At 45.4% G+C, this 115,343-nt stretch carries 91 protein-coding genes and 6 tRNA genes (2 of these 97 only partly in view); 49 read left to right on the top strand and 48 right to left on the bottom strand.

Annotated features, from left to right (window positions below):
- The 6 genes from G3570_RS05360 to G3570_RS05335 form a co-directional block, all read left to right on the top strand.
- Positions 1 to 685, top strand: partial view of a TonB-dependent receptor gene (locus tag G3570_RS05360; RefSeq protein WP_165140061.1) — the final stretch only. 1,493 nt of this gene lie to the left of the window's left edge; only the last 685 of its 2,178 coding nucleotides appear in the window; its start codon lies off the left edge, out of view; the stop codon is at positions 683 to 685.
- A 35-nt stretch (positions 686 to 720) separates the two neighbouring features.
- Positions 721 to 1,032, top strand: a complete 312-nt coding sequence (locus tag G3570_RS05355) for a hypothetical protein (protein ID WP_165140059.1) — start codon at positions 721 to 723, stop codon at positions 1,030 to 1,032.
- A gap of 45 nt (positions 1,033 to 1,077) precedes the next feature.
- Positions 1,078 to 3,501: a TonB-dependent receptor gene (locus G3570_RS05350; protein ID WP_165140057.1), complete on the top strand. Its 2,424-nt coding sequence runs from the start codon at positions 1,078 to 1,080 to the stop codon at positions 3,499 to 3,501.
- A 132-nt stretch (positions 3,502 to 3,633) separates the two neighbouring features.
- Positions 3,634 to 4,794 carry an MFS transporter gene (locus tag G3570_RS05345; protein WP_346267244.1) on the top strand — a complete coding sequence of 387 codons (1,161 nt, stop codon included), beginning with the start codon at positions 3,634 to 3,636 and terminating at the stop codon, positions 4,792 to 4,794.
- Between the two features lie 284 nt (positions 4,795 to 5,078).
- Positions 5,079 to 5,960 (top strand): LEA/WHy family protein, encoded by an 882-nt coding sequence (locus G3570_RS05340; RefSeq protein ID WP_165140054.1) that lies wholly within the window; start codon positions 5,079 to 5,081, stop codon positions 5,958 to 5,960.
- A 381-nt stretch (positions 5,961 to 6,341) separates the two neighbouring features.
- A complete protein-coding gene (locus G3570_RS05335; RefSeq protein ID WP_165140052.1) occupies positions 6,342 to 6,809 on the top strand; it encodes a methylated-DNA--[protein]-cysteine S-methyltransferase in 468 nt (155 codons plus the stop codon).
- 27 nt (positions 6,810 to 6,836) lie between these two features.
- On the opposite strand, the gene G3570_RS05330 is transcribed toward G3570_RS05335, so the two are convergent.
- The gene (locus tag G3570_RS05330) at positions 6,837 to 7,976 is read right to left on the bottom strand and encodes a hypothetical protein (RefSeq protein WP_165140050.1); all 1,140 of its coding nucleotides are present in this window, start codon (positions 7,974 to 7,976) and stop codon (positions 6,837 to 6,839) included.
- Positions 7,977 to 8,158: 182 nt separating this feature from the next.
- On the opposite strand from G3570_RS05330, the gene G3570_RS05325 reads away from it, so the two are divergent.
- From G3570_RS05325 to G3570_RS05310, 4 genes are all read left to right on the top strand, one after another.
- Positions 8,159 to 9,754, top strand: coding sequence for an amidohydrolase family protein (locus G3570_RS05325; RefSeq protein WP_165140048.1), 1,596 nt, complete (start codon positions 8,159 to 8,161; stop codon positions 9,752 to 9,754).
- 88 nt (positions 9,755 to 9,842) lie between these two features.
- The gene (locus G3570_RS05320; protein ID WP_165140046.1) at positions 9,843 to 10,319 is read left to right on the top strand and encodes a hypothetical protein; all 477 of its coding nucleotides are present in this window, start codon (positions 9,843 to 9,845) and stop codon (positions 10,317 to 10,319) included.
- A gap of 10 nt (positions 10,320 to 10,329) precedes the next feature.
- On the top strand, positions 10,330 to 10,920 hold the full coding sequence (locus G3570_RS05315) for a PepSY-associated TM helix domain-containing protein (RefSeq protein WP_165140044.1): 591 nt from the start codon (positions 10,330 to 10,332) through the stop codon (positions 10,918 to 10,920).
- 5 nt (positions 10,921 to 10,925) lie between these two features.
- A complete protein-coding gene (locus tag G3570_RS05310) occupies positions 10,926 to 11,282 on the top strand; it encodes a (2Fe-2S) ferredoxin domain-containing protein (RefSeq protein ID WP_165140042.1) in 357 nt (118 codons plus the stop codon).
- A 195-nt stretch (positions 11,283 to 11,477) separates the two neighbouring features.
- Here the strand turns inward: G3570_RS05310 and G3570_RS05305 are convergent, their stop codons facing one another.
- Positions 11,478 to 14,687: a S41 family peptidase gene (locus tag G3570_RS05305; protein ID WP_165140040.1), complete on the bottom strand. Its 3,210-nt coding sequence runs from the start codon at positions 14,685 to 14,687 to the stop codon at positions 11,478 to 11,480.
- Between the two features lie 106 nt (positions 14,688 to 14,793).
- On the bottom strand, positions 14,794 to 17,430 hold the full coding sequence (locus tag G3570_RS05300) for a M14 family metallopeptidase (RefSeq protein WP_249066723.1): 2,637 nt from the start codon (positions 17,428 to 17,430) through the stop codon (positions 14,794 to 14,796).
- 257 nt (positions 17,431 to 17,687) lie between these two features.
- Here G3570_RS05300 and G3570_RS05295 point away from each other — a divergent pair, with 257 nt between their 5' ends.
- Together G3570_RS05295 and G3570_RS05290 are read left to right on the top strand one after the other, a co-directional pair.
- A complete protein-coding gene (locus G3570_RS05295) occupies positions 17,688 to 18,638 on the top strand; it encodes a threonine ammonia-lyase (protein ID WP_249066721.1) in 951 nt (316 codons plus the stop codon).
- An 86-nt stretch (positions 18,639 to 18,724) separates the two neighbouring features.
- Positions 18,725 to 19,891, top strand: coding sequence for an FAD-dependent oxidoreductase (locus G3570_RS05290; protein WP_165140036.1), 1,167 nt, complete (start codon positions 18,725 to 18,727; stop codon positions 19,889 to 19,891).
- Positions 19,892 to 19,925: 34 nt separating this feature from the next.
- Here the strand turns inward: G3570_RS05290 and G3570_RS05285 are convergent, their stop codons facing one another.
- From G3570_RS05285 to G3570_RS05270, 4 genes are all read right to left on the bottom strand, one after another.
- Positions 19,926 to 20,264 carry a ribbon-helix-helix domain-containing protein gene (locus G3570_RS05285; protein ID WP_165140034.1) on the bottom strand — a complete coding sequence of 113 codons (339 nt, stop codon included), beginning with the start codon at positions 20,262 to 20,264 and terminating at the stop codon, positions 19,926 to 19,928.
- A 6-nt stretch (positions 20,265 to 20,270) separates the two neighbouring features.
- Complete coding sequence (locus tag G3570_RS05280; protein WP_165140032.1) at positions 20,271 to 20,657, bottom strand: MerC domain-containing protein; 387 nt, start codon at positions 20,655 to 20,657, stop codon at positions 20,271 to 20,273.
- A gap of 327 nt (positions 20,658 to 20,984) precedes the next feature.
- Entirely contained in the window at positions 20,985 to 22,946 is a 1,962-nt protein-coding gene (locus G3570_RS05275; protein WP_165140030.1) for an aconitate hydratase, read from the bottom strand.
- 99 nt (positions 22,947 to 23,045) lie between these two features.
- Positions 23,046 to 23,909, bottom strand: coding sequence for a sensor histidine kinase (locus G3570_RS05270; protein WP_165140028.1), 864 nt, complete (start codon positions 23,907 to 23,909; stop codon positions 23,046 to 23,048).
- A 245-nt stretch (positions 23,910 to 24,154) separates the two neighbouring features.
- On the opposite strand from G3570_RS05270, the gene G3570_RS05265 reads away from it, so the two are divergent.
- The 3 genes from G3570_RS05265 to G3570_RS05255 all read left to right on the top strand — a co-directional run bounded on the left by G3570_RS05265 (position 24,155) and on the right by G3570_RS05255 (position 26,331).
- On the top strand, positions 24,155 to 24,451 hold the full coding sequence (locus G3570_RS05265; protein WP_165140026.1) for an HU family DNA-binding protein: 297 nt from the start codon (positions 24,155 to 24,157) through the stop codon (positions 24,449 to 24,451).
- Positions 24,441 to 25,928: an HU family DNA-binding protein gene (locus G3570_RS05260; protein WP_165140024.1), complete on the top strand. Its 1,488-nt coding sequence runs from the start codon at positions 24,441 to 24,443 to the stop codon at positions 25,926 to 25,928. Before G3570_RS05265 ends, G3570_RS05260 begins: the two co-directional genes overlap by 11 nt.
- 82 nt (positions 25,929 to 26,010) lie before the next feature.
- Complete coding sequence (locus tag G3570_RS05255; protein ID WP_165140022.1) at positions 26,011 to 26,331, top strand: Dabb family protein; 321 nt, start codon at positions 26,011 to 26,013, stop codon at positions 26,329 to 26,331.
- A gap of 88 nt (positions 26,332 to 26,419) precedes the next feature.
- Here G3570_RS05255 and G3570_RS05250 read toward each other — a convergent pair whose 3' ends face one another.
- Together G3570_RS05250 and G3570_RS05245 are read right to left on the bottom strand one after the other, a co-directional pair.
- A complete protein-coding gene (locus tag G3570_RS05250) occupies positions 26,420 to 27,220 on the bottom strand; it encodes a gamma-glutamyl-gamma-aminobutyrate hydrolase family protein (RefSeq protein ID WP_165140020.1) in 801 nt (266 codons plus the stop codon).
- A gap of 21 nt (positions 27,221 to 27,241) precedes the next feature.
- Positions 27,242 to 28,246 (bottom strand): amidoligase family protein, encoded by a 1,005-nt coding sequence (locus G3570_RS05245; protein WP_165140018.1) that lies wholly within the window; start codon positions 28,244 to 28,246, stop codon positions 27,242 to 27,244.
- Between the two features lie 298 nt (positions 28,247 to 28,544).
- Here G3570_RS05245 and G3570_RS05240 point away from each other — a divergent pair, with 298 nt between their 5' ends.
- The 7 genes from G3570_RS05240 to G3570_RS05210 all read left to right on the top strand — a co-directional run bounded on the left by G3570_RS05240 (position 28,545) and on the right by G3570_RS05210 (position 35,049).
- A complete protein-coding gene (locus tag G3570_RS05240; protein ID WP_165140016.1) occupies positions 28,545 to 28,745 on the top strand; it encodes a hypothetical protein in 201 nt (66 codons plus the stop codon).
- 11 nt (positions 28,746 to 28,756) lie between these two features.
- Positions 28,757 to 29,038, top strand: a complete 282-nt coding sequence (locus tag G3570_RS05235) for a Smr/MutS family protein (RefSeq protein WP_165140014.1) — start codon at positions 28,757 to 28,759, stop codon at positions 29,036 to 29,038.
- Positions 29,039 to 29,128: 90 nt separating this feature from the next.
- A complete protein-coding gene (locus tag G3570_RS05230) occupies positions 29,129 to 30,973 on the top strand; it encodes a MutS family DNA mismatch repair protein (RefSeq protein ID WP_165140012.1) in 1,845 nt (614 codons plus the stop codon).
- 140 nt (positions 30,974 to 31,113) lie between these two features.
- Complete coding sequence (locus G3570_RS05225) at positions 31,114 to 31,782, top strand: SGNH/GDSL hydrolase family protein (protein WP_165140010.1); 669 nt, start codon at positions 31,114 to 31,116, stop codon at positions 31,780 to 31,782.
- Positions 31,783 to 31,789: 7 nt separating this feature from the next.
- Positions 31,790 to 32,743 carry a threonine/serine dehydratase gene (locus G3570_RS05220; protein WP_165140008.1) on the top strand — a complete coding sequence of 318 codons (954 nt, stop codon included), beginning with the start codon at positions 31,790 to 31,792 and terminating at the stop codon, positions 32,741 to 32,743.
- 101 nt (positions 32,744 to 32,844) lie between these two features.
- The gene (locus G3570_RS05215) at positions 32,845 to 34,305 is read left to right on the top strand and encodes a diadenylate cyclase (protein ID WP_165140006.1); all 1,461 of its coding nucleotides are present in this window, start codon (positions 32,845 to 32,847) and stop codon (positions 34,303 to 34,305) included.
- Between the two features lie 57 nt (positions 34,306 to 34,362).
- On the top strand, positions 34,363 to 35,049 hold the full coding sequence (locus G3570_RS05210; RefSeq protein WP_165140004.1) for an SIMPL domain-containing protein: 687 nt from the start codon (positions 34,363 to 34,365) through the stop codon (positions 35,047 to 35,049).
- Between the two features lie 155 nt (positions 35,050 to 35,204).
- Here the strand turns inward: G3570_RS05210 and G3570_RS05205 are convergent, their stop codons facing one another.
- Both G3570_RS05205 and G3570_RS05200 read right to left on the bottom strand, forming a co-directional pair.
- Positions 35,205 to 36,131 (bottom strand): PIG-L family deacetylase, encoded by a 927-nt coding sequence (locus tag G3570_RS05205; protein ID WP_165140002.1) that lies wholly within the window; start codon positions 36,129 to 36,131, stop codon positions 35,205 to 35,207.
- A gap of 202 nt (positions 36,132 to 36,333) precedes the next feature.
- Positions 36,334 to 36,966, bottom strand: coding sequence for an arylesterase (locus G3570_RS05200; protein WP_165140000.1), 633 nt, complete (start codon positions 36,964 to 36,966; stop codon positions 36,334 to 36,336).
- A 130-nt stretch (positions 36,967 to 37,096) separates the two neighbouring features.
- Here G3570_RS05200 and G3570_RS05195 point away from each other — a divergent pair, with 130 nt between their 5' ends.
- The 8 genes from G3570_RS05195 to G3570_RS05160 all read left to right on the top strand — a co-directional run bounded on the left by G3570_RS05195 (position 37,097) and on the right by G3570_RS05160 (position 45,119).
- Positions 37,097 to 37,828 (top strand): ABC transporter ATP-binding protein, encoded by a 732-nt coding sequence (locus G3570_RS05195; protein ID WP_165139998.1) that lies wholly within the window; start codon positions 37,097 to 37,099, stop codon positions 37,826 to 37,828.
- Between the two features lie 85 nt (positions 37,829 to 37,913).
- Positions 37,914 to 40,466, top strand: a complete 2,553-nt coding sequence (locus tag G3570_RS05190) for an ABC transporter permease (RefSeq protein WP_165139996.1) — start codon at positions 37,914 to 37,916, stop codon at positions 40,464 to 40,466.
- An 80-nt stretch (positions 40,467 to 40,546) separates the two neighbouring features.
- The gene (locus tag G3570_RS05185) at positions 40,547 to 41,236 is read left to right on the top strand and encodes a YiaD family glycine zipper/OmpA-like lipoprotein (protein ID WP_165139994.1); all 690 of its coding nucleotides are present in this window, start codon (positions 40,547 to 40,549) and stop codon (positions 41,234 to 41,236) included.
- Between the two features lie 57 nt (positions 41,237 to 41,293).
- Positions 41,294 to 41,575 carry a hypothetical protein gene (locus G3570_RS05180; RefSeq protein ID WP_165139992.1) on the top strand — a complete coding sequence of 94 codons (282 nt, stop codon included), beginning with the start codon at positions 41,294 to 41,296 and terminating at the stop codon, positions 41,573 to 41,575.
- Between the two features lie 69 nt (positions 41,576 to 41,644).
- Positions 41,645 to 42,769 carry a magnesium/cobalt transporter CorA gene (gene corA / locus G3570_RS05175; protein ID WP_165139990.1) on the top strand — a complete coding sequence of 375 codons (1,125 nt, stop codon included), beginning with the start codon at positions 41,645 to 41,647 and terminating at the stop codon, positions 42,767 to 42,769.
- A gap of 58 nt (positions 42,770 to 42,827) precedes the next feature.
- On the top strand, positions 42,828 to 43,727 hold the full coding sequence (locus G3570_RS05170) for a universal stress protein (protein WP_165139988.1): 900 nt from the start codon (positions 42,828 to 42,830) through the stop codon (positions 43,725 to 43,727).
- Entirely contained in the window at positions 43,711 to 44,700 is a 990-nt protein-coding gene (locus tag G3570_RS05165) for an endonuclease/exonuclease/phosphatase family protein (protein ID WP_165139986.1), read from the top strand. The genes G3570_RS05170 and G3570_RS05165 overlap by 17 nt, the downstream gene beginning before the upstream one ends.
- Before the next feature lie 260 nt (positions 44,701 to 44,960).
- Positions 44,961 to 45,119, top strand: a complete 159-nt coding sequence (locus tag G3570_RS05160; RefSeq protein ID WP_165139984.1) for a hypothetical protein — start codon at positions 44,961 to 44,963, stop codon at positions 45,117 to 45,119.
- Positions 45,120 to 45,132: 13 nt separating this feature from the next.
- Here the strand turns inward: G3570_RS05160 and G3570_RS05155 are convergent, their stop codons facing one another.
- The 11 genes from G3570_RS05155 to G3570_RS05105 form a co-directional block, all read right to left on the bottom strand.
- Positions 45,133 to 48,732 carry a VCBS repeat-containing protein gene (locus G3570_RS05155; protein WP_165139982.1) on the bottom strand — a complete coding sequence of 1,200 codons (3,600 nt, stop codon included), beginning with the start codon at positions 48,730 to 48,732 and terminating at the stop codon, positions 45,133 to 45,135.
- Between the two features lie 173 nt (positions 48,733 to 48,905).
- A complete protein-coding gene (locus G3570_RS05150) occupies positions 48,906 to 50,822 on the bottom strand; it encodes a RagB/SusD family nutrient uptake outer membrane protein (protein WP_165139980.1) in 1,917 nt (638 codons plus the stop codon).
- Between the two features lie 31 nt (positions 50,823 to 50,853).
- Entirely contained in the window at positions 50,854 to 54,042 is a 3,189-nt protein-coding gene (locus G3570_RS05145) for a SusC/RagA family TonB-linked outer membrane protein (protein WP_249066720.1), read from the bottom strand.
- Between the two features lie 465 nt (positions 54,043 to 54,507).
- Positions 54,508 to 56,007 (bottom strand): OmpP1/FadL family transporter, encoded by a 1,500-nt coding sequence (locus tag G3570_RS05140; protein ID WP_165139976.1) that lies wholly within the window; start codon positions 56,005 to 56,007, stop codon positions 54,508 to 54,510.
- A 115-nt stretch (positions 56,008 to 56,122) separates the two neighbouring features.
- Positions 56,123 to 57,421, bottom strand: coding sequence for a hypothetical protein (locus tag G3570_RS05135; RefSeq protein ID WP_165139974.1), 1,299 nt, complete (start codon positions 57,419 to 57,421; stop codon positions 56,123 to 56,125).
- Between the two features lie 372 nt (positions 57,422 to 57,793).
- The gene (locus G3570_RS05130; protein ID WP_165139972.1) at positions 57,794 to 58,429 is read right to left on the bottom strand and encodes a response regulator; all 636 of its coding nucleotides are present in this window, start codon (positions 58,427 to 58,429) and stop codon (positions 57,794 to 57,796) included.
- Between the two features lie 42 nt (positions 58,430 to 58,471).
- Entirely contained in the window at positions 58,472 to 61,339 is a 2,868-nt protein-coding gene (locus G3570_RS05125) for a sensor histidine kinase (protein WP_165139970.1), read from the bottom strand.
- Between the two features lie 216 nt (positions 61,340 to 61,555).
- A complete protein-coding gene (locus G3570_RS05120; protein WP_165139968.1) occupies positions 61,556 to 62,410 on the bottom strand; it encodes a sigma-70 family RNA polymerase sigma factor in 855 nt (284 codons plus the stop codon).
- 206 nt (positions 62,411 to 62,616) lie between these two features.
- Entirely contained in the window at positions 62,617 to 63,783 is a 1,167-nt protein-coding gene (locus G3570_RS05115) for a phosphopentomutase (RefSeq protein ID WP_165139966.1), read from the bottom strand.
- A gap of 1 nt (position 63,784) precedes the next feature.
- Entirely contained in the window at positions 63,785 to 65,302 is a 1,518-nt protein-coding gene (locus G3570_RS05110; protein ID WP_165139964.1) for a GAF domain-containing protein, read from the bottom strand.
- Between the two features lie 9 nt (positions 65,303 to 65,311).
- Complete coding sequence (locus G3570_RS05105) at positions 65,312 to 67,108, bottom strand: M3 family oligoendopeptidase (RefSeq protein ID WP_165139962.1); 1,797 nt, start codon at positions 67,106 to 67,108, stop codon at positions 65,312 to 65,314.
- Positions 67,109 to 67,334: 226 nt separating this feature from the next.
- Here G3570_RS05105 and G3570_RS05100 point away from each other — a divergent pair, with 226 nt between their 5' ends.
- Complete coding sequence (locus tag G3570_RS05100) at positions 67,335 to 70,982, top strand: multifunctional oxoglutarate decarboxylase/oxoglutarate dehydrogenase thiamine pyrophosphate-binding subunit/dihydrolipoyllysine-residue succinyltransferase subunit (protein ID WP_165139960.1); 3,648 nt, start codon at positions 67,335 to 67,337, stop codon at positions 70,980 to 70,982.
- Positions 70,983 to 71,142: 160 nt separating this feature from the next.
- Here the strand turns inward: G3570_RS05100 and folE2 are convergent, their stop codons facing one another.
- The 4 genes from folE2 to G3570_RS05080 all read right to left on the bottom strand — a co-directional run bounded on the left by folE2 (position 71,143) and on the right by G3570_RS05080 (position 77,012).
- Positions 71,143 to 72,042 carry a GTP cyclohydrolase FolE2 gene (gene folE2 / locus G3570_RS05095; RefSeq protein WP_165139958.1) on the bottom strand — a complete coding sequence of 300 codons (900 nt, stop codon included), beginning with the start codon at positions 72,040 to 72,042 and terminating at the stop codon, positions 71,143 to 71,145.
- 27 nt (positions 72,043 to 72,069) lie between these two features.
- The gene (locus tag G3570_RS05090; RefSeq protein ID WP_165139956.1) at positions 72,070 to 72,516 is read right to left on the bottom strand and encodes a 6-pyruvoyl trahydropterin synthase family protein; all 447 of its coding nucleotides are present in this window, start codon (positions 72,514 to 72,516) and stop codon (positions 72,070 to 72,072) included.
- 242 nt (positions 72,517 to 72,758) lie between these two features.
- Positions 72,759 to 74,135 (bottom strand): hypothetical protein, encoded by a 1,377-nt coding sequence (locus G3570_RS05085; protein WP_165139954.1) that lies wholly within the window; start codon positions 74,133 to 74,135, stop codon positions 72,759 to 72,761.
- A gap of 120 nt (positions 74,136 to 74,255) precedes the next feature.
- Positions 74,256 to 77,012: a carboxypeptidase-like regulatory domain-containing protein gene (locus tag G3570_RS05080; RefSeq protein ID WP_165139952.1), complete on the bottom strand. Its 2,757-nt coding sequence runs from the start codon at positions 77,010 to 77,012 to the stop codon at positions 74,256 to 74,258.
- 457 nt (positions 77,013 to 77,469) lie between these two features.
- On the opposite strand from G3570_RS05080, the gene G3570_RS05075 reads away from it, so the two are divergent.
- Positions 77,470 to 77,697 (top strand): hypothetical protein, encoded by a 228-nt coding sequence (locus tag G3570_RS05075; protein ID WP_165139950.1) that lies wholly within the window; start codon positions 77,470 to 77,472, stop codon positions 77,695 to 77,697.
- A 230-nt stretch (positions 77,698 to 77,927) separates the two neighbouring features.
- Here G3570_RS05075 and ftsH read toward each other — a convergent pair whose 3' ends face one another.
- From ftsH to nuoL, 14 genes are all read right to left on the bottom strand, one after another.
- On the bottom strand, positions 77,928 to 80,051 hold the full coding sequence (ftsH, locus tag G3570_RS05070; protein WP_165139948.1) for an ATP-dependent zinc metalloprotease FtsH: 2,124 nt from the start codon (positions 80,049 to 80,051) through the stop codon (positions 77,928 to 77,930).
- Positions 80,052 to 80,212: 161 nt separating this feature from the next.
- On the bottom strand, positions 80,213 to 81,244 hold the full coding sequence (thiL, locus tag G3570_RS05065) for a thiamine-phosphate kinase (RefSeq protein WP_165139946.1): 1,032 nt from the start codon (positions 81,242 to 81,244) through the stop codon (positions 80,213 to 80,215).
- Positions 81,245 to 81,325: 81 nt separating this feature from the next.
- Positions 81,326 to 81,784 carry an ExbD/TolR family protein gene (locus tag G3570_RS05060; protein WP_165139944.1) on the bottom strand — a complete coding sequence of 153 codons (459 nt, stop codon included), beginning with the start codon at positions 81,782 to 81,784 and terminating at the stop codon, positions 81,326 to 81,328.
- A 6-nt stretch (positions 81,785 to 81,790) separates the two neighbouring features.
- Complete coding sequence (locus G3570_RS05055; RefSeq protein ID WP_249066718.1) at positions 81,791 to 82,333, bottom strand: biopolymer transporter ExbD; 543 nt, start codon at positions 82,331 to 82,333, stop codon at positions 81,791 to 81,793.
- 10 nt (positions 82,334 to 82,343) lie between these two features.
- Positions 82,344 to 82,613 (bottom strand): hypothetical protein, encoded by a 270-nt coding sequence (locus G3570_RS05050; RefSeq protein WP_165139942.1) that lies wholly within the window; start codon positions 82,611 to 82,613, stop codon positions 82,344 to 82,346.
- Positions 82,614 to 82,646: 33 nt separating this feature from the next.
- Complete coding sequence (locus tag G3570_RS05045; RefSeq protein WP_165139940.1) at positions 82,647 to 83,354, bottom strand: MotA/TolQ/ExbB proton channel family protein; 708 nt, start codon at positions 83,352 to 83,354, stop codon at positions 82,647 to 82,649.
- 168 nt (positions 83,355 to 83,522) lie between these two features.
- On the bottom strand, positions 83,523 to 85,526 hold the full coding sequence (locus G3570_RS05040; protein ID WP_165139938.1) for a protein-disulfide reductase DsbD family protein: 2,004 nt from the start codon (positions 85,524 to 85,526) through the stop codon (positions 83,523 to 83,525).
- A 44-nt stretch (positions 85,527 to 85,570) separates the two neighbouring features.
- On the bottom strand, positions 85,571 to 86,026 hold the full coding sequence (gene rplI / locus G3570_RS05035) for a 50S ribosomal protein L9 (protein WP_249066716.1): 456 nt from the start codon (positions 86,024 to 86,026) through the stop codon (positions 85,571 to 85,573).
- A gap of 14 nt (positions 86,027 to 86,040) precedes the next feature.
- A complete protein-coding gene (rpsR, locus tag G3570_RS05030) occupies positions 86,041 to 86,292 on the bottom strand; it encodes a 30S ribosomal protein S18 (RefSeq protein WP_165139936.1) in 252 nt (83 codons plus the stop codon).
- Positions 86,293 to 86,321: 29 nt separating this feature from the next.
- Entirely contained in the window at positions 86,322 to 86,711 is a 390-nt protein-coding gene (rpsF, locus tag G3570_RS05025; protein ID WP_165139934.1) for a 30S ribosomal protein S6, read from the bottom strand.
- A gap of 194 nt (positions 86,712 to 86,905) precedes the next feature.
- Positions 86,906 to 88,357, bottom strand: a complete 1,452-nt coding sequence (locus tag G3570_RS05020; protein WP_165139932.1) for an NADH-quinone oxidoreductase subunit N — start codon at positions 88,355 to 88,357, stop codon at positions 86,906 to 86,908.
- Between the two features lie 5 nt (positions 88,358 to 88,362).
- Positions 88,363 to 88,653: a 4a-hydroxytetrahydrobiopterin dehydratase gene (locus G3570_RS05015; protein WP_165139930.1), complete on the bottom strand. Its 291-nt coding sequence runs from the start codon at positions 88,651 to 88,653 to the stop codon at positions 88,363 to 88,365.
- 12 nt (positions 88,654 to 88,665) lie between these two features.
- A complete protein-coding gene (locus G3570_RS05010) occupies positions 88,666 to 90,270 on the bottom strand; it encodes a complex I subunit 4 family protein (RefSeq protein ID WP_165139928.1) in 1,605 nt (534 codons plus the stop codon).
- Between the two features lie 13 nt (positions 90,271 to 90,283).
- Positions 90,284 to 92,305: an NADH-quinone oxidoreductase subunit L gene (nuoL, locus tag G3570_RS05005; protein ID WP_165139926.1), complete on the bottom strand. Its 2,022-nt coding sequence runs from the start codon at positions 92,303 to 92,305 to the stop codon at positions 90,284 to 90,286.
- 607 nt (positions 92,306 to 92,912) lie between these two features.
- On the opposite strand from nuoL, the gene G3570_RS05000 reads away from it, so the two are divergent.
- The gene (locus tag G3570_RS05000; protein ID WP_165139924.1) at positions 92,913 to 94,352 is read left to right on the top strand and encodes a sodium:proton antiporter; all 1,440 of its coding nucleotides are present in this window, start codon (positions 92,913 to 92,915) and stop codon (positions 94,350 to 94,352) included.
- 112 nt (positions 94,353 to 94,464) lie between these two features.
- On the opposite strand, the gene nuoK is transcribed toward G3570_RS05000, so the two are convergent.
- The 3 genes from nuoK to G3570_RS04985 all read right to left on the bottom strand — a co-directional run bounded on the left by nuoK (position 94,465) and on the right by G3570_RS04985 (position 96,462).
- Positions 94,465 to 94,767 (bottom strand): NADH-quinone oxidoreductase subunit NuoK, encoded by a 303-nt coding sequence (gene nuoK, locus G3570_RS04995; protein WP_165139922.1) that lies wholly within the window; start codon positions 94,765 to 94,767, stop codon positions 94,465 to 94,467.
- The gene (locus tag G3570_RS04990) at positions 94,760 to 95,281 is read right to left on the bottom strand and encodes an NADH-quinone oxidoreductase subunit J family protein (RefSeq protein ID WP_165139920.1); all 522 of its coding nucleotides are present in this window, start codon (positions 95,279 to 95,281) and stop codon (positions 94,760 to 94,762) included. Before G3570_RS04990 ends, nuoK begins: the two co-directional genes overlap by 8 nt.
- Positions 95,282 to 95,646: 365 nt before the next feature.
- Entirely contained in the window at positions 95,647 to 96,462 is an 816-nt protein-coding gene (locus G3570_RS04985) for an undecaprenyl-diphosphate phosphatase (protein ID WP_165139918.1), read from the bottom strand.
- A gap of 131 nt (positions 96,463 to 96,593) precedes the next feature.
- On the opposite strand from G3570_RS04985, the gene G3570_RS04980 reads away from it, so the two are divergent.
- Both G3570_RS04980 and G3570_RS04975 read left to right on the top strand, forming a co-directional pair.
- A complete protein-coding gene (locus tag G3570_RS04980) occupies positions 96,594 to 97,601 on the top strand; it encodes an AAA family ATPase (protein ID WP_165139916.1) in 1,008 nt (335 codons plus the stop codon).
- Positions 97,602 to 97,740: 139 nt separating this feature from the next.
- A complete protein-coding gene (locus G3570_RS04975; protein ID WP_165139914.1) occupies positions 97,741 to 97,992 on the top strand; it encodes a hypothetical protein in 252 nt (83 codons plus the stop codon).
- A 113-nt stretch (positions 97,993 to 98,105) separates the two neighbouring features.
- Here the strand turns inward: G3570_RS04975 and rpsA are convergent, their stop codons facing one another.
- Positions 98,106 to 100,154: a 30S ribosomal protein S1 gene (rpsA, locus tag G3570_RS04970; protein ID WP_165139912.1), complete on the bottom strand. Its 2,049-nt coding sequence runs from the start codon at positions 100,152 to 100,154 to the stop codon at positions 98,106 to 98,108.
- Positions 100,155 to 100,216: 62 nt separating this feature from the next.
- A complete protein-coding gene (gene cmk, locus G3570_RS04965) occupies positions 100,217 to 100,885 on the bottom strand; it encodes a (d)CMP kinase (RefSeq protein WP_165139910.1) in 669 nt (222 codons plus the stop codon).
- 152 nt (positions 100,886 to 101,037) lie between these two features.
- On the opposite strand from cmk, the gene rpsT reads away from it, so the two are divergent.
- The 3 genes from rpsT (at position 101,038) to G3570_RS04950 (ending at position 105,892) form a co-directional block, all read left to right on the top strand.
- On the top strand, positions 101,038 to 101,289 hold the full coding sequence (gene rpsT / locus G3570_RS04960) for a 30S ribosomal protein S20 (RefSeq protein ID WP_165139908.1): 252 nt from the start codon (positions 101,038 to 101,040) through the stop codon (positions 101,287 to 101,289).
- A gap of 15 nt (positions 101,290 to 101,304) precedes the next feature.
- On the top strand, positions 101,305 to 102,825 hold the full coding sequence (gene gpmI / locus G3570_RS04955; RefSeq protein WP_165139906.1) for a 2,3-bisphosphoglycerate-independent phosphoglycerate mutase: 1,521 nt from the start codon (positions 101,305 to 101,307) through the stop codon (positions 102,823 to 102,825).
- A 451-nt stretch (positions 102,826 to 103,276) separates the two neighbouring features.
- A complete protein-coding gene (locus G3570_RS04950) occupies positions 103,277 to 105,892 on the top strand; it encodes an ATP-dependent Clp protease ATP-binding subunit (protein ID WP_165139904.1) in 2,616 nt (871 codons plus the stop codon).
- Positions 105,893 to 106,097: 205 nt separating this feature from the next.
- On the opposite strand, the gene G3570_RS04945 is transcribed toward G3570_RS04950, so the two are convergent.
- Complete coding sequence (locus G3570_RS04945; RefSeq protein ID WP_165139902.1) at positions 106,098 to 107,222, bottom strand: hypothetical protein; 1,125 nt, start codon at positions 107,220 to 107,222, stop codon at positions 106,098 to 106,100.
- 199 nt (positions 107,223 to 107,421) lie between these two features.
- Here G3570_RS04945 and G3570_RS16530 point away from each other — a divergent pair, with 199 nt between their 5' ends.
- From G3570_RS16530 to G3570_RS04905, 8 genes are all read left to right on the top strand, one after another.
- Positions 107,422 to 108,543 (top strand): glycosyltransferase, encoded by a 1,122-nt coding sequence (locus G3570_RS16530; protein WP_165139900.1) that lies wholly within the window; start codon positions 107,422 to 107,424, stop codon positions 108,541 to 108,543.
- 63 nt (positions 108,544 to 108,606) lie between these two features.
- Positions 108,607 to 108,680: transfer RNA gene (locus G3570_RS04935), tRNA-Pro, on the top strand.
- Positions 108,681 to 108,786: 106 nt separating this feature from the next.
- Positions 108,787 to 108,860: transfer RNA gene (locus G3570_RS04930), tRNA-Arg, on the top strand.
- 95 nt (positions 108,861 to 108,955) lie between these two features.
- Positions 108,956 to 109,026: transfer RNA gene (locus G3570_RS04925), tRNA-Cys, on the top strand.
- A gap of 107 nt (positions 109,027 to 109,133) precedes the next feature.
- Positions 109,134 to 109,206: transfer RNA gene (locus G3570_RS04920), tRNA-Glu, on the top strand.
- Between the two features lie 108 nt (positions 109,207 to 109,314).
- A tRNA-His gene (locus G3570_RS04915) sits at positions 109,315 to 109,388 on the top strand.
- 105 nt (positions 109,389 to 109,493) lie between these two features.
- Positions 109,494 to 109,566: transfer RNA gene (locus tag G3570_RS04910), tRNA-Glu, on the top strand.
- Between the two features lie 280 nt (positions 109,567 to 109,846).
- A complete protein-coding gene (locus G3570_RS04905) occupies positions 109,847 to 110,695 on the top strand; it encodes a universal stress protein (protein WP_165139898.1) in 849 nt (282 codons plus the stop codon).
- A 96-nt stretch (positions 110,696 to 110,791) separates the two neighbouring features.
- Here G3570_RS04905 and G3570_RS04900 read toward each other — a convergent pair whose 3' ends face one another.
- Both G3570_RS04900 and G3570_RS04895 read right to left on the bottom strand, forming a co-directional pair.
- Positions 110,792 to 111,613 (bottom strand): class I SAM-dependent methyltransferase, encoded by an 822-nt coding sequence (locus G3570_RS04900; protein WP_165139896.1) that lies wholly within the window; start codon positions 111,611 to 111,613, stop codon positions 110,792 to 110,794.
- An 8-nt stretch (positions 111,614 to 111,621) separates the two neighbouring features.
- Entirely contained in the window at positions 111,622 to 112,581 is a 960-nt protein-coding gene (locus tag G3570_RS04895; protein WP_249066713.1) for a glycosyltransferase family 2 protein, read from the bottom strand.
- 89 nt (positions 112,582 to 112,670) lie between these two features.
- Between G3570_RS04895 and G3570_RS04890 the strand changes: the two genes are divergently transcribed.
- The 3 genes from G3570_RS04890 to G3570_RS04880 all read left to right on the top strand — a co-directional run.
- On the top strand, positions 112,671 to 112,991 hold the full coding sequence (locus tag G3570_RS04890) for a MerR family transcriptional regulator (RefSeq protein WP_165139894.1): 321 nt from the start codon (positions 112,671 to 112,673) through the stop codon (positions 112,989 to 112,991).
- 223 nt (positions 112,992 to 113,214) lie between these two features.
- Positions 113,215 to 114,090, top strand: a complete 876-nt coding sequence (locus tag G3570_RS04885; protein ID WP_165139892.1) for an MBL fold metallo-hydrolase — start codon at positions 113,215 to 113,217, stop codon at positions 114,088 to 114,090.
- Positions 114,091 to 114,212: 122 nt separating this feature from the next.
- A protein-coding gene (locus tag G3570_RS04880; RefSeq protein WP_165139890.1) for a DUF4175 family protein crosses the window boundary here: on the top strand, positions 114,213 to 115,343 show its start. It continues 2,265 nt past the right edge of the window; only the first 1,131 of its 3,396 coding nucleotides appear in the window; it begins with the start codon at positions 114,213 to 114,215; the stop codon falls past the right edge of the window.

Here is a 115,343-nt window from a genome sequence, read left to right as displayed (position 1 = left end):
AGAAGGACCCCACCTGGCCTCATATAGTTATGAAATAGGCAATCCCGATCTGAAGCCGGAACGTGGATTCGGAAAGGAAATCTTCTTGCGTTACAAAGGTCCACTTTTCCAGGCCGAAGTTACAGGGTATCATAATGACTTCTCGAATTATATTTACCCAAGAAACACCGGCCGGCCCAGCCTCCGCTTCCCCACGCTCAATGAATACCAGTTTTTTGGAGCAGATGCACTCCTTTATGGAATTGAGTTTTCAGCTGAATTAGCCTTAAGTAGTAAACTAGCCCTTTCCGGCAGTTTTAATTATACGCACGGCGAACGCGAAGTGACCCAGCAGGAACAACAAGCAGGCGGCCAGACAGAAGACATTCAACCGCTGCCTATGATACCTCCTTTTAAAGGAATGCTCAACCTGACCTACTCGACCGGAAGCATACAGTTTGGATCTCGTTTGAAAGCTGCTGCCAAACAGACACGGACCGGCGACTTTGAAGAACCGACCGATGGTTATGTGGTATTAGACCTGTTTGGTCAGTACCGGTTGCAGCATGGAAGCCTGCTTCACACCTTTTCTTTGCGAGCCGACAACTTGCTAAATGAAAGCTATTTCAACCATCTTTCAAGAATTAAAGAGTTGATGCCCCAACCGGGTCGAAATGTTTCTCTGCTCTATAGGGTTTATTTCTAACAATTAGGTATTGAAAACAAGCTAAATAATACATTTTGCACTTTAAGACCGGCAAAAAAGACACAATCACAATTTTGCTGGTTGGATTATGCCTGAACCTGTCGGCTTTTCACTTTCATTCCCTTCTTGTTTACCCGGATTCCGATAAGGGAAATATCCCCCATCATATTAAAGAAGAACTACCCGTTTGCTTTGCCTGTCAGCACCTTACCGCTGGGATACAGTCGTATAACAGTACCTCAGTTATAACGACAGAGAGTGTCAGAGCCGATCTATTTAGTTCCGTTGAGGCTGAGACCGACTTTACCCCTGCTTCGATTTCAAATAAGTCACCACCGCTTGAGTAGCAATCTCGCCTCACATTAACTTTTCATTTTATAATGCTACTGAAAATGAATAAATCACTGTCTCTACTAACAATTTTTGTACTGCTTGTTTTTATCTCAATTATCTATAACCCTTTAGAGGCCATTGCTAACGAAGGTATTTATAATTTTCAACAAGGAGCTGTTCAAGGTACGGTAACCAATGAAGCCGGTCAGGAGATGCCCGGCGTAAACATTGCTTTCCCACAGCTGAATCGCGGCACTGTTTCCAAGGCTGATGGATCTTATCGTGTTGGAAATATACGAAAGGGTACCTATGTGCTTACCTTCTCTTTTATCGGTTACCAGAGCGTAAACCGGGAAGTAACGATTAAAGCTGATGAAACCACCACCCTAAATGTCACTCTTGAACCAAGGCTCATACAAAGTGAAACTATAACCGTTACAGGTACCCCCTACGCTTCCGATCCACTTACAACACCTGCTGATGTAGACGTACTGTCAGGGGACGCAAAGTTCTCCAAGCAGCAGACATCACTTGGTTCCTCACTAGATGATCTGGCCGGTGTTTCTTCCATCTCAACCGGATCTCAAATGGGCAAGCCTGTAATTCGCGGACTCAGTGGAAGTCAGGTTCGTGTATTGGATGACGGTGTGGCCATGGACTACCAGCAGTATGGGGTTCGCCACGGTCCAAATGTAGATCCTTTTACATCTGAACGTATTGAAGTGGTGCGTGGCGCCGCAAGTGTTCAGTACGGATCCGATGCTCTAGGTGGTGCGGTTAATGTCATTTCGAACTCCATACCTGATGCATTAGACCGTGAGGCATTTATAACCGGGCAGTTGTTATCCGATTACTCCACTAACAACCGTGAACTGGCAGGAGGCATACATCTGGAAGGTGCAAATGCAGGCTGGGGATATACGGGCACCTTGATTCGGCGCTCTGCCGGTAATATGACCGCACCCGATATACCCACGTTTACAGAAACAAATAATACGGAGGCACCCAAGTTTTCGGGGGAATTAGACCACACCGATTACGATCAGCTAAACGGGTCTATTGGGGTGGGCTATACAGGAAGTTTCGGACAGGTTTCCGCAGAATACTCACGCTGGAGCAATGAACACAATTTCCTATTGCCCGACGGCATGGGTCTCGGACAAAACCTAGAAAATGACGTCATACAGCTAAAAGGTAACATAAATCTGGGCAATAATTTTATTCTTAATCCGAAATTCACGTTTTCAGAGAATTTGAGACAGTCGAATCCGGGTGATGCCAATGCGGGGCCAAGAAGTGAACTACCCGAGGAAGGCTTTGCCCACCTGGACATTCTCTTGCAGAGTTATTCGGCAAAAACTGAACTTGAGCACCCCTCTGTCGGACCTTTTCGCGGAACCCTTGGCATTGAATATACATACCAGGATCAGGAGACTCGGGGAGTAGAACCGTTGGTTCCCTCGGCTACAGTTACAAATTTTGCCACTTTCTTATTTGAAAAAGCCGAGCTGGGAAAACTGACTATCTCAACCGGATTTCGATTCGATGCCAGGACGCATGAAGCCGAGCCGAATGAAGCCTTAAACCTGCCCGACATCAGTTCCGGTGAAACCAGCAATGTGCTCGACCAGGAATATTATGAGTTCAGTGGATCATTGGGTGCCACCTATCAATTCAACGAGCAGATGGCAATAGCGGCCAATATCGGACGTGGATTTCGGGCTCCCAGCCTGTTTAACTTGCATGTTGACGGTATTCACGGTGGTGTAGCGGCCTATCAGGTCGGAAATCCTTTCCTGGATTCAGAGAGATCACTTAATACTGACCTCTCCTTAAGATGGCGATCGGAAACAGTAACGGCCAAGATCACAGCTTACAGAAACGTGATTCGAAACTATATTTTTCTGGTTAACTCGGGAGAGTTTTCCGATGGCGGACAAGGGCCGCCCATTCTGGAATCGGTACAGGGAGATGCCAGGCTGTTTGGAGCTAACGCGAATTTTGAGGCACAGCTTAACAACTGGTTGCAGGTAAATGGTACATTTGAGACCGTGACCGGAGAAAATATTGAAGACGATATTCAAAGAGTTGACAAACTTCCACTTTTACCTCCTACAAAATTTTCTGCAGGCATCAAGCTTGTACAAAACAAGATTGGTTTTTTTGAGAGTCCCTTTTTGAGCATTCAGGTTAACCATACCCTGTCAAAAGACGCTGCCGGTCGCTATGAACCTTTCTGGCAGTTTGGAAATGCTCCGCAGTTTTCCGATTTCGGAGTGGCATCCACAGATTCTTATACCTTGTTAAACGCTACCCTGGGCGTCGAGCTCCCAATCTGGAGCCGTCCGGTTTCGGTGCAAATTTCAGCCAGGAATTTATTTAACGAGGCATACCGCAATTTTCTAGATACCTATAAAGGATATGCTCTAAGCCCGGGAAGAAATATCAGCTTTAGGGTTAAGGTTCCATTTACAATTCTTTGAATTAAATAAGCGAAATGTAAGAAGTGAAAAGGCAATAGATAACCAGAGATCACTTATGCTTACTTTTATAATTCGTAGAACAAAGTTGAGTTCTTTTGTTTGAAGGTTTAAAAACAATGGAGAAAACCAAATATCAATAAGAAACCGCTTCTTAAAGATCTAAATCTATACGTTATATTTGGCATCACCCTGACCGCAGTCATGGGTGTTGCCAGTATCGCACCTGCCCTGCCCAAGATGGCACGCGTGCTGGATGTATCGAATGAGCAGATTGGGTTACTTATTACTGCATTTACCCTCCCCGGAATCTTTCTGACCCCCGTGCTTGGTGTGTTCGCTGACCGAATCGGAAGAAAAGCCATATTGGTACCTTCTCTTTTTATTTTCGGGATTGCCGGAACCGCCTGCGCCTTTGCCACTGATTTTACCTGGCTGCTGATTCTACGATTTTTTCAGGGAGTCGGTGGAGCATCCCTTGGGGCGCTGAACGTTACGCTGATCGGTGACCTCTACGAAGGCAACAAGCGTGCAACCGCAATGGGTTATACAGGCAGTGTACTCAGCGTGGGTACGGCGTCCTATCCTGCCATCGGCGGCGGACTTGCACTTCTGGGATGGTATTTCCCCTTTTATCTGTGCCTTGTTGCTATTCCTATCGGCCTATTTGTGATTAAATCCTTGAAAAATCCCGAGCCTGAAAATGGCAAAGACTTAAAAACCTATTTTGGCAAAGTCTGGAACTCCTTGAAATCCAAGAAAGTCATCGGGCTCTTCGCCGCCAATTTTCTGACCTTTATCATGCTTTACGGGGCCTATTTAACATTTTTTCCAATTTTGCTGGATGAGGATTTTGGACAGACCTCCCTTATCATAGGTATCATGCTTTCGGGCTCTTCGGTAGTTACTGCCTTTACTTCTTCACAGCTTGGCAAACTGGCAGGACGGTTTTCAGAGCAGAATCTCATCTTAACAGCATCCCTGCTCTATCTCGGGGTTTTTCTTTCCATCCCAAATATTGAAAACATCTGGTTGCTGGCTATCCCAATCATGGTATTCGGTTTTGCTCAGGGCATTAACATCCCAAGCATATTGAACTTGCTTACATACCAGGCTCCTACAGAGTACAGGGCGGCTTTTTTATCGGTAAACTGGACGGTATTGCGCAGCGGTCAGGCCTTGGGGCCTTTTCTGTTGGGCGTGATTTACGGTCTGGGTGGCGTTGAAGTGACCTTCTACTTTACAGCAGCAGTAGCAGTTATTTTAACCGCTGTGATTGTCACATTGATTAAATAAAAAAATCCCGGGAGTATCCGTCCCGGGATTCTTAATGCTTTAGGTTTCAGCATTTAGGAGTGACTAGTTGACTAACTAGATTAGGGTCTTTATAAGAGAGTAATTTGTGTTTCTATATACAAGAGTCAGAAAGGTATACATTGTTACAAAATATTTTCAGGAAATATTAAAATGCATTTTTAGGGTCCTAGACGCATTTTTTAATTCTTTTATAAGGCTATTGCTGGCTATATTTTAATCATCATTTTAAATAGCATTCTACTGTTAATATCAATCCTTTTACTATGACATTTAGCAATAATCGTACTTTTGCCGCTTTTGGAATCCTGCTGTTAGTTATGATTACCCTGTTCAGTGGTTGCAGTGCGCTGCAGGACTTGGCTAATAGTGTCCAGAAACCCCGGCTATCAGTGACAGATATGAGGGTAAGCGGTTTCAATTTCAATGAGATCGAGCTGACCTACGACATCACCATTGAGAATCCCAATGCACTATCTCTTCAGCTGGATTCCTACAATTATGACTTCAAACTTAATGATAGAACTTTCATTCAAGGTCAGCAGCAAGAAAACTCGACCATCGAAGCTTCAGGTAAAAGCACTTTGAAAGTTCCAGTCACCCTCAACTTCCAAGAGCTCTATCAGGGAATTCAAACTCTAGCCGGTGCCGACCAGGCAGATTACGAATTCTTAAGTGATCTCACATTTGATCTCCCTGTACTCGGATTGACAAAAATTCCGGTTAGCAGAAAAGGCTCCATACCCATGCTGAATAGTCCCAGCATAAGTGTAAACAGCCTTAAAGTGCAGAATCTGAGTCTAAGCCGGGCGGATCTCCTGCTTAATATGGAATTCAATAATCCGAATGCATTTGGTATCGTAATTAACGGTTTTGACTATGGTTTGGATATCAATGGGGACCGGTGGGCTGAGGGAGAGTCCCTGGCAAATACAAGCATAGGTAGCAAGGAGAGCCGGCAGCTATCCATACCCATTTCGTTGAATATTACAGAAATCGGTATCTCTGCCTATAGATTACTGACCGGTACCGGTGAACTAAACTACAGCCTTGATGGAAATTTCAACCTGGGAACAACCCATCCCCTCCTGGACCAGACCAATCTGAAGGTTGACCGGAGTGGGAGCTTACCACTGACCGGGAATTGAAGGCTGAGTTTTAAGTAATATGTCTTAATTATTCCAATTTCATATAAATTAATTATTTATACCAACCTAAGTTTCAGCCGTCCCTATGGGACTTGGTTACGGATTGCTTTTAAACCCACCGTTAAAACGGTGGGCTAAAATCGAAGTATATCGAAGACTCTTCTCCCTTTGGCATGGTTTAGTGTAGACATACTGATGGTTTTAAAATGTCATATAATCTCTCTGAACTTAGCCCACCAATTCATTGGTGGGCTAAAATAAAAACCCAATCGAGTCCCAGCGGGACGGCTGAAAAGAGTTTCCTTAGTAACGGTAAAATTTGATTCCTGATTACCTATCTTGTAAAAAAATATCCGACATTAATAAGCCAACACTAGATGTATGGATAAATACTTTCTGGACACCCCGATTGGATATCTACACTTAATAGCAACTGAAGATGCTTTGGTTGAACTCTCCTATGTGAAACATAAAACACGTCAGCATCCAGCAAAACCTTCATCAGGCATTATAGATAAGACTGTTCAGCAGCTGAGTGAGTATTTCAACGGTGAGCGAAAAGAGTTTAGCCTGCCTCTGGCTCCTGAAGGTACTGACTTCCAGATGGAGGTTTGGAAACAACTGCAGGAAATCCCGTACGGCTCAACCACCACCTATTCCAAGCTTTCACAAAAGATGGAAAATCCCAAAGCTATTCGCGCCATAGGTAGGGCCAACGGACAAAATCCTATTCCCATAATCATCCCCTGCCACCGGGTTATCGGAGCCAATGATAAGCTTGTGGGTTATGCCGGCGGTATTGAAACCAAACGATGGCTGCTGCAGCATGAAGGCGCCTTGTTGCTTTAATCTTAAATAAAACAATCACGTAAAAAGCTAAAACAACCCCTCTTCATTTAGCTTTAGTACCCACATACTGGTAGGTTCATTGAAACTGGAGTGTGTTCCTCCGGTTATCACATAATTCTTCTCCCCGGTGTACTCCACAGCTCTGCCAAAGTTATAAAATTGGTCACCGTGTTTTACTTCCCAGTTGACATTACCCTCACTATCAAGATGCATTAGCCAAAGATCATCATAACCCCCTCCATCCACATTATTCGAACCGGTTAATACAATTCTTCCCATTTCACTCTCTTCGGCATCAAAGAAGAACCGTTTCCCGGGATCATCCGAGCCATATTTCTTATTCCATTCCAGGCTTCCTGAATCCCTGATTTTAAGTGCCCAGCCTTTTCCCTGAAATGTACCTGCCAGAAGATAACCACCGTCTTCCAATTCAATAATATCCCTAATTTCATTGAACACCGCCCCTCCGTAATCTATACTCCACTCTTGGTTCAAATTTGCATCCAATTTGATCAATTTTCTATTGGTAACTTCATCTCCGTTGGTTTCCTTTAGAAGTAATTCTACCAAATATCCATCCTGGTTTTCAAGTATCAGGGTCAACCCGGAAATGGCATAATCACTAAGGTTGGAAATATAACTTTTTTCGTTTTTGACGGTTCCGTCGACAGCTACTTCAAGTACAACGAGACTGTCGTTGCTATCTCCCTGACCGACGGGAACGGCAAAAGTAAACCCATCGCCTGAAACGCTCATATCCAAACCCCTGTGATTGTCGTTTTGAAATATGTTGGACTGTGATTGAACAACCCCGTTGCCATCCATGATCAAGAGGTACAGTACCGAAGATGCGCCTTCGGATGCAAAGCCGGTAACAGCATAATCACCGTTTTCCAGCTGCGCAATTTCTGAAATGGAGATTCCGCCATAACCGGTGATCTGATCCAGGGGATCTATACTCCAAATCACAGATCCGTTTTTGTCGAGCCTGGCTATTTCATTAAAAGAATGAACAAGAAAGTCTCCTTCCTGGTTCTGAATAATGCCATTTCCGGTGTTAAGATCTAACACTTTCTGCCAGGTATCCGGTACGTTATCCCCGCGATCGCAGGAAAGCAGAATTATAGATAGTAAAATGAGAGCAGGTATGTATCGATAGGTTCCCATAATAAAAAGTTGACCATACGAAGTCTAAACATCATCATTTTGTCTCTTCGTATATAAATATTTGGCAATTTAAATTCCATTGGGATCCTCTCATTGGGCATTGTAAAGCGCTTTAAATCTTTTTACTATAGCTTGGCTGTCAAATCATTACCTTATTTTTCTTTTAAACAAACCGCTCTGTGATGCGAAATACCTATAGATTTCTTTTTTCTTTTCTGTTATGCCTGTTCCTTTCCATGAATGCATTTGCCCAGATACAGGAGGCACCGGATCGTAGCGAAGGTGAAGGACCTTTTGAAAGACTTATCATCCGGGGAGTGATGCTGGTTGATGGAACCGGTTCTCCTCCCATGGGTCCTGTGGACGTCGTGGTTGAGGGTAATAAAATTGCATCCGTTCAAAATGTCGGGTACCCCGGTATTCCTATAAATGAAGAGCGTCGCCCTGAAGCAGGTCCCAATTCAAGGGAAATTCAGGCCGAAGGCATGTACCTGCTGCCGGGATTCTTTGACATGCACGCACATACCGGTGGCACGGCCCAGGGAACTCCTGCCGAATACGTTTATAAATTATGGCTTGCTCATGGAATCACCACTATCCGTGAACCGGGTTCATTTAACGGCATGGACTGGACCCTGCGCCAGAAAGAACGCAGCGAAAAGAATGAAATCACGGCTCCCCGTATGGCAGCTTATATCGGTTTTGGGATGGGGCATGACGGTCCGATAACCACCACGGAGCAGGCCCGCAAATGGGTGCGAATGATTCACAAAGAGGGAGCGGACGGAATTAAATTTTTCGGGGCCAGCAAACCCATCTATGCGGCGGCCATAGATGAAGCCAACAAACTGGGCCTGGGTACAATGACACACCATGCACAGACACGCGTGGTCTACAACAATGCCCTGGAATCTGCACGCCTCGGACTCACGAGCGTTACCCATTGGTACGGAGTGCCCGAATCGATGTTTACCGACCAGATTATCCAGGATTACCCGCTGGATTATAACTACAGTAACGAACAGCATCGCTTTGAAGAAGCCGGGAACCTCTGGAAACAGGCTGCTTCTCCCTATTCCGAAAAATGGAATGATGTGATGAATGAGATGATCTCTCTGGATCTTACCATGAATCCGACCTTTACCATTTACGAAGCAAACCGTGACTTATCTGCACAGCGTCGAGCCGAATGGCATGAGAAGTATACACTGCCCTCACTCTGGGAATTTTACCAGCCCAGCCGCATCTCACACGGTTCGTACTGGCTCAACTGGGGAACGGAACAGGAAGTGGCGTGGAAAGAAAACTTTGATCTCTGGTTTACCTTCATCAACGAATACAAAAATCGTGGCGGACGTGTTACCCTTGGCTCTGATGCGGGATATATATTTAAACTATATGGTTTCGGATATATACAGGAGATGGAGTTATTCCGTGAAGCAGGATTTCACCCTCTAGAGGTCTTCCAATCAGCATCCCTAAAAGGGGCTGAAGTGCTGAATATGGATGACCAGCTTGGAACTATTGAAGTAGGCAAGCTTGCGGATATGGTACTTGTGGATGCCAATCCCCTCAAAAATCTGAAAGTACTCTACGGTACAGGTGCCATTCAGGTAAACGATGAGAATAAACCGGTGCGAGTGGGCGGTGTAAAATATACTATCAAAGATGGAATAGTTTATGATGCTAAACAGCTGCTTGAAGACGTTAATGAGATGGTTGAGGAGTCAAAGCAGGAGAAGAATTACCAAATTACACAACCCGGTCAGGATTATTGATACACTTAAACCGTTGTAATTTACGTTAAACTTCTGTTTCCATTTTCAGTATAAACTGCTGTTAATGCAAACTTTTATACATTCTACCATGAAAAAATATCTTGTTACCGCCCTGTTATGCAGCTTTCTGTTACTTTTTAGCAAAGTTAGCTACAGTCAACAATCAGGCGTTGGGCTGGGTGCTATCTTAAACGGCCCTACTGGCCTGAGCGTGAAAGTTTGGCTTAGTGAAGATTTCGCCGTCGACGGAGCATTGGGACTGCAACTAAGTGAAAACTTTCAGTCGGTCTACGTTCATTCTGATTTTCTTTATCACAACAATTCACTGAATGAGGAACTGAATCTGAACAATGCCTCCCTGCGAACCTATTACGGTGCGGGCATTCGTGCCGTTTTTCAGGACTTCAATGATATTGTAGGGCTGCGTCTGCCGATAGGTCTCACCTACTCTCTGACCAATGCCCCATTAGGCACATTCTTTGAATTAGTGCCGACCTTTGATATTGAACCCTCATTCCAATTCTCTTTTGCCGGCGCCATTGGCCTGCGGTACTATTTAAACTGATTTATCTTATATGAGCTGGCATACCCGAAGAGATTTTCGCAAGATTCACCGATGGGGAGCGCTGTTGATAGCCCTCCCTTTTTTGATAGTCTTGATAACCGGCCTGCTTTTGCAGGTAAAGAAAGAGTTTGACTGGATACAGCCTCCTACACAGAAAGGTAGCCTAAGTTATCAAACACCGGAGATCGGTTTTGAACGCATTTTGGCGATTGCCAAATCCGATGAGGAAGCACTAATCAGATCATGGGAAGATATCGACCGGCTGGATATCAGGCCGGACGATGGAATCGTAAAGGTGAGAAGCACCGAAGGCTGGGAGCTTCAGATTGACCTTGGTACCGGCGCTATCCTCTCGTCGATGGAGCGACGATCAGGTGTCATTGAAGCTATACATGACGGCTCATGGTTCCATGACAAGGCCAAACTCTGGATATTCCTGCCCTCAGCTATTATCGTTACTATTCTTTGGATTACCGGTATTTACCTGTTTTTCCTTCCCTATTTTGCCAAATGGCAGAATCGTAAACGGTTGAAAGACCGGAAACAGAAACGCCGCAAGCGTAAAAAGGTTCATGAAGATCTCCTGGAAGAGGTAGGGTAACTCTTATGAATAAGCGTCTACAAAAGAAAGCAGAAGAGCTACATATTGGCTCTATTAAACGTCACATCTTTATTTGTGCCGATCAGACCAAGCCCAAATGCTGCAAATTGGAGATCGGTCTCAAATCGTGGAAATATCTTAAGAAACGATTGAAAGAGCTCGAACTCGATGGACAGGGCGGCATATATCGTACCAAGGCAAACTGCCTGAGAGTCTGTAAAAAAGGACCGGTCGCCGTCGTTTATCCTGAAGGCATCTGGTATCATTCCTGCAAGCCGAAAGTGCTGGAACGCATTATTCAGGAACACCTGATCGGCGGAAACCCGGTAAAGGAGTACATGTTCGCGGAGCAGCCGTTATAATTTAGTCGCGGATTCTCACAGATTATTGAGAACTAAATCTGTGAAGCTCAGTGGCAAAGAGATTCCTTCCGCAGCAGAGCGTCGGAAGGAGTATCAATAAATAGATTCGTGAAAATTCGCGGCTAAATAATTGACTTGCCTGGTTTAGATACGTGTAGCACACCTTGGAGGTGTGCTACACGTATTGAATAACGCTTACTCGCTGTCGATTTGTTCAAGCAATACCTCTACTGCCCTTCTCAGCTGCGGATCTTCTCCTTTGGCTTTGCTGTCGGGAGCATTATCAACGGTTACATCCGGATAGGCCGGACCGTTTTCCATATTCTTGTCGGTAGCCTTGACGTACCAGGCACGGAACGGCATTCTCACGAAGGACCCGTCCAGCAAGCCCATTCCGCCGGTTGAAATAACCGCGCCGAAGGTAGGCATACCCACAAGCTTGCCCACGCCCAGAGTTTTAAAGGCATGAGAGAATATCTCTGCATTCGAATAGCTGCTCTCATTGGCCATAGCTACCGATGGCTTGGTCCACCAGGAAAGCGGCAAACGCTCACTGAAGGGATAGTACTCCCTGAATTGTTCGTGATTCTCATCCAGGTCTGGCGTGGCTCCCCGCGGAACGGTGTAGGCGTGCTGTTTTACATTAAGCACTGTCATCAGGTAGTCGGTGGTCCACCCGCCGCCATTCCAACGAACGTCGATAACAATACCCTCCTTATCGTGTCCCTGGGCCATCAGTTCACGTTCAAAACGTTCAAAACTGGGCCAGTTCATACCTTCAACGTGAATATATCCAAGGCGTCCGTTAGAATACTCCTCGGTAAGTTTTTCGCGGGAATCGATCCACTCTTCATAGAGTTCGTCGCTCAGACTGTTTGTAGGTCTGATAACCACTTCCCGGGATTCGCCATCGCTATTCTGAACCCGAAGCAGTATTTGCTCGGAGGCATCATTTACAAAATAAGAGTAGAAGTTAGTACCGCTGCTGATTGGCAGTCCCTCTACGTGGGTGATTAGTTCTCCTTCATAGAGTTTGCTCTGCTCCCTATCTGCGGGACTATTTTTTACCACCTTGGTGATTCTCACACCATTGTCAGCGGGTTCTACTCCGATACCCAGTAATCCCGTTCGCTCATTCTGGGTCTCTTCCGGATTTGATCCATATAGACCCATATGGCTGGCATTCAGTTGCCCCAGCATCCAGTTGAACATATAGCGGAAATCCTGACTGGTGGAAGCGGCCAATGCCCATGGCTTGTATTTGTCTCTGAGAGCATCCCAGTTGTCCCCATGAAATTCCGGATCATAGAAGCCCTGGTTTAGCGCACTCCAAGCCTCTTCAAATACCTGTTTGTTCTCTTCTTCATGATTGATCACCATGGAAGCACGGAACGGCAGGGGTGTAAAGTCACCACCGGGATCAACCTCGAAAAAACTGCCGCGTTTCAATGCATAGAGTTTTTTACCATCAGGCCCGAGGGTGAGTCCGTAGGGATTCTGTCCGTCTTGTGTCAGCTGCTTCGATTCTGATCGATCGAACTTGATGCTAAATAAATCGCTGCCGTCAGCTGCGGGATCATTTGCCGTAAAATAGAAGGTCTCCCCGTCTTCCGAAATTACCAGGTTGCTTTCATTACCCGGCATGGAAGTAACCTGCCAGAGACGTTCATGTATATTTTCAAAGTCAATTTGAATAGGTTCAACTTCTTTTTTCTCCTCTTCCTCTTCTGACTCTTCTTCCTTCTCTTCGCTATCAAAGTAATAGCCCTCTTCACGGTCCTCTTCAGTCTTAAGCCAGTCTTCTTCGGTCAACCAGGCGAACCATATGTCATAGTCTCCGTTGTTCCGGCTCGACATAAAACCTAGCTTGGAACCGTCCCTGCTCCATACAGGATTATAATCTCCTTTAGGATGCATGCTAACATTCACCGGATCCATGCTGTTGTCTGCAGCGTGAATATAGATTTCACTGTTGAAATAAAGGTCGTCAAGCGAGTATGCAAGCCATTTGCTGTCGGGACTCCAGGATATACCACCCGGCGTTGACCAACCGTCAAGAAGTGTTTTCCGGTTGGTGAGTTCTCCGTCATTACTGATATCGGCAGTAATCAACGTACCTCGTCCGACCTGGTAGACAATTTTTTTACCGTCCGGAGAGATAATAGGATTCATCTCATCCCCTTCCGTATTCGTTACCCGGATCAGCTCATGTTTCAGGCTTTTAAAAATATCCGGTTTATTCTCATCTGAAGACCGTGCCAGATAAATATCATACTGCCCGTTTCGATCGGAAGTAAAGACTACGGTAGAATCATTGAGCCAGCTAACGGAACGGTCGCGATAAGGATGATCTGAAAGATTGACTGATTTTTGTTTCTCCTTATCGTTTTCCCTCACAAATATCTCACCCCTGATGGTCATCGCTGTATATTTGTCATTTGGTGAAACCTCATATCCTTCTATATCGCCGGTGAAGGTTTCATGCTCGGTAGGATAAAACCGGTAATCGGAAGAGAGTGCAATGTTCAATTTGGAAGGATTACTTGCCCCTTCTGCAAGAGTATAGAGCGCCGTTTTCTGTTCAAAAACCAGATTCCCATTACCGGCTACATCAAAATGCCGGACTCCATCTTCCTCAAAGTTCGTCCTGGCTACAGGTGTACCGCTGGCAGTACCATTGGAACTGATATTCTGTTCGTAAATATTATACCGACCGGAACGGGCACTGATAAAATACAAAGTACCATCATCTTTCCATCGAGGCAGGAAATCATTAACCGAGTTATCGGTCAGCTGCATATAGGTATCTTCACGAGTATCATGAATCCAGATATCCAGGTCGGCAGGACCGTTATACTCTTCTCGTGATATTCTACATGAACCGCGTACAAAAGCGACATACCGCCCGTTCGGCGACATTGATGGCATATCACCTACGGCATTTAAGAAACGAGTAGGTGTGCCGCCATCAGAAGATACGTGCTGTATTTCTGAATCCCACTCTACCTGCTGGAAAGTGCGGTTACTGGTAAAGAGCAACCGATCATCAGAAGTCCAGTCCCAGAGGTCGTCTCCACCTGAATAATAGGTTATTCTTTCGGACTGGCCACCCTTAGCAGGTATTACGAAAATGTCATCGTTGCCGAACCGGCCTGCTGAAAAGGCTATCGACTCACCATCCGGACTCCATCGGGGAGCGGACTCGTAAGCTTCATGTACGGTAAGCCTGCGTGCTTCACCTCCATTGTAGGGTACAGTCCATATATCACCCTGGTAGGAAAATGTCACCATAGTTCCTTCAGGATTTATGGCCGGCTGGCGTGCCAGAATAATTTCATCTTGCGCCTGAAGCGATTGGAGACCCGATAAAAGTAAAAAAGCCACTATCGAAACGAGATACTTCATAATGTAACTGGTTTTAATTGTTAATTAAGTGATACACCACAGATAATGATTGGGAATTTGTGAGCGTATCCGAATAAACTGTTTTCTTGAGTGTAATAGTTATAATCTATAAATCATGTAACAGCATGACCGCATTCTGCATCATGCGCGCAGGCCCGACCCAGAACATCCGGTATTGAGTATTATCAAGGAGGAACACCACTTTACCGGAACCCATTTCCGCCACTCCCGCAAAAGCATTACCTGCCGCTTTTTGCAAGTTTTTCTGTGAAGCATAACCTGATGCAAGCAAACTGCCGGCATCTTTTTGATAATAACCTACTGTTTGCCAATCGGTACTCGGTACCAGTGCTTCATCAGAAAACTTAAGGGAATACAACCGGTTATCCAGGCCAAAAGCAAGTGGGTTGGAGTCATCAATAATACTTTTGAAAGCTGACCCGGGTATGCGCTTCAATCCGGAGCTATCTTCCCGGGCTTCATAACGGGTATAGGCTTCAGGTTCTATGCCCTCTTCCCGGTCCTCTCCCTTGTCATCCATTTCAGCCAGTGATACTCCGGTAAATCCGGATCGATTTTTCGCAAGGAATTCTGCCGAACTCTCTGTTGCCACCAGCGTACCGCCGGCTCTGACCCAGCTTTTCAACTTCTCCTGAGCTGTGGAATCCAGCAATGAAGATAGTCCCCGGGCTCCGGGCATAATGATCACATCATATTCATTGATATCCATATAAAGTAACCGTTCGCTACGTATTCTTGAGATGCCGAATTCGGTCCATCGGTCAAAGAGAAACCAGATCTGTCCTGCTGTGTACGATCGGAACGGGCTATCGACCATCAGTGCAACCTTCGGTTTCTTGACGGGATCGCTGTCCCTTGAGGCAAGGTCAATGCCTTCATCCATTCTTCCTGTATCAAAACCAACGATTTGAACCTTTGCCTCTTCGGCAATACGCTGCATATCGGCTCCCATTTCACCTTTCTTACTGTAGTTACGTCCTACCAGTACAATGAGACTACCCTCTCCATAAGTTCTGCCTTCGTAGGTAAAGGTCTCCGTAGCGCTGCGAACCCTGTATCCGGCCTCCCAGAGTTTTGCAAGTGCATTAGGAGCATAACGCTGATCCCAGTCGATGACGAAAGCATACTCTGCACCGGAATTTTCCAGCCCATAAGGATAAGCCGGTGAATTGGTAATCCGCTCAGTCAAAACATCCAATTCATCTTCCGTCCATGCCGCATCCAGATTATAAGCCAGCGGTGCTGACCAGGTTGACATGTCGTACATCACCGAATCCCTGATCGTCAGCTGTCGCTTCATCAAGGTATTGATAAAGATGTGCCTGGGCTGGTCGGTCTTGATGATAAAATCACCGCTGTTAAAACTCCTCTGTACCGACTCTCCATTCCAATAACCAAAAGCGTCGCGAAGCCTAAAGTTTTCCCGGGCTCTTTCCACTTCAACCCCGTGTTTCAGCATGATGTCAATCAGCTCATAGGTATAGTCGCTGTCGTTATCAGGAATGATGTATGCCTCTGTCTCGCCTTTCCTGCTCTCGGGTGAGAATGCATTTCTGAAATATCGAAGCAAGGCCTCCCGGTTTTCAACCGCGGTCTTTACCGTTGCCATAGAGTTGGTATAATGATCAAATATGCGCTGGCGAAGAGTCAATACATACCCATCTTCCGTTTCTACCGCACGGCCACCGCGACTGTGCCCGCCTTGTTCAGCCAGCATGCCGATACCCCCCATAGTACTGGGATACGATGAGCCGTAACCGGGATAGAAAAAGTCAAAAGCCTCCCGCGTGGCATAATTGATATTATGCTCATCAAACTCTGCTATAGTACCTCGTCCAAAAACATCGGCCCACTTTTCGTAGTCATCGGGCAACTCATAGTTGCGGGGAGTAGTACCCGGCATGGTAAAATAATTGCTATTAAAACCCTGCTCGTGCAAATCAAGATGAACTTGCGGGAGCCATTGCTGGTAGACGGCCACTCTACCCCTTGATTCGGGGTGCACTAGCCAGGTCCAGTCTCGATTGAGATCGAACCAGTAATGGTTGGTGCGTCCGCCCGGCCATATTTCATCATGCTCATAATCTTCAGCATTCGTATTCAGCATGTTGCTTTTGGCGGATTTGTACCAGAATACGTAGCGATCTCTGCCGTCGGGATTGATCATCGGATCAATGATAGTGATAGCGCTTTCTCTCATAGAAGCAGTTTCCGTATCAGAGCCGGCTACCAGACGGTAGGCTGCCTGCATAGCTGCTTCGCTGCTGGAGGGTTCATTTCCGTGAACGTTATAACTCAACCAAACTGTAACCGGCTGGTTGCTGATCACCAGATCTGCAGCGGTGCTGTTCAGAGAGTCGGGATCGGACAGGCGCAGATTGTTATTGCGGAGCTGATCGATCAGTGCTTGATTCTTTTCGGATGTGATGACGGCATAATATAGGCCGCGCCCTTCATAGGTTTCACCGTACTTATGAAAGGTGATGCGATCGGAAAGTTCATCCAGCCGCTGAAAATAGCGCATTACATCGGAGTGCAAAGTAAAAGAGCTTCCCAGCTCGTAACCCAGAAACTCTTCGGGTGAAGGGATCTCCGAATCGTATGTTATATCGGAATCAAATTCGAAGGTCCGCTCCTGGGCGGAAAGGGTTGTGGAATAAGAAAAGAGGATTAAAAAAAGAAGGGTTACTGCTGAAAACCGGAAGCTGCTGTCATGCATCATGATAATCTACGAGTTACATTATGAATCTATCATGCTAAGGGTAATAAATCCTGAGGTAAAATGGAGTAAAAATCTTGGTACCCCATATCTAAAAATTCACTGGTTATTTCACAGAGGTATTCAGAGAAGCTCAGAGTTGCACAGAGTGTTTATGAAACAACAGTTAGCAACTATGCGGGTTAATTATTTTATTGATGCTCATTGATTATCATGCTAAATGTATTTTTAATTTTAAATACCAATCAGGTAATATCACTTTGAACCTTCCTACCCTATCCGATATACAACAAGCAGAGAGTCGCATTAGAGAAGCCGTACACCGCACCCCGGTGTTACGGAGCCGTCAGGTTGATGAGCGAACAGGATGCCGGGTTTACTTCAAGTGTGAAAACTTTCAGCGGGTTGGAGCCTTTAAATTTCGCGGGGCAAGCAATGCTGTATTTTCCCTCTCTGAAGAAGATTCTAAAAACGGTGTGGCTACCCACTCTTCAGGCAATCACGCCCAGGCTATAGCACTGGCGGCAAAAATGAAAAATATTCCCGCCTACATTGTAATGCCTGAAAACAGTCCGGAAGTTAAGAAACGAGCCGTAGCCGGATATGGAGCAGAAATAACCTTCTGCGAACCAACCCAACAGGCACGGGAAGAGACTTTAGAAAAGGTAGTTGAAAATACAGGATCAACGTTCATCCATCCCTACAATGATCCGCGAATTATTGCGGGACAAGGTACTTCGGCACTAGAGTTGCTGCAAGACTACCCGGATACCGAAATTATTCTGGCGCCCGTCGGTGGCGGGGGACTTGCAAGCGGAACCGCTATTGCCGCTTGCGGTATGAAACCTGAGGTCAAGGTCATCGGGTGCGAACCGGAAATAGCAGATGACGCCTATTTATCCTTTAAAACAGGAGAATTGCAGCCCTCAAAAAATACTCAGACCGTTGCCGATGGTCTCAGAACCGGACTCGGTGAACTGACCTTTGCCTGTCTTCAAAAACATCTCCATAGTATTGTTACCGTAAGCGAAGAAGAAATTGTTAGCGCCATGCGCTATATCTGGGAAAGAATGAATATTATTATCGAGGCATCTTGTGCGGTACCGGTTGCAGCCCTGTTTAATGATAAGATCGAAGATGTGAAAGGGAAAAACGTGGCCATTATTATTACCGGCGGAAATGTTGATCTGGATCATTTACCCTGGGAATAATTGAACACTGAAAACGCAGGTTAAACTGATTTAAATATGTTGACTCAGTTAAAAAATCTGTGTTATAAGTACACTAAAACATAACAATGAATAACCGTACCATCATTATTGGCGGGGGTATTAGTGGGATAACCACCGCCCTTTGTTTGCAATTGCTGGGATATGAAACCGTCGTGTATGCTGAACAGCTTGTAACGGAGGAGGCACCGGAAGATCCCAAGTTTGCCAGCCTTTACCCGGCAGCATCCATAATACCACACTCTGTTAGGTCAGAAAAAATGGACCGAATCTTCCCCCTATCGCAACAGATCTTTGAGTTTTTATTTGAAGCCGGTGTACAGGGTATCAAAATGCACCGTCATTTTGAAATCTTTGAAGAGCAAATAGACGAACCCGCATACGCAGGGTTCTTAAAAAACTACGAACGAGTTGACCGAAAAACTTCAGGAGTCCCGATGCGAAAGAACTCGGGTACTGTTGCCGGATGGGCATTCGACAGTCTGTTCACAGAATGGCCCATTTATATTTACCGGCTTTACGAAAAGTATCGTGAGTGGGGCGGTAAGATCATCCGCAAAAAAGTATCCGCTGAAGAGATTTCAGCTCTGGAAGGCGACGTAATATGCAATTGTACCGGAATCTGGAGTTCGGAGTTATTTGAAGAAACCGAACCTTTGCTGGTTTCAAAGGGACATCTGGTCTATCTGAAAGATGCCCCTCTTATTCAAGATTCGAACGGTCTGATCCCTTCCTACAACTATACTGCAGGCAGTAGTGTCTATTCGGATCCCTCAGGTAATGCTCTTGATGTATATTTTTATCCCAGATCGAACGGTTGGATTCTGGGCGGAAGCAGGTTGGAAGGCGAAGTTGACCGGTACGGACGCTGGCAGGGAAAGGAGTATGAAGGAGAAACGGTTTTAATCGACGGAGTCAAAATACCCCAACCTATCTATGAGCTGAACCGTGAAATCATACAGGAAACCTACGATTTGAATCTGGATGATTTTTCGGAGGTCAAAACCAAAATCGGTTACCGATATGTGCGTACCAGGAACAAGCCGGGTATACGACTGGAGTCTTCCCAAGAGCACGGTAAAAAAATCATCCACAATTACGGACATGGCGGAGCAGGAGTAACCCTATCATGGGGATGTGCCCTATACATTGCTGGAATGCTAAAAGACGATATCAATAATCTGGAAGAACTTGCCCGGGAACTGAAAAATAATCTTCAAAAACGGCTCATTTAGTTTTAATACACAAACGTAAAGATGTAAGACCAGATTAGACAGTAAACTGTTTCTCGGCACAGTCGGGACAATCCAGCCAGTTTTCGGAAGGTATTTTGGGCAGTGCAGATGGACTGTTACCGCGTTCAAACACCGGTCGGTAAAGAATTTCACCGTCTGAGTGCGACTCCCCGCAACCGTGGCAGTTCACTTCTCCGTCCACTTTATTTGGCGTGTATCCGGTAATAACCCACCCTTGATGGCCGGTATGAGCAGCCAGACTTTCCAGTGCAGCCCTCACCGTCTGTGATTTATTGCCTTCGTAGAACTTTTTGGCGAGATCCTCCAGCAAATGTACAGTATCCTGGTCAAGAGTAAAGTTCAGACGTTTCATGAATACCTATGATTTGTGTTTGTTTTTGTGATACAGGAAATTCAGCCAGTGACCTCTTACCAGCAATGCACTACCCACCAGCGTGACACCGGCTTCTCCCCAATCACCCAGGAAATCGTGCAGCATCCAGGCAAAGCCCACCACAAATAAACCCAATAACAGGTACTTGCCTATGGTACCTAAATAGTTTTTGCCTTTGAGGGCAAATAAAACAGTGGGTACTATAAGGATGAAGAGTATGGGGTGCGTCCAGTCATGAATTGATTCAGCCGCGGGCCAGAGTGGCAGCAATGCTATGGCGACCGGAAAAAACAGGCAGTGAATGGCACACAATCCGGAAATCCCTATGCCGAGACGATCCCAAAAAGCCGCCGAAGTATGGTTATTACTCATTAAATATCAGGTGTTCAACTACTAACTATTGATGTGTATTAATATACACACTATAAGTTAAAATCGGAACCCCGATTCAATGGATTATTGATTAAGCTTGAACTCTATTCCACATCACTCATTTGTGATACTCGCTAGTAACCCGGCACGTGGTGAACAGAATCAGTGAAAAGTAGATACCGGCAGTTGAAATTAGCGCCATAAGTATGGAACTCAATGACGTATTTATTCATGTATAGTCCATCATAAGCGACTTGTTTTAATTTAAAATAGTGGAATTAAAAAAAGCCCCGGTTCACACCGGGGCTTTTAATCTTAACTAAATTATTAGCTGGCTTTCTTAGCCTTAAAGCGATTAATCACACCACCATAAAGCAGTGCTTCTTTCTGCCTCTTGCTGAAGGTGTGTTTCACGGTATACTGGTTGCCTTTGGTTTTATTCGTGATGACAATATCCTCATCGTTTTCGATGGCACCGCGAATATCATTAACAGCAAGTACGTCACCCTGATCGATATCCTCGTAATCCGCATCGCTTTCGAATTCTAGAGGTGGAATACCGAAATTGATCAGGTTTTGCCATCCAATTCTGGCATAGCTCTTGGCGATGACCGCTCGTTGACCCAGGTATCGTGGTGCAATAGCCGCGTGCTCACGACTGGATCCCTGGGCATAGTTCTCACCGGCAATGACTACATGTCCGCCGTGTTCGTTTTTAGCTTCCATGGCGCGATCGTGAAAATTCTTATCAACCACGTCTAGCGTGAATTTGCTGATCTCGGGGATATTGCTGCGGAAAGGCAGCACTTCAGCACCGGCACGAAGTATCTCATCGGTGGAAATATCATCACCCATCTTAAGCAAGACCGGTACTTCAAAATCTTTCAGCTCATCGAAGTCCGGCATGCTGGAAATGTTCGGTCCTTTCTTGATCTCTCCGCGCTCACTCTTCGGTTTGGGTGGCGTGAGCATCTCGGTGTTGACAACCAGGTTTTGGAGGTGCTCAAATTTCGGATACTTCATATGAAACAGCTCTTCCAGGTCCCTGGGATCGGTAATTTTTCCGGTCAGTGCTGAAGCAGCAGCTGTTTCCGGACTTACCAGGAATACCGAATCTTCGGGTGTCCCGGATCGGTCGGGGAAGTTTCTGGGTACTGTTCGAAGGCTGTTCTGTCCGGATGCAGGTGCTTGTCCCATACCTATACAGCCATTACAACCGGCCTGGTGAATGCGCGCACCCGATTGTACCAGGTTGAACATGACATCGTTCTTCACCATGTTCTCAATGATTTGCCGTGAAGTGGGATTGATATCAAAAGAAACATTATCGTTCACCGTTTTGCCTTTTACGATCTCTGAGGCAATCCAGAAATCACGATACCCGGGATTGGCAGACGATCCGATATAAGACTGATAGATATCCTCTCCTTCAACTTCTCTGACAGGGACCACATTGCCCGGACTGCTGGGAAGTGCAATCAGAGGTTCGACATCATCCAGAATAAGTTCTTCGTACTTATCGTATTCAGCCCCTTCATCAGCAAGCAGCTCAACGAATTCATCCCCCCTGCCCTGTGATTCCATAAATCTGCGTATCTCGCCGTCGGCAGGAAAGACGGTACTGGTAGCACCCATCTCCGTACCCATGTTGGCAATTACATGTCGATCCATGGTATCGAGATTTTTCAGTCCCTCTCCAAAATATTCAATGACATAACCGGTGGCACCGTCAACATCATAGCGTCGCAGCATTTCAAGGACCACATCCTTGGCACTGACCCAGTCAGGAAGTTCTCCTTTAAGTTCCACGCCAAGTACTTTCGGCATCTTTATGTACAATGGTTCACCGGCAATGGCGAAAGCAACATCAAGGCCCCCGGAACCGATGGCCAGCATACCCATGCAACCGGAAGCAGGTGTATGGCTGTCAGAACCTGCCAGTGTCTTTCCCGGTATGGCAAAACGCTCTGTTTCAATAGGGTGGCTTACTCCATTTCCCGGTCTGCTGAACCACATACCGAAACGTTCAGCAGCCGATTTAAGAAACACGTGATCATCAGGATTCTTGAAGTCGGTTTGAATTAGGTTGTGATCAACATATTGACACGAAAGTTCCGTCTCTGCTTCATCCAGACCCATAGCTTCTAGCTCCAGCATCACCATTGTGCCGGTAGCGTCTTGCGTTAGTGTTTGATCGATTTTTAGTCCAATTTCTTCACCCGGCTCCATTTTCCCATCAACCAAGTGGCTTTTAATAAGCTTTTCAGTGACATTTAGTGGCTTACTCATAGAATTCCCGAAATTTTTAATGATTATGCTGTCTGCTAGTCTATTATAATTTTATCTCGGCCCGAATCGTTTCGTTGCATCTAAGACGATTGCAAAGAATTAGTTTGAAATCTGATTCGCAAGCGGCATCTCAGGAAGTGACATGTTTTCGTAGGTATCGGAACTGTCAAAAGAAACGGAAAATTTAGAGATACCATCTTGCTCTCGCCATTCCGTATCTGCATGCAGCTGATCAATAAATAGGTTGAGCAATATGGATTCAATTTGATCTTCTCCCCGCAGTTGCGAAAGAATGGTAGAAGGTACCACATCAAAGCCGATCTCGAAAGTTACCTGCCCTGAATCACTTTGGCTTAGGCTGACGGTGATGTAGTTGAGCTCCTCAAGGTTTCCGTTCATTCTCAGCTGCGAAAAGATCTCGTTGACCATCAGGCCAAAAGGAACCGCTTTATCAATTTTCAAAAAGCTATCGCTAATGTTTTTCTTGATCCTGAATTGCGCGCCGCCGGGTTCGTTCAGGGATATGACGAGATGATTTAAAAAATCATGAAAAGGCACGCTTGACATATCCCTGTTTTGATAGAAAAGCTCCTCTATATCGGCCAAAGAGTAAATGCGGTACTGTATTGATTTGAGAGCCCTGGCTTCATCCCTGTTATCGAGTTCGTCAATTTGCATCTCTATTAAACCGCATATGATGGAAAGATTATTTTTTACGCGGTGATGAAGCTCAGATAAGACCACCTGTTTCTCATTCAGTGCTTTCTTAATTTTATTTCTGCTTTTTACCACCTTTGAGGTACTCTTTTCGATCAACAGAAAAAGTAAAATCGAGGTAACTAATACAAAGAACCACCCCTTGTAGGTCTGCATCTCCATGAGCAGGGTGCTGTCGGTAGTTACCAACTGAAGCAGGCGATCACTAAAAAAAATCCAGATAACCGACAGTACGAAATAGCTCAAAGTAATCTTTAAACTATCTCGAACCGATATGGAGTCAAATTGCATATGACAATACTATATTGAATTCTCATCCAATATATAAAAAGTATGATCCCAAACCTTTACTAATTTGTTAATATTACGACTCTTAGCTGTAAAGTTATTTGACGTCTTCTGCACCTCTAGGATGCTAAGATATTCTTTAAATCTTTCTCATATTTTTATTAAATAGTAGCAGGGTTTCAAAGCAAAATATTTAGGTATTTATGAACACGGATGATCTGGTTGACAGGCTTACAGAAAATTGGGATTTAAGCCGGGAGGAGTGCCGAGAGATGCTCGATACCATAGTACAAAACATGTGTGACAATCTCGCGCAGGGAAACGACTTTACCATACCGGAGCTGGGAACCTTCGGAACACATACCCGTGAAAAACATAAATCCTATAATCCGCACTACGAGAAATATTTGATGCTTCCGCCTAAGCGCGTAGTTGATTTTGATGCCGCCAAAAATCTAGAAGATTACCTAAAGTACCTGGGGATAGAAGATGAATCATAAAATCACCTTCCAGGAACTCGTAGAAGCGATTGCAGAACAGTCAGGCAAGTCCAAACAATTTACGCATGACTTCATCAAGGATTTCGCCTCTCTTATTAAAGAGGGATTGGAAGAAAATGGCTCTGCCAATGTAGCGGGACTCGGTACTTTCAAGCTAAAGAAGATGGATGAACGGGAAGGTTATAATCCTGAAACAGAAGAAAAGATAACCATCCCCGCCCACAACAAAGTTGATTTCACTCCTTATAAGGACCTAAGCGAGCTGGTTAATGCACCTTATGCTCATATGGAGCCTGAAATTCTTGAGGAGGAAGTTCAAAGCTTCCAGGCGCAGGAAGAGATTGAAGAGGAAACAAGGGAAGAACCTGAAGAAAGTGAAAGTGAAACAGGCGCCGCCGAAAGTGATGAATCTTCAGAGAAAAAGAAGGCACCCTGGGAAGAAGACATAGAATCAGAAATTGAAGTCGACGAGAATGATCCTTTTGGGCTCGATGCAAGACATCCAAAGGGACCGGTAGTACCTCCGGGCAATGAAGAGGCCGGTGATGAAGGTCAGGAAGAAAGTTCTGAGGAGGAAGATGTTGTAGCATTCAGCAAGGAAAATGCTCCCGGTTCTGAAAGCGAGGAACCCGAAAGTTCCGATGAAACTGAGGGACAGGACGAAGTTCCACCTGATACTTCCGGAGCCGGTTCTAAAAAAGTTACCGCTAAACCACGATTTCGCGACCGTTCTCATCGGCGAAAAGGTAACGGAGGCACGTTCTGGGTAATTGCCGCTGCGTTTATCATCCTTTTGCTCGCTATAGGAGCCTGGTATCTTTTAGGTACCCAGCAGCAAGCGACACCACAGTCTGCCGTTTCTGAAACTTCTCAAGTTCAAAATGAGAGTCAATCGCAGGACCAACAACAAGCACAAACTCAGGCACCGCAGCAGGAACAGAAAGAAAATAACGAAGAAGGAGCGGAATCCGGACAGCAGCAAGCAGCTGATGAGCAAGAAGACCGACCAGAATCAGCAGCCGATGCCAGTCAGGCAAATGGTACCGGCCGACAGGCAACGGGACAAGACAATCAGGCTACTGATGTTGATCCGGATGCCACACCGCCGATTGAAACAGTTACAGTTGCAGCGGGACAGACGCTTTGGGGCCTGGCAGACAATGCCTATGAAAATCCCTATCTTTGGCCGTGGATTTATGACACCAATCAGCCGGAAATTGAAGACCCTGACCTGATCTATGCCGGACAATTGCTGAATATCCCTCAAAGACGGGGTCAGAACGATCAGCTTAGCGAAAATGATTCATTGCAGGTTGCGTTGGGATATGTTGAAACTTATCTCTGGTATAAAGAGAATAACCTTGAGAACGCCCGGTTTTATCTTTATGCCGCTAAAAAGTACCATAAACGGGTATTTGAGTACACCGATGCCACTTTTGATGAAGATGACTTGCAGTTTGCTAATCGTGCTCAGTAAAAGTAATTTGCATTAACGCCACTCTTTCATCAGATTTACATAAAATTTCAAACAGTCATACAAATTTCAGTAGGAGAATAATATGATCCGTCATGTTGTAATGTGGAAACTCAAGGATGAAGCTGAAGGAGCCTCAAAGGAAAAGAATGCCGAAAAAATGAAGCTTATCCTGGAGGGTCTCAAGGTTAATATCGATGAAATTAAAAGCGTTGAGGTTGGCATTAACATAACGGATGACGATGATGAAGCCGGTTCAGCCTTCGACGTCGTACTCATCTCCGACTTTGAAACTGAGCTGGACTACACCATGTACACACGGAACGCTCATCACAAAAAAGCCATCGAGTTTATTAACTCTGTGATCAAAGAAAGGCACTTTGTCGACTACAAGATGGATATCTAGAAACAAACACTCTGTGTACCTCTTTCGTCCTCTGTGAAACTCTGTGCAACAACCGGCAGTACACATCAAAGGCAAATAACCCGGATAATTATTTCCCAATCCCTTGCTTTGCACTCTTTACCAGTGCTTTAAACAGTGCGCGCTGCCGGGGGATCTGGGGCATATATTCCGGATGCCACTGCACACCAATTAGAAATTCATGCTGCGGGTTTTCTATGGCTTGTGCAATGCCCGTGGCCTCCCTGGCCACAACCTCTAGCGAATCACCGATGCGGTCCACCGCCTGGTGATGAAGAGCATTGACCCAAAGACCGGTGGTTTTAAGTACCCCTTCAAGCCTGCTTCCGTTTTTGATCTCCACCTTTTTCTCAGGCCAGATGGTGTTAACTTTGGGGATCTCCCGGTAAAAAGTATCGATATCCTGGTGCAGATTGCCCCCGAAGTGAACATTTATCAACTGTGCCCCACGGCAGATTCCCAATATCGGTATCCCCTTTTTCAAGGCATATTCAAGGAGTTCAACCTCAATTTCATCTCTGGCTTCATCCAGAGTGGGTGATTTGGTTGAAAACAGCTTTCTTATCAGGAAGAGAATAGGGAAAATCAGAAATGATATGATTCTAAAAAACCATTGACGGCTGCCCCTTGGTTTAGGCCGGTTCTTACCGGGCAGATCATCCAGTAAGGATTGTCCGTAGCGCTCGGGGTTGATATCCGCCCCGCCTCCCAGGATTAACGCATCCAGTTCAATACCTCTCTGAGGATTGGACGGAGTAATTCTAACAGCCTTTCCACCCTGCAGCCAAACAGCCAGACGGGTAAACAGCCAGGCAGAAGTCCCCCCTTTATCGGGACCCGTTACTGCAATTTTCGGTTTCCTCTTGCTCATAATTATAGCTCTCTGAATAGTTTAACTGGTGACTTCCAGATCCAGCAGAATGCTTATTGTCTCTGCCCACTCTTTCTTAAAAGATACCAGGGTTTTGCTACGCCGTACCAGGTAGAGCCTGCTCAGCTTATTCAGCATATCTTTGTCCGCGGCAAGTTTCTCAACCTCACACCAGTCATTCCATTCGCCCGAAAATTTCCAATCCGGTTCATCGATCCTGCTGTTGGGCAGTCGATAGTGAAATGTAGGCCTGGGGTTATTTTTCTCCCCTCCCAAGACCTTGGAAATTCGCTCCTGATCCAACAGACCAAATATCGGCATCATATCCAGCGGACGATTTCGAGTGTCATTGAATATAAGATAATCATCTATGAGGGTCTCCAGGTCAGGCTTGTAATCCGGTTCCAGTATCTTATTCACATAGGCATCAGGGAAAGAATCTACAAAAGGAGAAATTCGACGCGTGATATCAATGTTTAATTTTTCAAGTAGCCACGGGTAGAGTAACATGAAGGATCTTAGGTATGCAAGTAAGGTCTCTGCCTTCAGATCAGGACTTTCAATGTTGAGATGCATCCCAAAGGCATGGATAATTGAGGTTTTGGTACCTTCTGCTTTGTTCTTCTGCAATTGAACCTGAAGTTTCTCCAGTCGGTCCATGTCATTCAATTCTACAGGAGGCATGACGATCTCTATAGGTATCACACTCTTTGCCATAGTATCCAGTGCATCTTCTAAAGAATCGGTGAATTTACCGGTATCAATATCCAGACCGATATTTTCCAGAAAGTTTTTAGATGCCATTTTCTGCAGGATTCTGGCATCGAGCTCTACCCTGAACTCCCCTAATTCAGTATCAATGATTCGGTACTCATACCTGTTGTCTTCAATGATTTCACCACCATATGCCTCCTGAATAATCTCTGCCGTGCGGGTGATCTCGAGTCCAGCAAATTCAAGCTCAAAGCCCACGGTACGCTTTTCGCCTTCTTCATTCTCAGTGCGTGGCGGTAAATTAATTGACATATAATTATTTTAATCCGGTTAATGGAACCGGGATTTTTTGTTCTTATTAAATTGAGCGTTGTTGCTTTTACAAAAACAAACCAAGTACAATGAGCCTCCTTTGGGCCAGTGAATACTAAAATCACATATAAGAGTGCAAAAACCATTCCTGATAGCTTGAATATATCGAATCCTCAGTCTTGGTGATAGATTATAAGCTAAAGCCTCTATATCTTTAAATGGTTTGGCTCCTGCCCGGTGAAACAAATGGCATTGACAAACGTACTCATATACAAACTTAAATCAAACGAAAGCAGCTATGGCAAACGGACAAGGATCTGCAGGTAACGTAATCTCAGCATTAGCCAGTTTTTTTATTCCGGGCCTCGGCCAACTATTACAAGGACGGCTTTTCATGGCAATCACGCAGTTTGTATTGGCTGGAGCTTTATGGATGATATTGATGGGCTGGATCATTCACCTTTGGTCAATTCTTGACGCCGCAATGTTCAAGCCATAACCGTTACACTTTTGGATACAAAACAAGAAGAGCTTCCGGAATTGCCCATCGACGGCACACTGGATCTTCACACCTTTCGACCTGATGAGCTGGGAAGCCTGATTCCAGAGTACATCGAAGCCTGCCTGAACAAGGGCATTCACCGGATACGAATCATTCACGGTAAAGGGAAAGGCAACCTTAGACGATCTGTACATGCTCTGCTGGAACGAAATGAGGCTGTGCAAAGCTATTCACTTGCCAATGATCAGAGTGGATGGGGTGCAACGCTTGTTGACCTGAAAAAAGATTAGATTCCCTTCTAACATCTTTTAAGCAATTCTCCCTTTCATTGCCTATCCTTTCCCGTTCACATTATTTTAAAAAGCTTTCAATAAAAAGAAATGGTACCTGATTCAAAATCAACACTTCAGAGAGCTATTCGCAGTCTGATTGATAAAGCAGAAAAAAAAATCTCCACCCTTGAGCAGTGGGATAAGCGGCTCTCCATGATCAGACTTCTTCTCTTTATTGGAGGAATTGCACTTTTATTCCTCGTAGCACAATACCAGAATAGCCTTCTCTTCTATATCATTTTGACCCTCTTCGTTGCCTCTTTTATCGCCATAGCATCCTATCACCGGAGAATATCCGACTCAAAAAAAAGGTTCCGGCTCTTAAAAAAGATAAAAGAGGAGCACCTGGCACGGATGCAGCTGGATTGGGATAGGATTCCGGATGCCACAGAGGCACACCTCAGTAGTCCGGCAGGCCACCCCTATTCCGAAGACTTCAATATAACCGGCAACCACTCCCTCATACAACTTATAGACACGGCAATCTATCCCGGAGGAACGGGGCGACTAAAGCAGTGGCTTCTCAAGGAAGAACCCCAGCTTAGTAAGATTTCAGAGCGCCAAAAACTGGCAAAAGAGCTGAAGCCTATGATTGAGTTCAGGGATAAGCTTCGAATAAACGCCGAAGAGACAAAATCACAGGCAACCCCTGATGACTGGACTATGGAGCAGCTGCTTGTATGGCTGGACAAACCCTCCGATACCAGGTACGGTCTTGCAATGACCATACTTACCGCACTCTCACTGATAAATATCACGCTGGGAATCTTATTCCTGGTAGGTGTGCTAAAACCTTACGTCATTTTTACCTTTGTACTCTATTTGGTTGTATACAACTTTAACAGTCATAAAGTAGACGGGCTTTTTGAGGCAGCTTACCAGATGGATAAGCTGCTGAGTCGGTTCAGCTCTATCCTTCTCTACCTGGAAAATTACCCCTTCAAAGAGTCATCAGCACTAAAAGCGTTTCTACATAGCTTTCAGGATTCAGAATCAAAACCTTCCCGTTTCCTGAGTAAGGTTGCCCGGCTATCCGCAGCGGCATCTTCCCAAAAGAATGATATACTGTGGTTCCTGCTCAATGCCACCGTACCGTGGGATCTCTACTTCTCGTATAAACTGGATAAGTACAAGGTCGAGCTCAAACCCAAGCTTTCTGCCTGGCTTGACAAATTTTATGACCTTGAAGCTCTCTGTTCGCTTTCTCATTTCGCCTGGCTGAATCCCCACTACCGGTTCGAACAGCCGGTGCAAACCGGAAGTCCCGCCGAAGCTTTTAAAGCGGAAGCCCTTGGACATCCCCTGATTCCTGAAGGCCAGAAAGTGACCAACGATCTTGCCATTGATGATGTAGGTAATTTAATCTTATTGACAGGTTCCAACATGGCTGGTAAGAGTACTTTCTTGAGGACCGTCGGCATCAACCTTTGTCTCTGTTTTGCGGGCGGACCGGTTAATGCAGATTCCTTCAAAACAATCCCCTTCCGCCTGTTTTCAAGCATCAACGTTAAGGATTCACTTGATCGCGGACTTTCCCATTTTTATGCCGAGGTAAAACGCCTGCGCAAACTGCTGGATGAGCTCGGGTCAGATCATACCTATCCACTCTTCTTTTTCGTAGATGAGATCTATCGCGGCACCAACAATCGCGAACGATTCAGAGGAAGTACCGCCTTTTTAAAGCAGGTAGCCGGTAGAAACGGTATAGGTATGGTTACTACCCATGACCTGGAGCTGGCTCAACTGGAAGAAGAGATACCCCAACTGAGCAACTGGCACTTTGAAGAAACCATTGAAGGCGGTAAGATGAGCTTTGAATACAAGCTGAAACCCGGACCTTGCCCTACCACTAACGCCCTTAAAATCATGCAGATGGAAGGTCTGCCGGTGTGAGGGGCCGCAGATTAGAACAGATAATAATTTGCAGAGATTAGTGTTCCATTAAGTCGAGGGCATTTTTTTATTTCTGAATGAAGTTAGTATTATTTGCGCATTGTTAATAAACCTAGTGATTTACCTCAGAAAGTATTTCCATGAAGAAATTCCTGATTTTCATCTTTCTCTTATTTGCCTCTTTTTCTCTGCAGGCACAAGATTCAACACTTTCTTACCTGGCCTTGGGCGACTCCTACACCATTGGTGAGAGTGTTTCAACGGCCGAAAGATGGCCAGTACAACTAGCTCAAGAGTTAAGGCAGCAGGGCCTTACTATCAAAGACCCAACTATTATTGCAAAAACCGGCTGGACTACCGACGAGCTTAAGAATGCCATAGCCGAATCCGAACTTGATCCGCCCTATGATCTGGTGACCTTGCTCATTGGAGTAAATGACCAGTATCGCGGTTATGACATCAATGACTATCCGGATAAATTTCTTTACCTGCTCGACAGATCCATCTCTCTGGCTGGAAATAACCCCGACAATGTTTTAGTGCTATCTATCCCCGATTACGGAGTTACGCCCTTTGCCAGTGAAAAGAATCCTCCAAAAATATCCCGCGAAATCGAAGCCTACAACGCCATAAGCAAAAAGATCTCTGATAGCCTGGGAGTAGCCTACGTTGACATTACGCCTATATCCCGGAATGCGGAACAGGATTCTACCCTGCTTGCCGAAGACGGCCTCCACCCCTCCGGGAAAATGTACAGTCAATGGATAGAGGAAACCTTGCCATTGGTCTTGCCCATTCTTAAGCAATGAGTCATTCATGAAATTATCTAGACAGATAACCGATGCCCATCGAAGAATAAAGGATAATATCCTCAACACCCCGCTTCTTCATTCCGGATGGTTGAGTGACCTATGCAACGGGCAGGTATATCTTAAGATGGAAAGCGAGCAGTATACCGGCTCGTTCAAGGCACGGGGAAGCCTCAATAAGCTGTTATGGATCCGCGAAAACAACCTGCAGCAGATGCCTGTAACAGCATCCACAGGTAACCACGGGCTCGGATTTGCAAGAGCGCTGGATTTACTGGGGATGAAAGGAAAGGTATTTCTTCCTAACGGTGCGGACACCTCCAAGGTCGAAGCAATACGGTCATACGGAGCAGATCTTGAATTTTATGGAGATGACCCCTACACCACAGAAATTCATACCCGTAAGACGGCAAAGGAGAACAACTGGATTTACGTTTCGCCCTACAACGATGAGCAAATCATTGCGGGACAGGGTACCATCGGCATAGAAATTCTGGAAAAAATCGAAGAACCCCATAATATACTAGCTACAGTGGGTGGCGGTGGCTTGATTTCAGGTATCGGTACTATTGTGAAAGAGAGAAGTCCGAAGACCAGGATTGTCGGTTGTCAACCGGAGAACTCCCCGGAAATGTCTGTCTCGGTTAAAGCCGATGAATACAAAGAGATTGAAGGCAAACCAACGCTTTCAGACGGCTCAGCAGGCGGATTTGAAAAAGATGCTATTACCTTTGATTTATGCAAAGAGCTGGTTGATGATTTCACCCTGGTATCTGAAGAACAGATCAAAGAGGGTATTCGTCTCATGATTAAAAAGCATCATAAGCTTGTGGAAGGCTCCGCAGCCGTGGCCGTAGCCTCTCTATTTCAAGATCCTGAACGATATGCCGACCAGACTACTGTGATTGTGGTGTGCGGTGCCAACATCTCTCTGGAGACACTGAAAGAGGTGCTTCATTAAAGCCCCAATATGACCGGAATGTATTAGGTGTTTCCGTTTGAGCTGTTATATTTCTTTCTGATGAAATGTATGATGCTATTTTCTGAATTAAGAGTGACTCAATGATCCGGAACAGTATAGATATTCTGCAGGATTTTCTGATTAATGTCAGGATAGCTGATGTTGTTGATGTAGCCCTTATCTCTGTTTTCCTATACCTGATACTGAACTGGCTGCGCCAGAGTGCCTCGCGCCAGTCAATTATAGGTATTGTTTCGCTATTTGCCTTGTATGTGATGGCAAGGTTTTCTGAAATGTACCTGACCGAGCTTCTCATTGAAGGTCTCTTTGCTGTCATTCTTATCGGTATAGTAGTGGTGTTTCAGTCAGACATCAGACGGCTTTTCGAAAGAATTGGCAACTGGAGTATTTTTTGGAAGAACAGCCATGCCCCCTTCGACAATAGAACTACCAATATCATTACTGAAGCAGTGGCCAAGATGGCTGAGAATAAAACGGGGGCCCTTCTGGTACTAAAGGGAAAGGAGAATATCGATCGGCATATTCATGGCGGTATTCCTTTAGAGGGCAAAATCTCCATCCCCCTGTTGCACAGCATCTTTAATCCAAAAGCGCCCGGACACGATGGTGCGGTCATTTTGGAGGGGGAGCGAATTATTCGTTTTGGGGCCCACCTGCCCTTATCAACGAAACTGGAAAAACTGAGCGGTGGCGGCACCCGGCATGCGGCTGCATTAGGACTGGCTGAACAATGCGATGCCCTGGTAGTGGTAGTCTCTGAAGAGAGAGGTTCCATTAGTATAGCTAGAGATGGGACCTTGCAACGTCTGGAATCCGTAAATCAGTTAAAGGGTATTTTGAATGAATTCTGGGAAACCCGTTATGAAACCAAAGAATCGCCCTTGACAAGTTGGTGGCAGAGCCGAGATCTACGAACCGCAGCCGCATCAGTGATTCTGGCCGTCATTTTCTGGTTCGCATTTGCCTACCAGTCCGAAACAGTGTACAGAACCTTTTCCGTACCTATTGAATATCGCAATCTGCAATCTAGTAATTTAGTGTTACAGGATTCCATCCCTCTGGAAGCCAGGCTTACGCTCTCAGGTTCTGACCAGGCATTCCGGCTTTTTGACCAGTCGCAGCTCGTAGTCTCTTTTAATCTCACTAACTATTCACGCGGTGAGGAGCTGGTCATTACGGAAAGCAATGTAAACCTACCGTCTGACTTAAGCTTATATGAGGTGAGTCCAAGATCGCTTAAAGTCAGAGCCCAAAGATTAAAAGAGTACACCATTCCTATCGAGATCCCTACTCGGGGAACACTTCCCGGTAGGCTCTCGCTGATTTCAATTAAGCCGGAGAGAGATTCCATGAATGTTTTTGCAGTTGATTCAACACGTCAAGTGCCCCGCAGTCTCCTTACAGAGCCGGTTGATCTTAGCAGTATAGAAGCTTCTACTGAATTGCCAAGAAATCTGGTGATACCCGAAAACATTCGGCTTCCAGATACTACTTCCAGGCAAATTGGCGTTGCCATAAAAGTAAAAGCAAAAGAGAACTGATTTACCAGGTGCCCGTTACCTGATTGATAATAACATTTTTAATAAATACCACTAGTTATGAGATCCTACTGGCTGCTTCTCGTTTTATTTTTGATACCTTTCACTCTTAAGGCACAAGACCGGGGAGTCATCACAATATCCTCGGAAGGATCCGTCGAATTGCCCGCTGATATTATTCAGTTCACTGTTAATTTGAATGCAGAGGGGGATTCACCGCAAAAAGCCTATAATCTGCATAAAGAGAGGGAAAAAGTACTTGTTCAACTGCTGGATAAGTACGCTGTTGAAGAAGAGGATATTAATTTTGAACCGGTTTCCGTTTCAAAGACTAACCTTGGTCGCCCATATACCAAGGAAGAAAGTGTATATCAAACCAGGCAGATGGTTAGCCTGAGGCTCTCTGATTTTGATGTTTACGAGAAGATACAAATCTCTTTGATTGAACAGGATTTCGATAACTTCAGCGGTAATTTTTTATCAACTAAAGCCGGAGAGGGCAAGGACACCGCTTTGCAACGAGCTATTCGTGCGGCTAAAGAAAAAGCCGCTATAATTGCACAAGAGGCAGGCATAAAGATTGGACGCATTGTGGGTATTGATTATTCACACCGGCAAATCGGTCCGGTTTACGCACGGTCTCAGGAGATGCTATCGGTGCAATCTTCAGACAGTCAGCTGATGAAATATGACCAGGTAGTGACGGTTACAGCCAATATTACTATCAAATTTCAAATAATTCGGTAGGTATAATTCTTTCAGCCGTCCCTCCGGGACTTTAAAAACTTACAAACATAACACCCACCGATAAATCGGTGGGCTATGTTGGGTGAGTCGGAGATATCCGACTTTTCCAATTCCTATCAGGGTAGATCAGCTGAATCCGTGGCATTCGTGTTCCATCATTCCTCCTCTTGCAGGTTATTCGGATTGGTGTACATCGGGGCACTCCTCACCGCATCGAAAAACCTTCTAGTCTTGGCCACACCCTCTTCATCATTGAGCGCATAGTACCAGTACTGCTCAAAATTACCCACGTCCATGAACTGCTGCATGGTACCCTGCGATTTATGCTCTGCGATTACCCAGTTGGCAATAATGTTATAATCCAATTGGTCATTGTGACCAAATGTCTGGGTGCGATCAAACTCGAAAGGCGGAATCTCCCGGTTGATTTTAGTCAGGGGATATCCCTCAAGCATCGAATAGGAAGTAGAATCGGAATCACTTCGGAGAATGGTCGTTGATAGAACAATCGGTCGTTCTTCCGGATCCAATTGATTCACGGCTCGTAATGCAAAGAGTGCAGATGCCTTGTGATGAGCGTGGGTATCCTCCGATGGCATCATCGTGAAGACAAAATCATATTTCTGCTGCTTGAGGATATTCACAAGTCTGTTGCTGATCCATTCGGTATTCCAGGTTTCGAGAGGAATGGTAATATCCAGGGCATATTCTTTATCTACCTGGTCAAAGAAGAAATAATTTCTGAGTCCTACAATTTCACCGCCTGCCATCACCTCTTTTTTTCGAATGCCGGGCAGATACTCTCTTCCTACCTCCTCTTTATCAAGCTGTTTGCCATAGATAAAATTACCAATAGTCGAATAGGTATACCCTCCTTCGCCGTTAGTCATAACTGCGAGATCTACATCACCATTCAACAAATGCGTCGTCTTAAAAACGGTTGCCGAAAAGAGTGCATCATCGTCGGGATGGGCTGTCACCAAAAGTATTTTCGGCTCGTAATCTAAATCCTGGGCATCAGTACTAAATGTGATAGGTAAGAGAATACAAAACAGGCAGAGAAAGGATTTAAATGAATTCATAGCTATGGTCTTGAGACATTGACATTGCGGTTAACCTGAACATCTTTTGGCTATCAATCTTTACGATAGCCTGCCAGCATATCAAGGGTAAGTAATTTCACATAAAAAGATAAGTGAAATATGTTTGTTATAAATCGGCTTTTATACGATTAGACTAATAGTTTAAACAAAGCCTTTAAATCCCTTTCACTTATTTTTGTAATCAGGCACGCAAACCCCTAAGTATGGGCTTGAGAGTATCCCAAACCGTCTCCGCTATAATCTCATGACCCTTAGCTGTGGGGTGAATGCCGTCTGCCTGGTTCAACTCAGGATTGCCTCCGACCTCTTCCAACAAGAAAGGAATGAGGGTGACATTCTTTTCTTCAGCAATTTCCGGATACATCTCCCTGAATTCGGTGGTATAATCAGGTCCCAGGTTAGGAGGAACCTGCATTCCGGTGAGAATAATTTTGGCTTCCGGCTTCTTATCCCTCACTTTTTCGATAATCGAAATAAGATTCTGTTTCGTAGATTCAAGATCTATTCCCCTCAATCCGTCATTTCCGCCCAGTTCCAACACAAAAATGCTGAAATCCTGTCTTAGCATCCAATCGACGCGTCGAAGGCCTCCAGCGGACGTTTCCCCGCTCAATCCGGCATTTACTGCTTCAAAATTCCAGCCAAGTGAGTCAATTTTTTCCTGAACAAGCGCAGGAAAAGCCTGTTCTTCTTCCAACCCGTACCCGGCTGTTATACTGTCACCGAAGAAAAGAATCTTCTTTGGGTTGTTTTGCCCGTACACTATTCCGGTGAATAGCAGGAAGCCTATGAACAGATAAGTAATTTTTTTCATCAATTTCCTAATGTATTTTAACAATCTACTGTTGCTGTTTCTATTATTATTGGCGTAACGCAATACGTAAAGGAATGATTCGTATGTCCTTACATGTTAAACCGCTTAAGTTTCAACTTAAAATAACTACATGCAATCGAAATCTATTTTAGAAGTTACCAATCTCACGCAACAGTTCAGAAGCGGTGAAAAAATGCTCACCGTTCTTGACCACGTTGATTTTTCCGTTGAAGAAGGTACCATCTGTTCAATTGTAGGACCTTCAGGCAGCGGAAAAACAACCCTACTCGGTCTTTGTGCCGGACTCGATCGCCCCTCCCACGGTCAGGTTCAGCTAAACGGGATTAATATAGGAGATCTTACCGAAGATGAACGTGCTGCTGTAAGAAACGAACACGTCGGCTTTGTATTTCAAACATTTCAACTTGTTCCCACACTCACGGCCATAGAAAACGTCATGGTTCCGCTCGAATTGCGTGGTGAGGGAACCGACGAAGTCAAAGAATATGCAACTGAACTCCTCAATAATGTCGGGTTGGGCGACCGTTTGCATCACTATCCCACCCAGCTATCAGGCGGTGAACAGCAGCGAGTTGCCATTGCAAGGGCATTTATCAACAAACCGAAAATACTCTTCGCTGATGAGCCTACAGGTAATCTTGATGCCGAAACAGGTTCAACCATTGAAGACCTGATTTTTGATTTGAATCGGGCAAATGGAACTACTTTGATACTGGTGACTCATGATTTAGAGCTTGCCAACAAGTGCCAGCGCATCATACGGCTCAAAAACGGCAAGATATTCAAGGATGAATGGGTCGAAGAAAATTCACATCTGGAACAGGTAGACGAATTACGATAAGGACGCACCGGGATTGATAATAAAAGGGTTATTGATAGCCTCATTAAGCCGGTCACCTAAAGCAAAACATTACTAGAAGAATTATATGTCATCATTTTGGTCAACATGGACGTGGAAAATGGCCTGGCGGGATGCCCGGTCAAACAAGAAACGTCTGTTCATTTATATTTCGGCAATCATTATCGGTGTTGCAGCGCAGGTTGCGATTACCTCTTTTCGTGACAGCTTAAACAATACGATAAACAACCAATCAAAAGAGCTTCTGGGTGCTGACCTCGAAGTAGAGGTAGAAAATCAACCCTTCCCTGATGAAGTGGAAGCCTATTTTGATTCACTGGGCGGCGAAGAAGCTTACATGGTTGAATTTCCCTCCATGGTGCTCTTCCCAAAAACCGGCAATACCCGTCTATCTAATATTCGGGCTCTGAAAGGAGGTTTTCCTTTTTACGGTGAACTGGTAACTATACCTGCCGGAGCAGCAGAGACCTTTAAAAACAGCGATCAGGCCCTGGTTGATAATACACTGATGACTCAATTTGGAATCCAGCCCGGTGATTCCATTAAAGTAGGTACCCGAACCTTTGCCATAGCGGGAGCAGTCACCAAGGTGCCCGGTGAAGCCGCAGCTGCTTCAATGGTCGGACCGCGCGTGTTCATTCCCTATGATATGCTGGAAGCAACCAACCTGGTGCAGCGCGGCAGTCGCATTGAGTACAAACGGTACTTCCGATTCGATCAGGAACGTGACATGGAAGCTATTGAGGCTCAGGTGGATTCCCTGCAAGAGGCTCTCTCCCTAGACCTTGATACAGAAACCGTGGCGGAGCGAAGAGAGGAAATAGGCGAAGCAGTTGGTAATCTAGGCAAATTTTTGAACCTCGTAGGGTTTATTGCCCTGCTCCTGGGTGGCATCGGTGTAGCAAGCTCAATTCACGTCTACATCAAACAGAAAATTAATACTGCTGCCATTTTACGTTGTTTCGGAGCCTCCTCGGATCAGACGCTCAGTATTTTTCTCATTCAATCAGTGGTTCTTGGGTTTGGAGGCGCATTAGTCGGTACCTTGCTGGGAATTGGTATTCAGTTTATACTTCCGGGTATCTTCAGTGAATTCCTGCCGGTTTCGGTTGAACTGACAGTCTCCTGGCTGGCAATCGGACTCGGCCTGTTCACCGGTACCGGCGTGGCACTGGTATTCGCTCTAATGCCCCTGCTGGCACTTAAGAAGGCTTCTCCTTTATACACACTGAGAACCATGGAGGAGGCACTAACAAAGCTGCTCAGCAAAAAAACAAAGGCTATCATCTATTTCCTGATTGCGGCAACAGTTGCCGGATATGCTACACTGCTTACCGAAGATTGGCGGGCAGGACTACTATTTACAGTAGGTATGGCAATTGCTTTCGGTCTGCTGCTGTTAGTAGCAAAAGCGCTTATCATACTGATACAGAAGTTCTTTCCTTCACACTGGACCTACGTCTGGCGCCAGGGACTTGCAAATTTATACCGTCCGAATAACCAAACGTCCACCCTCATGCTTTCCCTCGGTCTGGGCATGTTGCTAGTCAGTACTCTTTACTTCAGCCAGGATATGCTCATGGAGCAGCTGAATTTTGCGACCCGGGATGACGCACCGAATTTAATCATGTTTGATATTCAGTCTGACCAAAACGAGGGTGTCAATCAAATACTGAGAGAGAATGATGCTCCTATCCTCCAGAATGTACCGGTAGTCACTATGAACCTGCAATCTATCAATGGTATTGGTGTTGACTCCATCGACAGAGACACCTCGCGTAATGTACGGGGATGGGCACTGAGAAGAGATTACCGGTCCACCTACCGCGATTCTATCATTGATTCCGAAACGCTGGTTCAGGGAGAGTTTATCGGTCAGGCCGATCCTTCAGAGGGCCCTGTACCGGTTTCCCCTGCCGAAGAGATTGCCGAGGATTTGGATGTCTCATTAGGCGACACACTGACATTCGATGTTCAGGGAGTTCCCATTGAAACCTATGTTAGCAGTACCAGGGAGGTCGACTTTCAACGAGTACAGCCCAACTTCTTTATGCTTTTCCCTACCGGAGTACTTGAGAATGCCCCGCAATTTTTTGTAACGGTAACAAGAGTACCTAATCGAGAAGCTTCTGCCCGGGTACAGCAGGCCGTTGTACAGGAATATCCCAATGTTTCGGCCATTGACGTGAGCCTGATCCTCGAAACCATCAACCAGTTTATTGATAAAATTTCCTTTGCCATACAGTTTATGGCCTTATTCAGCATTATCACCGGCCTCATTGTACTTGCCAGTTCAGTGGCTACGAGCCGGTTCCAAAGAGTTAAAGAGAGCGTGCTGCTCCGGACACTAGGCGCCAGCAAAAGTCAGATCATCAAGATTATTTCCATCGAATATCTATTTCTTGGGATACTCTCAGCCCTAACCGGACTGATCCTTTCGGTGGCCTCTACCTGGCTGCTCGGCTATTTCTACTTTGACCTGACCTTTGTACCGAATCTCTGGGTAATCGGTCTGGGTACTCTGGTGGTTACATTGCTGACCATTGTCATCGGAATGCTGAACAGCCGCAGCATATACAAAAAAACACCGTTGGAAGTACTGCGTGTCGAAACAAATTAGGTGTTTCTTTAGTTAGTTTGTGTTGAGTAGAGAAGAAAAGTTCTTATTATGCAGTTGAATTCTAAACACAGACCAATTTTATGAAACTATCTAAACATGCCTTGATTGTAACGCTATGCCTAAGCCTTATGGCTTTGAGTGTCACCAGTTGCCAGAACTGGAGTAAAACCGCCAAAGGCGGAACCATTGGAGCCGGAGCGGGAGCACTGGCAGGCGCTGTAATCGGTAAGGCAGCCGGTAACACCGTAAACGGAGCTATTATCGGTGCTGCCATCGGAGGAGCCGCAGGAGCTGCTATCGGAAACTATATGGACCGCCAGGCTCGGGAACTGAGAGAAGATCTTAAAAATGCTAAGATTGAGCGTGTCGGTGAGGGTATAAAAATTACCTTCGACTCGGGTATACTATTTGATGTCAATTCGTATGCGTTAAGGGATCAGTCACGTGAGAATATTGCTCAACTGGCTGAAACTCTTAAAAAGTACGATGATACCAATATCCTGTTTGCCGGACATACCGACAACACCGGTACCGAAGAGTACAACCAGCAGCTTTCTGAAAAGCGAGCCAAATCAGTAGCAGAATATGCCGCTTTTCTCGATGTAGATCCCGAACGAATGACAATCATCGGCTATGGTGAGGAACAGCCTATCGCCACCAACAATACTGTTGAAGGTCGGCAGCAAAATCGCAGAGTCGAAATTGCGATCTATGCCAATGAAGAACTCAAACGTGCCGCCAGAAACGGGGAGCTGGGAGAGGTAAACTAGGTTTATATACACCACGTAGATACACTAAGATACACGGAGTACTCAAAAGAACCATTGATGTTATCCCGGACCCCGATCCGGGATGACATCCTTTTTGATTTTATATATCGCTCCGTGTCGCTATTGTGGTCAACACGGTCTGCCAAATATCATAAGCTAAGAATGAATCTGAAGCAGAAAACCTATTACATCTCTTTTGTTATACTTCTGCTTTGTGTACTGGCCACTGCATTAATTTACCTGTATACGGGCCAGCTGATCATCGCTATTCTCTTTGCACCTCCTATCATACACTGGATCCTGAAACGAAAAGAACGGGAACGGTCTGAAGAGGGTTGAAATATTCTTGGAAAAGCCTTTCCCCTTCCACATATTTGGATAACCACTCATTGTTCATGAAAAGCGAATATGGCTAAGAAAAGAAAGTTTTCCAGAAGATTACCGAAAATACGCGGAAGGAGATCACATCAGTCAAAAAAAGCGGGCTCGGCCCCCGGTACCCTGCATCACGTTGGTGAAAAACGTGTCGAGGAAGTATCAATCACTATCCATGATTATTCGGAAGATCATATCGAGAGTATTGAGATTACCGAAATCGAAGAGTGCAGGCCGTACCTGGAGAATCCCTCTAAAACCTGGATCAGCGTTAAAGGGCTCCACGATATTGAAAAACTGCAATCCATTTGGGCCTATTTTAACCTGCATCCTCTTGTTCAGGAAGATATTCTCAACACTTCTCAACGTCCAAAGGTGGAAGAGTATGAGGATAATATCTTCTTTGTACTTCGTATGATGCACTACACCAAGGAGGAACCGGTCATCCTGGAATCGGAACAAATCAGCATTGTATTAGGACAAAACTACGTCCTGTCATTTCAGGAGAGCGATATGCCTCATTTTTCACCGGTACTGGAACGTTTGAAAGTGGTTGGAACCCGTCTGCGCCGTTTCGGTCCCGACTACCTAACCTATGCGATCATCGATAACATTGTGGACTACTATTTTGGTGTGCTCAATGAGCTTGGAGATCGTCTGGAAGAAACCGAGGAGATACTGATTGATGACCCCGGACAGGACACCTTGCACCACATTCATGGCTTACGAAGGGAAGCGATTTTCTTTAGAAAGAGCGTTTGGCCTCTGCGTGATGTTATAAATTCAGTGATTCGGGATGATACCAAGTTTGTAGATGAGAGCATCAAGGTATACCTGCGAGATGTCTATGACCATATGGTTCAGATTATTGACAACGTCGATAATTACCGGGATATGATTTTGGGCATGCACGACATGTATATGTCGCAGGTAAGCAATAAAATGAACGAGGTGATGAAGGTACTTACCATCATTGCTACCATCTTTATCCCCATCACCTTTATTGCCGGCGTGTATGGGATGAATTTCGATCCGCAAGCCAGTCCATACAACATGCCTGAGTTAAGCTGGTACTGGGGCTACCCCGCGGCATGGGCTAGCATGATTATTGTTGCCATTATTATGGTCATTTATTTTAAAAGAAAAGATTGGCTTTAGGTTTATTATTGACTCCGCTTGGTTATATTTCAATAAATTCTGAATAAGTCTGAGAGATATGAAAGAGATAAATATTCTGGTCCCCCTCGATTTTTCTGATGTCAGCGTTAACGCGTTGCACTCCGCCGAAACCGTAGCCAAACTCTACAACGGACGTATCACTCCGTTTCACTCATATATGCCGGTGAATGAGCTTAACACACCCTATTCATTCGATATCTCCTCTACACCTATGGAGGACTATGAACAAATCGAAGAGGCACTTACCAACCGTCTGAAGGAAATGTCAGCCGCAGAGATTGACGAAAAATATCTCAGTGAACCGCTTGTCTCTATGGGTAACCCGGCACAATCGATAATCGATCAGGCCAAAGATTTTAATATGATCGTCATGAATACCCATGGGCGGACCGGATTTTCCCGTTTCTTTCTGGGATCTGTTTCTGAAAAAGTGCTACGTATGGCCCATATTCCTGTTTTGATCGTAAACAAAGAACGTGAGCTTACCAGCTTTGATAGCATACTGCTTACAACTGATTTTTCCGAACATTCCAAACAGGCCTTTCCCATCGCAAAGGAGATCGCAGAAAAAGCGGGCTCAAAGCTGGAGCTGCTGCACATTTTAAGTGTGGAAGACGATGACTTCGATAAACCGGATGAATCGGTAATATCCCTAAGGCAGCAGCGTTTGAAGTTGCTGGCTAAAGAGGAGTTTCACGAAATCGGCGATCAGGTTGAGACCAATGTAATCGCCTCATCCGACACGCCACACGAAGCTATTTATAATTACAACCTAAACAATCCACACGATCTGATCATCATGTCAACCGTCGGCAGAACAGGCATCGATTATCTTATGGTGGGCAGCACCACTGCAAATGTGGTCCGTCACGTGAATTGTGCGGTACTAAGCATTAATCCAAAGAGCAAAATCGAAGATCTTGAAGACCTTTTTTGAGACCTATTCATCAAAGCTAATACTGTTCACATTCATTGCCCTTTTAACCTCTTCCTGCCTCAGTGACTCTGTAACGGAACCTGAACCGCCGGAAGAGAATGGACCGGACTATCCCTCTCCTACGGAATCCGAAGCGCCTGATGGCATCCTGGAGACCGTAACATGGAATCTTGAGCGATATGGAGATGATCTCTACGGCAGCGAGGCAGGAATACAACGAACAAAAAATATTTTACGAATTGCCGATTCCTTGAAAGCCGATCTTTACGGTTTGCAGGAAATTACCGGCCAGGCAGGACTCGATACCCTGAGTAAATACATGCCGGGATATCGCGGTTTCGTGGCCGATTATATCACCTACAATCAAAAACTTGGCTTTTTATATAATACCAACACCATTGACTCGCTCTCTTCGGGAGCAATTACTACCGGACAGGATGACTATGACTGGGCAGGACGTCTGCCGCTATACTTTTCTTTCAACTACAATTACAATGGTACGAGTACCCCTATCTATGCCATTGTCATTCACGCCAAGGCAAACACAGGCAACACACAAGAACTGGAGGAGGCCTATGAACGGCGTGTACGGGCTGCAGAGTCACTGTATACCTATTTGCAGAGTGAAAAACCCGACACCCGAATTATTCTACTGGGCGATTACAACGACGATGTGGATGTGAGTATCTACGATGACAGCTCTCCTTCCCCTTACGATGATTTTGTCATGGCTGAGAACAGCTTCCGGGCAGTAACTGAATCAATATCGGATGCGAATCAGTCTTCTTACATAGCAGGTGATTATTCTGATCTGATCGACCATATTATTATCAGCGACGAGCTGTTTAACAATTATACCGCTTCCAGTGAAGAGATCTATTTTGAAGCTGAGAATTTCATTGAAGACTATGTGAATACCACCTCCGACCATCTGCCCGTCTGGGCTAAGATTGATTTTACGGGTGCGAATTAAGATCAAGATTTAGCCGCGTACCAATCTATTTAAAACCTGATTATTCCAAGCGTGGACACTTGGAATAGCCTTCTACACTAATCTAAGATTTGGCTATTAATTAGGAGAGGTATGATATCGATATTCTCGAATCTCAAATCTAACGCGGATGTCCGGCCTCGAAGACCGGCCGACATTATATCCCATCGGGATAACCTATAGTAGCCCCGGACTTTCTCCGAAGGAGTGCCTTTGGCAAGTGTGGGGTAAACAGTGAAAATTTGGCAAAACCTGAGCCTGAGAATCTAATAGCAGCACAACAGTGCCGAAGGTTGGGCAATAAATTAGTTAATGGCTATCGTGCTTCATGCGCCCATGGCAAGCCGGTAGGTTCCAAGCGAGGACGCTTGGAACAGCTTATTGATATACTATTGTATTGAAAGAAAACAAACCCTATTCCATAACCACAGATCTCTTCTCTCCGGAATAATCTACAATCTCAACAGAATCCACCTCCGATGGTAGCGCCATAAACCTGCCCGAAGCTGATTGAAATGAGGAACCATAATAGGCTTCCTGCTTCATGCTAGCTCCATTTTCAAAATAGATTATCGCATAGGCGTCCATCGGCTCGAATGGAATGATTTCGGGTGACTCCTCAGCCCGGAAAACCTTCATGGGCCCACTGTTCTGACTGGCAAAAGCTAAATAACTTCCGTCTGCTCCCTGAACCTTAACCAGTGCTTTACCATCCCCGGGGATAAATATCCCGCTCTCCGCAATAGAAAGAGGTTCAAAATTTCCTGCTCCGTCTCCCTTCAGCAATAGACCATTCAAAGCATCGTATCCGCCTATTTGTACCTGCGCCCCGTAATCATTGCCGTTCAGCAACACATCCGGGTTACCGTCAGCATTAAAATCATCCACAATCATACCGAAAAGAGGCGCAAATTGCGCTTCCACCGGCAGCGCCCTAATAGCAAATTTCCCCTCACCCAGATTTTCAATGTAGGCACTCTCAAAATACTGAGCTCTTAAAATGACGGCATCCTTCAAATCCTCTTCCGTGAAAATATCATTGAGAGTAGAACGCCCGTAATTGGCATGTGATTGAAAGGGTGCATCCCTCCTTCTCAGCATTTCCAACACCTCATCCCTGGGATGAACCGGAAACTCCTTTTTCATACCCTCAGCATCGGGGATATAGGTTGTGGGCAGACCGGTAAAGAGTCCCTGTTCAGAAAAATCCTTACCGTAGATGCTAACCGGCTCTTCAGCACTGCCCTGGTATAGGGAATTCAATCCTAGGTTTCCAGCGATATAGTCGATGTCACCATCACGGTCAAAGTCTCCCCCGGCAAGGCTATTCCACCACCCGCTATGCTGCGAAATTCCTGATTCATCGGTAATGTCTACCAGTTTGCCCTCTCGATTTTTTAAAAATGTCAGCGGCATCCACTCCCCTGCCAAAATGAGATCGGTCCACCCGTCGTTGTCAAAGTCGGTCCACAATGCATCGCTGATCATACCGATCTCCCTAAGCGGTTCGGCAAAATCGGGGGTGACATCAGTAAACACGATCTCGCCAGATTCACTGTCGTTTCTCAGGAGGTAACTGGATGCCGGAAGCGGGTAAAAATTGGGAACCACCCTGCCGCCCACAAATAGATCGAGGTCACCGTCACGGTCAAAATCGGATGCCCGGACCGCCATTCCGCTCTCCGTAATATCAGGAAGAGCTTCCGGGCGATAGCTAAATCTTCCCTCCCCGTCATTTTCATAAAAACGATCCTGAAAATTGTCACTTCCCCTTCTGTTTTCCACACTCCCGCTAACGATATATAAGTCCAAATCTCCATCATTTTCCGCATCGAAGAGCAGCGTTCCTTCATCCTCCCGGGTTTTTCGTGTATCGCTCTCATCTGGGGGGAGTTCTCTTGTCGTGAATTCTCCGTTTTGATCCTGTAAAAAGAAGGTGCCCTGATTGTCATAGGAGCCGCCGGCAAAAAGATCTTGCGTACCGTTGTTATCAATATCCCCGACAGCAAGCGAGGGACCGTATTGGGAAAGCTTGTGAGGCATCAGCCGGTTATACATGAAGTCGTCATATTCCAGTTCCTCATGCTCATAGGTGATGTTTCGCTCATCAGATACCTCTCTGAACCAAGAGGGACTGCTGAACCCTGTAACCATATCCATTGAAATTGTTTCTCCATCCGTTGTGAGATCTGCCTCAAATTTTTGATTAACCTCAATATCCTTCCACACATAGTGTTCACCTGTACTGCGGGAAACCACCAGTGAATCTACTTTTGATACCGAACCCAAGCCAAAATGGGCCATATTTTCAACACTGGAGAGGTATCCCCGGTAAGGGGTATATTCATAAAACTGAGACTCCCTATCCCCGTAGTAGATCCGGACTTTGGCATCTAATGCTTTACTGTTTCTATTATTCCCTTTCAGCCTGACCTGCAGCCAGTTGCTGTTTTGTGGTGAATGTTCATTGAGTGTATTTTCGTACAGATAGGCATCCTGATTGATATTGTTAATTACAATCTCAAGATCACCGTCATTGTCCAGATCCGCCCATACCAGTCCGTTGGAATAGGTATCCTCATCCAGCCCCCACTCTATTGTTAGGTCATCAAAACGGAGATTTCCGTTGTTACGGTAGATATAATTGGGAATTTTAACTTCCGGGATAGAATCACTTAGCTGGGTATTAGTGACGATATTTCCGAGCCGATCTCTGTAGTTGACAAAGTCTTTATCCGTCTTATCCCCGGGAATTCCATTCGTCACTAAAAGATCCCGTAAACCATCGTTATCAAAATCAGCCAGTAGCGGGCCCCAACTCCAATCGGTCTCGGCAATTCCTGAGAGATAGGCAATTTCACTGAAAACGGGCGGTGCTACAGAGTCCCGGGTAACTTTTCTGGGTCCTCGATTTAGCTGCAGCGTATTCCTGGTATACTGCGGTTTGATTCTGCCGAAAGCATTACGCGCATAGTTGATGTAATTATTGGGATTGGTCATGGTCTTTTTCCTGAAATTGTTCTCAGGAAGCATGTCCAGCGTGACTACATCCGGCAGACCGTCATTATTGACATCTTGAATATCCGTCCCCATCGAAGAGAAACTGGTATGCTTGAAATAGGTATATGCCTCATCCCGGAAAGTGCCATCGCCATTGTTTATCCAAAGTATATCGTCTGAGGCAAAATCATTGGCTACATAGATGTCTTTCCAACCGTCTCCATTCAGGTCGGAAATATTTACTCCCAATCCGTAACCGTCTTTGGTAATTCCGGCCTCGTCTCCGACCTCAACATACATCGGACGTTTCTCATCTTCATTCCAGTCATTGCGGTAAAGCCGGTCCAGGTTGGGAGACTCCCGGCTTTCCTGATCAGCCCTGCTACCTCCTGTCGTTGCTTTCTGCCGTTGATCCGAAACCAGTAGGTAAAGGTCCAGATCCCCATCGTTATCATAATCAAAAAAAGCAGCCTGGGTAGAGTGGCTGTCATCATTCAAACCGTATTCCGAAGATTGTTCAATGAATTCCGGGATGCCATCTTCATTCATGCCCTGGTTGATATACAATTCATTTTCCCTTCTCTCTGCCTCATTCCACCGTCCGGCACAAACATAAATATCCTGCAAGCCATCACCGTTGATATCTACAACCGAGACCCCGGTGTACCATTTGTCACTTCCAGCCGTGCCTGATGGTTTTGTGACATCACTGAATTGAAGATCCCCCTCATTCAGGTAGAGTTTATTGCTGACCATATTCCCTGTGAAATAGAGATCCTGCAAACCGTCGTTATTGAAATCTGCTACGGCTACTCCGCCTCCATTGTAGAGATATTCATACACGAGTGGATTATTCGATTCATCCTCAGCTATGCTATTTTGAAAGATTATACCTGAATCTGAAGGGGGAATTCTTTTAAACATGGTGTCATCACTGCTGCAACCTGTTATTGCAAAAACGGTTAATATGATGATAAATAGAATGGCTTGAGCGTTACATCGGAGTGCTATCATTATAACATCGAATAGATTATAGAAAGTGAGCTTGATTCATCCCTTATGAATGGAAGTTAGAATATTTCATTGTGACCTTGAAATATATATCACTGTAAACCAGATTTGAAATATCCTGAACATAAAAAAGGCAGCCCGAAAGCTGCCTTTTAAAATTAATTTGTCAATGAGTATTAATTGTAACCGGGGTTTTGAGTAAGTGTCGGTTCCCCATCTACCCGCGTAAGGTCAATCTGAGTCTGTGGGATAGGAAAATACTCATTTTTGCCGGTCTGGAAATTACCCGAAGCAAAATCACTGAAGCCCAGCTGTCCACCTTCATAGGCATAAAAAGCATTAAGTGTTTGAGCTGCTTCGCCCCAGCGAACCAAGTCGAAGAAACGATGACCTTCCAGGGCCAATTCCAGCTTGCGTTCAAAGTGAACCGCTTCCAGAGCATCGGTTGCATTAGTGAAAGGAGCTTGTCCGGCAGGATAGGTATCTATCACATAATTCGGATCAACATACTCATTCCAGTTAGCGGCATTAGCAGGATCTCCACCTAGCAGTACAAAAGTCGATTCGGTATCTGTACGAATGACCCAATCTCCGGTATTGGCATCAACTGCAGTCATCTCGGCTTCACTTCCAACCACAGCAGCCGCGAAGGGTTGGTTATCGGTATAAGTTACCCAACCATCGCCGTAGTCATCATCAGCAACACGCCCCCGTACCTGGTTTACGTACTGACGGGCCTGATCGAGAGTACCGCCACCCTCAATTTCTGCTTCAGCAGCCCAAAGTAACACATCAGCAAATCGTATTACGTCATAGTTAACAGCAGAACCGGGTGCCCACTCATTACGGTTACCGAAAGCTTCAGCATTTTCCTGGCGATACACATGCTTTTGGGCATGATATGGACCGCCATAACTCTGCTGACGAATCCAGGTTTGACCTTTAAAGGGACCCCAATCGAGATATGGTACACCTCGACGTCCTACAGACCAGTCCAATCTAGGATCTAACGGGCCTGAATAGATTGTAAATTGTTGGTCAGCCGGAACACCCATATCACTGTCAACCATGGTGTCATTATAATTGTCCAGAAATGGCAAGCCTGTAGTTCCATCTGTCCGGAAAGAATTTACCAGATCTTGTGTAGGTTGATAAAATCCGCAGCAGTTGAAAGGGTTACCGAATGGGTAATTCAGCATATCTTCCTGTCTGGAGTTATCAATGGTACCTGTACCGTCCTTTCCTACGTACTGGATTGAAAAAACTGTTTCAGAGCTATTTTCGGCATCAGCTCGGAAATTATCTCCGTAATGATCTTGCAGAGCATATGGAACACCGGCTGCATTGGTACCCTGATTTATAATTGTGGTCAATAACGTACGTGCTTCATTCCACTTGCCCTGGAAAGCGTACGCTTTAGCAAGGTAAGAAGCAGCAGCCCATCTGTTCGCACGGCCAATCTGATTCTGTACTTCAGGCAGGTTGTCATAAGCAAACTGGAAGTCGGCTTCGATATCCGCCCAGGTAAGCGCACTTTCACCCGTGTTGGGCTGTTTGAAATTCTCAGTGTTTTCATCAATGTAAGGCACATTATTAAACAATTTCTTCAGCTCGAAGTAGTAGTGGCCTCGCAGGAAACGGGCCTCTCCTTCTATTCGCGCACTGGTAGCATCGTCGACTCCTTCCAACTGCGGTACCAAAGCGATAACCGAATTAGCCCTAGAAACACCTTCATAACGAGCAACCCAAATGTCATTGAAGAAACCGTTAGCCGAGGTATGAGACATGCTCATAATCGGATTAATAGGTGTCTGGTCGTTTAAAATGGAGCCCTTATGAGCATCTCCGCCGGCAACACTGCCGTATACCCAGTTGGTACCACCGGCTGACCAAAATCCGCTGATATTTTGTCCGTTAAGCGCAGCATAGGCACCTACCAAAAGGGCATCAGCCCCTTTCTCATTAGCAAGTACTTCTTCACTGACTGAGCCCAGCGCCGGGGTGCTTAGGAATTCTCCCGTATCGCAAGAGTATAGAAACAGCCCTGCTGTCACTACAATTACTGCTGTGATATATAATCTTAATTTTTTCATCGTGTTAGACCTTTATGATTTAAAAATGTTATCAGTACGAGAGATTGATTCCAATGATAAACTCACGGTGTGACGGGTAAGCACCCTCATCAATACCGAAAGCTGTAGGTGAACCTCCATCATTTGGATCCGTTGTACTGGGATTGAACCCAATTTCGGGATCAGGGCCACTATAATTGGTTATAGTGAACAGGTTCGCAGCCTGTACGTAAATACGGAGCTTGGAAAGACCCACTTTCTCAATTACATCTACAGGTAAGGTATAACCCAGTTGTAAATTCTTCAGTCTTAGGTAAGAACCGTTTTCAACATAATAGGAGTTCTGAACCTCGTTACTGCTGAATGATGTAGCCGCCTCAAGAATCGGAGCGGATGCATTCGGGTTATCGGGTGTCCAGGAATCATAAAGCAAGGTATTGCTCTTTGCACCGCCAAAGTTGGCATAGAAGTCGGTCCACCACTTCACTTGGTTCCAGATATCATTACCCTGTGATCCGTACCAGAACATGCTGAAGTCAAAGGCCTTGTAATTCAAGCCTAAATTGATACCGTAAGTAAAGTCCGGATTCGGATTTCCAAGGAAGGTTCTATCGTCCGGAGTGATCTGACCGTCACCATCCAAATCAGCATATCGGAAGCGACCGATGCCTATACCGTCTTGGTAGGTACCGCTGGGTGCGCCAGCGTTTGCATCATCGATTTCACCCTGATCATCCCAGAACCCCTCGATCTGATATCCATAGAATGAAGAAACGGGATGTCCCACGGCATTTCGAACAATACCGGAAGCTCCGAAACGATTGAAAGCCTGCTCAAAGAACTGGGCATCATCTGAGATTTTCTTAATCTCGTTATTGTAGGTCGTAAATGAGACGTTAGCATTGTACTGTATCTCACCCGTCAAGGTACCAAATGTTCTCAGGGAGAGATCAAATCCGGTATTGCTCATATTACCCACATTTACAAATGGCTGTGAGGCACTACCTGCAGTTGCCGGCAGGGAAGGATTAAAGAGCAGGTCTTCAATATCCTTCTTGTAATAATCTGCAATAACTTCCAGTCTTCCATCAAATAGCGTAGCATCAATACCGATGTTGGTACTGATATTCTTTTCCCACTTGGCGCCGGGATTACCGATTCTGGATTGGGAGAAGCCCAATTGGTTATTGGAGTTACTTCCATCCGTCGCGTAGTAAGTTGAAACCGGGTTAGGCGCAAACAGTGTGTAGGGGTTGTTGGAGTCAACATTCAACTGGTTACCCATGATCCCGTAACCGGCACGCAGTTTCAAATCGGTCAGCCAATCGATCTCAGGGAAAAAGTCTTCCTGGGTGACTCTCCAGCCGATGCTGGCAGCCGGGAAAAGACCCCACTGGTTGTCCAGGAATTTTGAAGAGCCGTCTCGGCGCAGCGTACCGCTGACCAGGTATCGGTCATCATAGTTGTAATCAACACGACCGAAGAGGGAGAACAATGTATCTTCATACCGGAAACTATAGTTCGTCTTGGTTCCGGAACCGGTACTCAGGTTGGTAAAGTTAGGATCGAAAGAGAAAAAGTCCTGTGTGGATCCTCCCAGGTTTTGACCCGAGTTCTTGTAAGCTTCGGTACCTAGCAGAACCTCTACATTGTGAACACCATTAAATGTTTCCTGGTAGTTTATTGTATTGGTCCACGTGTAGTTGTACCCGTAGTATGAATCCGCATTGTATTGGTTTGTAGTAGTGTTCTCAGAATTCTCATACTGCGGATATATAAATGAATTACCGGATCCTGAATAGAGCTCACCGCCAATACTGGTCTTAAAGAGAATGCGATTTTCCCAAAGATCCACTTCGGCAAACAAGTTACCGAACAGGCGACTATTGGTGAATTCATTATTTCTGGTTCGTTGTGCTACGGCAACCGGATTTTGAGGGTTCCCCAATCCTTCGGCATGAGTACCGGCATAGTTACCACCGACATCATATACCGGAATGATGGGCTGTTCTCTATATGACATACCAATCGGTCCGTCTTCATCAAGTGTACCAAACTGCGGATTCTCTGAAACAGAATATGCCAGGTTTTCCCCAATGCGAATATTATCGGATACATCAAAAGAGGTGTTTGCACGAACCGTATAACGGGTCAGGCGCTGTTCCATCAAAGTACCGTCCTGATCGCGATAGTTGAAAGAGAACAGGTAATTACCCATATCTCCACCACCGCTAACAGAGAGGTTGTGACTCATATTACCTGCCGGACTGAAAACTTCATCAAACCAATCGGTGCCTGACTTGTTGGCTCTGGTGATATAAACGAAGGTTCCAAGCTGTGAAGGATCGGTATAGAAAGGATCCAGGAAATAATTGTCAACATCTACCGAACTTGCCATAGAGCCCGGAGGATCAATAAAGTCGGGAAGCACCGGTGAAGAACCGCTGCCATATTGGGGGTGGCTCGGTGTTATACCGGCATTTATTTGAGCCTGCCAAACTGAATTTGCCATATCCTGAGGCGACATGATATCCCATACATTACCGCTTGGGGGAACCTGGTAACCGTAATAGGCATCATAGTTGATCTGTACATCCCCCTGTCCTTTTTTGGTAGTAATAACAATAACCCCGTTTGCCGCGCGAGATCCATATATAGAAGCGGCAGCCGCATCCTTCAGTACCTGCATGGAGGCAATGTCATTATTATTCAAATCATTTATATTCTGTGTCGGTACACCGTCTACGATATAAAGGGGTTCGTTATTCCCAAATGTATTAATACCGCGAATTCTAAGAGCCGGCTCTTCACCCGGTTGTCCGGACGAGATAACCGTAACACCGGAGGCCTGACCCTGGAGCTGATTAGCGACCTGTGCATTGGGCTGGGAATTCATACTTTCCAGATCAACGACGGATACAGATCCAGTTAAATCTTCTTTCTTCTGTGTACTGTAACCCACAACGACAAGTTGTGAACCACTGATAATTACCGGAGACATGACCACATTTACTACTGCTCTTCCATTTATAGGTACGACTGAGGTCTGATAACCTACAAATGAAAATCGGAGCGTATCATTAGGACTTGCTGTCAATTGATACCCTCCCTGGCTATTTGTAGAAGTACCGGTAGTGGTGCCGACAATCGCTACGTTCACACCGGGTAATGTTTCACCGGTGGTTTCATCCGTGACTGTCCCGCTCACATTTAAGGTTTGTGCATATGCTGAGCCTGCCAAAAGTAAGAGTGTAAGTGTTAAAAAGATGGGCTTGCTTAGATATGACTTAAAGTAATTAAATAAGAAATGGGTAGGTGACTTTGGTTGCATAGAGTTACCCCTGATCAAGTTTAAGTTAAGTATCCCGTTTTAATTATTAAAAATCCCTCAATTACATAGTTAAATATTTTATCTCAATATTGCAAAGCCTTTGCAATATTTAAGCATTATATTTTTAGGCCTAAATACCTTTAAACCAGTATTATCAATTACTTAGAGCGTTTTATATGCATGAAATATACTGCAAGAAACATGCTTTAGCTGTGCAAGAATATTATAGAGTGGAAGGCAAAACACGATCTTTACAATAATGCACACTAAGAGAAGAGAGATTTATATAGAAAATGGGAGATTCTTAGAAAGAATTTCCCATTCTTTTAAATAGGTTCTCCATGTATGGCGACAAACTCCTATGCCAAGGTTCCGCTACAAAGCGATCTTGACTCCGGCCATGATATTCCAGCGGGTTACATCTTCACCGGTTGTTTCCCCTACCACACTGTTACCATCGAAATAGCTGTAGAGTTGATTCTGATCTTCCCAGAACGAATATTGTGCTCCAACATCCAGTGTAACTTTATCGAACAGGGAAGCTGAAAAACCACCGCTAAAAAATTGTCGCTCGCTGCCGACATCCTCCTGTGGACTGGGGAAATAAGCGTAACCAACCCTTGGTGTGAAATAGGGACTCATAACAAACTCAAGCCCGCCCCTTATATTAAATACATCCTGAAAATTCGACTCGATGGTGTCATTGATGGCATCTTCATCTCCGCCCAGCCTGATATCTTCAAATTCAATGCGGGCCTGGGAATAGCGTACATTCTCTGCAGACAGCGATATATTTATCCCATTGAGCTCTTTAAAGGTGATACCCAGATTGAAGCGATCGGGTCGTTTGATTTTATAGGAAAAGCGACCGGGGGCATCATCTTCAAATACCACCCCATTATCGAAGGTTGAGGTTATCAGGGTATTGTAATCCTCATCAATGCTCAGTTTGCCGTTGAACTGATAGCTTGCACCTATGTTGATATTGGGATTTATTTCATAAAGAAGTCCCAGTCGCGCTGTAAATGCCGTGAAATCAGCACTGATGGTATCGTAGCTTAGTATATTGTCGATGTCAGTTTCGCCTACCCCGTCCCCGTCGGTATCGATAAACTGAAAATTATAATTGTTTTGATCATCCGACTCTAAGAATTCGCGTTCATAGTCATAGCCCCCACTAATCAATCCAAGGGATACGCCGACCATAACGTTCTGCTGGAATTCTGTAGCAACAAATGCTGAATACTCGCCCATCACTCCCCTTTCAGTAAGTTCCATACTCTGGTTTATACCCGGGTACTGTCCAAATTCATTAAAGCCTATTCTGAAAATAGAAGCCGTTTCACTGAAAGTACTGTCGGTAGTGAAAAAATCAATGGCATAGGCATCAAAAGCGGCAAAGAACAGACTGTCGTCAGCAGTGATGTTATAAAAATCGGTGATCGTTGATTGATTGTTCCTTGCATTTACGGAAAGGGCACGGTTAAAATCTGAAGTCTGGCTGTAGCCGCCACCAACCACCAGTCTGCCCCTTTGGGTCGGCACTTTATATACCAATCCGATATCCCCGATGTTGGTCTGGTTATCATCGAATTCAGAACCGGTTCCCAGATAAGAACTCTCTTCATTTACATACCGGTTACTGAGGCCGAAGGAGAAAAATCCCTCTTCAAACAGAGCCATGGTGGCCGGATTTTCCTGGTAAGCACCAAAACCGGTAGCAGAACTAACGCCGGGCATAACAATACTCACCGGATCGTAGCTGGGGTATTGTACGCTATAGCGCAGCACATCGGTGGCGCCCTGTCCTTTTGCCTGCCATCCGATTGCCATGAACATCAACAATGCCGGTATTATCACCAATTTCTTAGACATACTATTACTACCTGTAATTATTTATTGGTTAGATTACCGGAGCCTGAAAATAATTTCAGAGTAGAGTGTATTTAAGTCAGACCCCGGACGTTCAGATCCTGTGATTGATAGCCTGTCAATTATTATTGCCGCGACTTCTGCTGCTGGAGCCGCCCCGTGAGCGTGTGCCGGATGATCGCGAACTGCTGCTGGACGAGCGCTTCACAGTAGAACGTGACGAACTTCTGGAAGAACGACTCGTTTTGCCAATCTTGGAGCGGCTACTGCTTGGTCTTGTAAAGCTGCGGCTCCTCCCGGAATTGTACCTGCTGCTATTGTTATAAACCGCTCCGTTTTTAAACACGCTTTTTAATCGTCCGAAGAAGCTCTGCCTCGTTTGGGGATCATTAAGCGTTTTTATGCGCTGTTGTCTAATGCGCGACTCCAGTTCGGCCCGGTTGATTCGGGCGGGAGCCTGCATCAGGGAGTTATTTCTGTTTACTCCAAGGCTGGAAGTTCTTGTACGCGGTCGGTAATCCCGATTGATACTTGATGTCGATCCGTTTCGGCTTCTGCTAACGCCGGCACTTGAATTATTACCGCGGGATCGTGTCACTGTACCGCGGCTTCGTGTACGTGAGTCGGTTCTTGTTCTGTTTGAACTTCCAATGGTTCCTCTCGTTATCGTAGTGGTGTTACTGTTGCGCTGAATCGTTCCCCTGCTTCTTTGAACACCGTTAGTTCTGGACCGTACGGCACTGCCGTCTTTCCTGCTTCGGGTAATATCAGAGCGATTTCTTACAGCCGTACTTCCGTCTCTGACACGGTCGGACCCTATGCTTCTGGGTCCGTAACGGCGATCAGACCTTCTGTTGTTGATATAACCGGCATAACCTCCACCCCCGTAATAGTAATTATTGTAGTAATATCCGGCATAGAAACCATTGTAATAGGGATAGTATCCGTAATAAAAAGGATCAAAGTAAAAAGGACCGTAGTAAGAACCACCGTAGAAAGTCAGGTAATACCAGGCTCCAAAACCTCTCCTGAAATGATCATAGCCGTGAATATATCTCCAGCGATGGTAATGAGGGCTGTAGGCGTAAAATGACGAGCCATAGAAATAGGGACTGTAATGATAGGCTGAATAATCCCAGTATGAAGGATAATAGTTATTATAAATGACGTACTCCTTATAGGGATCGCATCCACACGCTTCATAGGTATCCACTACATCATAATCCTTGTAGGGAATAGAAATATAATCCTCTTCTTCATAGGTAGTCTCTTCCTCGCCTTCTCTATAGGGAGCTACTTTAGCTCCGTATGTCTCAGCAATGTAGATGGAGTCAGCTTCGGTAAGATTTGCCTTCTCTTCTTTCTCCCCACTCCATGAATACCCGGTATCCGATTGATCATCGGTTACTCTCTTCATTTTCTGGGAATACTCCAGCTGGGTATAACAGCCGGTCAGCCCAAATGATAATAACACTAATACTAAAAACGATTTCCGCAATCTCATAACAACCTCCAGGACCTAAAACCTGTTAACAATAAATACATCATCTCTAATCTGATGTAAAAGTATATACTGCCTGCCTCGCATTCAATAGCATTATCATGCTAGATGGGTAACATGGATCTAAAGTTTAGTAATAATACAGATTTTGCCTCATTTCTTACACTTTTTACTCCCATTTAAATCCTGCTACAAACCCTCCAACCTACTAACCCTCCAAGGGTCTCAGACCCTTGGAGGGTTAGATAGCAAGTACTTCAATAAAGTAAAGCTACATCAAATATCGTTCTATATCTCACCTTTCAGTGACTTTGCAATGACTTCTGCCTTGGAGTTTACATGCAGTTTCTTATAAATATTGCGTATATGCGCTCTGACGGTATCGATGGAAATATCATACCGGTCAGCAATCATCTTATAACTTAAACCATCCACCAAGCCATTTACTATATCGTGCTCGCGCGGGGTAAGGTCGGATTCGGGATTCTTTTTGGGCGCATTTTCCTGGAAATGGTTGATAACTTTACGCGCAATTTGCGGTGACATGGGCGCTCCCCCGTCAATCAGCTTCAAGATAGACTCTTTGATCTCGGGAAGTGAAGTGTGCTTCAGCAGGTATCCGGAAGCGCCGGCACGCAGGGCATTGAATATCTTGTGGGAGTCATGATACACCGTAAGCATAATGATATCAATATCCGGATACTTTTCCTTGATCAGCCCGATGCCTTTGATACCCGACATGCCGGGTAATTGAATATCCATCAAAATCACGTCGGGATGGCCGTGCTCTTCCAGGTATTCGAGCATCTCTTCGACGGTATCAACAGCTACCGGACATTTCAGCTCGTCCTGCATATCCAGGTATCGCTGGATGAGGTCTCTTATTTTTTTATTGTCTTCAACAATTCCGACTATAGACGCCATAATGTGCTTTTTTTATGCTTTAACGTGAAATAACGCTTTCTGTTACATGCCTTTCCCAAATACATGAACGGTAAAACCTTCTCCATTCTCAAATTCTATACCTGCATCTATGCGCTTTGCCCGCATTTCCATGTTTCGAAGTCCCTGTCCTGATTTACGCTCCGGCTTTATTCCCTGTCCGTTATCATGGATATAAAGATCAAAAGAACCGTTCCGGTCTTTTAAAATCACCTCTACTTTATCCGCATCGGAATGTTTGGCAATATTATTGACCGCTTCCTTAAATATCAGGTAGAGATTTTCTTTCATCGAAACCGTTATTTTTTCGCTCATATCCAGGTCATCGAACTGGTATGTGACCTCTTTTTGTGGCAGAACGTTGTTAATATAATCCTGCATCCGGTCGGTGAGGTCGCCCAGCGTGTCGTTGCGGGCATCAATCGACCATACAATATCATCAAGGCTAGACACGATCTTACGGCTCTGCGTTCCGATCTGATCCAGTGATTGCTTCACCTGGTCTCCAACATCGGTCGTCTGCAGGAAGTCGGACTGCAGTGCTATTTCGGTGAGGGCAGATCCTACATCGTCATGAAGATCGCTGGCAATACGAACCCTCATCCGTTCAATGTCAACCATCTTCTTAACGCGGTAGTAATTGTAAATAAAGAACATGATACCGACCAGGACCACTATTACGAGCATAATAAACCACCACTGCATCCAGAAAGGTGCCATTACAGTGAAAGAAAGTGTTGCGGTCTCCTCGCTCCAGAGTCCATCGTTGTTCTGGGCTCTGACCTGGAATGTGTAATCACCCGGCAACAGGGCCGAATAGCGAACAGATCGGCGGTTGGTCTGCTGCCAGCCCTCACCGGATCCCCTGAGGCGATATTCGTATAACACTTGTTCTGGGGCACTGAAACTGATGCCTATAAAGTCAATACCGATATTTTTGTTTTCACTGCTGACCCTGACTTTCCTCCGGTCCGCAACCGGTTCACCCGATATATTCACATTCTCGATATGGACTTTTGGAGGGGCACTATTCATTGGCGCCCGGCTCGGGTCAAAACGGGTAAGCCCTCCTACGGTACCGAACCATAATATGCCGCTGTCGTCTTTGTAGCCCGCACCGGCGTTGGTCTCATTGGCTATAAGCCCCTGGTCCTGGGTAATCAATTTAAAGGCCTTTCTCTGTTCACCCTCGTTGGTGGCTTCCCGGTATACTTCATAGTCGAAGCGTACAACGCCAATCTTGGTACCGATCCAGAATATGCCTTCATCATCCTGAAGAATGAAATAACAAACTTCGTCTGGCAGACCCTGCTCTTCTGTAATGGTGACAAATTCCTCCCCATCCAGCATGGAAATACCGCTGAAAGTGGAAAACCACATATTTCCGTCCCGGTCTGTTAGAATATCCAAAATACCGTTATTCGGCAGACCGTCACGAATAGTATAGTTGGTAAATTCACCATCCAAATATCTACTCACACCCCCGTATGTTGCGAACCAGATCGAACCATCATCTCCTCTTTCAACAGAAAGCACGGTATTATTAGCCAAACCGTCCTGTTCCTGCAGGTGCCGGAACTTCCCGTCTTTCAGGTGCAGGATGCCTTCACCATAGGTACCCAGCCAAAAACCCTCTCCTTCGTCACCTTCAGCTAAAGCCCGTATTTTACGGTAAGGCAACTCCGTTTCGTCGAAGTTGTAAAAGGACCCGTTGTGCAGGATGCTCAATCCCCATCGGGTACCGATAACAATTCGATTTTCTCTGTCGACAATGGCCTTGTACACTTTGTTGTCCACCAGGCCATCCTGCTCCAGGTAATTAGTAAAAGTCTCACCGTCATATTTAGAGATGCCTCCTCCATAACTGGTAATCCAGTGGTTTCCATCCCGGTCTTCAATGATGGAGGTAATGACATTATTCGAAAGCCCCTCTTCTATAGTGTAATTTCGGATATGATCTCCAAAAAACACGCTGATCCCGCCCCCGAAGGTCCCAAACCAGATGTTTTCTTCGCGATCCAGCAGGGTTGCATGCACAATATTGTTTGATAAACCCTGCTCTACCGAATAATTCTTGAAATTTCCGTCCACGAAATGGCTGACTCCCTCCTCGGTACCGAGCCACAAACCATCCTCTTTATCCGGTGACAGAGACTGTATACGGTTATTGATCAACCCGTCTGTTTCCGTATAGTTTTGAAAGGAGCCGTCAGTGAAATGGCTAAGTCCGCCCCGGGTTGCAATCCAAAGCTCGCCTTCTTTATCCAAATGAAGGTCACGCAGCTTATCATCGGGAAGTCCGTCGTTCATGCGGTAGGTTCTGAAATTTCCATCTTTTAGGCTGGTGAGCCCATCCCTGGTGGCGAACCAAAGGGTACCCTCCCGGTCCTCCACAACATCACGCACGCGATCATCACCCATGCCGTTAACCTCTCCGTACTGCGTGAGGTTTCCTGCCGTGTCGTAGTGCCAGACACCCTGACCGTCTGTGGCAAACCAGAACTCTCCCCTGTCGTCTTCAAAAATTTCGAGAATGGACGACGACTCCAAGGCACTCAAATCAGGGTGGGTTGTGATACTGTCATCCTCGATGATATTGACTCCCGCACCGGTACCGATCCAGATAAGGCCGTCCTCATCCTGGAACAAGGCGTGTATCTTATTGCTCAGGAGTCCGTTTTCTTCATAGTAGTTGGTAAACTGAAACCCGTCAAAACGATTCAGACCATAGCCAGTAGCAATCCAGAGCCACCCTTCGTCATCCTGCATCATTTCATTCACTACTGCCTCACTGAGCCCCCTTTCAATGGAATAGGAACGGAATGGTAATATCTGTGAAAACGCAGGAAGCGCAACAGATATAAGCAAAATTAAGAGTAACAAACGTTTCATAGCAATAACCTAAAAGGTGCGTGTACGATATACAAGTATTTTAATTACAACCAAGTTTAGTAAAGCAAACAAACATTAAGTTTAGTAAAGCTATATAGCTAAGTTTATAAATCCGAATTGTATACAGCTTTACTAAACTTTTTGTAACGTCCCAAAAATAAAAAAGGCTCCTTTCGGATTAACGAAAGGAGCCTGCAAAGTATTTTTTAATATCTCTTAACCGAGATAAGCCCGAAGCGCCGCGCTGCGGTTATGATGACGCAGCTTGCGGAGGGCTTTTTCTTTAATCTGACGTACACGTTCACGGGTCAGATCAAAACGCTCTCCGATTTCTTCCAAAGTCAGCGAATGCTCGCGACCGATACCGAAATAGAGCCTGATGACTTCGGCCTCACGACTGGTCAGCTTAGACAATGCCCGTTCAATTTCAACTTTCAGGGATTCACCCATCAGATCATTATCCGGATTGGGCGTCTCCTCATTTTCAAGAACATCCAGCAGTCGGTTATCTTCTCCCTGTGCAAAAGGTGCATCTACAGAAAGGTGACGACCGGATATTTTCAAAGTATCAGCCACTTCAGAAACCGTCATATCCAAGCTTTCGGCCAGTTCGGCTGCAGAGGGTACTCGTTCATACTCCTGCTCGAGCTTGCCCAGCTCTTTACCAATTTTGTTCAAGGCTCCTACCCTGTTCAATGGAAGGCGGACAATACGACTCTGTTCGGCAAGTGCCTGCAAAATTGACTGACGAATCCACCATACGGCATAGGAAATAAACTTGAAACCACGGGTTTCATCAAAACGCTTGGCAGCTTTAATCAGACCGAGGTTCCCTTCATTGATGAGGTCACCCAGTGACAAACCCTGGTTTTGATACTGCTTGGCTACTGAAACCACGAAACGAAGATTGGCTTTCGTAAGGTCTTCCAGAGCTCTCTGGCTTCCCTTCTGAATCTCTTTCGCCAGACGAACCTCATCTTCAGGGGTAATGAGTTTCTCTTTGCCGATCTCCTGCAGGTAGCGGTCTAATGATTCTGATTCTCTTGTAGAAATTCCTGAACTTCTAGCCACGGCACTATGGGGATTAAGTTAACATTTGTTCGTATGCGTCGGGTGTGGACGAAATAAATAAAAGATAACAGACGGGAAAAAAGGGTCTATTATCTTTTTTGACCGATTCAATCATTAAACGGTAATGAACCGTATTTGTTGCATGCGCATTTTACTCTAATCTCTACAATATAAGAGATTTTCGATACTTATGTAAATCATTATCTCTACTCTTTTAAAAACGAATGACCCGGGTAGGATTCCTCCAATTCAAAAAAATCGGCCACCGTGCAGGCAACATCGCTGAAGGTACTTCTTGTACCGAGATTCATGGCTTGTACCGACGAGGAAGGGAACACTAATAATGGTACAAATTCCCTGCTATGGTCGGTACTTTCCGATGTCGGATCATTGCCGTGATCGCCGGTCAGGATCAAAAGGTCATCATCTTTAAGTTTACTGACAATCGCCGGAATGGCACGATCTATCTCCTGCAGACACTCAGCAAAACCCTCCGGATCCTGACGATGCCCATATTTCTGATCCGTATCAATAAGATTAACAAAGACAAAGCTATTTTCGGCAGCCGACATCAGACTAAGCAACTGTGAGATGCCCTCTGCATTGGTTTTGGTTCTTCTGAACTGGGTAAAACCTTTTTCAGCAAACAAGTCAATGATCTTGCCGATGGAATATGTTTTGAATCCCCTGTTATACAGATTGTTGATAATGTTATGTTCCGGCGGTGCAAGAGAAAAGTCATGGCGACGGTCGGATAGTCGCTCGAAGCCTCCTGGCTCACCGGTGAACGGACGAGCTATTACTCTCCCCACCCCATGCTCTCCGGTCAGTATTTTCTTTCTTACCTGTTTGCACCACTCATAAAGTTGTTCAACAGGTGTCACACCTTCATGGGCAGCAACCTGAAAGACGGAGTCGGCAGAGGTGTAGACAATGGGATAGCCTGTCTCCAGGTGCTCTTTTCCGTAATCGGCAATTACTTCGGTGCCGGAATAAGGACGGTTGCAGAGTACTTTTTCTATGCCGATCTCCCTACAAAAAGCTTCAATGACTTCATTTGGAAATCCATTGGGATAGGTAGGAAACGGTTTTTCAAGCTGAACCCCCGCCAATTCCCAGTGCCCGGTGGTTGAATCCTTACCGGCTGAGACCTCACGCATTTTTCCATATGCTGAAAGAGGCTTTTCTTCGGGAGGTACCGAAGCCAGGGGAATGATATTACCGAGGCCCATCTTACCCAGATTTGGAAGTCGGCATCCGGTTTGAGAACAGACGTGACCAAGGGTATTCTCTCCTTCATCACCGTATTCGGCTGCATCCTCCTGCGCACCGACTCCCAGACCATCAATGACCACTACGTAACAATTTCCCATATCACTGCTGCGGACTATGTTCCTGATCACTTTTAATCGCCCTGGATAAAGCTGCCTTGGCATTAGACAATGCCTGGTAGGAGTCTTCTAAATCCTCATCCAGCAAGGTAAAGCCTACCTTGATACCGCTACGAATCTGCTTGCCATTGGTCAGTTCGAAGGGTTCGCTGAACTCTTTCTTCAAGGCTTTCGTCCAGTGTTCAACTGCTTTTTTATCTTTACTCTGTATAAAGAAAGAGTAGACATAATCAGAGTAGAAACCTATGGCTCCAGAAATGCCGAACCGCGAGGGATTAAAAGCTGCCACTAGATCTTTCTGCATCTGGTTGAGCTCTTCCAGACGTAGTTTGGTTCGTATAGATGGCAAGTCGGAGAGCGTAATTAAACCGAGCCATGACGTGTAGTTACTCAGGCTTTTGGCATTTCTTTTAAGTTCAGTATCCACCGTCATTTCAAAGATATCAGGTATGAAGGCACCGTATTGGTTGGTCAGCAGATCATTATCGGCGTCCAATTTGGGGTTGTTCACTTTCATTTTAAGGGCAGCCACCCGCACAAAATTTATCAATTTGTGTTTGGTGGATTCCTTAAAGGTAAGCGGATTATCGTCATAGACCAGCACCAGCCCCTGCCGGTGATCGTTCATCAAAACCGGGATTGCAAGGGTGGCTCCCTGAGTGTGAAGTTCTCTGGGTGAAAGACGCTTGGGATTATTATTAAAATGAATGGCAAATTCCGGATTGCCTTTTTGAAGTGCTTCCAGTGATAAACTTTTATCTTCGATGGGCAACCCGATAGGCGGTGCATTGCGGGCACCTTCGGAATTGAGCACGTTGCACCAACTGCCGGCCGACTTCCCAATAAATGAAACCCCGCCGGTATTCATAAAAGACTGCATCCCATTAAGCATCTTCAGAATGAGATCCGTCCGGTGACCTTTGGTATCAAGCACCGATAGGCTCTCTTCATAATCGACCCACTCTTCCTGTTTTTGATAGAGGTCACTTATTTCCAGATAGGTATTCAGTACTTTTCTGAGGGCATCGATATAGGCATAGATCACCTCGCTCTTGTCGTCAGTAAGTACGTGCTTGTTGGACTCCAGCACAGTAATGGCTACGGTTTCCCCATTGTTGATAAAAGGCAAGATGGTTACATACTGAACCGGAACCTCGTTGTAATAATGTGAAAGCGCTCCTTCGTCAAGATCATCCTGAACATCAACGGTTATGGGCTCTGTAATATCTTTGAAGGTATCCAGAAAATGATCCTCAAAACTCACCCTGTCCTGAAACATTACATTGGGCAGGGAGGTGGATTTTGTCTCCATCACAAACTGCTCACGGGAGCGGTTGATCCAGTACATATAAACTGTCTCCATCTCTGAGGCCGTCCGCAACAAAAAAACCAGATCCTCCATCACCTGTTTGAATTCCCTCAGCGCTTTTTCCTGGCGCTTCTTCCCCATTATCTCTGCATTTGAGCGATCCTTTTGACGTGCCTGTGCGTAGGTGTCCATCCCTAAATCCTAATTAATTTGTTTTGCTAACTCTTCTGCCTGTTGAACCATTTTCTCCACAGCACTGAGTCCCTTATCCCAGAAATCACGGTCTGTGATATCCAATCCGACTTTACTGACAATATTTTCAGGCCAGTCGGATCCTCCTGCCTCCAGCATGCTGATATACTTTTCAGAAAAACCGTTCTCACTCCTTGTATACTCTTCATATAAAGCTAAAACCAAGAGTTCTCCAAATGCATAGGCATAAACATAGCCCGGTGTATGCAGAAAATGAGGGATATAACACCACCATAGGTTATAGCTTTCGGTTATTTCTACGGAATCACCATACAACTCTTCCTGTGTTGACCTCCAGAGTTTAGAAAATTCTTCGGTCGTCAGCTCACCCTCTTCACGCCTCTTGGTATGCATGGCATGTTCAAAGCGATTCATGGAGACCTGTCGGAATACCGTAGCAATGGTATCATCAATCTTACCCATCAACAGGGCCAGTTTCTCTTTCGGATCATCCAGCTTTTTGATCAGGTTCTGAAAAACCAGCATTTCACCGAACACCGATGCGGTCTCAGCCGTGGTCAGTGGCGTACCTGCCTGCAGAGGACCCTGCTTGCGGGCAAGGTACTGGTGCACACCGTGACCCAGTTCATGAGCCAGAGTCTGAACGTCCCGTATTTTCCCATCAAAATTCATGAATACATAGGGATGAACCGAAGGCACCGTACTGGCCGAGTAGGCTCCTCCCCTCTTGCCCGGCTTAATGGCGGCATCAATCCAGCTCTTCTCAAAAAATTTGCCCGCAATCTCGCCCATCTCAGGGTGAAATTCGCTATAAGAACTAAGAACAATTTCCCGCGCCTTATCCCATTGTACTTCCTCCTCATTCTGCAATAATGGTGCATAGCGATCATAGTCGTATAGCTTGTCATAGCCCAACAGGTCCCGCTTAAGCTTATAAAATCGCTGCACCAGGCTGTAGCTGCTGGTAACCGAATTGACCAACAGTTCAACCGTATCATCGTCTATCTCATTGGACAAATTCCTTGAAGAGATCCAACTGTCGTAGTTCCTCAACTTGTCGTTAGTATGTTTGTCAGCCAACAGGGTATTGAAAACAAAGGTCAGCGTCCGACTTAAATCTTTAAAAGTATCGGTGAGGGAAGCATGTGCTTTTTTACGCAGCTCCCGATCCGGTTCATGAAGTTTGCTTAGCACCTCCTGTTCGGTCAGTTCCTCTCCTTCCAGTTCAAATGTGGCTGCGCCCAGCGTTTCATCAAAATAGCGATTCCAGGCACTGCTACCGGTCACCGATTTAGCCGATAGGATCTGTTCTTCCTTCTCACTGAGTATATGCTCTTTGTAGCGACGGGAGGTCTCTAAATAGTGCCTGTAATGGCTGAGATCATCACTTTCAATCCATTGCCCGGCTTTTTCATCATCCACATCCAGCCACTCCACGTCAAAAAATACCAGCTTTTGATGAATCTCAGAGGAGAGTTCTTTAGACTGCTGGATGAGTTTACCGTATTCGGGCTTTGAGGTATTAGTTGACCAAATCAGGTGAGCGTAAGATCCGATTTTCCCAATAAGTTCAAGAATCTCTTCATACTCCTGTAGGACCTTTTTGAACTCCCCGGCATTAAGATTGGCTATGTTGCCTTTATAATTTTTAGCAAAAGCTTGCGCCTTCTCACGAACTGTCTCACGGTCCTTTTCAAGTTGTGGATCATCAATGGATTTGTAGAGATCAGATAGGTCCCATTGTATTTCTTCGGCTCCTGTTTTCTTCTTTGTTTTTTCGGACATGTACAATCAAATGTTTATAGAAAAATCTTTGTTTCTTGCTTCAGATCAGCAAAGTATAATGAAAAAATAACTCTGAAGAGGAATCGTATTTTAATACAACAATGGTTAACTTTAGCGCTTCATGATTAAGGGTTAAAGAAACCAAAAAAATTGTTTAATATTAACTCTTCGCAGTACTTTTCTATATCAATCACTGTATAATTACAAAACACAATCAGACCACATTTTGAAGTCTCTCGAAGCTGTTTTCGGCCCAAATTCTGCATTAGTTGAAGAACTATACAATCAATACAAAGAAGATCCTTCATCTGTTCCTGCACACTGGAAAAATTATTTTGACGAGATAGAGGGAGAAACCACTCCCCAGGAACTAAAAGAGAAGGCTGAAATTTCAGGAAACGGGGAACCTGCTGTACAGCGAAAGCCGGAGCCTAAAGCCCGTAAAGAGAGAGAAGAGAAAAAAGAAGAAGAAAATATCCCTACCGGCGCCACTCTCGAAAAAATCAAAGGAGTTTCCAGTAAGATCGCTGAGAATATGGACGAGAGCCTGGAGCTGCCTACGGCAACCTCCGTGCGTGTCCTGCCGATGAAGATGCTTATTGAGGACCGTACTATTATTAACGGCCACCTTTTGCAGCGGGGAGATCCCAAAGCATCTTTTACCCATTTTATTGCCTGGGCTATTATCAAGGGTCTGAAAGAGTTTCCGAATATGAACAACTCGTTCATCTATAGAGATGGCGAGCCTTACAAAGTAATACCGGAGCAGGTAAACCTGGGTGTTGCTGTGGACGTGCAGAACAAAGACGGCTCACGAAACTTGCTCGTGCCCAATATTAAGGGTGTGGACAAGATGGACTTCTACGAGTTCCTGAAAGCCTACACCGAGCTTATAGAAAAGGCACGCACCGGAAACCTTGAAATTACTGACTTCCTGAATACCACTCTAACGCTTACCAACCCGGGTACCATCGGTACGGTCTCTTCGGTTCCCCGTCTGATGAAAAACCAGGGAACCATTATTGCTACCGGAGCTATTGACTACCCGGCTGAGTACCAGTCGATGTCGCAGGAAGTGCTTAACAAGCTGGGCATCAGTAAGGTGATGACGATCACTTCAACGTATGATCACCGTGTGATACAGGGTGCCGAATCAGGTTCTTTCCTGAAATACATTCACAGCTTGCTCAACGGTGAAGAAGACTTTTACGATCAGATATTTGAAGACCTCGAAATTCCTTACGAGCCGCTGCCCTACGGTGAAGACAAATATGTAGGACAACTTGACGGACAGGGAGCCACCCTCGAGCAGAACAAGCGGGCCATCGCTGTGATGAGGCTTATTAACATGTACCGCACACGCGGACATGTACTGGCGGACCTCGATCCGCTGAGTGATGAGCCGGGACATAGTCCGGAACTCGATTTTGAATACTACGGGCTCACCCTGTGGGATCTGGATCGCGAGTTTTATTGCGCCGGACTCGGAGGCTACGAAACCGCGCCGCTACGAAAAATCATCAAGCTGCTCCGGGATACCTATTGCGGTAAAATCGGTGCCGAATTCATGCACCTGCTTGATCTTGATGAGCGTAAGTGGCTGAGAGAACGGATGGAGTCCACTGCCAACACGCCTGATCTTACCAAAGATGACAAGGTGGATATCCTGCACAAACTGAACCAGGCGATGGCTTTCGAGCAGTTTCTGCACAAGAAGTATATCGGTCACAAGCGCTTCTCTCTGGAAGGTGCCGATACCATGATTCCCATGATTCATTTCATGCTGGAACAGGTTGGAGAAGCCGAGGTTGAGAAGATTTTCATGGGCATGGCTCACCGGGGAAGGTTGAATATTCTGGTGAACATTATGAACAAGCCCTATAAGAAAGTATTTGCCGATTTTGAAGGGAATCTGGATCCCGACAGCATTCAGGGTTCCGGGGACGTAAAATATCACCTGGGTACCAAGGGACAGCATGAAACCAAAGACGGCAAAAAAGTGGAGATTGAGTTAATGCCTAACCCAAGCCACCTCGAAGCCGTAAATCCGGTTGTTGAAGGAGCCAGCCGGGCTACACAGGATCACCTAGAAAAGGAAGATCCTGAAAAGAGAATACTACCTGTACTGATTCACGGTGATGCTGCGTTTGCAGGCCAGGGTGTTGTTGCTGAAACCTTGAACATGTCCCAGCTGGATGCCTACAAAACCGGCGGAACGGTTCATATTATTGTAAATAACCAGATCGGATTTACTACGCTGCCCAAAGATGGTCGGTCTACCGAGTATGCCTCTGACCTGGCTAAGATGATTCTGGCTCCAATCTTTCATGTTAACGGGGACAACCCGGAAGAAGCAGTTCACGCCATCAAGATGGCCTTTGAATACCGGCAGAAATTTGGGAAGGATGTGGTTATTGACCTGGTTTGCTTCCGCAAGCACGGGCACAATGAAGGTGATGAACCCGCATTTACCCAGCCGGGCATGTATAAAGAGATTGATAACCATCCCACGGTTCGAGATATCTATACAAAAGAGCTGCTTAGAAAAGGTGAGCTGACCGAGGAAGAGGCTGAAGAACTCTTCCAGGAGTTTGATGACATCCTGCAGCAGGCATTTGAAGATGCCAAGAGCTCCTCACCTCTTGAAGTGACCGATGATATGATGAACCGTCACGAAACCACCCAGGAAGAGTGGGACAAGTTCCCGGATACCACGTATCCGCGGGAAGAGCTAAAGGATATTGCCATCAAGCTGAATACGGTTCCAAAGGATTTCGATGCCAATCCAAAGTTGCTCAAGCAGCTGGCTAAACGAGCGGAGATAGTTGAAAACAATGAGAAGAAAATTGACTGGGGTTTTGCCGAGGCACTTTCCATAGGATCTCTGGTGAAAAACGGGGTTACCGTTCGTCTTACCGGTCAGGACGCCGAACGCGGAACCTTCTCTCATCGTCATGCCATACTGCATGGTACACAGACCGATCAGAAATTTATCCCGCTGAATAATCTGGAAGAAGATCAGGCACCGTTCATGCCTTACAACAGTTTCTTGAGTGAGTTTGCCTGCCTGGCATTCGAATTCGGCTACAGTGCCGCAAAGCTCGATGCCCTGGTGATCTGGGAAGCCCAGTTCGGTGATTTTGTGAACGGAGCTCAGATACCCATCGACCAGTTTATCTCGGCTTCTGAAGCCAAGTGGGGACAAAAATCTTCTCTTGTGATGACGCTTCCGCATGGTTACGAAGGCCAGGGACCCGAACACTCATCAGCCCGCCTTGAGCGCTTCCTACAACTTTGTGCCGAGGACAATATGCAAGTGGTAAATTTGACAACACCGGCTCAGTACTTCCATATACTGCGCAAGCAGGCCAAACAGGAAAAGAAGAAGCCACTGATCATTATGTCGCCGAAAAGCCTGTTGCGACACCCTCTTGCCACTTCCACAACAGATGATCTCAGCAAAGGCAGGTATCAGTTCACCATAGATGACCAGGAGATTGAAAACAAGGATAACATCAAACGCGTGATCTTATGCTCAGGAAAAATATACTACGACCTGTACAAGCAGCGAGAAGATAATGAGCAGGATGATGTGGCGCTGGTTCGCCTGGAACAGTATTACCCATTCCCTGATAAGGATATCAGTGAGATACTGGATAAATACAGTCACGTCGATGACATCGTCTGGTGCCAGGAAGAGCCCAAGAATATGGGCGCGTGGACATTCGTATCGCACCGTATTAGTAATGAGTTGAAAGGCAATCAGAAACTCAATTACATCGGTCGTCAGGCTTCCGCTTCACCGGCCGCCGGACAGATGAAGATCCACAAAGCTGAGCAGGAAAGAGTAGTGAACAACGCTTTAGCGTTGTAAGCAACAAGAGGCAAAACTCAAATTACAAACAAACTAAAAATCCGAAATCCGAATATCGAATGATCGAAACATGTTGTTTCGAATTTCGGTAATTCTGCCGCAAGCATACCCATGGCAGAATTTCGGATTTGTTTGAATTTTATAGCTTGCCGCTTGTGATTTAACGAAGTCCGTTCGGTACTCCTTTACAAATTCTACTGACCGCGTCATGGCTGTGGAGACTTTCCATGTGAACGCAGCGAATCACAAAGTCCTGAATGCGATCATCGTCATCCAGCTCATCGTACAATAGGCGAGCGGCATCTTCCACAAACTTTTGAAAAGCAGCATTCATCTCGGCAAAAGCCTGTTCATCCTCACGCTTCACCATAACCTGTGTTTCAGTCATCAGGGCATCACGGCAGAGCTGAACCATATCTTCTACAAAGAGCTCGTCTTCCAGCTCAACCGTCAGGTTGGCAACACTGCGCTGGCTATGTGGGATGGCATCAATACCGCGGCTCTCTTTGGCATGTTCTGATAGCTCATACGAGCAGGGGCACGCACTGCTGTATTCAAAGTCCATATGTACAAACTTTTTAAAGTTTCCTTCATCATCCAACGTGGCTTCATAGGAAACATTGTAGTACTGGTATCCTTCCAGATCTGAGCGGAGACTTTCCTTGAGGATAGGATAATTAAAACTGAGCCTCAGATAGCCGGAGTTTGAGTGCAGATCATCCTTGTAAGCCTGCAAAATTTCTTCCAGCTTGTCTGGGTGAAATACCTCATCCTTGTACTTGTAGAACGTACGCATGATACGGCTCATGTTGATACCCTTCTTATCCATATCCAGGCCTACATAACCGTCAACTGAAGTCTCCAGTGTAATGATCTCGCCGTCAGGTCGAGGGTATTTTAGAGGCAATTTAAAATTGGAGATACCTACTTGCTGAATGGGTACGTTGGCACCTTCAATCAGCGATGCAGGTCCGTTCTGCAGGTCTGGCATGCTTGCCTTGTAATCCTGAGAGACCGTAAAAGTAGGATCGTAATAGCGCTTCAATGTTGTGGAAATCATTTTCGTTGTAATTCTTGGTTACCTGTTTTAGACAGGAAGTTTTCTTTCCAAAAGATATGGACAATATTCTGCCGAATTTCGTTCGGTCTCTTCGAGGGTCACCGAATAGAGAAACCCGTTCTCAGAGCTTGCATCCTTTATCGGCTCTTCTAATTCTTTAAAAAAAGCCTTAACCAGATTTTCGGTTGATGGAATGATCCCCTCCAGAAAATCCACATCCAAATTCAAATTTTTGTGATCGCATTTCTCAATGATCCTGTCGTTAATAATCGCTTTTAATTCAGACAGATCAATGACATAACCGGTATCCTCATCCGGCTCACCCGCAACCGTTACCACCATGTTATAGTTATGGCCGTGCCAGTTTTCATGGTTGCACTTTCCATACCTTTTCTCGTTCCATTCATCCGATTTATCCGGATTATGCAACCTGTGAGCGGCGTTGAAATGTGCTTTTCTGTTTACTAGAATCAAAATATTCGTCCGTATTCTTTCTGTTATAGCGACAGATGATAACGCAGCTCACCCGTGCAAGGTTCCCACTACAACACCTAAAACGAATACTAAACTAAGCTATTATGCACATATTATCATAAAATAGTGCTATATAAAAAGAGGACTCCGGTTCCCCGGAGTCCTCCTCGTGATCAGCACACCTCACACAGTTGATATGTGAGACGTTTCATGTAAGGTACTTTTGCAGTCATCAATTGAATTTATTTCATGATGCGCGCCCATCCGTCAGTCCAATCTGTATCCAGGAATGCTCCTACATAATCGGCCTGCTCAAAGAAGTCATCATTGGGCTGTGCAGTGGCACCGGAACGCGCAGGTGAACCTGTCTGAAGGGTGAAGTCATTGCCTGCAGCATCATTAAATAGCGGATCTGCCTGTGTATAGGAGTTCGCATAGCGAGTGGCATCCGGTTCAGTTGCATCACCCCCTGCAGTTGACTTATCCTGAAAGGCACCGTTATTCCACACTATATAACTGTTCAGTTCAAGTTGATCCGGATAGTTGTTATAGGTAGGATCGCCTTCTTCACCGGCATCACCGCCTTCCAGTACAAAAGGCGCTCCGTCAAAGTTAGAGATAATGATATTGTTGTAGGATCCTCTCAAATCCTCTCTCAGTCGTTGACCAAAGTTGTTCTTTTCAGGACTTCCTCCGTCACCTGGTCCGTATACCGTAACATTGAATATGGTCGGTTCGGTAGGTCCGTTTCCGCCGCTGCAATCGGTTAGATCGTCACAGCCGTCGTTTTCAAAACCGTTATCAGCATTATCCCGCTGAACGGCCAACCAGAATTGTCCGCGACCCTGCCATCCCTGGTCATAGTCAAAACTGTCGTCATCGGCTCCGGATACTACTACATATTTCAGATCTACATTACCACCGAAAAGCTCGACGCCATCATCACTACACTCAAAGATATTCAGGTATTCAATAGTAGTCCCGCTTCCTACCGAGTATAATGATAAGCCCTGTATTTCAGAACCCTCTGCAATGCTGAATCCGGTATACTCAATTCGTACATACCGTATAGTACCGCTATCATCACTGTCATTCTCGCCTCCGTAAGTCACTGCAGAAGGAAGTCCTTCAACCTCCCCTGTTCCTCCGGGAATATTATTTGGAGCATCTCCAATCAGTATGATACCTCCCCAGTCATTGCGTGCTTTCTGAGCATCATCTTTAGCAGAAGTGAATACGATGGGATTATCTACCGTACCTACCGCGTTGATTTTAGCCGATGGTCTGGCTTCAGAGAAATTCTCATTATCTGCAGGTAAAAATACCAGGGTTCCCACATTTTCGGCTGAGCCGTTGTGGAATTCGAACTCAACTTCAGCACCTTCCTCTATGGTCAGGGTAACACCGGGTAATATAAAGTGCGGACCGGCCAACGTGGTATCTCCCCAGGTTTGGTCTTCAGCTATGATGGTACCGGGCAGGCTTTCATAGACTTCGGGGATCTCCGGTCCCGGATTGGGCTCTATAGGATCTACAGGATTATTGTCGTCACTGCATCCTGCGACTACAAGTAGAGCAAGAATAATAATACCGGCAAATTTGGTAATTGTTGTTTTCATTGTTTGTCAGAAAGTTTTGGTTTGGATTATTTCTTCAGTTGTATTTTAAAGTTCAAGGTCGATGATAACAGGTGCGTTTTAACAAATAGTTAAGCGTGTATGAGTAATTGATTACCATTCCTAGAATGTGAGTGAAATACCCATCTCTACAGTCATACCCTGGTCATATTGAAATGTAGTTACGTCACCCTGCTTGTATTCCCTCTCGTCTAACAATAGGTTTTCAATACCCAGACTGAATTTGGCTGATCCATACCGGTAAGAAGCATTGAAGCCCAGGTTGTGGAAAGGCTGCTCATATTCATCATCGGGATGATTAACCTTTCCTACCGTTACCACTCGCTTGCCGAATGTGTTATATATCAGGGATAGGTCGAGACTGTTATTCGGGAACCGGTAGAAAGTCGACACATTTACAGTATATGGTGACTGCCCGTACATTGGTCTCTCCGCATTGGCCACCCGGTTGATATTTTCAGGATTGGTCACCTTTGTCTCAGAGAAAATGAATGACCCGTTAGCCACAACCTGCAGGCGATCGGTAATATTTTTACGACCTTCCAGCTCTACTCCATAAAGGATGGCTTCATCACCGTTTCGGTACTCTACTTCCGACCGTTCAGTGAAGCGATAGAACAATTCGATAGGATCTTCAAAGTGCTTATAAAAGGCACTGATGGCAAACAACTCGCCGGCACTTGGATAGGTCTCCAGTCTCAAATCATAGTTCTGAATCTGGGTACGATTGAGATCCGGATTACCGTACACGATCTGTCCGCCGATGAAATCCTGGAAACTGAAGGCAGAAATCTCACGAAACTCCGGACGAGCCAGGGTGTATGAGAAAGCCCCACGTATGTTTGTTTTGTCAGAAAGGCTGTAGGTCAAGTTCGTTGCCGGTAGTATATCGGTATTCTCTACATTGGCAATCAGTTCTGCATTACCGTCATTCAGGGTCTCCACTTCCTGATCGGAATTCTCAATACGCGCCCCTATTTCCCATGTCACATTGTTCATCGGATACCAGATTGTACTAAGGTAACCGGCCAACAGGTTCTGGCTTCCGTTATAGGAGTCCTGTGGCGTAGAGGTCTCCGACAAGTCTATGATACCATCAACTACCAGCTGAGAGTTCAAGGTCACGGATGGTTCCTGCGAACGTATCTCACTTGGGTATCCGCCGCTAAAATTTGTGTACCGGAACCTGCGGGCGTCAAAATCTCGGTCTCTGATGGTCCCGGCTCCGCCCATCTTCAACTTCAATATTTTTAGCGGATTGAACTCATACTTAACTTCAGCAGAGTAGTTCTTTTCATTCTGTTTCGCGAAGTAATGGGTATTACCCCCGTCATCAAAGAAGATGTTGAAAGCATTTGTACCGGTACTCTGATTGTACTGGGTAGTTCTGCGATCCGGCCTGTCCTGGATAGCCTGACTAAAGCTGATATTCGCTTTCAGTCTTGAATCCATAAATTTCAAAAAGGCTTTATCCAATTCAAGAGTAGATGAAAAAATGGATCTCCTATCGAAGTCAAGAATGGTTTGTCGGGTCGCAGCGGGTGCATTCACAAAATCACCGGTAATGATATGAGCACTGTTGTTCACAGAGTTGGAGTAGAGATTTTTCAACCCAATCTTTGTAGTGCTGTTCGGCTTAGTAAATAAGTTGAGCATCCCGCTTAGCTTGGCTCTTTCAATACCCACATTACTTCTATAGTCAGAACGCAACAAGGCTGAACCCACGTCTGAAGCGCTCTGTATTTCACGCATCGTCTTGTTAGGCTCTGTTCTCTGTTCATACTTATAGCTGAAATTAGATACGAGCCCGATGGGTAATCGGTCTTCATTAAACTGATCGGCATAATTGATGCTAATCTTCTGTGAGGGAAGTGATTTGTTGGAATCAGTAATATTCCAGTCACTGTGGAACTGACTGGCCGCCTGCCCTTCTACTTCACCGGAGGTAAGCCGTTGTGAAGAGATAATGGAAGGCAGCGACCGTTTGCCATTATCAAAACCGATAAAATCGGTACTGCTTCCGCTGTAACTCAACATGTTGTCGAAGGTCGATACTGAGTTGTAGCTGGTGGAGTAGTTGAGTGTGAAGTTTTTCTCATCGGGAAACTCACGGGTTGTAATCTGGACTGACCCTCCGGAGAATTCACCTGACTGATCCGGTGAATAGGTCTTTTGTACGACTACATTATCTACAAGTCCGCTTCCTACCAGATCAATTGGTGCTTCTTTTTTGTTAGGACTGGTAGATGGAACCTGGGATCCGTTGAGTTGAATGTTACTGTAGCGATTACCGAGTCCCCTTACATAGACGTTGTTGTCACCTATGATAGAAACTCCGGTCACTCTCTTCATGGCAGCGGCTACATTGCTGTCTCCCGTTTTGCCAAGAAATTCAGAAGAGAGTCCGTCTTGCACGGCCAGTGACTTACGCTGGATGGAAAGGAGTCCGGCCTCATTATTCGTTGCCGCTTGTGCTGAGACGATGACCTCTTCCAGGCCTAGTGTTTCGGGGCTCAGTTTAATATTCACAGTGACAACCTTACCGGCATCAACTTCAATACCCGTAAGTGTTTTCTTAGTGTAAGATATATACGAAGCAGTAAGTGAATAGATACCCGGTTGCACCTTGTCAATGGTATATTTTCCATCGATATCGGTTGCATCACCCTGGCTGGTTCCGCTGATCACTACGTTCGCTCCTATTACCGTTTCACCGGTTTCTGCATCCACTACCTTTCCGACAATTTTGCCGTATTGTGAATTACTGCCCTGAGCAAAGCTCGTTCCTGCCAATAACAGGATCGTTGCTGAGGCGAGACCTAAAATTTTAAAATGTTGTATTATAGTTTGTGCTTTCACGATGAGTGTGCTGATTGATTAGAGTTTAATCCTTAACATGAGATGCAAGGATAGCACACTCATTTAGCCATACAATTAACACAGGGTTACGCTTCTGTTACTCTAGAATTAAGCCAGTGTTAAGAAGTGCATGATATCGGCTTATTAAGAAACCTGAGGGTACTCAATAGCTGGTCAGTATATTTATCAAATGTTTAGATGCTCTTCTATTGAGACACTGATAGCATAGATGAACATCGAGAACTTAAATCATTGGGTATATTATTAAGATAATCTTCGATTTTATTGGCTTACCCAGGTCTCAACGTTTATTCTTTCAAAACTCAGCAAAAGCAAATTACTTTTTGGTTTTCAATCAGAATTGTAAAATTTCTCATATCCCTTGAAAATAGCCTGAATAATTCTTGTATTGATTAATCGCAGTTCTACATACGAACATATTTAACGGGTTAGAAATATGAGAAAGCAATTGATTGCCAAGATCAAGCAGTGTGATACAACCTATCAAATTAGGGAGGTTTGGGAAGAGGTAACGAACTGTTTGAAATCCGATCAAATCGATATGGATGATTTTGTCGCCATAAGATCCATGAAATATGACCGGCTCAATACTATTGAGGCAAGTAATTTTGAATTGGCACAGTCACAAAACTTGAAGCAACTCGAAAAGCAGGCTATGAATTAACGAGCCAAACTTTTCGGCATTACTTTGTAGGATAAAATCTAGTCGGGTAAATTTTATCAAATTTCAAATATCGCCACTCTATTGTACAGTTAATCAGTTTTATATAAGAAAAGCCTTTCTTAAGTCGATCTGAACATCAAAATATAACCCAATAAAAAAGCGGCTACTTTTTAAAAAATAGCCGCTTAATCTAGAATCTCTACGATTATCAGTTTAGGAAAGCTTCCTAATTACTCTTTCGAAATATCCGGTTTTTCAGTCTTGCCTTCTTCTTGCCCATCCGTTTCCGAACCTGACTTAGACTCCACCGCTTCATTCTCTTCTTCCAGATTCTCTTCTTCCAGATTCTCTTTGACGGTTTCTGCTTTGGATGGTTTACCGTTTACTTTGGCCGTCTCGTAGTCATCTTTGAAAATGCCTTCCGGATATTTTCCTTCCGGATGATCTCCAAGCAGATCGCGAAGGTCATTATGGTCAAGTACCTCTTTTTCCAGAAGGGTCTTGGCCATCTTCTCCAGCTCATCCTTATGATCCCTCAGCAGCTTCTTGGTACGTTCGTAGTTTCTCTGAACAATTTTTGCAACGGCGTCATCAATACGTTCTGAGGTACGCTGTGAATATTTTTTGTTAAAGCCATAGCTGTTTTCAGGATTTTGGGAGTCTTTCAGAGACAGATAACCTATCTCTTCACTCATTCCGTACTCGGCAACCATGGCGAAGGCCATATTAGTGATACGCTCCAGATCATTCTGGGCACCTGTGGAGATACGTCCGAATATAATTTCTTCTGAAATCCGTCCGCCCAACAGCGCACAGATCTTATCATCAAGCTCTTCTGTGGTCATCAGGAAACGATCTTCCAGCGGGGTCTGCAAGGTATAACCCAGGGCAGCAAGCCCGCGAGGGACAATACTTACTTTTAGTACCGGATCGGTATGCTCGAGATACCAACCAACAATAGCATGTCCCGCTTCGTGGTACGCTACGATCTCACGCTCTTTAGGACTGATCAGCTTATTCTTTTTCTCAAGCCCCGCTATAACCCTTTCGATGGAGTCCTGGAAGTCCACCATCTCTACTGCCTCTTTGCCGCGTCTGGCAGCCATCAGGGCAGCCTCATTACAAAGGTTTGCCAGTTCCGCTCCCGCAAAACCGGGTGTTTGAGAAGCTAGTAGCTTCAGGTCAATATCTTTGGAAAGTTTCAATTTACGGCTGTGAACTTCCAGCACGCGTACCCTTCCATTAAGATCAGGTTTGTCGATCAGAATTTGTCGATCAAAACGACCGGGACGAAGCAAAGCCGAATCCAACACATCCGGACGGTTGGTAGCCGCCATAATGATGACACCCTTGTCGGTATTAAACCCATCCATTTCACTGAGTAGCTGGTTCAGGGTATTTTCACGCTCATCATTAGAACCCATCATCATACCCTTGCCACGGCTTCGACCGATGGCATCAATTTCATCAATAAATATGATACACGGTGCTTTCTCTTTAGCCTGTTTAAACAGATCACGTACCCGTGCGGCACCCACACCTACAAACATCTCTACAAAATCGGATCCGCTCAGACTAAAGAACGGCACATCAGCCTCCCCGGCAGTAGCCTTTGCAAGCAGGGTTTTACCGGTTCCCGGAGGGCCTACCAGCAATACGCCTTTAGGTAGCGTACCGCCCAATTTGGTGAACTTTTTCGGACTCTTAAGAAATTCTACAACCTCTTCCACTTCAGCTTTAGCCTCTTCCAACCCGGCAACGTCTCGGAAAGAAACCTTGTTCTCTTTCTGCTTATCATACAGCGAGGCTTTATTCTTACCGATATTCAGTACCTGCTGTCCGGGATTCATGCGTCGGAAGATGAAAATCCAGAAGGCAATGGCGAGACCTATTGGTATCAGCCAGAAGAAAATACTGTCGAACCAGTTCTCCTCAATTTGGGCATCATAAACTACCTCATTCGCGTCCAGAAGCGGACGAATTTCATCACCCTCAATCATAGTAGTATTGAAGCGATTGGTGGGCTCAGAGTCGGTCAGCTGCCACTGGTCCTGATCCTGGTTTCGATTCACAATACCTTCCTGCACGGCTTTCTCACTGTACTCACCGGTAATAGTACTGTTGTTTTTTATCGTGATTTCCTTGACATACCCCTGTTCAACATATTCCAGGAACTGGCTGTATTTAATGCGATTGCCGCTTCCCTGGCTCATAAAGAAGATCTGAATGCCAAATAGAGCCAGCAATAGTACGGCATAGATCCAAATAGGGAACTTAGGGCTGTTATTCTTGCCCTTTATGGGATTCTTAGAATCCGAATCTTTTTTATTCTGTGATTTCTTGTTTTCTGACATTTAAAGTCTGAGTAGATTAATTCTAGAACTAAATATAAGGTAAATTACATTACCCTGCGTGCCTCAATCTATATCTGTTAGTAGTACAGGGTGGCTTACGAAAGGTTCTCCTTAATGTTGTGCAATATTATAACGCAGAAACTGTCGGTATATTGAATGATTTAATTATCTTCAGTAAAGCTGACCAGCTCACCTTCTCCGGTTTGCATCACCGGAGCATCATACTCTGAGGTAATTTTGCCAATAACCGTAAAGTTAGAAAAAGTATCGGCTAATTGCTCTACCTGTTCTTTTTTTAAGGTAAATAGCATTTCCAGATCTTCACCGCCATATAAGGCATATTTATCAACGTCTTCCTTCATTTCATCCGCCACCTGCCTGGTTTCCAGCGCGATAGGAAGTGCCGCCTGGTATATCATGGCACCGGTATCGGATGCATCGGTGATATTTGACAATTCACTTACAAGGCCCTGGGTCAGATCAATCATCGACGAAGGCAACATCTTAAGTTCTTCGAGAGTATCAATAAATTTTTTCTGGGCAAAGGGAACCAGTTGTCGCTGCACTACATACTCGTAATCTTCCAGGTCGGGTTGAAATTGCTGTTGCTGACTATCCTGCCAGTATTCTTTCTCTCTCAAAAGAATTCTGAGTCCGGCAATAGCACCTCCAAGATCACCCGTTACGCAGACGGCATCTCCTTCCTGTGCACCTCTGCGATATACAATTTCTTCTTCCCCAACCGTTCCCTGGCAGGTAATGCTCATGGACAATATCTGATGCGATGCTGTCAAGTCACCCCCAACAACCTGGAAATCATGTTCTGCCCCGCAAGAATAGATGCCCTTATAGATCTCTTTAACCATATCAACAGAGAGCTTGTTAGGAAGTGCCATATTCACCAGCAAGGAATCGGGTTTTCCTTTCATGGCGTAGATATCACTGATTGCCGAGGAAGCTACCTTATAACCGAGATGATTTAGAGGCGTATAGGTGAGATCGAAGTCTACACCTTCCATAAATGTCTCCGAGCTGAGCAAACTGTATGCACCTTCGCGGCAAGCTAGTACTGCGGCATCATCTCCCACCCCATTAATTACGGTGTCTTTCTGAACTGTGGAATTTTCCATCAGCTCATTGATGAGCTCTTTTCTGCCCAGTGATTGTATAGTTCTGAAATTGTTTTGATCCATATAGATATGTCACTTAAAAAATAAAAGGCAAGTACACATAGTGCACATGCCTTTTAAAACCTTGTACCCAAAAATTTTGGATTATCCTCCGGGATTACCTTCCGGTTTTGTAGAGTAGTTTATTCTGAGTGTTCCTGCTTCGCGAAGTTCCTGCTGGATATCGTTTACGATACCGGCTTCAGTCTCTTCATCAATACGCAGGGAAACAATCAGTTTAGGTTGTTCCTGGAGTTTGTCGTACATGAGTTTTCGAATAGCAGCTACATCTTCGATGAGTGCATCATCGACCTGGATTTTGGTAGGTCCAAGCCGGTTGCCTGAGAGACGTTCCGGCCCTACGTAAACGTAGCTGACCAGACGCTTCTGTTCGATTTTTTCGATGTTCTCAGCTTGGGTAAAATTAACTCGTACCTGCAACTCAACCTCTCTCAGTACGGTGGTAACCATAAAAAAGATGAGCAGCATGAATACGATATCAGGCATCGCCGTTGTCGGCACTTCCTGACTGGTATTCGAAGATTTCTTCTTAAAATGTCCCATAATTCGTTATCCTTCGTCAGGCTCTGCGATTGAAATTTTCTTTGGATAGAGATCCTTTATCTGCTGGAACTCTTCGCTGTCTTCACCGAGTTGGTCCAGACTTCTACCAAAGCGTTCCTGTGCCGCCGTGTTTCGTATCTCATCGTAGGCACCCATAACCTCATCAAGCATATCTATGTATACCCGGTAGGGCGTTGCCCTGTCAGTTTTAAGAGAAACGATAGCTTTATCAGGAGAGACAGATAAGTTTGGATCCTGACCGTTATTGGTAACGAAATCTTTAACTTTCTGCTTTACTTCCGTAATCGCCGTGGGCGTGTCATCCATAAGAATCAAGCCTTCGGCGTTCACCAGAATCTTAAGCATGTTGCGCTCCTTAATGGGAGGCGGTTCAACATTTTCTTCCGGCTTCGGCGGTAATACCATACCAATTCCCGTGTCCACATCAATAGTGGTTACCAGGAGAAAAAATATGAGTAGCAGAAAAGCAATATCTGCCATGGAAGAACCGCCGACTTCGGGATCTTCTCTTTTTCTTTTCTTCAGCATAACAGTAATCCTAGAGGTTAAAAGTACTTCTAAAGCCGGACAGTACGATAAACAGTAACATTGCTGCCATCATAAATATCATGGTTGCAATACCTGCTTCATTGAAGCTGCCGGTTATACCGTATGCAACGCCATAGACTGCGAATGGTACCAGGAAAGTGATGATCTTCTTAAAATCCTGCTTACCATTCTTGATACTTCTGGCGCCTGCAACGATAATTGCAATAACTCCAAGTCCTATCAGTCCCGCTGCAATTCCAAGTCCAATTACACTATACATGTTGTCACCTTTATGTTGATTGGAATGTTAAGATTATTCACCAGCGGGATTTGAAGCTGAAGGACTTCCGCCTTGCTTCATTTCAACGATAGAGTCAATCAGCGTGATGGAAGATTCTTCCATTTCGGCAATGAGTCTGTCGATCTTGGAAACGCAGTAGTTATAGCCTACCTGTAGAATAATACCTGCAAGAAGACCTGAAGCAGTTGTTAAAAGTGCTACTTTAATACCTCCGGCAACCAGGGTAGGCGAAATATCACCTGCAGCTTGAATAGCATCGAAGGCCTCGATCATACCTACAACTGTTCCGAGGAAGCCGAGCAGCGGTGCAATGGCAATAAAGAGAGATAGCCAAACAAGTCCTCTTTCAAGGAAACTCATTTCAATAGAACCGTAGGCTGAAATTGCTTTCTCAGCAGCTTCAATACCTTCATCCATACGCATCAGTCCGGCTTGGAATACAGAAGCAACCGGGCCGCGGGTTTCAGAGCACAATTCCTGTGCAGCAGGCACGCCGCCTTCCTGAAGAGCTTCCTGAACATTGACTACGAACTTACGAGTATCGATGTCAGCAAGGTTAAGTGTGATAATTCGTTCGAGAAATATGGCCAAGCCTAGAATGAGAGCGATTAGTACCGGCCACATCCAGCCGCCACCTTCATTAAACTTTTCAACGATTACATTAAAAAAGCCTTGATCAGCTCCAGCTTGTAGAAGGAAGAGAGCTATTGACGATGTCATACGATTACTCCTATTTTATTATTTGATTTAATTTTTTTGGGCTCACAAAGTTGCAAAATTATAGATCATTTTGACTTAAATGTCAAAATAACAAAAGCAGTTATTTGGTAAATAACAGGCTGTTTAAAAGCTTTAACACTTAAATAAAATAACACTTAAGGAATTTACCTAATTCAATCCCACCTTAGTGTCAGATTTCTCTAAATTGCGGTATCTGTTTAACCCATTTTCCAGAAAACTCTGGAATTCATCCTTGTCGGAATATCCCACCAGCTGACTGATTACATTTCCGGTATGCGGATTTACAATAACGTAGGTAGGTAATGCAACCGTACCGGTCAGCTGGAATTGAAATTTTTGGTTCTCGGGTCCGTCCGTTCCATCATCAGTATAAAGACGAACCTTTTCCATTTGTTCAAAATTATTTTGTATAGGCTCCAAGGGAAATACATTGGACTCCATCGCGCGACAGTTTGTACAGGTATAACCGGTAAAGTCTATAAACACAGGCTTGCCTGAGGTCTTGGCAACTTCAACGGATTCATCGTAGTTTTCTGACCAGTTTTCCCACTCTTCTCCGGAATCGGAGCCACCACCCCTTTGGGAAATAGAATAGACTACACTTACATCGGTAGCCTGTTTAGGCGGAAGCCACGCATCCCAAATTCCCAGCGAAGCACCTAGCAGTCCCGGTATCAAATAAAAGCTAAAGAGGAAAAACGGAATTGCCAGCATTAATCGGCCCGTACCGATCTGATTTGGCTTGGTTTCGTGCTTTACGGAGTAAACACCTAATATATAAAGACCGGCCATCAAGAAGATTGCAATCCAGGCTGCAATAGTCAGCGGACGTGAGACGAGTCCCCAGCCCCAAACCAGGTCGGCGTTGGAAAGAAACTTGAATGCGGCAGCCAACTCAATGAAACCGAGCAGTACCTTCACAATATTCATCCAAGAACCACTCTTTGGCAGGGACTCCAGCCAGCGTGGGAAGAGAGCAAAAAGTACAAAAGGACTGGCAAAAGCGGCCGAGAAGCCCATCATTCCTATGATAGGATAGAACCACTCGCCTCCGGCTGTCGCAGCCAGCACGCCTCCAACAAAAGGAGCGGTACAGGAAAAGGATACCGCGCTAATGGTCAGGGCCATGAACAATACGCCCGTCAAACCTGAGCTTTCGTTACTCTTGCGGTTCAACCAGTTTGTAACCTGATATGGAAGACGAAGCTCGAAAGCTCCCAACAGACTGACTGCAAATACAACCAGCACCAGTGCAATCATCAGATTAACCCACGGATTGGCAGCAAATTGGTTGGCCCCGGATGCCCCAATTAATAATGCAAGCAGTGCCCCGAGTATGGTGAAGGTTAGTACAATAGCAATTCCAAATCCAAAAGCCTGTCCTACAGCCTTACCCCGTTGCCCCTCTTTCTGTTTTGAAAAGAAGGAAACCGTGAGCGGGATCATGGGAAAGACACAGGGTGTCAAAAGCGCAGCGAATCCGGCTGTAAGTGCCAGCCAGAGGAATGAGAAAATACCGTCTCCACCAAAGCCTCCGGCAGTTGCCGAACCGGTGGTTGACTCATCAACCTGCGCCCCACCGGTTCCTCCGGATGATCCGTCTGCGGAAGAAGCGGCAGGACTACCAGAATCACTTTCGGTCAATCCTTCATAAGGCTGGTCAGCCACACCCGATATGGTGATTCCCTTGGTTATGGATTTCCTTTTGGGCGGCAGACACGATTTATCATCGCACACCTGGTACAGAACCTCTACGTCAATCATAGAGCTGCCCGAAGCATCCGTCTGAAAAGCTAACGGAATCGTAAATGTTGCATTTGAAGTATGCCATCCAAGGTCGGTTTCAAAGTTGGGATCGTACTCTATGACCGCCTCTGACTCGCTGACATCCCCGGCTAGTTGAAGCTGGGGGTTCTTGGATGAAAACTGTGTTGGATAGGGTCCTGCGTCGGGATCGTTGGCAATAGAATAGAGATGCCACTCACCTTCAATGGTAGCTTCTACGGTAATCTCAAAAGCTTCACCGGCTTTTACAGTTTCCGGAGCCTGAGATACTTCGAATGAAACCGGGTCAAGTAGCTGGGCCTGAACAAAAAATGGGGATAACATCAGCACGATGATCCCCATTGCTATTTTGGAAGTAATTTTCATCAACAAAAGTTTAGGTATTAATTGCTTCACGCATCAGGCGTTTATTACTCTTTAACTACCCAAACCTTAATCTGCTGCTTAATTTCTCCAATAAGATTTACGGTAGCCGTATACTCGCCCAGCGTTTTGATATCCTGATCGAGTTCGATCTTACGACGATCTATCTCAATGTCACGTTCCTGAAGAGCATCAGCAACATCCTGGTTCGTTACGGTTCCGTGGATTCGCTCATCCTCACCAACCGAAACAGAAATAGTTACGGATGTCGTTTCAAGACGTTCTGCCATCTCTTTGGCAGCTTCAACAGTAAGTTCGGCTCTGCGTTCAGCACTTTCTTTAATAGCATCCAACTGCTTCAACGCTCCCTCGGTAGCCATGATGGCTTTGCCTTGGGGAATCAAATAGTTACGGCCGTATCCTGGCTTAACATCAACGATGTCACCGGACTCACCTAACTTATTAACGTCTTCTTTAAGGATTAATTTCATTTGATTTGGCATAGTAAAAAAGTCTTTTATCGAAGGTTATCAGCTACATATGGAATCATACCGAGAAAACGGGCGCGTTTGATGGCGCGGGAAAGTTGTCTCTGGTATTTGGCACTGGTTCCGGTTACACGGCGGGGAAGAATACGTCCCTGGTCGTTCATGAAACGCTGCAGTACTTCCGTATCTTTATAATCGATGTACTCTATACCCGCTTTGGTAAATTTGCACTCACGGGTTCTGATGTGTCCTTTCTTCGGATGTGATGGATTCTTAATCATAATATAAAATCTTTTCGGTTAGGGCTTTTTTAATCTTCGTCTTCGTCGTTCTGCTCTTCATCATCGTCGAAGGCAAAGATATCGGGAACGGCATTTTTCTTCTGGAGTTCGCGATGACGCAACATTTTGGCGTCATATTTCAGCGTTAGGTAGCGCATGATATTATCATCAATGCGCATGGAACGCTCCAGTTTTTCAATCAGATCGCCGGGTGCGTCAAAAAAGGCATTTACATAATACCCGCTGGTCTTACCGTCCATTTCAAACTCAAACTTCCGGATTCCCCATTCATTAACTTCATCGATTTCTCCATCGTTACCTTTGATGAAATCGGTAAATTTACCAATTATTTCCTCGTACTGATCGTCTTCCAGCACAGGATTAATAATATAGGTTAGCTCGTAATAATTTTTACTCATGTGATATGTTTTTTCCTTTGGGTGTTTTCGGTTGAAAACAGCCGATCCGATCTATTCGGACCAGCAGGTCTCTGTCTCGCCGGCTAGAGGGCGGTTGACAGGCTTGCAAAAATAGCGTTTTTAATTTGGAAATACAATTGGAGATTGGACAAAATTATTCCACAGAGTCTCAGTGTATCTCTATGAAACAGCTACTATGGCATAAATCTGGAAGCTACCCAGTCACCAGAGTAGTAAGAGCTAAGCAACTCAGTTAATTCGCCCGGGGCGATGCCAAAATAGATGGTAAGAATTGTCAGCACCAGCAGGCTCCCTTTGAACAACCACCCGGCATGAACCAGAGGCAGGTCCTTGTGTGGCTCCCGCATGTAGAGATAAACCATAGGACGGAGATAGTAGTAAACACTAGCTGCACTAGCCAGAACACCAATTACAGCAAGTGTGATCATTCCGGCATTAATGGCCGCAGCAAAAACAAGGTACTTCCCGATAAAGCCGATCATTGGAGGTATACCGGCCAGGGAAAAAAGGAATATGGAGAGCATAACTCCCATCATGGGACTCTTGAATCCTAGTCCCGCATAGTTGTTTATATCGGTAAAGTCGAGACCTTGCTGGCGTTCGTAATAGGCTACAACACCAAAGGCCCCAACATTCATGATGGTATAGGCAAACAGATAGTAGAGCACCGCACTGTACCCTTCCGGGGTTCCGGCCGCCAAACCAACCAGCAGATAACCGGCATGGGCAATACTCGAGTATGCCAGCATCCGCTTGATGTTATCCTGCACCAAGGCAATGATATTACCCAGTATCATGGTGATAATAGAAATGATAGCTATTACTTCGCTCCACTCTCCTATGTCTGAGGGCAGCATTCTGGAAAGAATCAAAATCAGCGCCACAAAAGTAGCTGACTTGGAAGCAGTGGCCATGTAGGCAGTAAGCGTGGTAGGTGTACCCTGGTAAACGTCCGGCGTCCACATGTGAAAGGGTACTGCAGATATCTTGAAGAAAAATCCAACCAGCAGTAATCCGGCACCCGCGATAAACAACAGATCGCTACTTGCCCCGGCAGCAATTTCATAAATATTCAGTGACCCGGTGGCTCCGTATAACAGCGCCATACCGTAGAGCAGGAATCCGGTCGAAAAAGCACCCAGCAGAAAATACTTCAATGCCGCTTCCGCTCCAATCTTTTCCTCTTTAATGAGACCCGCAAGCACATAGAGACAGACTGACATCGTCTCCAGCCCCAGAAAGATCATTATAAGATTATTGGCAGCGGCCAGTCCGAGCATACCGGTTGTTGCAAAAAGAACCATGGCATAGACTTCACCAAAATTATGATCGATAGCCTGAAGATACTCCCTGGAAATCAGCATGCAGAACAGGGACCCGAATAACACTACCATACTGCCGAATGCGGCCGTTCCGCCATAGGTGATCATGCCCGAAAAGGCTTCTCCGGTCGGCCCGAGCATATCAAAAATCGAAACACCGAGTGCGGCAACCAATGCAAATATGGTCAGTCCGAATATCCCATCATGGTCATCCTTATAAGAATCTATGATGATGACCAGCAAACCGGCAACGGCGACAATGATACCGGGTAAAAAAGAATAAAGATCGTGTAAATAATCCATGCAGCTTATTTGTTGTACAGTGACTCAATACTTTTGGCAAGCTTCAGGTCTTTCTCTGTTACCTTACCGCCTGCGTCATGGGTACTGAGTGCTATTTTAACAGTATTGTATACATTAAAGATTTCAGGATGATGTACCTGCTCTTCGGCTTCAAATGCAATGCGCGTAATAAAAGCCAAGGCATCACGGAAATTTTCAAAAGAAAACTCTTTGTTTAGCTTGTCATCTTTGTGACTCCAGCCATCCAGATCGGAAAGTGCTGAAGAAATCTCTTCATTCGTTAACGGTTTAGCCATAATGCTATACCCTTAATCTTTGGTTTTCGAAGCTAGTTCAGATGTAACATCGTAAAACTCACTGGCCCATTCAGGCAAATCTTCGGTTGACGATTGCTGCCTGATAGCCATGCTCTTTTCTTTAGATGATTCGATCAATTCGTTGATTTGAACTTCAGAGTATTGCGTGAAATCAACCGGACGAATACCAATCCAGAACATGAAAATCATCAATGGAACAAGCAAACCGATTTCGCGGGCATTCAGGTCAACAAGTTTATGGTTCTCTTCATTGGTGACCGGCCCGAACATTACCCGCTTGTACATCCACAACATATACACAGCTGCCAGAATAACACCTAGTGCAGCAAAGACCGTGAATGCATTCTGCGGAAGCACTTCAGAAACAAAAGACCCGTTCAATATCAAAAATTCACCGATAAATCCGTTGAGTCCCGGCAGACCGATGGAGGCTAGAGTCGAAATCATAAACATTACGGCAAAGACAGGCATAATCGAAGCAATTCCTCCAAAATCCTCGATCATCCGGGTATGAGCACGATCGTAGATCATACCGACAATAAGAAAGAGTGCACCGGTAGAAAGTCCGTGATTGATCATCTGCAGCAGGGCACCTTGAACGGCAATCGTATTAAAAGCAAAGAGACCAAGTACCACAAAACCAAGGTGACTAACCGAAGAATAGGCAACCAATTTCTTAACATCTTTTTGAACCATGGCTACCAGGGCGCCGTAAATAATACCGATGACGGCAAGCGTTGCCAGGTAAGGTGCAAATTCCATAAAGGCATTAGGAAACAGTGGCAGGCATATTCTTAATAGTCCGTAAGTACCCATCTTCAGCATAATTGCGGCAAGCACCACAGAGCCGGCTGTCGGTGCCTCGGTATGCGCATAGGGCAGCCAGGTATGAAATGGAAACAGCGGTACCTTGATACAAAAGGCTAAAGCGAAAGCAAGAAATAGATACGTTTGTTCTACCAAACCGATCTGGTAGGCACTGCTGCTGAGAAAACGCCAGTCGGTAGTAAAGTTAACTCCCTGCATGGCGCTGCCTGCGTCGTATCCCAAATAGATCAAACCAACCAGCATGATCAGCGAACCGACCAATGTGTAGATAAAGAATTTGACGGTGGCATGTACACGCCCCTTTCCTCCCCATATTCCAATCAGGAAGTACATGGGTATCAGGGAAAGTTCAAAAAATACGTAGAAGACAATTAGATCCAGAGAAGCAAATACTCCCATTGATGCCGTTTGAAGCAGTAAAAGCATGGAATAGTATCCTGCCAAATGCTTCTTTACAGAATCCCAGGATGACAAGACCACGATAGGACCAAACAATGTGGTGAGCATAAAGAGAAGCAGGCTCAACCCGTCCAGCCCGACCAGGTACTTCACGTCAAGTCCCGGCAGTATCTGATCACCGACTGTTGCAAACTGCATCGCTGATGAGTTGGCAATATCAAAATTAAAAATCAGCGGCAGAGATAGTAAAAAAGTAGCACTGGTCACAACAAGACTGATCCACTTGGTTGCCTTGTCATTTCTGGTCACAATAATTCCCAGAATGCCGAGAAGAGGTAAATAAATGCAGAGATTTAACAGTAGCTCCATTATAGAATTTGTTTTACAGGATCAGCAAACTTAATACGATTATAACTCCAATGACCAGTGCCAGGGCATAAGTGGATGCCACACCCGTCTGTATGTATCTAAAGAGACTGCCAAAGAGCTTGACAACGCCTCCGACAGTATTGACAAAACCATCCACTATCTTCATATCAAAAACAGCCAATCCGCGATCGGAAAATTTGACGATTGGATTTACGACAACGCCTTCATAAAGCTCGTCGAGACTGTACTTCTCTTTCCAGGTCTGGTAAAGGGTGCCGAAACGTGCAGCGAGTCGCTCGTCTGACTCCTCTGTGGCTCCGCTGCCATACATTCTGTAGGCCACCCAAACTCCGGCTACAGCTATTATGATCGATACGAACATCAGAGTCCATTCCAGGCTGTGCGAAAGAGTGAGCTGGGCATCAGCCGTGACATTGTACAACCAATTGTGCAGCAGATTGATATGCTCTTCCTGGTGCGTAAAAGTAGCCAATAGGAAATTAGGCACACCAAGGAAGCCTCCGACTACCGACAACCCTCCAAGGGTCCATAGCGGAATGGTCATGGTTTTCGGACTTTCATGCAGGAATTTTTCAGCACCCTCTGCCCCATTAACTTTCGATGGCAGCTTGAATGGGCCGTTAAATGTCCCAAAGGTAAGTCGGAACATGTAGAATGCCGTAAGAAATGCCGTGATAATACCTATTACCCACAGGCCTAAATAAAGCGCTCCCGCAAATTCACCGAAGCCTGCATTAAATGTGTAGGCTAAAATTTCATCTTTTGAAAAGAATCCTGCCAAGGGCGGGATACCTGCAATGGCAATAGTAGCAATCAAAAAAGTTTTATATGTAGCCGGCATGTACTCTTTCAACCCGCCCATAAACCGCATATCCTGCGGATCGAAATGCACATTAGAGCCTTCTTCATGAAGTCCATGCTCAACATGTTCCATAGCGTGAATCACCGAACCGGAACCGAGGAAGAGGCAGGCCTTGAAAAAAGCATGCGTTACTACATGAAACATGGCTGCAGTGAATGCACCTGACCCAAGAGCTAAAAACATATAGCCCAGCTGAGATACCGTAGAATATGCCAGTACCCGCTTAATATCATTTTGTGTTAGGGCAATGGTGGCTGCTACAATAGCTGTCAACGCACCGATAACCGCGATAATCATCATCACCTCGGGTGACATGACAAACATCGGCGACATGCGTGAAATTAAATAAATACCTGAGGTTACCATCGTAGCCGCGTGAATCAGTGCCGAAACCGATGTAGGACCGGCCATAGCATCCGGCAGCCAAACAAAAAGCGGGATCTGGGCACTTTTACCGGTTGCCCCGATAAACATCAGGAACGCAATCCAAAATTTGGCCTCTCCCGGAATGGCCTCCAGGTTTGCTAAAATCGTATCAAAACTGAGGCTACCCACGTGTTGGAAAGTCAGAAACATGGCCACTAAAAATGCGAAGTCACCTACCCTATTATACCAGAAGGCTTTATTGCCGGCTGCGGCTTTCGACATGTCGCTGTACCAGAAGCCGATCAGGAGGTATGAGCAGAGCCCTACTCCCTCCCATCCAAGAAAGAGCAGCAACAGGTTATCGGCCATCACCAGGTTCAGCATGGCAAAGATAAATAAGTTCAAATAGGCAAAGAACTTCCAGTAGCCTTCGTCATGCCACATATATCCTATGGAGTACAGGTGAATCAGAAAACCCACCCCGGTAACTACGAGGGTCATCAGAACAGAAAGCTGATCCATCTGGTAGGCGATGTTCGCCGTAAAGTCACCCGCATGGATCCAGGTAAAAAGCGTGGTGATGATTGGCTCGGAATCCTGCGAAATGTTCAAAAAGAAATAGAAGGCAATCAGAAAAGGTATAAAGACAGCAAGGTTTGCAATACTGCCAATAAGTGCTTTTTTGTTTCGGTACCCGGGAGAGCTGAGTCCGGCGAGACCGTTAATGATAAAGCCCAGCAAGGGCAGACCAACAATAAGACTTGTAAATAAAGACGCTGAATCCATTAACCGGTTATTTCAGATTTGTAAATCCTCTAAATTTTCGCCCAAAAGGTAGCCAATACAAAAAGTAAACCCAAGGGTAAATTTGTAGATGGCAAAGATACAAAAAAGTGAGTGAAGGTAAAGGGGAATGAGGAAGTAATCTCTATATTTTTGCTGTCTCCGGTTATCTAAAATCGGTCTTGATAAGGGGTGGCTTTAAATATATTTAAGGTTGGTATTATTTCCCCTATGTCAGGCTAAAGATATTAGTGGCTTCCAGAGCAGAGCACAAGAGACTGAACAAAAGTTATTTTGCTAAATACTTGGATTAGTACTTTTGGGCGTCCAAAAGTATCAATATTAACCAATTAAATTGCAGGTAGTTTCACTGCTTCCCGTGTTCTACCAGGGATGCAATTTATAACTGATACTTTCTACAACTACCGATGAAAATAAAGAGTCCTTCACAACGCTCGCACATGAAGAGAGTCTATATTCACTCTTCGCCCTAGTATTAAAATATTTTGGATAAAAAGGTCAGAATAAGTTTTAAAAGTTCTTCTGGTCTTTTACATTAAACATCATTTCTTTGAAATAGCTTACTAATTAGACGGGAGGTTAAGGACCATTGAAAAGAACTCTTTCAAAAATTTCGGCGATATTTTTACCAATCATATTACTTCTATTCATTGCACAGCCGGCTTTTGCCGCTGAATCCGCTCACTCCTTTGATGGCGGCGCACTTAGTATCTGGTGGGTAATTCCTTTCGCCGGCATTTTGTTATCCATAGCCATCTTTCCACTGGTAGCTCCCGATTTCTGGCACCATCATTTCGGAAAAGTATCGGCCTTCTGGGGTGCCTGCATGCTGATACCCATGCTACTTTCCTTCGGATTTGCAACTACCCTCTATGAAGTGTTGCATGTGTACTTGCTGGAGTATATTCCATTTATCATTCTGTTATTTGCGCTTTTCACAATCTCCGGGGGAATTCGCATCAAAGGCTATCTGAAAGGAACACCGGAAGTTAATACCCTATTTTTGCTGATCGGAACCATTCTGGCAAGCTGGATGGGTACCACAGGTGCGGCAATGCTACTAATCAGACCCATGCTTCGCGCTAACCAATGGCGTGAGAAGAAGGTGCACATGGTTGTGTTTTTCATCTTTCTTGTTGCCAATGTCGGCGGCTCGCTGACACCGCTTGGTGATCCCCCATTATTCCTTGGCTTCTTGCAGGGTGTTGACTTCTTCTGGACCACACAGAATCTGTTCTGGGAGATGTCATTTGTGGTGGTCATCCTGTTGGTTATCTATTACTTCTGGGATCGCTACCTGTTCCACAAAGAACCTATGGATCAACCTGAAGATGACGGTAAAGAGCCGCTGGGGATTGAAGGAGCTTTTAATATCATACTGCTGGCTGGCGTCCCTGCTGCAGTATTATTCTCCGGTGTTTATCATCTGGGCGAATTCACCGTTTATGATGTTCATATGACGGTACAAAGTGTTATCAGAGACGTAACCCTGCTAATCCTGTCCTGGCTAAGCTGGGTACTCACCTCCAAGGAGAGCCGGGCGGCCAATGGATTTACCTGGTTCCCCATACAGGAGGTAGGTAAACTTTTCGCCGGTATTTTTATAACGATTATTGCACCCATTGCCATGCTTAAAGCAGGTAAGGAAGGAGAAGGGGCCTTGCAGATGGTCAACGACCTTGTCTTTACGGGCGGACCGAATCCGGAACCGGTCAACGGTATGTTCTTCTGGGTGACCGGTACCCTATCGGCCTTCCTGGATAATGCCCCTACCTATCTAGTCTTCTTCAATGCCGCGGGCGGTCAGGCTGAAGTATTGATGAATGAGCTATCACAAACCCTGGTGGCAATCTCTTCCGGTGCGGTTTTCTTCGGTGCCGTAACCTATATCGGAAATGCCCCTAACTTTATGGTGAAGTCCATAGCTGAAACATCCGGTGTAGATATGCCGAGCTTCGGCGGATATATGTTGTGGTCGGTGGGAATTCTTTGTCCTATCTACCTGCTGGTAACCTGGTTATTTATTTAAGGGTAGAATTCAGAATACAGGAGTCAGAAGTCAGAATGATTTATTAATACTAACTATCATTTATTCTGGATTCTGACTCCTGAATCCACCATTCTAGTCTTAAATCTTCTACCTACCATCTAAGTAAATTAATCTTGCTCACATCCACAGAAAGGTTATTACGGAAGATGGCAATGATAATAGCCAATCCGACAACGGCTTCGGCGGCAGCTACTGCCAGAGAAAAGAATACAAAAATCTGTCCGTCGATATTTCCGTGGTAACTGCTAAAGGATAAGAGTGAAAGGTTAACTGCATTCAGCATTAGCTCAACACTCATAAAGATGACAATAGCATTTTTACGGATAAGGACACCGATGATGCCTACCGTAAACAAAATAGCACTTAATGCCAGATACCAATCAATTTCAATCATTTTTGGGAACTGATTTTACATTATGTTGAGCAATTAACAGGGCCCCGACTACAGCAGCCGTCAGCAGAATGCCGGTAATTTCAAAAGGCAACAGGTATTCGGTAAACAATACATCACCGACGGCTTCAACGGTTCCGACCTGAGCCATGTCGGGAGATATCTCAGGAAGCATATCCGAAACATTTCCAAGGCTGTAGAGCACCTGCGAAAGCACTGTAATGCCCAAAAGGAATGCGACAAAATACTTAACGCGAAACTTGTTGAACAGTGACTTTTCAGCATCAAGGTTAAGAAGCATGATGACAAACAAAAACAGCACCATAATGGCCCCGGCGTAAACCAAAACCTGAATCACAGCCAGGAACTGGGCCTCCAGAATAAGATAGACACCTGCTAAGGCAACCATGTTGAGAACAAGAAACAGTGCACTATTGACTGTGTTCTTGCTGACTACCATTCCGACAGCCGCCCCGAGAGCTAATAAGGCAAGAAATATAAATACGTATGTTACCATAAAGACCTTTTGTTTTTAGTGGCTGTTAAGGTAGATAAATTTAAAAAAGGCATCAACTGGAATTATTGAGAAAAAGGAAACCGGAGAAGAAAAATGGAGACCAGAATTAAATTGCTTTCTAAATCCGGCAGTGCCTTTATTTGTATAGTGCATGAAGTTCTGCTCCCAATTTTTCAGCTGATGCATCGGGAGCAGAGCTCCCTCAAGACCGTAAAGTAATGAATAAGGCTCGTTCAAGCGTCCACGCTTGAACCTGTATGTGACAAGCGTGGACGCTTGTCACAGCAAACAATTGCTAGTTAGACTTTTTATTCTCGTCTTTTCCGGTCTCCCGTCTCCTATCATCTCTCTTCCGTTCATCTTCCCTACCAAAAATAGTATAGCCCAATCAACCCAACCGCCCAGCAGTACCATGCAAAAGGGTGAATACCTTTGTTCTGGAGCATGATGATGAGATACTTAAGTGCGAAATATCCTGAGATAAATGCTGCCAGGAAACCTACCAGTAGTCCTAGAACATCATTAAAGGGTATACCCAGTTCTATCATATCTTTGACCTCGAAGAGCATGGCACCTGCTATCACAGGTATCACCATAAGAAAAGAGAAGTTAGCAACCTCCTCCCTCTTTACGCCGAGGTAGAGACCGAGCGATATTGTTGAACCGGAGCGACTGATGCCCGGCAATATTGCAAAAGCCTGTGCAAGCCCGATTCCAATAGCATTACCATATCCGATTTTATTAGGAAAGTCCATACGGAACCGGGTAATATATAAGATGGTTCCGGTCAGCAGAAGCATAAAGGAGACCATCACCGGATTTAGGAAAATGTTCTCAATCTGGTCCTTGAGGGTCAATCCGACAATAACCGCCGGAATCATGCTCAGCAAAATGAAAGCACTGAGCTTTACGTTGTCATCATTCACGTATTGTTCTTTGGCCTGAGAGGGGGATTTGACTAGCTGCCAAAGTGATGTTAAAATATCAGCCAGTTTTTTACGATAGTAAATGACGATACTGCAAAGCGTTCCGAAATGAACAACTACCTCAAAAGTGATGCTTTTATCCAGACTATCACCCAGCAGTGCTTCTCCCAGCACGAGGTGTCCGGAACTGCTGATCGGTAAGAATTCGGTAAGCCCCTGGATAAGGCCCAATATGAAAGAATCTATGAGTTCCATTTATTATCTTTGACGCTTTTTAGCAGTAACATTTAGCTGATACAATTGTATTTTCAGTGCATAGCTGAAATATCAGCGGCAAGAAAATAGGTAATCCTAAATCAAATTCTAAACCATAACACATTTTTATCATGGCAACATCTCCCGCATCGGTAGACATGCAAGCACTGGGTGAAAAGATTGAAAAGTCGAGTGCTTTTATTGAAGATATTTACAAGGAACTGGACAAGGTTATTGTCGGACAGCGGTATATGATAGACCGACTATTGATCGGGTTGCTGGCTGACGGGCACGTACTGCTGGAAGGTGTCCCGGGACTTGCCAAGACCCTAACGGTTTCCTCTCTTGCCAAAGTGATTAGTACAAAGTTTCAGCGTCTTCAGTTTACGCCTGACCTCCTCCCTGCCGATCTGATCGGTACTCTCATTTACAATCAGAAAGAAGCAGAGTTTACGGTCAAGAAAGGTCCCATCTTCGCCAATATCATTTTGGCTGATGAGATCAACCGTTCCCCTGCCAAAGTGCAAAGTGCTTTGCTAGAAGCGATGCAGGAACTGCAAGTCACCATCGGAGAGACTACCTTCCCGTTGGATGAACCGTTCCTGGTACTCGCCACGCAGAACCCGGTGGAACAGGAAGGAACATATCCCCTGCCTGAAGCGCAGGTTGACCGTTTTATGATGAAGATCAATATTGACTATCCCACGGAAAGCGAAGAACTGGAGATCATGCGCCGCATGGCCAAAACGGGAAAGCAGAAACAGCTTGAGCCGGTAATTTCACCGCAAAAAGTGCTGGATGCCCGTAAGGTGGTTAATGAAATCTATATGGATGAGAAGGTTGAGCAATATATTATCGACCTGGTCTTTGCTACCCGGGATCCCAAGAAACAAAATCTGGATGACTTGACGGAGCTGATTAATTTTGGAGCTTCGCCGCGCGCCTCCATCAACCTGAACCTGGCGGCTCGCGCTCACGCCTTCATGGAGCATCGTGCCTACGTCACCCCCGAAGATGTCCGCATCATTGCTATGGATGTGTTACGCCACCGCATCATCCCGACCTTTGAAGCGGAAGCGGAGAACATCACTTCCGAAGATCTGATTGAAAAGATTATGTCAACGGTTCAGGTTCCATAGATTTGTACAAACGAAAAACTTTTGAGTCCGTGTTGCAGAAACATATGTCTCCATATTTTCGTAGTGTATTTAAATTTATTATTTGAAACTTTATGATCGGCTTATTTATTTAGAATAAACGAATCTCATTCCTTTTATTATGAATATTAACTTCGTCTCAAGAACGGATATTAAAATTAGTAAGAAAAGTTCTTCGAAATATAAACCATTGCTTGAAGCCGTCAAGAAGCTGAAGGCCGGCGGCAAAGCCATAGAAGTGACGTTTGGAGACGATTCCGAGCTCAACTCCATGCGGAATGTGATTTATAGTTATAACCGTGAAAATGGTGAAAAAGTAAAAAGTAGCAAGCACCCCAAGAAAAAGCTCGTCTATTTCTATAAAGAAAAGTGATCTTTTACCACTTAGACACTAAGTCACTAAGTTCTGTGAAATAGCAAATAAAAAAGGCTCAGGAACTGAATCCTGAGCCTTTGCTTTAAGAAGTATTTTAGAGAGTCAGAGTATTATTCCTCTTCTCCTTCGTCTTTACTTTCCTCTTCTTCCTCAGCTTTCTTTTGAGCTTCCTTAACCTTTTTGATGGCTTCCTCTTTCTCTTTGGCTTCCATCTCTTTCTTAAGGTCTGCCAGTCCGGACATCTCACCTAAAGTAGGAGTACCAGTCTGTGCCGGTTCTCCGCCGCCGCGTGTCGGCTTCTCTTTCTTAGTGGATTTAGCCTTCTTGGCATCACTCTCATTCTGACTGAGAGTAATGTTTTTGTTCGACTCATCAAGCTCAATAACATAGGCTTTGACTTTGTCACCTTCCTCGAAGTTATCAGCCGGATCGCCTCCTGCTTCGGTCTTGCTGGCAGGAATGAATCCTTCCATATCATGCGGAAGCTTGACGAAGACGCCCTTATCGGTTGTCTTGTACACTTCGCCTTCTATTTCTGAGGTCAACCCGTACTCTTCAGCAAAGGTCTCCCACGGATTCTCTTCAATCTGTTTGTGACCAAGCGTGATACGACGATTTTCAAAGTCGATGGCCAGAATGACCACTTCAATCTCTTCATCCTTATCGATGATCTCGTTTGGATGGTTGATCTTCTCGGTCCAGCTGAGGTCGGAAATGTGAATCAGTCCGTCAATGCCGGGCTCGAGTTCAACGAATACACCGAAGTTGGTGAGGTTGCGAACAGTTCCTTTGTGCTTGGACCCGACAGGATAACGCTTGTCGATGTCTTCCCAAGGATCGTTCTCAAGCTGCTTGACACCCAGAGAAATTTTCTTCTCGGGCTCATTAACATTCAGCACCACACATTCAATGATGTCATTTTTGTCAACGAGTTGTGATGGATGCTTGATGTGTTGCGTCCATGACATCTCACTGATGTGAATAAGACCTTCAACGCCTTTCTCCAGCTCAATAAATGCACCGTAGTCGGCAATGGAAACCACACGACCCTGAACCTTCATGCCTTCAGGATACTTCAGATCCATGTCATCCCACGGATGCGGCTGAAGTTGCTTCAGTCCGAGTGATACACGCTTGGACTCTTCGTCAAAGTCGATTACTGCCACGTTCAGATTCTGATCAAGTGAAACGATCTCTTCGGGATGCTCAACACGTCCCCATGAGAGGTCCGTGATGTGCAGCAGTCCGTCAACACCACCAAGGTCAATAAAGACACCGAAGTCGGTAATGTTCTTGACGATACCTTCGAGTACCTGACCTTCTTCAATCGTTTCAAGGATTTCCTGACGCTGCTCTTCAAGATCAGACTCGATAAGCGCACGGTGAGAAACAACAACGTTTTCTGCCTGCATGTTGAGTTTCACAACCTGGAACTCCATGGTTTTGCCTACATAAGCATCGAAGTCACGTACAGGCCGTACGTCAATTTGTGATCCGGGAAGGAAGGCATCAATGCCCATAATATCTACAACCATACCTCCTTTGATACGGCGTTTGATATATCCTTCAAGTACTTTACCGGTTTCTGAGGATTCTTCAATTGTCTCCCACGCATGCAGGATATCTGCTTTGCGACGTGAAAGGATAAGCTGACCGTCCTGGTCTTCTACTTTATCAAGAAATACATCCACCTCATCGCCGGGCTGCAGATTTTCTACAACCTCGTCAGGGAATTCATTGGTTTGCACCATTCCCTCAGATTTGAAGCCGATATCTACCGTTACATACTTTTCATCAACGGATACTACCCTTCCGGTAACAATCTCTTTCTCTTCAATCTCATTGAGCGTGTCTTCATACATGGAAGCCAGCTCGTGGAATTCATCATCGCTATAATCTTCAGAAGCAGCTTCCAGCTGGTCATAGGTATAGACATCCTGTTCTTCATCAAGCTCACCGGTGAAGGAGGGAATCTCTTCCACACTCACTTCTTCTTCAGCTGACTCTTCAGCAGCTTCTGTCTCGTTAGTTTCGTCAGTAGCTTCGGTTTCATCTTCTGCTTCTGCTACCTCTACTTCTTCTTCTTCAGTTTCGGAGGGAGTCTGTTCTACTTCCTGATCTTCTGCTTTCTTTTGTTCTTCTTTCAGTTCTTCGGTCATTATGTTTTAATTAAAATTGCCGCATATCCATAGCTTTTATGAATATGGGATTAGAGTTAAGGTTATTGTTTAATTGGCAGTTCCAACTTGTCCGTAATATCCGAACAAATTTGAGCTACCTGTTGTTCGAAATCTAAATTTGTTGTGTCGACTATAATAGCATCGTCCGCCTGCTTGAGCGGATCAGTTTTACGCTGCGAGTCTTTATAGTCGCGTTCCAGTATGTTTTGTTTCACTTTCTTCAGCGATGTCTCTTCACCCGCTTCCAGCAGCTCTTCGTACCTGCGACGTGCGCGTTCGTTAACATCGGCTTTCATAAAAAATTTCAAATCGGCATCCGGAAATACCGCAGTGCCCAGATCCCGTCCTTCCGCAATGTAGGTATCGTGCTCTACCGCTTCACGCATCAGTTCGTTCACACGCTCACGCGATTTCAGCAGTGAGGCAACGGTACTCACTTCATCCGCTACATTCGAGGATCGCAGCTTGTCGGTAATATCCTTCTCATTAAGCCATACCCGAAATTGTTCATCGGTATACTTAAAGGTGATATCCTTATCTTTCAATTTCTTAAAGAACGAATCGGCATCTTTCCCCGACTCCAGATAGATAACGGTTAGCGCCCGGTAAAGTGCTCCGGAATCGAGATATTGAATACCAAGTTTTTTGGCTACGGCCTTAGCAGTTGTACTTTTACCCGCGCCGGCCGGACCATCAATAACGATAATCATGATGGAAAGTCTCTTAAATTACTTTTATTTAGTTAAATTTTCAATGATTTCTTGTATTATGATTTCAGAACTTTTAACTTTCGAGTCTTTCTGCGATAGCAGGCTAGTATACAAATTAATCTGAAGAATAGATAAGCTAACACAAGAATTTTATGCCTCAACATCAATCAGCTATAAAGCGTGTACGCCAGAATAAGAAGCGGCGTGAGCATAACCGAGCCCAGCGCTCTAAAATGAGAACATTGATTACCAACGTAATGGATGAAACCGACAAGGAAAAAGCGCAGGAGCTCTACAAGAAAGCAACTTCCTATGTCGACAAAATGAGTTCCAAGGGTATTCTGCATGAAAATAAGGCAGCACGGAAAAAATCACAGATGTCCAAGCATATAAATAATCTATAATCCGTAGTACCCATCTTGGCAGATTCTTATTCCAAAGCACTTCTGGTCATATTAGACGGTTACGGGATAGCCAAGAATCCCGAAGTGAGTGCCATTGACAAGGCTGATAAGCCATTTATTGACCATCTCTTTGATTCCTATTCCCATTCCAAACTTTCTGCAAGCGGCGAAGATGTAGGTCTTCCCGAAGGGCAGTTTGGCAACTCTGAAGTCGGTCACCTTAATATAGGTGCGGGCAGAATTGTCTGGCAGGAGCTTTCCAGAATCAACAAATCCATCAGAGATGGTTCTTTCTATGAGAACGAAGTGTTGCTGGATGCGATGAAGCAAGCCAAAAAGAAGGGAAAGATCCATATTATGGGACTCTTTTCAGACGGAGGGGTTCACAGTCACAACAATCACCTCTTTGCTCTACTTAAGATGATTAAAGAGCACGGTATTGAAGATGCCTACGTGCATGCCTTTACCGATGGTCGTGACACCTCTCCTATGGGCGGCATCAAATATGCACGAGAATTCAACGATCGGGCACAAGAAATCGGGGTCGGCACACTGGCTTCTATTGTCGGACGCTACTATGCCATGGATCGCGACAACCGCTGGGAACGTACTCAAAAGGCTTATGACCTGTTGGTTCACGGAAAAGGCGAAGTATTTGATACGGCGGGAGAAGCCTTTGAATCCACCTACGAAAACAAGGTGACTGACGAGTTTATCAAGCCCAAGCTGATCGATCAATCGGATCAATCCAGGATCCAAAAAGGCGATACCGTTATTTTTTATAATATTCGCGGTGATAGGGCCAGGCAGATCACACGTGCGCTTTGCGAGGAAGACTTCGATGAATTTGAAACCGAAGAACTGGATCTTCACTACTCTACGTTTACTTCCTATGACGAGTCGTTCGATTTTCTGCATGTAGCCTTTCCGCCTGCCGACATCAGCAATACCCTTGGTGAGTATATCAGTAATAAGCACCTGAAGCAGCTGCGCATAGCGGAAACGGAAAAGTACCCGCACGTCACCTACTTTTTCAACGGAGGAGAAGAGACTCCTTTCGAAGGGGAAGAACGTATTTTGATTCCAAGCCCGAAAGTAGCTACCTATGACCTGCAACCTGAGATGAGTGCCCCTGAAGTGGCGGATGCTCTATGTGCCCAGCTCATTACCGAGAAGCACCATCTTTGCATCCTGAATTTTGCCAATCCCGATATGGTAGGCCATACCGGAGTGATGGAAGCTGCGATCAGTGCGGTGGAGACCATTGACACCCAGCTCAAGAAAGTTGTGGAAACCGCTACGGAACACGGTTATAAAATATTGGTCATTGCCGACCATGGAAATGCCGACTGCATGATCAAGGAAGATGGTAGTCCCCATACCGCCCATACTACCGCCATGGTCCCTGCCATGATCATCAATGAAGAAGGAACCGTTGAAATGCATGACGGTATCCTGGCAGATGTTGCCTCTACCCTGCTGAAACTAATGGGCATTGATCAGCCAGAAGAGATGACCGGAAAGCCGCTCTATTGATTTCCCCTTTTTAAATTTTCTATACCTATCAAATAGGTCGATACTAGAGCTACCCAACATTGTCAAAGAGGAACCGTACTATTGGTTGGAATGAGTTGAATATTCTTGGTAACTTCCAAAAACAATGAATGGAAGCAATACATCTTCATTTCCCGCGGATTTCGGTGATTATCGCAGATAAGTCAAAATCAGCGTTATTTTGCGTAATCAGCGGGAGATCATAATTTCATTGCTATCCATCAGTGTACAAAAACAACAGGCGGTTTAAAACGGATTGAGGGCTAACATTAATTATGTCTAACGATGTAATTATTTATTGCTTCATATCTGCATTTTGTTTGCATTTACACCAAGCCCACAGTACTTTCGTTGGTGAGGTGTGAACTAAAAATTCATCCCGCTCGTTACAACGAGTAACTAAAATCCCTGAATTTCTGAAAGATCATTGAATATGGAGGGCAACTTCTCAAGTAAAGTTCGCGACGTGATTCAATTTAGCCGTGAGGAAGCTCTAAGGCTTGGTCACGACTACATTGGTACCGAACACCTCATTCTCGGTATTGTTCGTCTTGGAGAAGGCGTAGCAGTAAAGATACTGAAGAATCTGAATTGCGACCTTTACAAACTTAAAAAAACAGTAGAAGATACCGTGCGAGGTACCGGCGGATCGGTAACTGTTGGAAACATCCCATTAACCAAACAGGCCGAGAAGGTACTGCGCATTACCTATCTCGAAGCCAAACTCTACAAAAGCGATACCATAGGTACCGAACACCTGTTGCTATCCTTGCTGAGAGATGACGAAAATATTGCCGCGCAGATATTACAGCAGTTCAGCGTCTCATACGATGCTGTTCGTGAAGAACTAGATCTTATCATCTCCGGTAAATCTACCGATGATGATGCGAAGGATGCACGCTCAGTATCAGCGAGCCTCTCCTCTTCTAAAGGTTCTAAATCATCCGGAAGCTCCAGAGAAAAGAAAATGGAAAAATCGAAAACACCTGTACTCGACAATTTTGGTCGTGATTTAACTCAAATGGCTGAAGATGGCAAATTGGATCCTATCATCGGTCGTGAGAAAGAAATTGAACGTGTAGCACAAGTATTGAGTCGACGCAAGAAAAACAATCCGGTCCTAATCGGAGAACCCGGCGTAGGTAAAACTGCCATCGCTGAAGGACTTGCCACCCGCATTGTGGAGCGCAAAGTGTCACGTGTGCTCTATGACAAGCGCGTCATTGCACTCGATCTTGCAGCCCTGGTTGCAGGTACCAAGTATCGCGGACAGTTTGAAGAACGCATGAAAGCGGTAATGGGCGAGCTGGAAAAAACAGATAATGTCATCCTGTTTATTGATGAACTCCACACCATTGTCGGTGCCGGAGGTGCCAGCGGGTCGCTGGATGCATCCAACATGCTGAAGCCTGCCCTTGCACGTGGTGAAGTACAGGCTATCGGTGCCACCACGCTGAACGAGTATCGCCAGTATATTGAAAAAGACGGAGCGCTCGAGCGTCGATTCCAGAAGATTATGGTCGACCCGACAACCATCGAAGAAACCATGGAGATTCTCAAGCAGATCAAAGGCAAGTACGAGAAGCACCACAGCGTGCAGTATTCAGACAAGGCCATTGAAGATTGCGTAAAACTTACCGATCGCTACGTGACCGACCACTTCCTCCCCGACAAGGCTATTGATGCTCTTGACGAGGTAGGTGCCAAGGTCCATCTCTCCAACATTACTGTCCCACAGCACATTGTGGATATGGAGGAAGAGATCGAGAAGACCAGCAATGAGAAAAATGCCATGGTCAAAAAGCAGCGGTTTGAAGAAGCTGCCCGCCTGCGAGACAAAGAGAAGCGCCTGATGGAAGAACTGGACCAGGCCCAGAAAGAGTGGGAAAAAGAGTCCGAAGAAATAGTATACGATGTTGAAGATGAAGATGTTGCCGAAGTCGTTGCCATGATGAGCGGCGTGCCGGTCAACAAGATCAGCCAGAGCGAAGGCAAGAAACTGCTGAAGATGAAGGAGAAGCTGGGCGAGAATATCATCGGTCAAGATGAAGCTATTGTCAAGCTTACCAAAGCTATTCAGCGTACACGCGCCGGATTGAAAGATCCCACGCGTCCGATCGGTTCCTTTGTGTTCCTCGGCCCTACCGGTGTAGGTAAGACGGAAACAGCGAAAGTTCTGGCCAACTACCTCTTTGATAAAGAAGATGCCCTGATTCGCATCGACATGAGTGAGTATATGGAGAAGTTCTCCGTCTCACGACTGGTCGGAGCTCCTCCGGGCTATGTAGGCTACGAAGAAGGCGGTATTCTTACCGAGAAGGTACGTCGCAAGCCATACAGCGTAGTGCTGCTTGATGAAATTGAGAAAGCACACCCTGACGTATTCAACATCTTGCTGCAGGTACTCGATGACGGTATACTTACCGACAGTCTGGGACGCAAGGTGGACTTCCGAAATACGATTATCATCATGACTTCCAACATTGGAACCAGTGAGATTCGTAGTCTCGGTAAGGGAATAGGATTCTCTACCGGCGACAGCGCCTTCGATTATGAGAAGATGAAGTCAACCATACAGGATGCACTCAAGAAAGTATTTAACCCTGAGTTCTTGAACCGTATTGATGATGTCATCACCTTCCGTCCGCTCGAGAAGGAAGACATCTTCAAGATTATCGACCTGCTGTCTGATGATCTCTTCAAGCGCATCCATGATCTCGGCTACGAAGTGGAGATCACTAAGGGCGCGAAAGATTTCCTTTCCGACAAAGGCTTTGATCAGAAATACGGTGCTCGTCCATTAAAGCGGGCTATTCAGAGGTACGTGGAAGATCCGCTCGCCGAAGAGCTGCTTAATGTAGAGCATCCTGAAGGCTCAGCCATCAAGATCAAGATGAACAAGTCTCGGGATGACCTTACTTTCGATTGGGAAGATGCCGATGAAAAGAAGGCTGAAGAGGAAGAGCCCAAGGATTCAGCAGCTAAAGATTCCGGCGGAGACGAGGATGATTCCGAATCGAAAGAGACGAAATCAGAAGCAAAAGCATAATAGGATAGCAAACTTTGTTTGTTGACCCATTGAAGGCCTCCATTTGGAGGCCTTTTTTGTTTGGAGCAAATTCCAAGAAATGGACTAGAGACGGAGTTTAAAAAGAAAACTTTGTGTAACTCTGTGCCTGTGCACCGAAGTGCTTCTGCACACAGGTGCGCTTCTCTGTGCACCTCAGTGGTATAGCCAATTAGCACAATTCACATTAAAAGCTAACCCTCAACTCCAGGTGCTTACTCGCCCCATCCAGCTTATAGCGATAACTCCCCAATCGCGTAAAACCATACCCAATCGCTTCGTTCAAACCAATAGTGCCATCATAACCTCTACGCTCTACCGCTCTTCGTTCAATATCAATGGCATGTAGATCCAGATTTTCGGCTACCCCCGCATCGGCATTAAAGCTACCGGTAAGCGCTACAATGGTGTTGTCTTCAGGAAAATAATCAACAGCTATAAGTTCTGATCGAAAACTGGTTCCTGCTACCCGTTCCCCGGTGAGGGCATCCAAAATCAGTACTCTACTTTCTGAATAAGCTGTAACAGTTTGAGCATCGTTAGAAAGCCCAACACCCATCAATTCTTCATCCGTAGAAAATGATGACAGCTCGTTGCCATAGCGGTCCGATATATGAATTTGGTCCCGGGTCCCTTCACTGGCTGTGACAAATATCACAAACTGTCCGTTGCCGGCAAGCTTCAGGGTCTTGATATAACGCTCCGTACTGAAATACAGACTTTGTAAATTCATGTTTCGATCAAGGTACTGAACCTGGGAGCCCAGCTTCCCGTCACGTTTGATTTTTGGGGTATACAGCACTACGGTTTCTCCGTCACCGCTCATGGCTGCTTCTGAGATGGACTCCCCTCCTTCGCTCTGGCTGCTGCTGGAAACATTGGTAATGAGTTCTCCAAATGTATCGTAGAAATGAAAGCCGGCAATATTGCTACGGACCATGACCTCCCCGTTATTGGACGGATAAACCGTTGCAGAAGGATCTCCGCTTGGAATACTGACAGCATCAAACTCATGCAAGGTATTGCCCAGAGAGTTCACCACAGATAAAGCGGTGTTCTCACCACTTCCTTTGAGAAAGGCCACCAGGCTTCGATCCCCGGAGACCCCGTAGGTGAGGTAATTCGCAATAGAATTGTTACCCGAGATAAACTGGATGCCTGCACCCTGAAAAGAAACCCTGCCCTCTTTAAGGTTAAAAATAGAGGTGCCGTTTCTTGATGTGTTGTCAACTGTATTGACTGTGAGAGACTGCGCCGAAGCGACCGCAGTTATACTTAACAGGAGAAAACCGAGTAGATGCTTTTTAATCATTTGAAGCGTATTTGTGCTTAATTTTGCCTAAAGGAAAGGATTTTTTTTATCGCTTTCCAACATATTCTTGAGTAACTCAATTAAGTTCCCAGGTATTAATTTTTTGTTTACCAGAAAGGTACACTGAGTTACCCAACGGGTACAATATTAATTACTATAATCATTACCTTTTGCTGAAACTTAACCCAGAAGCAACCCAGTGATTTCATTTTTAAGTGTTTTCCCGCCGTACCGCGGAGGCATCGCCACATTCAGCGACTCGCTGTACCGGGAGCTATCCTTACTAACTAAGGTCAGGCCCTTTGGTTTCAAGAAATTATATCCCTCCCTCCTTTTTCCGGGTACTTCCCAGAAACTTGAGAAGAGTAATAATACCTATGCCCTGGAAGTCTTTCATCCCTACCAACCCTTCAACTGGAGACAGGTTGCTGAGCAGATCATGGAAGAGAATCCCGATTATCTGTTATACTCCTACTGGCACCCGTTTTTTGCGCCGGGCTTTCGCAAGGTTTTGCAGCACAGCAAAAAAATCAACCCCGTACTCAAGACCGTAGGGATAGCCCATAATATCATGCCCCATGAGTACTTTCCTTTGAAGAAGTATCTGACCGAACGATTGCTGGATAAAACGGATCTAACCGTCCTGCTGTCCGAGCAAACGGAGTCCGATTTTAAAGAGCTGCACACCGAGTCTCAATACATGAAGCTTTTTCATCCCATTTATGAGCTGGAGAGGCCGGAAGCTGATGTCGATCAACTGCGAACTAAGTATGGATTCCACAAAGATGATCAGATCGTGCTCTTCCTGGGACTCGTACGTGACTATAAGGGCGTAGACATTTTGATTGAAGCATTAAATGAAATCCTCCCGAAAAGGGAACGCATCAAACCATTGATTGTGGGTGAGTTTTATACCGATAAATCGAAGCTTTTGGATCAGATCGATGGACAGGTAAAAGATCGGTACACCATTCGGGATGAATTTGTGTCCGACAAAACAATGGCTGAGTTACTGACCCTCTCGGATCTGCTCGTTCTTCCCTACAAGGAAGCCAGCCAGAGTGGTGTGCTGGCCAATGCAATTTATTTCAATTTGCCGGCCCTGATAACCGATCATCCCGGTCTCAGCGAACACCTCACGCACCGCCACAATGGAATGATCTGCCGGCCTAACGACGCACAGGATCTTCGCTATAATATTGAAGCCTATTTTGACGAGCAATTGAAAGAAAAACTATCTCGCAATCTGGAGCCTTTAAAAGAGGAATTGAGCTGGGAAAAATTCGCAAGCAGGCTCGTTGAGAGGATGCAAAGTTTGTGACAAAATTGATTTGCCTGATATAGCTCTACTGCTTATTTTTGGAATCTGTTTTGAAACCGGTAACGGGGAGTGGCGCAGTCCGGTAGCGCATTCGCTTTGGGAGCGAAGGGTCGCAGGTTCAAATCCTGTCTCCCCGACTTAGTTAAGTACCAAATGTCAAGCGACAAATTTCAAACAAGAACCAAATTACAATATTGAAATTGCTTGAGATTTGAAGCTTGTAATTTGTGTCTTAATCGACAGGCGCCCGTAGCTCAACTGGATAGAGCAATTGCCTTCTAAGCAATAGGTTACAGGTTCGAGTCCTGTCGGGCGTACTAGGCTAAATTCCAAAGAGCAAGCAACAAATTACAATTTATCCATTGGTGCTTGTTTGTTTTTTGGATTTTGAAATTTGAAATTTTGGTAATATGGCGACATGGCCGAGTGGTTAGGCAGAGGTCTGCAAAACCTCGTACGGCGGTTCGAATCCGCCTGTCGCCTCAATGGAATTGGAACACGGATGCCACTGATTGGATTGGATTTTCACAGAAAACAATATATTTCCGTGCAAATTCGTAACATCCGCTTCATCCGTGTTCTATTGTAATGCCGCGTTCGTCTAGGGGTGTAGGACGCCGCCCGTTCACGGCGGTAGCACGGGTTCGAATCCCGTACGCGGTACAGATATAGTTTTGAGTGATTGATTTACTGAGTTATTGATTTAGATTATTACAAAAATATAAATCAATACTCAGGCCCTCAGTAAATCAGTCCCTCAAAACTTATACGGAGCTCGTAGCTCAGTTGGTTAGAGCGCCAGGTTGTGGCCCTGGAGGCCGTGGGTTCAAATCCCATCGGGCTCCCATTTAATGGAACACGGATGCCACTGATTAGATCGGATTTTCGCAGAAAACAATATATTTCTGTGCAAATTCGTAGCATCCGCTTTATCTGTGTTCTATTGTAATGCCGCGTTCGTCTCGGGGTTTAGGACGCCGCCCTTTCACGGCGGTAGCACGGGTTCGAATCCCGTACGCGGTACAGTTATAGTTTTGAGGGATTGATTTACTGAGTTATTGCTTTAGGTTATTATCGAAATATAAACCAATACTCAGACCCTCAGTAATTCAGTCCCTCAAAACTTATGCGTCACTTTTTGCTCAGTTAATTAGAGCGTTAGCTTGCTGCCTTCCCTTGATGGCGTAGATCCACTAAAGATAGGTGAAAACCCTACATTTGAAGTACATTCCCTCCTTACAAAGGATTTTGGTCTATTTGACTAGTATGCTTTCAATAAATAGCCCTAAAACAGGAGAACCTCATGGCTACCGAATTCAAGAATGTCTTCTTCCCCACTGATTTTTCAAAAAATGCGCAAATAGCCTTGCCGATTGCGGCAGAAATCGCGTGGCGAACCGATTCAAAACTTATACTGTTCCATGCCAGTCAGAGTGCGATGGATTTTGCTCCCAATTTCGAAGAGGCAAAAGAAGAGGCCATCAAGAAAGCCGAAGCAGATTTTGAAAGCCTTATTGATGATTTAAAAAAGGATGAGAGGTTTGCCGGTCTGGAAATTGTTACGATACTGCAATCCGGACATCCTACCGTCGGACTCATGGAAAAGTCCAAAAAGTATGACAGCGGTATCATCGTGATGGGTACTAAAGGTGCGACCGGTGACAGAAACGTTATATTCGGTAGCACAGCATCCAGTATCATCAATAGATCGTCCATACCGGTATTGGCCATCCCGTCAAGCAGCAAGTTTGATGATTTCAACCATATCACCTTTACGACTGACTACCATGAGGGTGACTTAGAGGCGATGAAGCAGACGGTGACTTTCGCAAAACTCTTCGATTCTGAAATCAAGGTGATGCATGTAGCGGAAGAGGAGAGCCTATTGTCTGATATAAAATTCAGGGGGTTCCGGGAGCTGGTGAAGGAGGATGTTGATTATGATAAGATCTCTTTCGTGATTAAATATGACTACGATTTTTTCCCGGTGATGGCGGATTACCTGATTGATAACCCGGAAACACTGCTGATCATGGTCAGGCATAAAAAGACCTTCTGGGAAAAACTGGTGGAGCGGGACCATTCGAAGGAGATGGCGTTCTACTCACGGGTGCCTCTCTTGGTTCTAATGGGAAGGTCAGTTCAGCTATAACACAGAGTTACTCAGAGTAGCTCAAAGTAACACAGAGAATCCTTATTCCCTTTACCTTATACCTAAACTCAGTGAAAATCTGCGGCTAAAATTTTTTTATTTTCTAGCCAATGCGTATATGCCAGTACCTCTTTCATTCTTTTGTCTCATATCTAGCTTCATGAGAGTCAGTCCGTACGGCAAGGTGAACAGAAAATATATCACCAGCAACGGTAATACCCACAGCTTGTAGCGGTTCATCCAGAGCATGGGATATTTAATGAGCAGCTCCCAGGCGCGGTGTCCTTTTTCCCCATAGGTGTATTCGACTTCCACCGGTTCCAGTCCCGCGGTTTGCAGTTTTTCCCTGATATCTTCCTTGGAGTAACCCACCCGGGCATGTTCATCCACAAAGGTCTCATCCCCCTCGGCATCTTCTTCGGCATAGATCGATGGAGAATGCATCAATAAGTAACCTCCCTCCTTCAAAGTCGATTGCAGATTGGTAATTACCTTGCGGTCTTCTTCTATATGCTCCAGTACATCGATACAGATAACAAAGTCGTACACCCTGTCAAACCCAGGATCCAGTAAATCCATCTGCTCAAAACGGATGCGGTCGGATTGGTTCATTGCTTCAAAATAGGACCTCGAATCCTCCAGGTAATCTTCCTTTACATCCACGGCAGTTACCCGGACGTTCTCGAAGTGATGGAGGATAAACCGGTCGTACTGCCCGAAACCGGAACCGGCATCGAGCAGCTGCCAGGGACCTTTTCTATCCATATCACCGGCATAGGTTCGCAGCACCCGCCTCACATACCAGCTTCTCAGAAAAAACAGGTCCAGCAGTTTGTAAAAGAGGGTTCTCAGGAATGCGGAATTTCGTATGAGGGAGGCAAATCGGTCTTTGACCGGATCGTAGGCAATGCGACTCATCAGCAGTTCTAGACGGTTTCTTTAATATTAGGGTCCCTGTGCTCCCTTCGGTTTTTGAAAAAGAGTTCTCCCAGAAATCCGATGGAAAAGATCTGCGCACCCAGCACCATCAGCATGACCCCTAGCAGGAGCAGCGGACGATCGCCCAGGATAGCTCCATAGACGATTTTGTCAATCGCCAGGTAGAGGTTGATGATGCCGCCGACCACCAGCAGCAAGACACCGATGGTGCCGAAAAAGTGCATGGGACGCTGCAAGTAATTATTGACAAACACCAGGGATACCAGGTCCAGGAAACCGTGCATGAATCGCGATAACCCGAATTTCGTCTTTCCGAATTTCCGGCTGTGATGTTTTACCACCTTCTCCCCAATCTTATCGTAGCCCTCCCACTTCGCCAGCAGGGGTATATAGCGATGCAGCTCCCCGTAAAGGTGGATATTTTCAATCACTTCCCTCTTATAGGCCTTGATCCCGCAGTTGAAATCATTGAGTTTTATTCCCGTTACCCAGGAGGTCACTTTATTGAAAAAACGGGAAGGAATGGTCTTGGAAAGCGGATCATGACGCTCTTTCTTCCAGCCGCTAACCAGATGATATCCCTCCTCTTTAATCATGCGGATCATTTCCGGAATCTCAAAAGGATCGTCCTGCAAGTCGGCATCCATGGTGGCTACATACCTGCCCCTGCTGCGCTCAAAGCCGGCCTGCAATGCGGTGCTTTTCCCGTAGTTTCTGAGGAACCGGATCCCGTGGACCCAGTTACATTTTTGGGAGAGCTGTTCGATCTCTTTCCAGGAATGATCGGTTGAACCGTCATCCACGAAGATCAGTTCAAAACGGAAAGATTCCGACAGAGCCTCTTCCACTTTTTCGGCGAGTTTTGCCAGGGAATGTTCTTCGTTGAGCAGCGGTACTACTACTGAAAGATCGATGTCAGGTTGTTGCTGTTCGGTTTCAGCCATCATGCGCGGCAATCAAATTTTCTATCAAATGGTTAGATAATATCAGCTATAACATGTATAATTAGCTCTAAAGATACACTTTTAGGTTTCCTATGAAAAAACTTTATTACTCCATCGGTGAAGTCAGCGATATCACTTCGGTAGAAGCCCACGTGCTTCGTTACTGGGAGACGGTATTTAAAGATTTGCATCCCAAGAAGAATAAGGCCGGCAACCGGGTATATAAGGAGGAGGACATCGAGGTGGTTCTGAAGCTGAAAGAACTCATCCAGGATAAAAAATACAGTACCGAAGGCGCCCGCCAGGTGCTGGAAGGCGACGGTGAGGAGCAAGACAAAGAGATTCCCATTTCACTGAAGAAAGATCTCAAGGAGATCCGCCTCTTCCTGAGCAAACTGGCGGATAAACTGTGATTTTTAAACAGGTTCACAGAAATATACCTTGGACTTTCAGCAGGTTCAGCCTAATGGATTATTAAATAGAAATGGCAAAAATGAGCTTATTTCTCGGGAGTACAACTCCCTCTAAGCGGCAATGTGATCCCACAATACTAAATCTGTGAAAATCCGCGGCTTATTTTTACCCGCGGATTTCGCAGATATACGCAGAACCAGTAGTTAATAACAAAATAGATTCATGGAATTGAGCAGTACCAAGATCGGACCCTTTTCACTTCACACTATTGAATGCGGGAGATTTCGCCTGGATGGCGGTGCCATGTTTGGCGTAGTGCCGAAGACGCTTTGGGCGCGGCAGATTGAAGCGGATGAAAAGAACCGTATTCCCATGGCCATGCGCTGCCTGCTGATCACTTCCGAAAACACCGGCAAGGTCTACCTCATTGATAATGGGTGCGGTACCAAGTTTGATGAAAAGTTCGAATCCATATACGCCCTAGATTATGATCATAGCAATCTGCTAGACTCACTGGACTACCATGGCTTCAAACCGGAAGACATCACCGATCTGATCCTCTCCCACCTGCACTTCGATCACTGCGGGGGAACCACTTATTACGATGATGAGGGCGAAATTCAGCACACCTTTCCCAATGCCACGTACCACGTGCCCAAAGAGCACTGGGAAACCGCCAACAACCCGAATGCCCGGGAAAAAGCCAGTTTCTTTGATGAGTATATCCGTCCCATGGAAACATCCGGCCGGCTGAACTTAGTGGAAGAACATCATAGCTATGAAGACGGATTCAGTGCCATCCCCGTGAACGGGCATACCATCAGCCAGCAGTTGCCGAAAATTGAAGCGGAGGGCAAGACCCTGGTGTTTGCCGCCGACCTGTTGCCTACGCATATCCATGTACCCCTGCCCTGGGTTATGGGCTATGACATGCGTCCGGTGCAAACCCTGGATGAGAAGGAGCGTATCTTGAATGATGCTGTTGAGGATAACTGGCATTTCTTCCTGGAGCACGATGCGCAGAAGGAGGTCATTACCGTCAAGAAAGAAGACGGTAAATTCAAGGCCGGAAATTCATTAACGCTTAGTGACCTTTAAACTTTACCACTAAGTGCACTTAGTGTTAGCCCAAAACGTTTTTACATAATAATAAGTTATTATTGAAGTTACTGATAGGTCAGTCAAAGGTATTTCATTAACATCACCAAATTTCATAACAATTGACCAAACCGGCCCACAATGAGCCCGGCAAGAACGTTCCCGGCCTCACGGACATACTCAAAGACAGCTACCGCAAGCTGAACCGGAGACACCGGAACAGCGCCCTGCTGACCGGTTCAATGGTACTGCTGTTTGGCGTGTCGCTGTTAATTCTGACCGAGCAGTTCTTCTACCTTTCTCCTGCTGTCAAAATCAGTTACTGGATCGGGCTGATTGCTATCTCTTTGATCTCCGGATACGCGGTTTACAGTAGGCGTGAGTTCAACTCATTCCGCAAGTTCTGCCGGAAACTGGCCGACGCCCGTTCGCTGCCAGAGCTTACAAACGCCATTGATTTTATTTATAACGACCGGTCAGAGAACTCCCGTTTCTTCGAACTGGCCCTGGAACAAAACCTGAAGAAGGTCAAACGCGCCGACCTCAAATCATCCACCCAAGAATATACATCCGAATCGACGGTAACCGGGAAATTTCGCAAGTTCGGAATGCTTTCCATATTGGGACTCATAATGGTACTCGTTGCTGCATTTACTCTCCCGGATTCCCTCAATCGCTCCCTGGCCGCCTGGGAATCCTACAAAAAACCGAATCCCTTTAGCTATACCGTACTTCCCGGATCGATAACCCTTGAGCAGGGCAATGGCTTTCAGCCAACTATTCGGTTTAACGGGGAAAGACCGTCTAACCTCTCACTGGCATTCAAAACGGACATTGAAGAGGAATTCCGAAGCCGTCAACCATCTGAGCGTATTGAAGATTCCGTGGTTTTTGCTTCCCTATCGCCAAATACCAGTGGCACTTACTATTTTGAAATGGACGGCTACGAAAGCGAGGATTTCCGGGTGGAGGTTCAGCTCCTCCCCCGCTTTAAATCTTTATCCGTAGCGGTAGTACCTCCTGCATACACTGGCTTGGACAGCACCTCCTACAGTTATCCTTTTTCTACCATCAGGGCATACAAAGGCTCCACCCTGCGGCTTTCCGGAAAGCCCAATAAAGTGCTGGAGCGTTTAACACTGATTAGAAAGACCGTTCCGGATACCGTGATGGTGAATTCCATTGAGGAAGAATCCGGTATCTTCACTTACCAATTTGAATTAACTGCCGTAGATACCCTCTCCTTTTCAATG

It is taken from the genome of Halalkalibaculum roseum (assembly GCF_011059145.1).
Taxonomy (GTDB): Bacteria; Bacteroidota; Rhodothermia; order Balneolales; family Balneolaceae; genus Halalkalibaculum; species Halalkalibaculum roseum.
The sequence above is the reverse complement of the archived record's forward strand: the minus strand, read 5'-3'. Positions and strand labels throughout refer to the sequence as shown.

Excerpts from the sequence above, each read along its gene's own strand:
- G3570_RS05135 (WP_165139974.1), bottom strand. The coding sequence starts at position 57,421 with ATGAAGAGAGTAACCGATGATCAATCGGATACCGGGTATTCATGGAGT.
- G3570_RS05280 (WP_165140032.1), bottom strand. The coding sequence starts at position 20,657 with ATGAGTAATAACCATACTTCGGCGGCTTTTTGGGATCGTCTCGGCATA.
- G3570_RS05170 (WP_165139988.1), top strand. The coding sequence starts at position 42,828 with ATGAAAGAGATAAATATTCTGGTCCCCCTCGATTTTTCTGATGTCAGC.
- G3570_RS05225 (WP_165140010.1), top strand. The coding sequence starts at position 31,114 with ATGAAGAAATTCCTGATTTTCATCTTTCTCTTATTTGCCTCTTTTTCT.
- G3570_RS04950 (WP_165139904.1), top strand. The coding sequence starts at position 103,277 with ATGGAGGGCAACTTCTCAAGTAAAGTTCGCGACGTGATTCAATTTAGC.
- G3570_RS04900 (WP_165139896.1), bottom strand. The coding sequence starts at position 111,613 with ATGAGTCGCATTGCCTACGATCCGGTCAAAGACCGATTTGCCTCCCTC.
- G3570_RS05190 (WP_165139996.1), top strand. The coding sequence starts at position 37,914 with ATGTCATCATTTTGGTCAACATGGACGTGGAAAATGGCCTGGCGGGAT.
- G3570_RS05215 (WP_165140006.1), top strand. The coding sequence starts at position 32,845 with ATGATCCGGAACAGTATAGATATTCTGCAGGATTTTCTGATTAATGTC.
- G3570_RS05220 (WP_165140008.1), top strand. The coding sequence starts at position 31,790 with ATGAAATTATCTAGACAGATAACCGATGCCCATCGAAGAATAAAGGAT.
- G3570_RS05260 (WP_165140024.1), top strand. The coding sequence starts at position 24,441 with ATGAATCATAAAATCACCTTCCAGGAACTCGTAGAAGCGATTGCAGAA.
- G3570_RS05105 (WP_165139962.1), bottom strand. The coding sequence starts at position 67,108 with ATGTCCGAAAAAACAAAGAAGAAAACAGGAGCCGAAGAAATACAATGG.
- G3570_RS04975 (WP_165139914.1), top strand. The coding sequence starts at position 97,741 with ATGAATATTAACTTCGTCTCAAGAACGGATATTAAAATTAGTAAGAAA.
- ftsH (WP_165139948.1), bottom strand. The coding sequence starts at position 80,051 with ATGTCAGAAAACAAGAAATCACAGAATAAAAAAGATTCGGATTCTAAG.
- rpsR (WP_165139936.1), bottom strand. The coding sequence starts at position 86,292 with ATGATTAAGAATCCATCACATCCGAAGAAAGGACACATCAGAACCCGT.
- G3570_RS05310 (WP_165140042.1), top strand. The coding sequence starts at position 10,926 with ATGAATAAGCGTCTACAAAAGAAAGCAGAAGAGCTACATATTGGCTCT.
- G3570_RS05240 (WP_165140016.1), top strand. The coding sequence starts at position 28,545 with ATGGCAAACGGACAAGGATCTGCAGGTAACGTAATCTCAGCATTAGCC.
- G3570_RS05315 (WP_165140044.1), top strand. The coding sequence starts at position 10,330 with ATGAGCTGGCATACCCGAAGAGATTTTCGCAAGATTCACCGATGGGGA.
- G3570_RS05290 (WP_165140036.1), top strand. The coding sequence starts at position 18,725 with ATGAATAACCGTACCATCATTATTGGCGGGGGTATTAGTGGGATAACC.
- G3570_RS04990 (WP_165139920.1), bottom strand. The coding sequence starts at position 95,281 with ATGGTAACATACGTATTTATATTTCTTGCCTTATTAGCTCTCGGGGCG.
- G3570_RS05055 (WP_249066718.1), bottom strand. The coding sequence starts at position 82,333 with ATGCTGAAGAAAAGAAAAAGAGAAGATCCCGAAGTCGGCGGTTCTTCC.
- G3570_RS05060 (WP_165139944.1), bottom strand. The coding sequence starts at position 81,784 with ATGGGACATTTTAAGAAGAAATCTTCGAATACCAGTCAGGAAGTGCCG.
- G3570_RS04985 (WP_165139918.1), bottom strand. The coding sequence starts at position 96,462 with ATGGAACTCATAGATTCTTTCATATTGGGCCTTATCCAGGGGCTTACC.
- G3570_RS05050 (WP_165139942.1), bottom strand. The coding sequence starts at position 82,613 with ATGTATAGTGTAATTGGACTTGGAATTGCAGCGGGACTGATAGGACTT.
- G3570_RS04890 (WP_165139894.1), top strand. The coding sequence starts at position 112,671 with ATGAAAAAACTTTATTACTCCATCGGTGAAGTCAGCGATATCACTTCG.
- G3570_RS05205 (WP_165140002.1), bottom strand. The coding sequence starts at position 36,131 with ATGAATTCATTTAAATCCTTTCTCTGCCTGTTTTGTATTCTCTTACCT.
- G3570_RS05130 (WP_165139972.1), bottom strand. The coding sequence starts at position 58,429 with ATGGCGTCTATAGTCGGAATTGTTGAAGACAATAAAAAAATAAGAGAC.
- G3570_RS04945 (WP_165139902.1), bottom strand. The coding sequence starts at position 107,222 with ATGATTAAAAAGCATCTACTCGGTTTTCTCCTGTTAAGTATAACTGCG.
- folE2 (WP_165139958.1), bottom strand. The coding sequence starts at position 72,042 with ATGATTTCCACAACATTGAAGCGCTATTACGATCCTACTTTTACGGTC.
- G3570_RS05245 (WP_165140018.1), bottom strand. The coding sequence starts at position 28,246 with ATGTCAATTAATTTACCGCCACGCACTGAGAATGAAGAAGGCGAAAAG.
- G3570_RS05045 (WP_165139940.1), bottom strand. The coding sequence starts at position 83,354 with ATGACATCGTCAATAGCTCTCTTCCTTCTACAAGCTGGAGCTGATCAA.
- rplI (WP_249066716.1), bottom strand. The coding sequence starts at position 86,026 with ATGCCAAATCAAATGAAATTAATCCTTAAAGAAGACGTTAATAAGTTA.
- G3570_RS04885 (WP_165139892.1), top strand. The coding sequence starts at position 113,215 with ATGGAATTGAGCAGTACCAAGATCGGACCCTTTTCACTTCACACTATT.
- G3570_RS05040 (WP_165139938.1), bottom strand. The coding sequence starts at position 85,526 with ATGAAAATTACTTCCAAAATAGCAATGGGGATCATCGTGCTGATGTTA.
- rpsT (WP_165139908.1), top strand. The coding sequence starts at position 101,038 with ATGCCTCAACATCAATCAGCTATAAAGCGTGTACGCCAGAATAAGAAG.
- G3570_RS05305 (WP_165140040.1), bottom strand. The coding sequence starts at position 14,687 with ATGAAGTATCTCGTTTCGATAGTGGCTTTTTTACTTTTATCGGGTCTC.
- G3570_RS05085 (WP_165139954.1), bottom strand. The coding sequence starts at position 74,135 with ATGAAAACAACAATTACCAAATTTGCCGGTATTATTATTCTTGCTCTA.
- G3570_RS05155 (WP_165139982.1), bottom strand. The coding sequence starts at position 48,732 with ATGATAGCACTCCGATGTAACGCTCAAGCCATTCTATTTATCATCATA.
- G3570_RS05265 (WP_165140026.1), top strand. The coding sequence starts at position 24,155 with ATGAACACGGATGATCTGGTTGACAGGCTTACAGAAAATTGGGATTTA.
- nuoL (WP_165139926.1), bottom strand. The coding sequence starts at position 92,305 with ATGGATTCAGCGTCTTTATTTACAAGTCTTATTGTTGGTCTGCCCTTG.
- G3570_RS05250 (WP_165140020.1), bottom strand. The coding sequence starts at position 27,220 with ATGAGCAAGAGGAAACCGAAAATTGCAGTAACGGGTCCCGATAAAGGG.
- G3570_RS05010 (WP_165139928.1), bottom strand. The coding sequence starts at position 90,270 with ATGGAGCTACTGTTAAATCTCTGCATTTATTTACCTCTTCTCGGCATT.
- G3570_RS05015 (WP_165139930.1), bottom strand. The coding sequence starts at position 88,653 with ATGGCTAAACCGTTAACGAATGAAGAGATTTCTTCAGCACTTTCCGAT.
- G3570_RS05020 (WP_165139932.1), bottom strand. The coding sequence starts at position 88,357 with ATGGATTATTTACACGATCTTTATTCTTTTTTACCCGGTATCATTGTC.
- G3570_RS05335 (WP_165140052.1), top strand. The coding sequence starts at position 6,342 with ATGGATAAATACTTTCTGGACACCCCGATTGGATATCTACACTTAATA.
- G3570_RS05330 (WP_165140050.1), bottom strand. The coding sequence starts at position 7,976 with ATGGGAACCTATCGATACATACCTGCTCTCATTTTACTATCTATAATT.
- G3570_RS05140 (WP_165139976.1), bottom strand. The coding sequence starts at position 56,007 with ATGTCTAAGAAATTGGTGATAATACCGGCATTGTTGATGTTCATGGCA.
- G3570_RS05110 (WP_165139964.1), bottom strand. The coding sequence starts at position 65,302 with ATGGACACCTACGCACAGGCACGTCAAAAGGATCGCTCAAATGCAGAG.
- G3570_RS05230 (WP_165140012.1), top strand. The coding sequence starts at position 29,129 with ATGGTACCTGATTCAAAATCAACACTTCAGAGAGCTATTCGCAGTCTG.
- nuoK (WP_165139922.1), bottom strand. The coding sequence starts at position 94,767 with ATGATTGAAATTGATTGGTATCTGGCATTAAGTGCTATTTTGTTTACG.
- G3570_RS04895 (WP_249066713.1), bottom strand. The coding sequence starts at position 112,581 with ATGATGGCTGAAACCGAACAGCAACAACCTGACATCGATCTTTCAGTA.
- rpsA (WP_165139912.1), bottom strand. The coding sequence starts at position 100,154 with ATGACCGAAGAACTGAAAGAAGAACAAAAGAAAGCAGAAGATCAGGAA.
- G3570_RS05195 (WP_165139998.1), top strand. The coding sequence starts at position 37,097 with ATGCAATCGAAATCTATTTTAGAAGTTACCAATCTCACGCAACAGTTC.
- G3570_RS05350 (WP_165140057.1), top strand. The coding sequence starts at position 1,078 with ATGAATAAATCACTGTCTCTACTAACAATTTTTGTACTGCTTGTTTTT.
- G3570_RS05115 (WP_165139966.1), bottom strand. The coding sequence starts at position 63,783 with ATGGGAAATTGTTACGTAGTGGTCATTGATGGTCTGGGAGTCGGTGCG.
- G3570_RS05300 (WP_249066723.1), bottom strand. The coding sequence starts at position 17,430 with ATGATGCATGACAGCAGCTTCCGGTTTTCAGCAGTAACCCTTCTTTTT.
- G3570_RS05075 (WP_165139950.1), top strand. The coding sequence starts at position 77,470 with ATGAGAAAGCAATTGATTGCCAAGATCAAGCAGTGTGATACAACCTAT.
- cmk (WP_165139910.1), bottom strand. The coding sequence starts at position 100,885 with ATGATTATCGTTATTGATGGTCCGGCCGGCGCGGGTAAAAGTACAACT.
- G3570_RS05125 (WP_165139970.1), bottom strand. The coding sequence starts at position 61,339 with ATGAAACGTTTGTTACTCTTAATTTTGCTTATATCTGTTGCGCTTCCT.
- G3570_RS05285 (WP_165140034.1), bottom strand. The coding sequence starts at position 20,264 with ATGAAACGTCTGAACTTTACTCTTGACCAGGATACTGTACATTTGCTG.
- rpsF (WP_165139934.1), bottom strand. The coding sequence starts at position 86,711 with ATGAGTAAAAATTATTACGAGCTAACCTATATTATTAATCCTGTGCTG.
- G3570_RS04980 (WP_165139916.1), top strand. The coding sequence starts at position 96,594 with ATGGCAACATCTCCCGCATCGGTAGACATGCAAGCACTGGGTGAAAAG.
- thiL (WP_165139946.1), bottom strand. The coding sequence starts at position 81,244 with ATGGATCAAAACAATTTCAGAACTATACAATCACTGGGCAGAAAAGAG.
- G3570_RS05325 (WP_165140048.1), top strand. The coding sequence starts at position 8,159 with ATGCGAAATACCTATAGATTTCTTTTTTCTTTTCTGTTATGCCTGTTC.
- G3570_RS05200 (WP_165140000.1), bottom strand. The coding sequence starts at position 36,966 with ATGAAAAAAATTACTTATCTGTTCATAGGCTTCCTGCTATTCACCGGA.
- G3570_RS05150 (WP_165139980.1), bottom strand. The coding sequence starts at position 50,822 with ATGAAAAAATTAAGATTATATATCACAGCAGTAATTGTAGTGACAGCA.
- G3570_RS05180 (WP_165139992.1), top strand. The coding sequence starts at position 41,294 with ATGTTATCCCGGACCCCGATCCGGGATGACATCCTTTTTGATTTTATA.
- G3570_RS05275 (WP_165140030.1), bottom strand. The coding sequence starts at position 22,946 with ATGAGTAAGCCACTAAATGTCACTGAAAAGCTTATTAAAAGCCACTTG.
- G3570_RS04905 (WP_165139898.1), top strand. The coding sequence starts at position 109,847 with ATGGCTACCGAATTCAAGAATGTCTTCTTCCCCACTGATTTTTCAAAA.
- G3570_RS05340 (WP_165140054.1), top strand. The coding sequence starts at position 5,079 with ATGACATTTAGCAATAATCGTACTTTTGCCGCTTTTGGAATCCTGCTG.
- G3570_RS05210 (WP_165140004.1), top strand. The coding sequence starts at position 34,363 with ATGAGATCCTACTGGCTGCTTCTCGTTTTATTTTTGATACCTTTCACT.
- G3570_RS05255 (WP_165140022.1), top strand. The coding sequence starts at position 26,011 with ATGATCCGTCATGTTGTAATGTGGAAACTCAAGGATGAAGCTGAAGGA.
- G3570_RS05185 (WP_165139994.1), top strand. The coding sequence starts at position 40,547 with ATGAAACTATCTAAACATGCCTTGATTGTAACGCTATGCCTAAGCCTT.
- G3570_RS05320 (WP_165140046.1), top strand. The coding sequence starts at position 9,843 with ATGAAAAAATATCTTGTTACCGCCCTGTTATGCAGCTTTCTGTTACTT.
- corA (WP_165139990.1), top strand. The coding sequence starts at position 41,645 with ATGGCTAAGAAAAGAAAGTTTTCCAGAAGATTACCGAAAATACGCGGA.